The following is a 108,433-nucleotide window of genomic DNA, read 5'->3' as shown; positions in this document are numbered from 1 at the left end:
AGCCGAGATCATTGTCATCGGGAAGGAACCAACGATGCAGTACTCTCCCTGCGCCCTGCCGCACGTCATCAGCGGCACGATAGAGAAGCCCGAGGACGTTATCGTCTTCCCCAACGAGTTCTACGAAAAGCAGAAGATCCAGCTCATGCTCAACACCGAGGTCAGGGCAATAGACCGCGAGAGGAAGGCTGTAATCACCGACAAGGGCGAAGTCCCCTACGACAAGCTTGTCCTGGCAGTTGGCTCTAAGGCCTTCGTCCCGCCGATCAAGGGCGTGGAGAACGAGGGAGTGTTCACCCTCAAGAGCCTCGACGACGTGAGGAGGATAAAGGCCTACATAGCCGAGAGGAAGCCGAAGAAGGCCGTCGTCATCGGCGCCGGTTTAATCGGCCTCGAGGGGGCTGAGGCCTTCGCGAAGCTCGGCATGGAGGTTCTGGTTGTAGAGCTGATGGACAGGCTTCTGCCCACGATGCTGGACAAAGATACCGCCAAGCTCGTCCAGGCCGAGATGGAGAAGCACGGCGTTTCCTTCCGCTTCAACGAGGGAGTTAGCGAGATAATCGGAAGCCCGGTCAAAGCGGTCAAGATGGGCGATGAGGAAGTCCCGGCCGATCTGGTTCTCGTTGCCACAGGTGTGAGGGCCAACGTTGACCTCGCCAAGGCGGCGGGGCTTGAGGTGAACCGTGGAATAGTCGTCAACGAGCACCTCCAGACGAGCGACCCGGACATCTACGCGATAGGCGACTGCGCGGAGGTCATTGATGCCGTTACCGGGCAAAGGACACTCAGCCAGCTCGGGACGAGTGCGGTAAGAATGGCGAAAGTGGCAGCGGAGCACATAGCCGGAAAGAACGTCGCCTTCAGGCCGGTCTTCAACACGGCTATAACCGAGCTCTTCGGCCTCGAGATAGGCACCTTTGGTATAACTGAGGATAGGGCGAAGAGGGAAGGCATTGAAATAGCAGTCGGCAAGTTCAAGGGAAGCACAAAACCCGAGTACTACCCCGGCGGCAAGCCGATAACGGTTAAAGTAATCTTCAGGAAGTCCGACAGGAAGCTAATCGGCGCGCAGATAGTCGGCGGGGAAAGGGTTTGGGGCAGGATAATGACGCTCTCGGCTTTGGCGCAGAAGGGGGCGATCGTTGAGGACGTCGTTTACCTTGAGACCGCCTACGCCCCACCGGTAAGCCCGACGATTGACCCGATAAGCGTCGCCGCTGAGATGGCGCTCAGGAGGTTCCGCTGAGTGGAGCTTCGGGCTCTACTTTCCCTTCTTCGTCCCAAGTTCGCCCTTCCCTCCCTCGTTCCGGGCTTAGTGGCCTTTACCATCGCGCGCTACCACTACGGAGTTTTTTTCACGGCTGATTTTCTCATAGCGATGCTCGTGGTTTTCCTCGTCACGTCGGCGGGCCTGGTCATCAACGAGTACCACGACTACGAGCTGGATTTGCTGGCCAACAGAACCGAGCTCCCCCTCGTGAGCGGAAAGGTGAGCCTGAGGGGCGCTAAACTCCTCGGCTACGGCCTCCTAATTCCGGCGCTTGCCCTTTCCGCACTGATATCCCTCAAGGCCCTCATCATAACGCTCATCGCCTCTTTCCTCGCCATAGCGTACTCCGCCCCTCCGCTGCGCTTCAAGGCGAGGCCCCTCGTCGATTCACTGACCAACGGTCTCACCTACGGCCCCGTCACGATGGGGCTCATCTTCGAGTCCCTCGGCCTTCCGGTGAGATGGGCGGTCGTTTACTCCCTCCCCTTCTTCGTTCTCCTCTCGGCAGGCCACATGATACTCGCAATACCGACCATAGAGGAGGACCTCGCCCTGGGGGCAAGAACGTCCGCCTCGTGGCTCGGGCGGGAGAGGGGAATAAAGGTCGGGATGCTTCTCTTTGCCCTCTCCTCCTTCATGGTCGTCGTCTACTGCCTCCTCGGCTATTATCCCCTCCTCTCCGTTTTGTTCCTGCCCTTCATGATCTTCGCTATCTTCCAGCTCCGGCGCTGGCTCAACGGGGCCGGGAGAAGGGAGGTCTTCAGGAGGATGGAGGCGGCTTTTCTCCTGGGGGCGCTGGTTTTCCTGCTTCCCTTCTTCCTCTGAGCTGGACAAACTTTAAGTCCCCAACGACGAACTTCCTCTTTAGGTGATCGCATGAAGGTAGCCGAAAGGGATAGAGTACTCCTCGGCCTCGGAACGGGGGTGCTTCTCGCGTCGAGCATGAGAATCTTCGTCGCCGGCGCTTACTCGAGCCTGGAAAAGACGTTCTTCTACGGGATGAACTTCCCCTCCGGACTGGGGATTCTCCTGCTCCTGCTTGCGGCGTTCCTCGTCGGGCGGCTTAGCAGGAAAGCCGGAGCGGCCATAATGGCCGCCTACGCCATCGCGCTCCTCGCCACGGACGCAACAGAGTACACGCACCTGATAGCGGCCTTCGCCCTGCCCGTGGCTCTGGCCCTCGTCAAGGAGCTTGACGTGAAGTACCTGGCTATGGGGCTTGTCGCTGACCTGAGCCTCCGCGTCCTGGCCACCGGCGGAGAGCCGGCTGACTTTCCCTACACGAGGGCAATCCTGGCGGTTCTTCTGTTCCTTGGCTCATACGCCCTCTGGAAGGAGCAGGGGACGCTTAAAAAGCCCGGCTTTGGGCTGTACGCCTTCGCCGCCCTGCTCGAGCTCGGCCTCATCTACCCCAACGCCGTGATGCGCTACTCGGGGATGACGGTCTATTACCTGCCCGAGTTCATCGGCTTCTCCCTGCTCGTGGCCCTGGCGATTCTTCTCGGCCCGTACCTTGCCAGAAAGCCCTCCCTCGCGATGGCCCTGCTCGTCCTCGGCTCGGCCACGCTCTTCCTCGGGCCCCTCTCGCTCATCGGCCTCCCCTTAGCTCTCGCGGCTTCAATGGCGCTGGTCGAGAACGCCAAGGGCAGCAGGGGAGGCGTCATAGGTGCGTTCTACCTCTTCCTCGTCTCAACGCTCGCCATAGGTGCCTACGTGGGTAGGGACATAGGGCTGGCCTTCATGGAGGACAGGCTTGAGGCCCTCATCCTGGCAGCATCGATAGCCTACGCCCTCAGCGCCTACGGGAAGAGCGCCGAGGTAAAGCTCCCAAGCGCGAGGGAAATCGCCGGCCCGCTGGCCGGCCTCATCGTCGCTTCCCTGGTAACCCTGGCACTCTTCAACGCGGGACCAACCTACGGCGAAGCGAAAAAGGAGGTCCTCATCTGGACCTATAACGTCCACCAGGGCTTCGGGCCCTACGACGGCACCTTCAACGGCTATGAACTGGTTAACCTTTTAGCCGAGCAGAGGCCGGACGTGTGGCTGGCCCAGGAGGTTGTTGGCGGAATGATAGCCAACGGCTACCAGGACGTGCCCCTCTTCATCTCCGCCCGCCTAGGCTACGCCTACGAGTACAAGCCCGCTGTTGAGGGAAGCTACGGCATAGCGGTCTTCTCCCACTGGCACATGAGAACAGAGGGTGAACTCAACCTAGAGAGCGTCGGCCAGGCGAGGCCGGCACAGAAGGTCTTCATCGAGGAACTCGGCCTCACCCTAGTGAACGTCCACATGGGGCTGAGCGAGGAGGAGAGGGCCATGCAGGCCGAGGAGCTGCTCAAGTTCGCGGAGAGCAAACCGGTGGCCCAGGTAATAGGGGGCGACACCAACGCGGAGCCTGACGAGGAGGCAATAGCAATACTCACGCGCGACTACCGCGACGCCTTCCCTGAGAGGCCCCCGTACACCTTCCTCTGGGAGCGCAACGGGGTCAGGGACGAGGAGAACATAGACTACATCCTGCTCAAGAAGGACTGGCCGGCCCAGGTTAAGGACTACGGCTGCCTCTGCGACGTCGAGGTTTCCGACCACAGGCCGGTGTGGGTGGTCATCGAGCTTCCGTGAGGTTTTTATTTCCTCCCTCCACTCTTCTCCATGCCGTCGAGGGTCAGGGTGAGCAGGCTGATGGCCTACATTCTGCGCCACTCCCCGGAGGAGTTCGGGCTGAAGCCTGACGCCAGGGGCTTTGTGCCCTTCAAAGACCTGGTGAGTGCCCTGCGGAGCGTTTATCCCGATGTCACAGAGGAGTTCGTTAGGGAGATAGTCCGGCTCGACCCCAAGGGGCGCTACGAGATTAGAGGAGACAAAATCCGCGCCCGCTACGGCCACAGCTTTGAGGTTGGGCTGGACCACGAGGAGGACACGGAATCGGGGGTTCTTTACCACGGGACGCCGAGGAGGAACCTCAAGCGGATTCTGAAGGAGGGCCTCAGCCCGATGAAGCGGCAGTTCGTCCATCTAACGACGAGCAGAAGCGAGGCGGTCGAAACGGGCAGGAGGCACGGGAGGGACGTGGTTCTTCTCGTCATAGACGCCGACTGTCTGAGGAAGAGAGGCCTGAGGATATACAAAGCCGGAAAGAACGTCAGGATAGTCGAGCGCGTTCCTCCGGAGTGCATCACCCTGGCAGTCTGAGGGCTAAAACGAAGGCCAGCCCGAGGGGAATCAGCGTGCTCACGAAGTTCAGGGTAAAGCTTATCCCCGATAGGTAGCCCCCGAGGAGAGGACCGAGGACCCAGCCGAGGCTCATCATCGCGTTCAGCAGGCCCATCCCCTGGCCGCGTTCGCTCACCCTCACCCGCTCGGCGACGTAAGTGGAGGCCGAATTCAGCGTCATGGACCACTTCACACCCGAGAGGAAGGCAACGGGGAGCATTAGGTAGATGCTTCCCGCGAAGGCGTAACCGAGGAAAGCGATACCGTAGCCGGCTATGGAGAGGAGGTAGAACCTTTTGGCCCCGTACCTGTCGATGAGCCTCCCGATGTAGTAGCCGCTCAGGGCGGCCGCGAGGGAATCGATGCCGAAGAGCAGGCCGACCCACTCCTCGCCGAAGGTCTCGCCGAAGTAAACCGGGACTACGGAGTAAACCTGGCCGCTGGCTACCATCATCAGCAGGACGCTGAGGTAGAAGGTTCCGAGGTGGCCCCTCATCAGCCTTCCCAGGGCGTTCTTTCCGACGGTCGCCCTATCGCTCTCCCGCCCTTCCTGGGGGATCAGGAGAAGCCTCGGCGCTCTTTTCGGCCGTGGTCTCTCGCGCATAGCCAGGGCTATAACCGCGGAAACCGCCAGCAGAACGCCGGAAAGCATGAATATCCCCCTTATTCCGATTCTCTTTACAAGGAAGCCGCCGAGGAAGTTCCCGGACATGTAGCCGGCGTTCTCAACGGTTGAGAAGAGGCCGTAGGCCGAGCCTATCCTCGTGGAAAGCTCCGCTATGAGGGCCGACTTGGCAGGCATCATTGCCGAGCCGAGCGCTCCTTGAGCCGTTCTCAGGGCGAGTAGGGCCAGGGGGGTCGATACCAGGGCCATCAGGGCGTAGAAGAAGCCCGTGGAGAAGAGGCCGAGGGCTATGAAGCCTTTCCTGTTTCTGGTGGAGTCGGAGAGGTAGCCAAAGGGGTACTGGAAGGCCGTGGAGGTCAGGTTGAAGGCCACGCTGAGGAGACCTACCATGAGCATCGTTCCGCCGATGAGGCGCATGTAGACGCTCAGGTACGGGAAGGCCATTCCGAAGGAGACGTTGGCGAGGAACATGGAGACCGCTAGGAGGAGGACGTTCTTTCTCTTCACCTTTAGCCGCCTGAGCTTCCCTGCCTTCTCCCTGCGCCCCTGGAGGATAGCCCTTTCCCTCTTCATCGGCCGGCCCTACGGAAAGTCTCTTATAAAACTTCCTCCAAGTTGATGTGGTGGGACCATGTGCGATGTTCTGGTGGCCGCACCTGAGGCCACGAAGGAGGGGGTAATGCTCTTCGCCAAGAACAGCGACAGGGAGCCGAACGAGGCTCAAATCCTTGAGTTCATACCGAGAACCAAGCACGGGGCGGAGAAGGTCAGGCTTACCTACGTGGACTTTCCGCAGGTCAAGGAAACCTACGCGGTGATTCTCTCCCGTCCGTGGTGGATGTGGGGGGCTGAGATGGGCGTGAACGAGTTCGAGGTGGCAATAGGCAACACCGCCGTCTTCACGAAGGTGAAGGTGCCGGAGAGTGGCGTGACCGGGATGGACATGATACGCCTCGCCCTTGAGAGAACCAGGAGCGCGGGGGAAGCCCTGGAGTTCATAACGGGCATCGTTGAGGGGGGACTTCAGGGAGGAAACGGGAGCAGGAGCCATAAGCTGCTCTACTTCAGCTCCTTCATAATAGCCGACCCTCAGGAGGCCTGGGTTCTTGAGACCGTTGGGAGGGAGTGGGCGGCAAAGAAAATCGATGGGGTCTATTCTATCTCCAACGCGCTGACGATTGAGAACGACTGGGATATGGCATCGGAAGGCGTTGAAAGGCTCGCAAGAAAGGGCTCCTTCAGCTTTGCGAAGCACTTCTCGGACAGGTTCTACACCCACTTTGCCCATGGAAGGGAGCGGAGGGCCTTCACACTGAAGAAGCTGAGGGAGCGCGAGGGTGAGATAACGCTCGAGTACATGATGTACCTTCTGCGCTCCCACTCCTTTGAGCCTTACCGCCCGGAGAAGGGCTCAATGAGGGACATCTGCATGCACTACGGGGGCTTAACGAGGCCCTCTCAGACGGCTTCATCGCAGGTTTCCGAGCTTGGAACCGGTCTTCACTGGTTCACGGGCACCTCGAACCCCTGTCTGAGCATCTTCAAGCCGGTGACCTTTGAGGGGGGCCTTCCGGACCTCGGGAAGGAACCCACCGACCGCTACGATCCTGAGGCATACTGGTGGCGCTTCGAGGCTTTCCACAGGAGGTTCCTGACGAACTACCGCACCTACATCGACGACTTCGCCCGTGAGAGGGAGGGACTTCAGGGCGAGATAATAGAGAAGGCCAGGGAGATTGAAAAGACCCCGGAGGATCTGAGGGCATTGACTGAATGGGCCTTCCGCGAGGAGGCCAGGCTACTCGAAAGGTGGGAGAAGATGGTAAAGCCCGGAAAGCTCCCCCTGCTGTTCGGGAGGAGCTGGAGAAAGGTTAACGAGGAGGCCGGGCTCAGGCTGGAGGGTTGAAAATGCTCAAGTTCCCTGACGGATTTCTCCTTGGAACCGCCACCTCGTCCTACCAGATCGAGGGTGACAACGTCTGGAGCGACTGGTGGTACTGGGCCGAGAAGGGGAAACTTCCGCACGCCGGAAAGGCCTGCAACTCGTGGGAGCTCTACGAGAGGGACATCGAACTGATGGCTGGGCTGGGCTACAGAGCTTATCGCTTCTCGATAGAGTGGGGCAGGGTCTTCCCTGAGGAGGGAAAACCAAACGAGGAGGCCTTGATGCGCTATCAGGGAATCATTGACCTCCTCAACGAGGCCGGCATAACCCCGATGCTCACGCTGCATCACTTCACGCTGCCGACGTGGTTTGCCCTCAAAGGCGGATTCGAAAGGGAGGGTAACCTTGAGTACTGGAGGAGCTACGTTGAGCTGATAAGGGATAACATCGAGGGCGTTGAGCTGGTGGCGACCTTCAACGAGCCGATGGTCTACGTCGTGGCTTCATACGTTGAGGGGATGTGGCCGCCCTTCAGAAAGAACCCGCTGAAGGCGGAGAAAGTTGCGGCAAACCTGATTAAAGCCCATGCCATCGCCTATGAAATCCTCCACGGCAAGTTCCGGGTCGGGATAGTGAAGAATCGCCCGCACTTCGTGCCGGCGACCGATTCTGAGAGGGATAGAAAAGCGGCCGAGGAGATAGACTACACCTTCAACCGCTCACTCCTGGATGGAATCCTGACGGGAGAATTCAGGGGCTTCATGAGAACCTTTGAGGTCCCGGTGAGCGGCCTTGACTGGCTCGGGATGAACTACTACAACATCATGAAGGTCAAAGCTGTGAGGAATCCGCTCAAACGCTTCGCCGTCGAGGACGCCAACGTGGGCAGGAAGACGGACATGGGCTGGAGCGTCTATCCGGGGGGCGTCTACGAGGGGCTGAAGGCCTTCTCTGAGTATGGCCTTCCGCTCTACGTCACCGAGAACGGCATAGCGACGCTCGACGATGAGTGGCGCATCGAGTTCATAGTACAGCACCTCCAGTTCGTCCATAAAGCCTTGGCGGAAGGCATTGATGTGAGGGGCTACTTCTACTGGTCGCTCATCGACAACTACGAGTGGGCAGAAGGTTTCAGACCGCGCTTTGGACTCATAGAGGTCGACTACGAGACCTTTGAACGGAAGCCGAGAAGGAGCGCTCACATCTACGGTGAAATCTCAAAGAAGGGAGAGATAAGCGACGAATTGCTTGAAAAATACGTCCTCGGGGAGGTTTAGGCCCGTATCGTTCTCCCCACCTCCTCAACGTCGCCCTCATCGAACTGGGGCAGGGCATCGAGGTGGGCTTTCATTAGCTCGGCCATCGCCCTGAGACCGGCCTCCGCGTCGTGGACAACGGGGTCGAGGAGTACAGCTTTTACAACCTTTTCAACGTTCCCCTCCGCCGCCCCCTCGCTTGAAAGCCTCTGTATCTCCGCCTGAACTTTGAGCGGAACCAGGGTCTCCCTCGGGAGCCGAACGCGGAGCGGTTTTACACCCTTCGGGGAGACCCTTGCCGGAACCTCGACCACCGTGCCCTCCGGCAGGTCTATGTAGCCCCTGTTGGGGACGTTTATCGCCTCCTGAAGTTTCTCCGCCCCCTCAAGCCCCTCCGCGACGTTCATCGCAACGTCCGGGAACTTCACGAAACGGTTGAAGGCAAACTTCGGGACGAGACCCCTGAGGAAGAGCCTCAGCAGCCTTCTTACCTCTTCCCCTTCCCTCTTCGTCCGCTCTATCCATTTCAGGCCCTTCTTTTCATCGGGAACGAGCGGCCAGGCAAAGCTCAGGTACTCGCCTATGTGGTTGTCGTCCGGAGAGGGGAAGAGCCCGTAGGCCCTGTAGAGCAGCTGGCTCAGGGGTTCGAACTCCGGTTTCCTCTCCAGTGCCTCCTTGAGCCTCGGATAGGCATCCTCGCCCCTCACCCAGAGCTCCCTTATCCACGTGAAGTGGTTGAGTCCGGCGGCGGTGAAGTTTATCTCCCGCTCGTCCACCTTCAGGAGGGGGGCGAGCATCTCCTTCCTCTCAAGGTATCCCGTGCAGAGCCCGTAGACGTTTCTGAGCCCGGTGTAGTTGAGAACCGCGTAGGTCACCCTCGGCTCGGGGTTGGAGTATATGAAAACCGCCGCATCCCTGTTGATGTCCTCTATCCGTCTGGCGATTCCCAGAACCAGCGGAACAACACGGAGGGTGTGCGCCAGGCCGCCCAGCCCCCCGTTCTCCCCGAGAACCTGCCTTATCCCGTGCCTGTGGGGGATTTCGAAGTCCAGCCTCCAGCGCTCGTACCTCTCCTTCTCCACCGAGATGACGGCGTAGTCGAGACCGTACTTCTCAAGTTCTTCGGCCTCTTTCAGAGGGGTAACCTTGAATCCAGCCTTGAAGGTTCTCCCTATCTTCTCCGCCAGCGCGGTCACGAACCTCCTCCTGTCGTCGTCTATCTCGACGAGGTAGACCTCGGCGTTGCTTAGCGTTTCACTGGTGGCTATCGTGTAGAGGCCGAGGGGGGTGAATATGCTCCCCGCCCCGATGAAGGCTATCCTCACTCAGAGCACCCCCGCGAGAGGATTGGCATGGAACAAAACTGTTGGGAGGATTCTCAGCCCCTCACCGTACTTGAAGCCACCAATCTCCCCGTAAAACCTGGCGACGCTCCTCACGAAGACCTCCCACGAATTCCAGTCCCCCTTGAACTGGCTTTCATGGGCCTTCAGCGCCTTCAGCTTGAGCTTGAGGAAACCGGTAACATCCTCAATGTGGTTCGGGTTGTCCGTGTAGTAGAAGCCGAGGAGCGGGACGTCCCAGGGATTTCCTTCGCCCACGTTCGGAAGGGCCGAGAAGAAGGCCGCCTCCCCCGCCAGGAGACCGGCTTTCCTGTGGTCCGGATGAACCTCGTATGGCAGCCAGGGGTCCGGGGCCAGCACCAGCTCCGGCCTCTCAGAGCGGATTATGCCGATGAGTTCTTCCCTGACGTCATCGCTGTAGGGCAACTTCGTGTCGGTGTAACCGAGCCAGAGGAGTTTTTTAACCCCTATTATCTCCGCCGCCCTCTCCTGTTCCCTCCTCCGGACTTTCCTTAACTCTTCTGGCGGGAGCTCCCTGCTCCCTGCAGAACCGTCGGTCAGGGTGAGGTATTCCACCTCCTTCCCCTCCCGGGAGAGCCTCGCCAGGGTTCCGCCTATGGCAAGCTCGCAGTCGTCCGGGTGTGGCTGGATGCAGAGTATTCTCTCAACGCCCTCGAAGGGCATTCCAACATCGAAGCCGAGCGTCTCCTTCAGAAGTTCCCGGAATTCCTCCGGGGAGGCGCCTCTAAACCTGGCCTTCGCCAGGAGAATCGGCTTCAAGCGACATCACCTCCGAGCAGTGCCTCGGCCCGTTTCCTCAGTGTTGCCCTGACCTCCTCCCTGTCCCTGGGATACTGCCGCCTTATCCAGAACCAGACGAGGGCGCAGAGCGTCCAGAAGAGCGAGCCTATGACGAGGGTGTACTCGTACGCCTGGGCGTTGGTGTAGCCTCTGCTCCTCAGGGTTTCGATGAGGAATCCACCGAAGAGCGGGCCCAGGGCCTTTCCGACGTTGTCTATGATGTTGAACACCCCGAAGACGGTTCCCCTGTCCTCCGGCAGGTTCACCTGGGAGATTATTGCTGTGACGTTCGGTCCGGCGAAGCTGACGAGCTGGAGGAAGAGTATGGAGTAGACAGCCAGTGCGAGCCAGCCCTCGAAGGAGAGGTGGGGAGGGAGAGGGTAGAGGATTATCCCTATCGCGGCTATCATGCCGAGGAACACCGCTATCCCCGTCACCAGCGCCCTTCCACCTGGGCTTCTCCTCTCGAAGTAGTCTCCCACGTAGCCCCCTACGAGGGTTCCTATGACGGTCGCTATTCCCAGTATCAGCAGGACGAAGGTGGCGGTGTCCTTCTCCATGCCCCTCGTCACGATAAGGAATGAGACCAGCCAGTACATGAGGACGCCCCAGGGAACCGTTCCGGCCAATCCTTGGAGAAATATCAGGAGGTTTGTCCTGGTCTTGAATGACTTTCTGACGGCTTCCCAGCTCAACCTGTAGGTGTACTCCACCCCGTGCTCGATGAGCCTCCGGACCTCCTCCTCACCGGCGCCCCTCTTCGGCTCCTCCGCTATGGCGTAGAAGAGCGGTGCGAGGATGAAGTTGGGAACCGAGGCGAGGATGAAGGGAACCCTCCAGCTGGCTATCAGGCCGGCCATTATCATCCCGAAGAGGGTTCCGAAGCCGAAGGCAGTCTGTATGAAGGCGTAGCCCTTCCCGCGCTCCTCGCTGGAGAACATGTCTGCTATCAGGGAGTAGCCTATCGGGATTATCGAGCCGACTCCGATTCCGGTGAAGAGCCTCATGAGTAGCAGTTCGTAGTAGCTGTTGACGAAGGCCGTTAAGAAGCACGGTATCTCGCCGAGGAGGACGCCTATGACCAGGAGCTTTTTTCTGCCCTTTATGTCTGAGAGGAAACCCCAGACTATTGTTATCAGAGCGCTCGTGGCGACGAATATCGTTGAAACGAGCCCCATCTGGGTTTCGCTTATCCCGAACTCGGCCATTATCTGCTGGTAGTTCGGGGGAAGAAGGTTCTGGTCCGCCATCAGGAAAGCGGCCATCAGGACGAGAAGGAATACCGAAACCTTGTTTCTTAAATTCCTCACGATTTCTCCCTCCAGGCTTCATAAACGGCCCTAAACGCGTCAAGCCTCCTCTCGGGCAGGGGCTCCCATCCCCTTGCGTCGCTGTTCTCTGCCAGAAACGCCTTCTCTCCCCGCAGGTTCCAGGAAAGGGCGTTCAGCCGGGCGTTGCCATCGTCGAGCCGCCATACCTCAAGGCTTTTATCGGGCGCCCAGCTTGAGGTTCTCAGGTACAGCCTCTTACCGGAGTGCGGCAGCTCGCTCGGGGGCCTTATCTCCCGCCCCAGGGCGTCGAAGACCTCGATGAAAGAATCGACGGTTATCAGGTAGTCCGCCAGGGACCGGTAGCCCAGGAACTCTATGTCCGTGCCGTAGAGGACAACGTCGTCTAGGTTCCCGAGCCATTTTGCTACCTTCTTCGGGCCCATCAGCGGGAACCTCCCCGCGGAGAGCATCACCACGGTGTTCACGTTCACCCATATCGGTATCGCCTCGGTATCCTTAACCGCCCTGAGGGTTATCTTCCCGGGAAAGACGAGTTTGAGCGACTTTTTCAGCTCCCTCAGGCCGAGGAGGTAGTTGAGGTACCTGTTGCCCTCACCGCGCTGGGCCTTGATGAGGTGGGGGTAGAGCGGCTTCACCGGTTTTATGGCCCTGTTGATGTGGTTTGAAAGGACGAGGGCTTCCCCATCGACGAAAACCGTCTCATAACCGCTGTCCTTGAGTATGGCTGGCAGAATCGGGTCGTAGGCCAGCTCCGGCGGGAAGAAGAGCCTTGGAGAGACTTCAAGCAGATTCTCCTTCACCTCCCTGTCGCGCCGGATCTGGGCCTCAACCCTGTCGAGGCTCAGGAGGGGCAGTATCGCGTGGCTGTATGATGTTCCGGTTACCTCTATCAGCCCGGATTCGATTCCCTCGCGTATGAGACCCAGAACCTCCCCGGGGAGGAGTTCGAGGGTGAAGCCCGTGATGTTGAGGGCGAAGGGGACCTCCTTCCCGATGAGAGCCGAGAGAACAGGTACGTAGGCCTTCTCGATGACCCTCCCTACCTCATTCTTTGGAATCTCCGCGTACTGAAGGTTGCCGTGGAGGAGGAGAGCGAGCAACTCAGACCCTCCTCACGCTCACCCCGTCGCTCGGGCTGACGAGGTGGTAGTCAGGCTCCCAGTTGAAGTGCCTGACGTACTCGTCGGTCACCCTCATGGCCACGTCCAGTGCCAGCTCCTCCGGAACTATGGCCACCGCTGAACCGCCAAAGCCAGCTCCGGTCAGCTTGGCCCCGTAGGCACCGAATTCGACCGCCTTCCTTACAAAGAAGTCCAGCTCCTCGCTTGAGACGTCGTAGTTTCTGGCCAAATCCCAGTGTGAGGCCGTCATCAGCTCGCCGAAGGTCCGGACGTCGCCGCTCCTCAGGGCATCCCTGGCCTCAAGGACGCGCCGGTTCTCCCTGACGATGTACCCGAAGAATCGCCGGTAGAGGGAGGGAAGGTTCCTGAGCTCCTCTTCTTCGACCTCCTTGGATGTTCTCTTTCCGAGGAACCTGAGCGTCTCCTCCGCCACCTTCCTCCTCTCTGAGTAGGCCGAGCCAGCCAGCTCCCGTTTGACCCCCGTGTAGAACACGAGAACCTGAACGTCGCTCGGGAACCTTATGTACTCATGCCTCAGCGTGTCAGTGTCCAGAAACATCACGTGGTCCTTTTTACCGTGAACGACTGCAAACTGGTCGAGTATCCCGCAGGGGACTCCGACAAAGTCGTTCTCCGCTTTCTGTGCGAGAAGGGCCATCTCTATCGGGAGGAGGTTCAGCCCGTAGGCCTCGTTGAGAAACGCCAGAACGGCCAGCTCAAGGCTCGCCGAGGAGCTCAGGCCCGAACCCACAGGAAGGTCGCCTCCGATGATGCCCTTCATTCCTCCAACCGAGTGTCCTTCCTCCCTGAGGACCCAGAAGATTCCCCTGATGTAGTCGGCCCAGTCGTTGGCCTTTCTTATTTCATCGAGGCCGAACTCTTTCACGTCTCTGGATATCTGGGAGTAGACTCTTACCCTCTCGTCCTTCTGGGCATGGAGAACCGTGTAGAGGTCTATTGCCATCGGCATGACGTAGCCGAGGGAATAGTCCGTGTGCTCCCCGATCAGGTTGATCCTTCCGGGAGAATCAACGCGGTACATGATTCCACCCGATGGGGTTAGGTTTGAAAATATTTAAGGATAACGAGAGAAGAAAAAGTCAGCCCATCTGGAGGGCCTGTCCGCGTAGTTCACCGCGCTCAAACCTGTACGGGTCGTACCAGTCCACAGGGAGGTCAGTTCTCCCCTTTGTCACGAGGTCCGCTACCATCTCAGCCACCGCTGGGGCCATCATGAAGCCGTGGCCGGAGAAACCTGCGGCAATGTAGTAGTCGCTCAGCTCCTCGATCTTTCCTATCGCCGGGTTGCTGTCGGGAGTTTTCGCGTAGTAACCCGCCCACGTCCTCAGGATGAGGAGCTCCCTCAGTGCCGGGATGATCTTGGTGAAGTAGTAGCTGACCTCGCGGAGGAACTCGTACGTTGGGTTGAGGTCATAAGTCGGCCCGAGCTCGTAGCCGACTCCGCCGACTACGCCTCCATGGGCCGTCTGGGTCAGGTAGGCGTGGCCGTACTTGAAGGAGATGACCATCGGGTTTATTGCGCCCCTCCTTATCGGCTGTGTGATGACGGCCTGGTGCTTGTAGGGCTCTATCGGTATCTTGACGCTTATCCTGGCCATCGCGTTGATGAGCTTTGCCCAGGCGTTGGTGGCGTTTATGACGGTGCCCGTCTTTATGGTCCCTCTGCTGGTCTTCAGCCCCTTTATCTCGCCGTTCTCGACGATGAAGTCCTTGACCTCGGTGTATTCGACGAGTTTAGCCCCGAACTCCTCCCCATGGAGGGCGAACTTGGCGGTCGCGTGGAAGGGGTCGGCCTTTCCGTCGGTCGGGTTCCAGGAGGCAGCTATCACCTCGCTGATGTCCAGGAGCGGGACTATCTCCTTGGCTTCCTCCGGCGTTATGAGCCTCGTCGGGACGCCGAAGCGGTTCTGTATGGCTATGTTCCGCTTGAACTCCTCGACCTCGTCATCGTCGTAGAGCAGGAAGAGGTAGCCCGTCTGCTCGAAGGAGAAGCCGTACTCCTCACTGTACTTCTTCCACAGTTCGACGGAGCGCTTCATAACCTGGACGTTCGCTTCATCGTTGAACTGCTGCCTTATTCCAGTCCCGCAGCGGAAAGTAGAGCCTGAACCGATGAAGCGCTTCTCTATGACGGTAACTTCCTCCCCGCGCTTGGCTAACTCGTGCGCTATCGTGACCCCTATTATGCCCCCACCGATGATAACGATATCGCTCCTCTCAGGGAGCTCTTTACTCGGCATACTCCTCCACCCCCTCGGCGGTGACCTTCATCTTAACGTTCTTGAGCGGCGGCCTCGCGACAGGTATGTCCAGCCGGTCCATGGGCGTCCCCGTTCTCTGGGAAACCACCACCGCGCCGTTGAACAGACAGAAGCGGCCCTGGCAGAAGCCCATCGCTAAATGCGTTAGGCGCTTGATTATCTGCAGGTCGGTTATGCCCGACTTCACGACGTCGTCTACCTTCCTCAGGGAGACGTCGCAGCCGCATATCTGCACGTCCTCAAGGTTAAGGTTCCCGAAGTCTATTCTCTGAACCTGTACCGCCTCAGGTTCGTAATCCTCCAGCCTCTCCGCGTAGATGCACGGCTCCGCCTCAAAGCCGAATTCCCTGAGGATGTACGCCCCGACGAGCCTGCCCTCAATGTAGTTCGCGTAGTGGGGCTTTATGCTGGCGGCGCTCCCGGCCACGTAGATGCCGTCCCGGATTCTGTTCCTAGAATCGAGGATGGGGGTGTAGTAGCCGTGCCTGAAGACCAGCTTCCCGCCTGCCTGGGTCGGCGGGTTGATGTCGGGTCTCCTTCCCTCGGCCATTATGACGGCATCGACCTCGTAGGAATTCCCGTTCGTGTCTATGAGCCTCTCGACCTTTTCCCTGCCCTCAACGCGCTTGGGGTTTGGAACTGTGATGTACTCGATGCCCCAGCGGTCAAGCTCCGCGGTTATCTCTTCTGGCTTGCTACCCACGACCGCGACCTTCCTTCCAGGCGCAACTCCCCAGACGTTGAGAACCTCAAGCGCGTCGCTCCTTCTGAAGACACCTGGATAGTCGTTGTTCTCGAAGAGGTGAATGTTATCGACCGCCCCAACGGCCAGAACGACGCGCTTGGCCATTATCTCGATGAGCTGGTCTCCCCGGACAACAGGTACGAGGAAGTACTCGCCTTTGTCAAATACCCCGAGGGCTATCGTGTTCCTGAAAACCCGGACGTTCTCGTTGAACTTCCCGACAAGCTCATTAACGACCTCCTGGGGCTTCTTCTCTCCAAAACCCTCCTGGGGAAGGCCCTTGAGCCAGAGGTCGCCGCCGAGCCAGCCCCTCTCCTCCACCAGGGCAACGGTCAGGTGCTCCTGAACCTCAAGGACAGTCCCGATTCCCGCCGGGCCGCCTCCGATGACGGCCACATCAACTACCAGCCTTTCAACCGGCTTACCCTCGTCGATTTCCACGGTTTCCTGAAAGTCCACATAGCCCTGCCTCTCCAGCCTCATGCCGTCACGAACCTTGGTCTTGCGCGCGTTGATGTTCTTGACCCCGTTAATAACCATCGGCACCGGGCCGAAGGTGAAGGCTCCCCTTTTCCTTCCCTCGGTGCTCATGGTGAGCCAGTACACCCCGTTGGCGAGAAGTGCGACGGTAATCTTTTCTCCTTCGTAGGCCTCGTAGGGTTTTCCTTCAAAGTAGATGGTGATCCTCTTAGAAGGGTCCTTCTCGGTCAGGTCGAGCGGTCTCATGCTCTCACCTCGAAGATTTTACAATAGGCGCCGTCATTTATGCACCAATGCTTATAAATGTTAGGTTGACCAAAAATGGTTCAAAACCTTTGGTTTAATTTCACGTTGCGAACCTGTGGAAAAAGAATGATGGAAAGAAAAGGGAATCATGCGATTCCCTTGGCGAGGACGAACTCGGCGACGTTCTCGACCTGGCTCTTGGCCCTGGTCTCGGTGATGCTCTTCTTGCCGGCCCCCTCGATGGGAACTTTCCTGAATATCTCCTCGTGGAGCTTGACGACGTCCTCCGGTGGCTTTGTGAGCAGGCTGACGATGATTATGACTATCAGGGTCACGAAGAAGTTGATGAAGAACACCGGTATGCCGTTGAACCAGCCGCCGATGGTGCCGAAGAATCCCGGAGCGTCCGGGTTGAACGCCCAGCCGTATATCTTTGCCTCAAAGAGGACCTCGCTGATGAGACCGTAGGCCATTCCGACGATTGCCCCCTCCTTGGTTGCTCTCTTCCACCAGAGGCTCAGCGTGAGTATTGGACCGAAGCCTACCGCGAGACCACCCCAGGCAGTTGCGACCATCTGGTATATGACCTTTGGACCGCTGAGGGCGAACCAGAGACCAACGAGGGCAACTCCAGCCACCACGAGCCTCGATATGTTGACCATCTGCTTCTTGCCTATCTCCTTGCCGAGAACCTTGTGGTAGAAGTCCCTGGCTATGGCCGAGGATGCGACGAGCAGCTGTGAATCGGCGGTGCTCATGACTGCGGAGATTATACCCGCTATCACGAAGCCTGCCAGCCAGCTCGGCATGAGCTCAACCGCCATGGCGGGGATGACCTTCTCCGGGTCGCTGACACTCAGGATTCCGGCCTGGTACATCGCGAAGCCGAGGAAGCCCGCGAAGAAGGCTCCCCAGAGGACGATTATTGTCCAGGTACCGCTGATGAATATACCCGGCCTTCTGAGCTTTCTCGGGTCCTCAACGCTCATGTAACGGGTGACGATATGGGGCTGACCGAGGTAGCCGACTATCCATGAGGCGTAGCTTATGGCAAAGATTATGGCCGCTATCCCTGTCGCACCGCCGAACGGATGGAGCTTTGCGGGATCGGCGCTTCCTATTATCTGGGTGGCCCTATCAAAGCCTCCTATCTCTGAGAGCGCAAGGAACGGCACTATTATGAGCGTCAGCAGCATGAACATTGCCTGAACGACGTCGGTCCAGACGACGGCAAAGAAGCCACCGGTGATAACGTAGGCCGTCAGGATAATGACGGTTATGAGGATTCCAGTGTTGTCGCTTATGCCGAAGCCCTCCGCGAAGGTCTTTCCACCGGCGGTGAACTGCGCCGCAACGTAGGCTGTCATGAAGATTATGATTATCAGCGCACTCAGAACCCTTATCAGCTTGGTGTCGTCCTTCAGGCGGGCCTCAAGGTAGTCCGGCACGGTTATTGCCCTGAATTTACCGGCGTATATCCTCAACCTCGGTCCGATAAGGACGTAATCGGCGAGGGTACCGAAGAGACAGCCGATGGCTGCCCAGAAAGCACCGAGACCGCTGGAAAATGCTGCACCCGGGTAGCCGAGCATCAGCCAGCCAGAGAAGTCGCTTGCCTTGTCCGAGAGGGTGGCCGCTAAAACGTGAACCCTCCTGCCGCCGACGAAGTACTGGTCCTCTGTCTTGGTGTACCTGTTGGCCCACCAGCCGATATAGGCCAGCAGCGCGAGATACACCAGAAAACCGAACAGTATCCCGCTGTTCATAGCTTACCCTCCTCCTTGAGGGTTGTCATGAGGTCTTCGTCGTAGGCCAGAATCTCGTCGTCCACGTAGTATTCCTTGCCTGTTATTCTGTCCCAGAAGCCGTACAGCAGCATCGTCAAAATACCCAAAAGCGTCGGTACCAGAAGTGTCGCCCAGGCTGAACCACTCAAGCCCATCTTACTCCACCTCAATCCATTGGTGTAAACTAAGGGACATCAGTCGACAGTATGGGCACATGAAAATATAAACATATTGGTTTAACAGTTCCCAATCCTGGACGGGATGTTTGGGCGCTGTGACAACGGAGGGCAACAGTTAATAAGCTGCAGGGATATGTAGATTCGGGGCTGGAATATGAGGGTCAACGTCATGAGGCCAATATTCAAGCCTGAGGGTGTTTCAAATCCGGACTTCGTGCTGTATCCTTACCATATCTTCCACCTTAGGCTCTTCTACAAGCGCCTCGGCAGGAGCGACCGGGTCTTTGATTACTTTGCCTACGTGGACCTGTACCGCCTCGGGGCCGAGCGTGGCGACGGCTTCATAGACCTCTACGAATGGGAGGTGGAGGAGAAGAAGGTAATGGAGCCGCTGGTGGATTACGAGGGGGCGAGGATGAAGGCCTTTGAGAGCGCGATAACCTGGGGGAACTCCCGCGTCGTCTCGTGGTGGCTCCCGAGGATAGAAATAATCAGGGAGGCCCGGGCCTACAAGGTGTTCTGGATTTTTGAGAAGGATGGTGAGAAATTGATAATGGACAGCCTCGACGGAAAGGAGTTCAAGCTGGATGCCCTGGTCGGAAAAGACGGACGGAAGTGTAAGGGGCCGTTCTGCCGTTAGATACGGAAAAGATGCCTACGGCGGAAAAAAGTTGCCGCTAACCCTCTCCCGCCGCTTTGAGTATGACCTCAATGACTTCGGGGGATATTCTGAAGCCCCTTCCCACTAGCTCCGAGAGTAGCGGTTTAACTGCTCCAACGATTCCCCTCTTCTTCGCGAGTAGAAGAACACCCGCCGTTCCCATGACCTTAACTCCCATCTCCCTGGCGATCTTCCTTGCCTTCAGGTCATCGAGTATCAGAAAATCTGCCTTGAGCTCAAGGGCAAAGGGCTATCGCCTCGGATTCGCCCTCTCCAAGGAGCCTTGAGAGAGCGTTAACAAGGTGTTTGTCCCGAGGACTCTTGATAATGGCCCATTCTGGAAGAATTTCCCCGAACTCCCCGACAACCGCAGGGGGCACCAGAATCTCTCCAAAAAGTTCGTGGAGTATCCTTAGCTCCCCGATGTTTGACAACCCTATAAGAGGACTCGTGTTTGATACCACGATCATTCCAGACCCTCAACGGTCTTGAGGTCCTCCTCGGCCTCTTCTCTCGTGTAGTTTAGAGGAACATCCCTCTTTTTCAGCTCGTAGAGGAATTCCCTCACACTCAAACCTGCAAATTCGGCAGCCTTTTCGAGGCTCAGCTTTTCCTCCCGGTATAGCTCTATGGCCGCGAGGAGAATAAGCTCCCTCTCAGGCTTTGGGCCGAGGAAGTCACGGAATCCCTCGGGCATTGCACTCTCCATAATCCCACCCAATCCGTCTTTGGCATTCATTGAGAAAAACCTTTCTACCTCGCGTGAATCTCCACTATGTCCCCGTCCTCAAGGACGTGGTCGGCCCCAACGCGCTGGCCAGGGAACTTGACGCTCTTGCCCCACACGCGAGCGTAGCGGAAGTTCTTGGCGAAGTCCTTGTGGATCCTTTCCGCTAAATCCATGACGGTCGAGCCCTTCTTCAGCGGCACCGGTGGATAGGCCGGCTCCTCGCCGGGGCTCTTGGTGAAGACGCGGATTATCCCCGCCAGCTCGTAGAGCTCGTCTTTGAGCTTCTCAAGCTGTATCTTCCTCTTCGCCGAGACGGGGATTATTTTGAACCTGTCCCCGTAGGCCTTAACCAGCTTCTCGTAGTTCTCTTTGCTTCCTGGAGCGTCGCCCTTGTTGGCGATGATTATCGCCCTCCGCCACACGAGGCTTTCATCCAGGGCATCGGCGAACTCCTCCAGCGTCACAGGCTCCTTGACGGTTATCTCCGCCGAGTGGATTCTCTCCTCGCGGAGCATCTTCATGACCTCGCTTATGTCGCCCTTGATGTTCTCCTGGCCGTTGATGACTATCCCACCCATCGCGGTTCTCTTTATTTCGACCCTCGGGCGGCGCTTGTTGAGCTTTATCCCTGCCCTTTCAAACTCCTTGAGGAGGGTTTCCATCTGCTTCACAGGGTCCTGGGAGAGGTCAACGACTATAGCTATGGCGTCAGCGTTTCTGATAACGCTCAGCAGCTGCGGCCCCATGCCCTTTCCCAACGCAGCGCCCTCAACAAGGCCGGGAACCTCAACGAGCTGTATCTGAACGTCCCTGTGATGCATCATGCCCGGTATCGGCTCCACGGTCGTGAAGGCGTAGTCCGCCACGTCAATGTCCACGTTGGTCAGCGCCTTCATGAGTGAGCTCTTGCCCACGTTGGGCAGGCCAGCCAGAACTATCTGTGCCGCGCCCTCCTTTCGGACGGCCATCGAGGGCCCGCCGCCACCCTTCTTCATCTGCCTCTGCTTCTCCAGTTCCTTTCTCAGCTCCGCCAGCTTTCGCTTTATCTGAAGTCGGAGCTTCTCGGTTCCCTTGTGCTTTGGCACGGTGGCGTACATCTTTTCGAGGGCCCGAATCTTCTCGGGGATAGTCTTTGCGTTTCTGTACTCCTCCTCCGCCGCCAGGTATTCCGCTGTCACGTTCGTTGGCATCACTGACCCTCCAGAAGCTCTGAATTAAGAGGCGAGGGGCGTTTTATAAACGCTGTGGTTTTGAAATCGGCAAGTTTATAAAATCTTCCGAAAATTTTTTACAGGCGGTGATGTTCATGCGAACGGGTTTGGACGATGTGGACAGAAAGATTCTCGCCATACTCCAAAAGAACAGCAGAACGCCCCTGAGGGAGATATCCAAGGAGGTTAATCTTGCCGAATCCACCGTTTACGAGAGGATTAAAAAGCTGAAGGAGCGCGGGATAATAAAGAAGTTCACGGTCATACTCGATCCCGGGTCACTTGGCTTCAAGATTCTGGCATTCATACTTATCAAGGCCAAGGCCGGGAAGTACTCCCACGTGGCGAACGAGCTCAGAAAGTACCCGGAAATCGTTGAGATTTTCGAGACCACCGGCGATTACGATATGCTTGTCAAGATACGAACACGCGGGAGCGAGGAGCTCAACGAGTTCCTCGACACTATCGGCGAGATTGAAGGCGTCGTTGCAACCCACACCATGGTCGTCCTCAAGGTCCACAAGGAGACCACCGAGCTGCCGCTCTGACCACTTCTGCCCAAAAATCCTTATAAGTGCCCCCTTTCTATTTTCTTCAGGCGTTTGAGTGGGGGTGTTCGATATGAAGGTGCTGTTTCTCAGTGCGGACGAGTTCGAAGACCTGGAGCTTATCTATCCCCTCCACAGGCTGATGGAGGAAGGGCACGAGGTTTACGTGGCGAGCTTCAAGAGGGGGACCATAACCGGCAAGCACGGCTATCTCGTGGAGGCAAAACTCGCCTTTGACGAGGTTGACCCGGACGAGTTCGATGCCCTCGTTCTGCCGGGAGGAAAGGCCCCGGAAAGGGTAAGGCTCAACGAGAAGGCCGTCGAGATAACCAGGAAGATGTTCGAGGCCGGAAAGCCGGTGGCGAGCATCTGCCACGGGCCGCAGATACTCATCTCGGCTGGCGTGCTGAAGGGCAGGAAGGGAACGAGCACGGTAACCATCAGAGACGACGTGAGAAACGCCGGGGCCGAGTGGGTGGACGAGCCGGTGGTCGTGGACGGCAACTGGGTCAGCTCAAGGCACCCGGGAGATCTGTACGCCTGGATGAGGGAGTTCGTTAAGCTCCTCCGCTGACCTTCAGCTTTTCTTTTAACGGTTGAGGGATGAGTTTTTAAGCCCTTCAGTTTCCTCTCTCTCGGTGGGAATAATGGCGGAGAAACTCATGCGTTCAAAGGAGGACAGAATCCTCCTCGGTGTACTAGGGGGCATAGCCGAGCACCTCAACGTTGACCCAACCCTTGTAAGGCTAATCTTCGTGGTTCTTCTGGTGTTCAACCCAGTCGCCATGACATTGCTCTACTTCCTTGCGGCGCTCATAATACCCGAGGAGGGCGAAGAGGCTGAGGAACCCCTCGCAGACCGGCTCGGAAACCTGGTAGACGAGACGGGGAAAAGGCTGGGAGAGGTCTTCTCCGGAAACGAAAACTCGAAGGCAATCGCCCTCCTGCTGATAGTGCTGGGCGCAATACTGCTGGCCGGCCCCTTCATGCCGTTCCTCCTGCCTGCGGTGGACTTCAGAACGCTGCTGGCGGTGGCCTTCCTCGTTATAGGAATAATACTCTTTAGTGAGGGGTGATTGAGATGAGAACCTTTGGCTTGATTCTGGTCTTCCTTGGCTTCCTCCTGCTCCTCAAGGAATTTCAGCCGACCTTCCTCGACTGGCTCAGGCCGTACGCACCTTACATAAAGGACGCCTTCTGGGGCGTTACGCTCATAGCCTTTGGACTCTACATGCTGACTAGGAGAGCCGCCCGCAGACTGGTGCTGCTCCTCTATCTCATCTACCTGCTCCTGTACCTGGTGGTCTGAATGGAGAGATGGCGAATAATCCGGGCTTTCACCCTTGGCCCCCTCCTTGAGGCGGCCCTTCCAAAGCCGGGCAACGTGAGCCGCTTTAGGGACTTTGACGACCTGACGTTCTACCACTTCCTCTTCGCCGAGACTTCTGTCCTCGGCGTTTACTACGAGGCGATAAAGACCGCAGAGTTACTCAGGAAGGGTATCCTTGAGCCCCGGGAAGCTGGAATCGGGGAGCTGATAAAGAGGGCGGTTCAGGCATCGCGCGAGGCTCAGGACGCCAACCCCAACTTCGGGATCATAGCCCTTTCGATCCCTCTAATCATGGGGCTGGGCATTGGGAGGAACATGCTCGACGCCAGGGAGAAGGCCAAGCTCCTCATCGACGAATCAACGGTCAGAGACACGATGGAGCTCTACCGGGCGATAAGGATAGCCAACCCCAAAGGAATCCCCTCCGGGGTCAAGTACGACGTTTACAGCGACGATTCCTTCAGAGAGCTCTTCCAGGACGGTATCAACCTCGCCAGGCTCGCCGAGATAAGCTGTGAGCGCGAGATGATATTCTGCGAGTGGCTCAGGGAGTACGAGCTGAGCTACTCCACCTTTGGAAGGCTCTACGAGCTGATAAAGGAGTTCCCGCTGGAGGAGGCCGTGCTCAGGGCTTTCCTTGAGCTTCTCGCCCGGAACATCGACACGCTGATAGTCAGGAAGGCAGGCATCGAAGAGGCGAGGCTCGTTCAGGAGAACGCCGGGAAAGTCCTTGAGGGAAAGATGGGCATCGAAGAGTTCGATGCATTCATGCGGGAGAAAGGGGACCTGAGGAACCCGGGCAGTTTGGCCGATATAATGGCCGTCTCGCTCAGCCTTCTCGTCTTGAGGGGGCTGAGGGTGGAAATGAGAAACGGAAAGGTCTGGGGAGTTATAGGACGACCCTAAACCTCTTCGCCCCGCCGAGACCGAGGCCGAGTGCCTTGCTGTCGATGACGACCGCGTCTCCTCCGAGCTCGTCGAGCATGCGTATCTTAAGGCCCGAGAGCTCGAAAACCTCCTCCTCGTCGCCGAACTCCTCGTTTATCTGTTCCCTTATGAACTCGTAGGCTTCCCTTCCCAGGAGGACGACGTCCGGCTCGTAGCCGTCGAGCTTCAGCTCGTTGGCCTTCTCCTCAACTGAGCTGAGAACACGAATCAGGTCTCCGCGCATTTTCAACACCGTGAAAAGTTGAACCTCCGGCTAAAAAATGTGCCGGTGGAGGGGAAACCTCATCCCTCTCCGATGCTTCCCGCTGTGAAGGCCTCCGCGTATGCCTTGACTGTCTCCTCGTCGCCCATTATCATGAGAACTCTAACCAAATCCATGCCCTTGACCTCGGCAAATTCCACGTAGAGGTACTGGTCGTCTTTGCGGTAGAGCTTGGCACTCAGCGGTTTGAAGTACTCGTTTTCAGTCGGTTTTTTCTCCAAGATTACCTCCTCGAATCCCTTAGCCTTCATGGCATCATCGAGCTGCGCAATCACTGCCTCGACCGGACATGTGCATGTCCCGGTGAGCCCTGTCCTCCTTCTCTCCGAGATGCCGCCGCTCATCAGGAAGTCCGTCCCGTTCGAGTTCGCAAGGTTTTCCGTTACCTCCCAGGTGGTGTTCTTCGTGGGTATCACGTAGTGGGCGAAGTAAACATCTCCCGCGGGCAGTTCGATGTCCTGCCTTTTTATCTCTCCCCTGTTTCCGGCAACTACCGGGTAGTACATTCCCCTCGCGGTGTCGTTGTTCTCGAAGAAGACGGCACTGCCAGCCACCGTGCACTCAGGCAGTATTCCCATCTTCGCCGGCCAGTCCTCCGTGTGAAGGTAACCGCTGCTCGTTCCTTCACTCAGCGATACCTTTGGAACGAACTCCAGAAAATCGCTGAATTCCATCATGCGGTTGTCCACGAGCTCTCTGACGCTCCAGCCGGTCCAGGCGTTTGCATGGGTGAACTGAGGCTCCGTCTCAAGCGTGCAGGTTACGGTGGAATAGTCCACCCCACCGGTGGAAGGGTTCCCAGACATGTGGTAGCCTAGGGTGAGAACCACTGTGAGGGAAAGGACCAGGAGGAGGGCCTTCACGTTTCCACCCATCTTGAAACCCCCTCGTGGGACTGTAGTGCCCCCTGATTGTAACGTCGTGGATCGTTCGGTTTGTGATTTGAACCAGTACTCGAAAGTGTATTATGGGATATGCCATTTGGTTATTTAATCCTTTCCATCGCCAAAAGTGAAACTCTGGCTAAAACCGGATCACGACGGTTTAAATCTGAGGCGAGGAAAAGGGAAACGCTAAAGCCCGAAGGCCCCCTTGATGCCGTTGATTATCATCTGGACGGCCATGGAGGTGAGTATCAGACCCATCATTCTCGTCATGACCTTTATCCCCACCCTTCCGAGCCTCTCCTGTATCCTGTTGGAGGAGCAGAGGACCAGCCAGACCGTTGCCGCTATCGCCCCTATGCTGGCTATGACGACGGCCTTCTCCGGAATCGTACCGCTCTTGGCCATGTATATCATCACGGTGGTTATCGCGCCGGGTCCCGAGATGAGGGGTATGGCGAGCGGAATTATGGCAACTTCCTCCAGCGTGACCACTTCCTCGCTGAACTCCTCGGTTTCTTCCTTGCTTATCTTGACCGTCGAGAGCCTGCCCGAGAGCATGTCCATCGCCATCTTGAAGAGAAGTATCCCTCCTGCTATCGCGAACGCATCGACGCTCGACCCGAAGAACCTGAATATCCATTCCCCCACCAGTGCGAATGTGACGAGTGTGAGGAGAACGGTTAGCGCTGTTTTTGTGGCTATCTCGTGCCTTTCCTCCCTGGAGAGGTCGTGGGTGACTCCAAGAAACACCGGCACCGCTCCGACTGGATTCGTTATCGCGAACAGCCCGCCGTAGAGTATCACAAAGTACTTGATCAGCTCTATCACGTCACCACCCGAGGAAAGGGAGAGGGGGAGGTTAAAAACCTAATCCCTGATTATCTCGAAGGAGTACGTAACCTCTGCCCCGCTGAGCTTCACGTGGGCTGAGGCGGAGCAGTACTTGTCCTGGCTCAGTTCTATGGCGCGCTTGGCCTTCTCCTCACTCACATCGCCGTAGATTTTGTAGTGCAGGTGAACCTTTTTGTATATTCGCGGGTGCTCATCGCGCCTTTCCCCCGAAATCTCGACCTCCAGCCCTTCGATCGGCTCGCGCATCTTCTGGAGAATCATTACCACATCGTAGGCGGTGCAGCCCGCAACGCTCAGGAGGAGGAGCTTCATGGGGCTTATGCCCCCATCGCCGAGGATTATCGCGCACTGGTCCGTGTCCATCTTCCCAACGAACTGCATGTTCTCGACCCACTTAACCCGTCCCCTAACTTCATCTGTCACATTTTTCACCCGTTCGTGTAAGCGCAATTCCTTTTAAGGACTTTTCGTAGGCAGGAACATGTATATCAGGCCCTTCGACCCCTGGAAGGCAAAGCTCTGCACCTGTCCGTTTAAGTACACTCTCAACGTCTACACCGGCTGCGACCACGCGTGCGTTTACTGCTACATAACGGGTTACATCCCCAACGCCTTCCGCGTGAGGACGAAGGAGGGGCTCCTGCCAAAGCTGGAGCGGGAGCTAAGGCGGTTCGATAAAAGATATATCATAGCGCTCTCCTACTCCTCCGACCCCTACCCGACGGTGGAGCGCGAGCTGGGGATAACCAGGCAGGTTCTCAAGCTCTTCAAACGCTACGACGTCCGCTGCCTGCTCCTCACGAAATCAGATATCTTTGAGCGCGATATAGATATCCTGAGCGAGCTGCGCTGTGCCGTTGGTGTAACCGTGACGACCGTCGATGAGCGCAAGGCGAAAATGCTGGAGCCGAACGCACCCTCGCCGGGGGCGAGAATACGGGCCCTCAAAAAGGCCAAGAAGGCCGGAATTCCAGTTTACGCACGCATAGACCCGATAATACCTTTCTACACCTGGGAGGATTTCGACGAGACCCTCGACGCTTTAAGCTTCGTGAGCCACATAACCGTCTCAACGCTGAAGCTCAGACCGGATTCTAAGGCAAGGATGTTCGCCAAGTTCCCGGAGCTGATGGAAAAGCTCTGGCCCCTTTACGAGAGGGGGGAGAGAATAGGGGGCTACCACTATCTCCCGCGTGAGCTGAGGCTTCAGATCCTCCAGGAGGCTGAGAAAAAGATAACTGCGAAGGGAATCACGTTTGGTTCGTGTCGGGAGGGTTATCGGTCGTTTCCGAGCTGTGATGGCTCTCATCTGGTTCCTCTTTAGAGCCTGGGGCCTGCTCTCTTAACTCCTCCCTCACTTCAGCCTCTATCTCGATCCTCTCCAGTTCAAGCTTCCTGAGGCGATACTCGGCGGCGGCCCTGACGAAAGCCTCAAAGACCCTTTCCATCTCGGGAAGGTACTCCGGCTGCCACTGCAGGCCCATTATGAAGCCCTCGGTTCCCTCAATGGCCTCTATCAAACCATCGACCGCGTAGGCAACCGGCCGAATTCCCTCCCCGACCCTCTTGACTGCCTGATGGTGGAAACTGTTGACGCGCAGATAGACCTCGTTGGTGCCCCCGATGTCCAGTTCGTTCTTGAGTATCTCGTAGAGGGTGGAGCTTGTTTTTATCCTGACGCCGTGAACCCGCTGGGTGGGTCCTATCAGCTCGACGTCCCAGTCGTGCTTTATAGCCTTGGGGATGTCGTTTAAGTCCTGGTAGAGCGTTCCTCCCAGGGCGACGTTTATCACGTGCATACCGCGGGAAATGCCGAGTATAGGAATCCCTTTCTCCACGGCCATCTTCACGAGCCTTATCTCGAACTCGTCCCTGTCAACGTCAACGTACTTTATCGCACCCGATGGGTCTTCGCCGTAAAAGTACGGGTGAACGTCGGGCCCCTCTATGAGCAGCAGCCCGTCCACGTGTTCGAGGACCTCCTCGGGGGAGCAGTCGAGGGTAAAAACCGCAGGGATGCCTCCCGCGGTGGCGATTTTCTCAATGTGCCTGCGGTCAAGAAAGAGCCTGTTTTTGGAAGGATCGATTTGACCGATTATACCTATCAGGGGCTTCATAGCTACCACCTAAGGATGTTACCGATTCCAAAATAAAAAGCTTTGCGGGAAGAAAAGAAGGGACATCAGCCCTTAAGGGCCTTTATCTCCTCTTCAATGACTTCTGCGAGCCTCTTAACACCGTCACGTATCTTCTCTTCCGGCACGTAGGTGAAGTTGAGCCTCATGGTGTTCTTGACGTCGCGGTGAGCGAAGAACGCCTCACCGGGCACGTAGGCTACGCCCTTCCTTATGGCCTTCTCCGCCATCATCTTGGTATCGATGCCCTCGGGGAGGGTGACCCAGATGAACATTCCCCCGTCCGGCTTGGTCCACCTGACGCCCTCGGGCATGTACTCCTCAAGGGCCTCCAGCATTGCATCGCGCCTTGGCTTGTAGAACTCTATTATCTTCGGTATGTGCTCGTCGAGGTGGCCGTCCGCAACGTACTTCCATGCTATGACCTGGGCAAGGGTGTTGGCACAGAGGTCTACGGCCTGCTTGGCGATCTCTATCTTCCTGATGAAGTGCGGGTGAGCGGCTATCCAGCCGAGCCTGAATCCAGGAGCGAGAATCTTCGAGAAGGTTCCGAGGTACATGACGCGGCCCTCGTCGTCGAAGTGTTTAATCGGCGGGATGGGCTCGCCCGAGTAACGGAGCTCGCTGTACGGGCTGTCCTCAACGATGAGGAAGTCGTATTCCCTGGCGAGTTCTATGAGCCTCTTTCTCCTCTCAAGGCTCATCGTGACTCCTGCTGGGTTCTGGAAGGTAGAAACCGTGTAAACGAACTTTACCTTCTTGCCCTCCGCGTTGAGCTTCCTGAGCTTCTCTTCCAAGAGGTCAACCATCATACCGTTGTCGTCCATGGGGATGCTGATGAACTCGGGTTCATAGTACTTGAAGGCGTTTAAAGCGGCGAGATACGTTGGACCCTCGACGACAACTATATCGCCGGGGTTGATGAAGGTTCTGCCTATGAGGTCGAGGGCCTGCTGAGAGCCGGCGACCATCATTATCTCAACCTTGCTGGTTGGAATGCCGTAGCGCTTCTCCATCCAGTCCGCCAGGGCGAGGCGGAGAGGCGTGAAGCCCTTGGTGGTTCCGTACTGGAGAGCCTTGTCTGCGTGGTGGGTGAGAACCTCTTCGGCTATTTTCTTTATGGTCTCAACCGGGAATGTCTCGGGAGCCGGGAGGCCGCCGGCGAGGGAGATGACATCGCCGGCCTCGACGAGCTTGAGGAGCTCCCTAATCTCCGAAGCCTTCATGCCCTTGGCCTTGTCCGAGAAGTACGCCTCAAAATCCAGTGACCCTGAGCTCAGTTTGCGCATAAGCTTTTCCTCCACTTCCGTTCCCCCCATTAGATGCACACCTTTGAGCACGTCATCAAATCTATACACTTAAAGGGTAGCGGCGATTGGTTATAAATCTTTCTGCAATGGTCGTTAGTGCCATTTACATTTGTAAACTGCGAGGTGGAAGTATTTTTAAGAACATCAAGGAACTGAAAGGGACATGATTGCACACAAAACCCCTATAAACCCTCCCGCCATAACCTGGGTTTACCGAAGAGGGGTGATGGCAATGGCGGTAGTGAAGGAAGTGCTGGAGATTGCGGAGGAGATTAAAGACATGAGAATAAGGGGCGCCGGCAAGATAGCCCGCTCTGCAGCCTATGCGCTCCAGATTCAGGCCGAGAAGAGCAAAGCGACAAACGTCGACGAATTCTGGAGTGAGATGAAGCAGGCTGCCAAAATACTGTACGAAACGAGGCCGACAGCTGTTTCTCTACCCAACGCCCTCCGTTACGTCATGCACCGCGGGAAGGTTGCCTACGCCGGCGGTGCCGACCTTGACCAGCTCAAGTTCATCGTCATAAACGCCGCCAAGGAGTTCATTCACAACTCGGAGAAGGCCATCGAGAGGATAGGCGAGATGGGGGCGAAGCGCATAGAGGATGGCGACGTCATAATGACCCACTGCCACAGCAAAGCGGCCATAAGCGTCATGAAGACCGCCTGGGAGCAGGGGAAGGACATCAAGGTCATCGTAACCGAGACGAGGCCCAAGTGGCAGGGCAAGATAACCGCGAAGGAGCTGGCCAGCTACGGCATCCCCGTCATCTACGTCGTGGATAGCGCGGCGAGGCACTACATGAAGATGACGGACAAGGTGGTCATGGGGGCGGACAGCATAACCGTGAACGGCGCGGTGATAAACAAGATCGGGACGGCTTTGATAGCCCTCACCGCCAAGGAGCACAGGATATGGACGATGATCGCCGCCGAGACCTACAAGTTCCATCCCGAGACGATGCTTGGCCAGCTGGTCGAGATAGAGATGCGCGACCCCACCGAGGTCATTCCTGAGGAAGAACTCAAGACCTGGCCGAAGAACATCGAGGTCTGGAATCCGGCCTTCGACGTCACGCCGCCGGAGTACGTGGACGTCATCATAACCGAGCGCGGGATAATCCCACCGAGCGCGGCGATAGACATCCTCAAGGAGGAGTTTGGCTGGGCCCTCAAGTACACCGAGCCCTGGGAGGATTGAGGCTCTTCTCCCTTTTTCCATTCGATTCCAGCGGTATGACTTAAAAGGGGTATGCCTTTTATACTTCGGAGACAAAAACTGAGAGGGTGATGATGATGAAAGCGTACCTTGCCGAGAACGTCAGGGGCATATACGCCTTTGACGAGGGCGGTAATCTCATTGATCAGAGGGTTTTCTCCGGAAAACCCGAGAACAGCCTTGACAGACTTTTGAAGGGCGAGCCGAGCGATGAGCTAATCTCGTTCCTCGAAGAGCTTAAGGAGAGGGGCTACGACGAGTTCGTGGTAGAAGACTCTGAGCTGAGCAGGGCCCTGAAGGAGCTCGGCTACAACGCCACCGCCGAGTTCCCGAACATAGCGGGAGAAAAGCTCCGCTCAAGCCCAGAGGAGTTCCTCGGCGAGAACTGGTTTGAGGAGTACTTCAGCGTTGGCGTCGCTCTCACCAGGCTCCGCATACAGGAGCAGAGCGGCGCGCGCGACAAGATGATAATCCAGGCAATCGAGTCCCTTGACGACATAGACAAGGTCATCAACCTCCTCGTCTCGCGCCTCAGGGAGTGGTACAGCCTTCACTTCCCGGAGCTGGATGAAATCCTTCCCAAGCACCAGCAGTACGTTGCCTTCGTCAAGACAGTCGGCCCGAGGGAGAACGTGAGCGAGGAGAAGCTCAAGAGCCTTGGTCTCCCTGAGGGCAAGATTGAGAAGATAATCAAGGCCGCGGAGAGCTCCATGGGAGCCCCGCTCGGCAAGTTCGACGCCGAGATAATCGTCAAGCTCGCGAGCGAGATAAGCGACCTCTACAAGCTCAGGGAGCAGATAGAGGACTACCTTGAGACGGCCATGGACGAGGTCGCGCCGAACCTCAAGGCATTGGTCGGTGCGAAGCTCGGCGCCAGGCTGCTCAGCCTTGCGGGCGGGCTTAAGGAGCTCGCCATGATGCCCGCGTCGACCATACAGGTCCTTGGAGCTGAAAAGGCCCTCTTCAGACACCTGAGGAGCGGTGCTAAACCTCCAAAGCACGGGGTCATCTTCCAGTACCCAGCGATAAACCGCTCGCCCTGGTGGCAGAGGGGTAAGATAGCAAGGGCCCTGGCAGGAAAGCTCGCCATAGCGGCCAGGGTTGACTACTTCTCCGGCGAATACATCGCCGAGGAGCTGAAGCAGGAGATAGAGCAGCGCATTCAGGAGATTAAGGAGAAGTACCCGAACCCGCCGAAGAGGAAGGCTAAGCCTGCCAAGAAAAAGAAGGAAAAGGCGAAGGGCAAGAAGAAAGGAAAGGGCGAGAAGGGCAGGAAGTTCGAGAAGAAGGAGAAAATGAAAGGGAAAAAGGACAAAAAGAAAAAGAAGAAGGGTAAGGGCGGCAAGAGGTGAGGTAAATGAGGATTAAGAAGCACAGGTTCCCCGGCGTTTACGTCTTCGTTGATGAGGACGGGAGCGAGAAGATAGCCACCAAGAATCTCGTTCCGGGCCAGAAGGTCTACGGCGAGAGGCTGATAAAGTTTGAAGGCGAGGAGTACAGGGTGTGGAACCCAAGGCGCTCAAAGCTTGCCGCGGCCATACTAAACGGCCTCAAGAACTTCCCGATTAAGCCTGGCTCAAAGGTTCTCTACCTCGGCGTTGCCAGCGGTACCACAGCCTCACACGTCAGCGACATCGTTGGCTGGGAGGGGAAGGTTTTCGGAGTGGAGTTCTCGCCGAGGGTTCTGAGGGAGCTGGTTCCTATTGTGGAGGAACGCAGGAACATCGTGCCCATACTCGGCGATGCCACCAAGCCTGAGGGCTACCGTGCGCTGGTTCCCAAGGTCGACGTCATCTTCGAGGACGTCGCCCAGCCGACGCAGGCGAAGATACTCATAGACAACGCGAGGGTCTATCTGAAAAGCGGCGGCTACGGCATGATAAGCGTCAAGAGCAGGAGCATTGACGTCACCAAGGAGCCGGAGCAGGTCTTCAAGGAGGTCGAGAAGGAGCTTTCCGAGTACTTCGAGGTCGTTGAGAGGCTTTCGCTTGAGCCCTATGAGAAGGACCACGCGCTCTTCGTTGTCAGGAAGCCGTAAAAACATCTTTCGTTTTCCGCCCCTTTTTATCGCCAATCGTCGAAAAGCTCTTTTACTTTCACCGAAAGGCTTTTATAACTCCCCCATGAACCTTAGGCGGAGTTACGTTCAGCTTTTGTAGGTGATGCCCCATGAAAAAGCTCCTGAAGCCAAGGCGCGAAGTCGGCATCGTTGGCTACGGTGCCTACGTCCCGATGTATAGAATCAAAGCCGAAGAGATAGGAAGGGTCTGGGGAGTTTCCAGCTTCCCGATACAGGAGAAAGCCGTTCCAGGCCTTGACGAGGATGCACTCACGATAGGAATTGAGGCCGCTCGCAACGCCCTCAGGAGGGCCCGCATTGACCCAACGCTCATCAGGGCCGTCTGGTTCGGAAGCGAGAGCAAGCCCTACGCCGTCAAGCCCACCGGAACTGTAATAGCCGAAGCCATCGGTGCAACTCCCGATGTGAGCACGGCGGACTTTGAGTTCGCCTGCAAGGCCGGAACCGAGGCACTTCAGACCGCCATCGGCTTCGTCGGCTCGGAGATGGCGGACTACGCGATGGCCATCGGTGCCGACACCGCCCAGGGGAGGCCCGGCGACCACCTGGAGTTCACGGCAGGCGCTGGAGGTGCGGCCTTCATAGTCGGCGAGAAGAGCAGCGAGACCGTTGCTTATTTTGAGGGCAGCTATTCATACGTTACCGACACGCCGGACTTCTGGAGGAGGCAACACGAGCACTACCCGAGGCACGGGAACCGCTTTACCGGCGAGCCGGCATATTTCCACCACATAGTCAACGCCGCCAAGACCCTCATGGAGGAGCTGGGTCTTACGGTGAACGACTTCGACTACGCGGTATTCCATCAGCCAAACGTCAAGTTCCCGCTCACCGTTGGCAAAATACTCGGAATCCCCAAGGAGAAGATTCTTCCTGGCCTGCTCACAGGGATAATCGGAAACACCTACAGCGGCGCCACGATGGTCGGCGTCTCCGCCGTTCTCGACATCGCCAAGCCCGGGGACAGGATTCTGTGGGTAAGCTTTGGTTCCGGAGCCGGAAGCGACGCCTTCAGCATAGTCGTTCAGGACGCCATAGAGGAGAAGCGCGACCTCGCTCCAAAGACCATGGACTACGTGAACAGGAAGAAGTACATAGACTACGCCCTCTACGCGAAGGCAAGGAGGAAGTACATACTGTGAGGTGGTCGAGATGAGGAAGGCAGTCATAATCGGTGCCGGTATGACCCCGGTTGGTGAGCACTGGAAGATTGGGCTGAGGGACCTCGCCGTTGAGGCGCTTCTCAACGCCATGGACGACGCTGGAATCGACAAGGTTGATTCGCTCTACGTTGGAAACATGGTTTCCGGCTCGTTCGTCGAGCAGGAGAACCTCGGCGCGCTCATAGCCGACTGGGCGGGCCTCGGGAACATCCCCGCTGTCAAGGTCGAGGCCGCCTGTGCCAGTGGCGGTGCCGCGGTACAGGAGGGCGTTAAAGCCGTTCTCAGCGGTCTTGAGGACGTTGTTGCTGTTGTCGGAGTCGAGAAGATGACCGACGCATGGCCGAGCGACGCCACTAGATACCTGGCCTATGCGGCCGACGCCGAGTGGGAGCTCTTCCACGGGGCCAGCTTCGTTGCCCTCAACGCCCTCATAATGCGCTACTACATGAAGGCATACGGCTACACCGAGGAGGACTTGGCTCTCTTCGCGGTCAATGCCCATGCCAACGGTGCCAAGAACCCCTACGCGATGTTCAAGCGCCCCATTAAGGTTGAGACAGTTATGAGAAGCCCATACGTTGCCGACCCGCTCAAGCTCTTCGACGCCTCGCCCGTCTGCGATGGCGCCGCCGCGGTCATAATCACCACCCCCGAGAAGGCCCAGGAGCTCGGGGTTCCGAAGGAGAAGTGGGTGGAAGTTGCCGGAATGGGCAGGGCTATTGACACCATCAATCTCGCCAACCGTGATGACCTCCTCACCCTCAAGGCGGCAAAGGTAGCCGCTGAGAGGGCGTACAGGATGGCGGGTGTCGAGCCAAAGGACATAGACTTCTTCGAGGTTCACGACGCCTTCACCGTCATGGCGGCGCTAAGCCTCGAAGCCCTCGGCGTTGCGAAGAAGGGAGAGGGAGCAAAGCTGGCCCAGGAGGGTCAAATAGCGATTGACGCCGACTATCCAATCCAGACAATGGGTGGACTTAAAGCGAGGGGTCACCCCGTTGGAGCGACCGGTGTTTACCAGACGGTTGAGGCAGTTCTCCAACTCCGCGGCGAGGCACCGAGCCAAGTGCCGGATGCGGAAATCGGCCTGACTCAGAACATAGGTGGAACCGGTTCGAACATAACCGTCAACGTCTTTAGGAGGGTCTGAAATGGCGCGCCCGATGCAGGTTTCCCGCTACTGGAGGCACTTCCGTGAGAAGTACATGCTCATTGGCGGAAAGTGTGAGAACGGCCATGTCCACTTCCCGAAGAGGCCCGTCTGTCCCGTCTGTGGTTCCAGGAACATCGAGGAGGTCGAGCTGAGCGGAAAGGGAAAGGTCCTTAGCTGGACTATCGTTAGAAACCCGCCGAGCGGCTTCGAGTACTACAAGCCCTTCCCGCTGGCGCTCGTGGAGCTTGAGGAGGGACCCGTCGTTCTGGCCCAGCTGACCGACGTCGACCCGGAGGAGATAGACTTCGGAATGGAGGTCGAGGTCGTCACCAAGAAGATAAGGGAGTTCGAGGAGGACGGAATAATCCTCTACGGCTACAAGTTCAGACCTCCGGTGAAATGACCCCCCTATTTTTCCTTAACCTTTTTAAGCTAATCTCTCGCAGCCTGTAGCATGAGCGTCGTCATAGGGGTCGCCTTCGCCCTCATCGCTGCCCTTCTGTGGGCTGTTGGCTCGCTGTTCGCCAGGGTTTCCATGCGGGGCATCAGTTCACTTTCCCTCAACGTTTTGAGGCTCTTCATTGGGGGTTTTCTGTACCTCGGGATTCTGGGGGTCTACGGCATCCCTCCCCTCGGAACTCAGGGTTTTGCCGTGCTTGTACTGTCGGCGATAATCGGCTTTACTCTCGGGGACTGGCTCTTCTTTGAGTCCATCAAAATACTGGGCGTCTCCAGGGCGGCCCTCCTCGTTACACCCTACCCAATACTGACGATGCTTCTGGCGCACGTATTCCTTGGCAGGTCGCTGACCGTTCAAATTGGTGTGGGTGCAGTTCTGATAATCCTCGCGGTGGCGATACTCATGGGGGAATCGCGCGAGGGAAGGCTCGAGCCCCGGGGAGTCCTCTTCAGTGCCGGTGCCCAGCTCCTCTGGGCCGTGGCCATAGTCATGACGGACTGGCTCGTGACGGGCAACAACCCCCTGGTGATAGCGGGCCTGAGAATAAGCTTCGGTGCCCTTGGGGGCATCGTCTTCGTGCCAAGAATACTGCCGGACGTAAGGAGGATGAGGGCGAGGAACTGGGGGACCGTTTTTCTCGTGGCCTTTCTTGGGACCTTCCTGGGACACTGCTTCTTCACGACGGCAATAAAGGAGGCGGGTTCGAGCATAGCCACCCCTGCGGCGGAGTCCAGCCCGATTATGGCCGCTCTCTTGGCAGTAATTTTCCTAAAGGAGCCCTTCACAAGGAGGCTCCTCTACGCCATACTCCTCACCGGGATGGGGGTAATCCTCATCTCGACGGGCTGAGCTATGCCTTCTCTATCCTCAGCCTGTCACCGTTCTCGAACTCCATCTCCAGCTTTCCCCGCTCTGCCCGGACTTTCACCCCGTCAACGACGGTCTCTATCCTCCCGTCTCTGGCCTCGACGCCCAGCATCTCGGCTATCTCATCGACGCTCTTCAGGGAGCCGCTCATGCTCGTTTCAATTTTCTCCCCCTCGCTTTCAATGAGGACTCTCAGTCTGCCCTTACCTTCGCGTATGAAGCTTTCCTCTTTCAAGTCTCTCACCTTCTCGGGCTGGGGTGGTTTTATGCACGGCATCAACTATCCCCCGGCGGTTTTTCATTGTTTCCCCTTCTCAGGTCCTTCACCATTCTAACCCATATCCCGCTCTGGCCGACTTTCTTAAAGCCGTAGCCCTCGTAGAACTTGATGGCCTTCTCGTTTCTCTCGCCCACCCAGAGTTCCACCCTGTCGTTGTGCTTCCCCAGGTACTCCAGGCACTTCTCCATGAGCATATGTCCTATGCCGTGTCCCTGGAAGCGCCTGTCCACCACGAACTCGTGAACCGCTCCGACGGTTCTTCCCTCGTACTTGCTGTACCAGTCGTTGTCGCATACGATGAAGCCCGCTATCTCGTCCCCTACCCTTGCAACGAAGAAGCCGTCCTTTGCCTTGTTCCAGCACCAGCGGAGGTAGCGCTTAGCGTAGCTCTCGCCCTCACCGCCGTACTCGCGCATTCCCTCGTAGCCCCTCATGTAAATTTTAATGAGCCTCTCCAGCGTTTCTTGGTCGAGCCGCTGGAGCCTCTCTATCCTTATCCCGCTCATCAATATAGGCTCATCGTGGGGTTTAAAAAGTCTGACTCCGAGCCTTAAGTGTGGAACGAAGGTGGTTGAGATGGGGAAAGCCAAGCCTAGATACTGCGAGATATGCGGTGCTCCGATAAGGGGGCCGGGGCACAGGATAAGGCTTGAAGGGGCTGAAGTTTTAGTCTGCGACCGCTGCTACGAGAAGTACGGCGGAAAGAAGCCCGGAACCTTCAGCATCATGCCGACCGGCAGGCAGCCTGCCAGGAGGACTTATTCACGTCCGGCCAGGCCGAGACCGTCCAAACCGAGAACAGAGAGACCGCTGTACACCGAGGAGATAGTGGAGGATTACGCCGAGAGGGTTTACAGGGCTATCCAGAAGAGCGGCAAAAGCTACGAGGAGCTTTCCCACGAGATAGGCCTCTCGATGAACGACCTCCGCGCCATAGCCCACGGCTACCGTGAGCCGACGATAAAGGAGGCTAAGAAGCTGGAGAAGTACTTCAAGATAACCCTCATCGAGCGCACCGAGACCGAGATTGAGAAGAAGACCTCGATTCCCAAGGACTACGAGCCGACCCTCGGCGACATAGCCAACATCAAGATCAAGAAGCGGAAGAAGTGAGGTTTAAATTTTCCTGTCTTCCATATTATGCCGGTGAGTGTGATGGGAGAGATAGTGGTTAAGGTGCCCCGAGGGATGGAGCGCCTCATCGAGCAAAAGATAAAAATCCTAATCGAGCGGGAGCTGGGTAGAGGGCTGAAACGGGACGTCCTCACGAAGTACCTCGGTAGGTTCAAGGGGGATATCGATGAGGAGGAGTGGTACCTCCAGTGAGATGATTTTCCTGGACTCATCTGTTTTGATCGAGGGTTTGAAGGGCAATCCTTCCGCCGTTGCCCTCTTTGAGGAAATCCTCCGGCAGGAACTGATTCCCGTCATCAACGACATTGTTTTCAGCGAGTTCCTCTTCCACTACATTGCCCTTAAAACGGGTGTCTCTCCTTTTACCGTCAAGAAGCGGCGGGAGATAGATGAAGTCCTGTCGCCATCTGAACCCAAGGATTTCCTCGAACAGTTTCATGTCCTTCCAGCGGATGATGACGTCCTGGAGCTGGCGTATGGAATGATGGTGAAGCACAACCTGCTACCAAACGACGCGATAATCCTTGCAACGTGCCTCACGTTTGGAATTAAACTCCTCGGAACCCTCGACAGCGATCTGAGGGAAGCTGGAATGGCTGAAGGGCTTGAGGTTCTGCCTTGATTTACCGTACAGGGAAGATCTCCAGGCCGGATTCGAAGTTCTCAAGGGTGGTGAGAAGTGCCCTCCGAGGAAGACCAAGGAGGAGTTAAAACTCCTCCAGCTCCCACTCCCTCTCTTCCCGCTCCCTCTCCTTCCTGAGCTCCTCCGCTTTGGTTCTCTTCGGAGGATGGAAGCCCTTGAGCTTCTCAAAGGTGCTCCAGAGGCGGATCAGTTCCTCCCAGACCTCCGTGTCGGGAGGAATGACGAGTATATGGGCCGGCGGGTGGATGTCCATCAGTCTGCCTATCGCCTTTGCCGGAGGGAGGTCTATCTGAGCAATCACGTGGGCCCTGAAGCGCCTCCTCGGCTTCTCGCCGCTTATCTTTTCAAAGGCCCAGTCCGAGAGTGCCGGGGGGATTATCCTCGGATCGCCGCGTATCTGCATTCCGCCGTAGCGCACCAGGTCTGCCAGTGCTATGCTGGCCTTCTGGAAGTTGTCGGTCCTTACTAAAACCATCGTGTTTCTCATTTGCATCACCATGTTCCCTTCATGCAGGCACTTTTTAAGTCTTGCCAATTTTTATTCACCGAAAGTTTTAAAAAATTCTGGTTAGAAAAATTCCCGTCAAAAAATGGAGGGATGCTCATGTACCTAAAAAGGAGACACCTTGAGATACTCAGGGAGATGAAGGAAACCCAGAGTCAGGCCGAAATCGAGGCCAAACTGCCCGAGGAGTTCCAGATAAGGGCGATAGAGCTCTACATCCTCGGCTTTGCCCAGCTTGGAGACGGGACGATAAAGCTAACCGAGGCCGGGAGGAAGCTGCTTGAAATCACCGACTCTCTCAACCTCGACGAGCTTCCCGACCTTATAGCCGACACCGAGACAATGAAGATGCTGGAGCTCTTGGCGGAAACCGGAAATGTGCCGGAGAACTGGCTTGAGACGCTGAGGGAGAGGAAGCTGGCAAATGAGAACGGTTTAACGGAGTTCGGAAGGGCCCTGCTGGAGATCTACCGCGAGACGCACCCTGTCGTTTACCTCACGCCTGAGATAGTCTCGTTCCTCAGGGGGATGCCCAAGCTCGGCACCCTCGACGAGCTGATCACCTTCAAGAACTCCCGGCTCTACGGCGACAACATAGTCAACGCCCTCCAGGCCATGCGCCTGCTCCTGATCTCGCCGCCGACAGAGAAGGGCAGGGCCTTCGCGACCACTCCGGCTGCAAGGCTCGCGCTCAAAGCGATAAGCATGATACCCGTGTTTGCCAGGGCCATAGTCCTCAGGAAGGAGGACTTCGAGGCGTTGAAGGCGGGAAGGAGCAACGCAGAGCTGGAGAGCATGGGGCTGAGCGACGAGAAGGGCACGACGGAGTTCGGAAAAGCCATGATGGAGACCTACGAGGCGATGGGTACGGTTGAGGAGAAGGTCCTCCCGATATACCTGCTCGACGACGGGCTGGCGGTTCTCAAGGCCATCAAGGAGATCGAGGAGAAGTACGAGACCAACCCCGAGATACTGCCAACTGAGAAGGAAATCGCCAGGCGCGTCGAAGTCGAAGACCTCGGGGCGATACTCCACCTCCTCGAGAGCAAAGAGCTCGTCGAGAGGAGGCTCGTTAAGAACAAGGACACCTACTGGCTCACCGAGTGGGGCAGGGGGGCCATAAAATTCGGAACCGTGAGTCCCGATGCCATGAAGGCAGTAACCTACGCGGAGAGTGGCGACGTTCCCATAGCGGAGTGGGTTCTGAAGGCCCAGGAGGAGGGCGTTGTAAGGGCCGGCGTCACCGACAAGGGCAGGTTCTACCTCAGGCTGAGCCGCTCGATAAGGAGGAGGCCCTTCATAACGCGCTACGATGCCGCGATACTGGCGAAGGTTCCAAGGAAGAGGTACATCCACCGCGACGAGCTGGTTGAACTGGTCAGGGACTACGTCGGCGGCGACGAGAAGGAGATAACCAGGGCCATAGGCGAGGCCGAGGCCAAGGGCTTCGTCGTCGAGCTGCAGAACGGCATGGTCAAGCTCACTGAGCTCGGAGAGAGGGTCAAGACGGCCCTTGAGAACGCGAAGCTCCAAGAGATAGTCCGTGTCAAGTTCAGCGTGACTCCGACCCTCTACAACGTTCTCAGGGTCATCTACGAGAACATCGAGACCTTCAACAGGATTTGGAAGGAGAAGGGTGAAGTCAGGGGTTACAAGATGGAGGAAGTAGACGTTATCCGGAAGCACCTCAGCCTGAGCGACGATGAGATAAAGAAAGCTTTGACAATGCTCCGCGAGCTTGGCTTCCTTGGGAGCAAGGGTCTCACCGAGGCTGGAAAAATTTTGGTTGAAACATATCTCTGACCTTTCTTTCCTTTCAATGTGCCTTTTTGAGCATAAACATTTAAAAACTCAACCCGCCTCATTTATAAAGGGTTTTTAAACCCACCATCTGGAGGTGTAAGCCTTGGTAGACATGAGCAATGTAAAGCTCAGAATCGAAAATATCGTTGCTTCTGTGGATCTTTTTACGCAGCTCAACCTTGAGAAGGTCATCGAAATATGCCCCAACTCCAAGTACAATCCCGAGGAGTTTCCGGGGATAATATGCCGCTTCGAGGAACCGAAGGTTGCCCTCCTGATATTCAGCTCCGGCAAGCTCGTCGTCACGGGGGCAAAAAGCGTCGAGGACATAGAGCGCGCCGTCAACAAGCTCATCCAGATGCTCAAGAAGATTGGAGCCAAGTTCCAACGCGCGCCCCAGATAGACATCCAGAACATGGTCTTCAGCGGAGACATAGGCATGGAGTTCAACCTCGATGCCGTTGCTTTGAGCCTGCCCAACTGTGAGTACGAACCCGAGCAGTTCCCCGGCGTTATCTATCGCGTCAAAGAGCCGAGGGCGGTAATACTGCTCTTCTCGTCCGGAAAGATAGTCTGCTCTGGAGCGAAGAGCGAGCACGACGCATGGGAGGCCGTTAGAAAGCTCCTCCGCGAGCTTGAGAAGTACGGCCTCATCGAGGAAGAGGAAGAGTGGTGAAACCCTCTTGTCCCTCAGAATCTTTTACTCCCCCATCTTCAGGGAGCACAGGCCGGAGGGCTACCATCCGGAGAATCCTACCAGGTTAGACTACGCGATAAAAGGCCTCAGAGAATGTGGCTTCTGGAAGGAGGATAACGTGCTCGAACCGGAGCCGGTGACGGCTGAGGAGGTTCTCCTGATACACGATGGTGAATACGTTGGGAAAATCCGGGAGCTGGGCAGGGCATTCGGGTACCTTGACCCCGATACCTACGTATCCCCCGGCACATGGGAAGCGGCACTTACAGCCCTGGGTGCCGCAAGGGATGCGGTAAAGTCCGCTTTGAAGAGACCCGGCATGTACCTGGCCCTCGTCAGGCCACCCGGACACCACGCAGGGAGGTCGGGAAAAGCCTTCAACGCCTCAACCCTCGGCTTCTGCATCTTCAACAACAGCGCCTTTGCGGCCCGCACCCTCAAAGAACTCGGTGGAACGGCCTTGGTCATAGACTTCGATGCCCATCACGGCAACGGGACTCAGGAGATATTCTGGAACGACCCTGATGTGATTCATATTGACATCCACGAGCGCGACATCTATCCCTGGAGCGGCTACGAACACGACGTCGGTGGGAGGGACGCCGAGGGGAGCAAGATAAACATCCCCATGCCACACTACGCTACCGATGACGATTACCTCCTGGCGTGGATGGAAGTTGTCCTGCCGCTCATTGAGGAGGTTAACCCGAACGTTGTGGTGGTCTCCGCCGGTTTCGACGGCTTCCAGGGTGAACTCCTGACGACCCTCAGGCTGACGGAGAGGTTCTTCCGCTACGCCGGTGCAACCCTCTCGCGCTATTCCCTCGCGGTGATTTTCGAGGGGGGCTACAACGTCGGGCTTATGGAAGGCCTACCCGCGTTTATTGAGGGCTACTTAAGCGGCGAACCGGAAAAAGGCCCTTTAAAACCGAGCTACGAGGCACTGTCAACAGTCCAGCGTGTGGTAACAGTTCACAGGGAATGGTGGGAGCTTTAGTGTACCTGGGGTAAGGAGCTTACCCGGGGGTAAGTTTGACCTTCTTGACGACCTCCGCAACAACGGGGTCGGGAATGGAGTATCCACTGGCGCCTTTATCGAGATAGCCGTACTTTACCAGGTTTTTCAGAAGAAGGGAGAACTTGGCATCGTTTATCCTTCCAACTTTGAATTCGAGGTACTCCTTAATCTCGCTCCACGTTTCGTTGCCCATGGCAACGGCCTTCAGTATGAGCCCATATCTCCTGCTGTACGAAAGCAGGGATGAGAGCTCTTCCTTTACAAGGGCCTCCGCCCGATGAAACAGCTCATTCAGGGCATCCTTTTCCGGGAGTTTTCTCACCCCCCTGAGATAGCCGTACATGCTCAGCCATCCCACGATTCCATCGAGCCTGTCAACGGCCCGTTCGAGCTCAGGGGGGCTCACATCAATACCGAGCTCCCTGAAACCCCTCTCCAGAAAGTCAATACTCTGCTCCCTGCTGAATCTCTCCAGCGTTATTTCCCTGGCGTACCTTCCGAAAAGCGGCTTTTTGGGATTGTCCAGGCCGAGGAAGTCGTGGAGCATTCCAACCTCCGAGCCCGTCAGAACGAACGTCAGGGCGGGAAGGTTGTCAACCGCGTAGGCTATCAGCCCATCGTACTGAACCCCGGAAAGCCGGAGATACTGGGCCTCGTCGAACGCTATGACGACCCGCTTCTCTTCGCTTTCTGCCCATGAGTTTATCCTTTCCAGGATTTCAGCCAGATCGGGTTTTTTCTCAAATTCCACATGGACCCCGGAGAGGCGGAGCCCTTTGATGGATGAAAGTGCCTCAATCATGCCAAGCCTGAGCTTTCCACTCGGTGGGAGCGAGCTAATAAGCGAACCCAGGATTCTTTTCGCGAGCATTTCCTGTGGGATGGAGCCGTGGGTGAAGTACAGGGAGCGAACGTCTATTTTGGCGTGGGGTAGGTTGGATTCGGAAAGTGCAACGTTGAGGAGGGAGCTTTTTCCGAGGCGCCTTATTCCCAGTATTAGAACCAGCTTCTCCCCGAGGTGGAGGGCATCTTCAAACTCTCTAAACTCCTTCTCCCTGTCGTACAAATCCTCCCGTCTCGTCTTGGGCTGAAGGTCGAACAGCAACTTACCCCACCGTAAGTTACTTACCCGGGGGTAAGTTATAAAAGTTTTGGCAGCCCTTTGGAATGGCCTTCTGGGAAAACCAGAATAGTTAAAAATGGGGCTTCAGAGCCCCAGCATCTCCTTCGCCGCCTGGACACCGAGCTCGAAGGCCTTCATGTTAACCTCTACAGCCTTCGGCGGAACGCTGACGCGGATGACTTCTTTAACGTGCTCCGCCGAGAGCGGGAAGCCTGGCGTCTGGGTCAGCGCGCCTATGAGGACGACGTTCGTCGTTATCACGTGGCCGGCCTTCATCGCGAGCTCTTCCGCGTCGAAGGCCATGAACTTGGCCTCGAAGTCCTCCTCGACGACCTTCTTTATCTCCTCAAGGCTCGGGTAGGTGGCGAGTCCCATGGAGACCTGAACCGGCGGTATCGGCCTGGCGTTGGTGAAGACCAGCCCGCCCTTCTTGAGGTAGTTGATGTAGCGGAGCGCCTCAACCGGTTCAAAGCTCAGTATGACGTCCGCCTTTCCCTCAGGAACCATGGCACCGTAGACCTCTTCGCCGAAGCGGACGTAGGCGATGACCGAACCAAAGCGCTGGCTCATTCCGTGAACCTCTCCCATCCTTACCTTGTAGCCGGCGCGGAGGGCGGCCCAGCCGAGAAGGTTTGCCGCTGTGAGGATACCCTGGCCGCCAACTCCGGTGATAACGATGTTGTACTCCTTCATAGCTCTCCCTCCCTGACCTTCTCAAAGGCATCGAACGGACAGACCTGGGCACAGCCGCCGCAACCCCAGCACATGAGCTCGTCTATCTTGGCCTTTCCTGTCTCGGCGTCCCAGTAGATGGCCGGACAGCCGTAGGCGTTGATACATATCTTACAGCCGGTACACTTCTCCTCGTTGACCTGGTAGATGGGCCACTGTATCCTGGCCCTCCTGAGCTCCCCTATCCTGTAGAGTGCACAGACGCGCCTGGTGACTACGACGCTAACCCCTTCGACCTGGAGGGCCCTCTTTATGGTCTCGGTGGTGGCCTTGATGTCATACGGGTCAACGACCTCGACGAAGTCCGCTCCAAGGGCCTTTGCGACCTCTTCAATCTTAATCTGCTTTCCTGGCCCGTGAGGTGTCTCACCGGTTCCCGGGTTCGGCTGGTCGCCGGTCATTGCCGTAACGAGGTTGTCAACGACGACTATGAGGACGTTGGAGCGGTTGTAGATAGCGTTCGCCAAAGCCGGGAGCCCCGTGTGGAAGAACGTCGAGTCGCCTATGGTGGCAACGATGACCTTCTTCTCCTTGCCCCTCTTGTGCTCTTCCTCGGCTATGCTTCCGTTCAGGGCTATGCTGAGGCCGTGTGCGACGCCGATTGAGCCACCCATCGCGACGGTGGTGTCAACGGCCTTGAGCGGTGGCAGGACACCGAGGGTGTAACAGCCGATGTCGCTCGGGAATATCGCCCTCGGAGTCGCGGCCTTCTTTATGGCGTAGAAGGTGTTCCTGTGCGGACAGGCAGGACAGAGACTCGGCGGCCTCGGCGGGACCATCGCCTGGACCTTCTTGTACTTCTCGTCGAGCTCCTCGAAGTTTATTGGGGTCTCAAGGCCAAGGAACTTCGCTATCGCCTCAACCGCCCTCCTGGTGGTCATCTCGTAAACGCGCAGCACGAGGTCTTTGCCATGGATTGGGATAGTCAAGCCCTTATCGTAGGCCCAGGTCTTGACCTGCTCCTCAACGACCGGTTCGAGCTCCTCCACGATGAGAACCTTCTCAAGGCCGTCGAGGAACTTCTCAAGAAGGCCGTAGGGGACGGGGAACGGGGTTCCGAGCTTGAGCACCTTCACGTTCTCGACGCCGAGCCAGTGAAGGGCCTCCTTCACGTAGGAGTAGGCAAGTCCCGGAGCGATGATACCGACCTTGGCGTTCTCGTCGCCCTCAATCCAGTTGAACGGACACTCGTTGAGCTCCTCGCGGATCTTCTCAATCTTCTCAAGAATCTGCGGGTGGAAGCGCCTGGCGTTGGCTGGTATGTCGACGAACCTGCTTGGGTCCTTCTTGAAGTTGCCGAACTTCCTTTTGGCCTGCTTTATCTCCTCCGGAAGTTCTCCGAGGACTATGTCTCCCCTGGCGTGCGAGGTTCTGGTGGTCGTCCTTAGTATGACGAAGTGCTTGAACTTCTCGCTCAGCTCGAAGGCGTACTTCGTCATCTCCTTGGCTTCCATCGGGTCGCTGGGTTCGAGAACGGGCACGTTGGCGAACTTCGCGTACACGCGAGTGTCCTGCTCGTTCTGGCTGCTCCACATGCTCGGGTCATCCGCCACCATTATGACGAAGCCGCCTTCCACTCCCATTCCGACGGCGCTGAGGAAAGTGTCGGCCGCGACGTTCAGTCCAACGTGCTTCATGGCCGTCATGGCCCTCAGACCGCTCCACGCGGCGCTTAGAGCCGTCTCGAAGGCGACCTTCTCGTTGGTGGAGTACTCCATGTAAACGCCGGCCTTCTTGGCAACCATCGCCATCGTATCGGTGAGCTCCGAGCTGGGCGTTCCGGGGTAGGCCGCGAAAACGGCTATGTTCGCCTCCAGTGCGCCCCTTGCTATCGCCTGGTTGCCGAGGAGAATGACCTTCTCCCCGGGCTTGTCCCACAACACTATGTCGGTAACCTTCGCCATCCAAAATCACCTCATTCCTCTTCCTTCAAAACTCCCTTCGCCTTCGCAAACTCGACGAGGGCGTATGCCGCCGCGGCGGCATCCTCCGGTCTCTCGTAGCTTGGGATGCCGGCCTTCTCCAGAACCTCCTTCGCGGGCTCGCTCACGTATCCCGCCATGAAGAGCCCGAGAACCGGCTTGCCGTTGTTCACTTCCTTAACCGCCCTGACCACACCCTCGGCGTGCTCCGTCGGCGTCATGCCCGCGAAGGTTGGAACAACGCAGATGCTGATGAGCATGTCAACGTTGGGGTCCTCAAGGAGCAGCTTGGCCGTCCTGTAGTAGTCCTCCCCCCTGGCGGAGGCTATCATGTCAACCGGGTTCTTCACCGCCGCCATCGGCGGGAGGAACGAGCGAAGTCCCTCGATCGTCTCCTCTTCCAGGTCGGCCAGCTTCAGGCCCTTTCTGTCTATGGCGTCGGCGGTGAGAACCCCCGGGCCGCCGGCGTTGGTCATTATGGCAACTCTCTTGCCCCTCGGGAGCGGCTGGGTGAAAGCGCGGGCCATGCTGAGCATGTCATCTATCGTGTCCGCGACGATTATTCCGCTCTGCTTGAAGGCGGCCTCGTATATCCTGTAGGAACCCGCGAGCGAGCCGGTGTGGGAAGATGCCGCCCTCGCTCCGCTCTCGCTCTTTCCTGCCTTGAGAACGATGACGGGCTTCTTCTTCGTGACGCGCTTGGCCACCTCCATGAACCGCCTGCCATCCTTCAGCCCCTCGATGTAGAGGGCTATCGCCTTGTCCTCCTCCGTGTCGGCCAGGTACTCCATGAACTCGGAGAAATCAACGTCTGCCATGTTGCCTATGCTAACGAACTTGGAGAAGCCTATGCCCTCCTTGACGGTCTTGTAGATGATCCCTGCCCCCAAAGCTCCGCTCTGGCTGATGAAAGCGATGTCCCCCTTCTTCGCGTCCATCACGAAGGTGGCGTTCATGTCGTTGTGGGTGTTCATTATCCCGACGCAGTTCGGCCCGACGATTCTCATCCCGTACCTGTGGGCTATCTCCACCAGCTCGCGCTCCTCCCTCTTGCCCTCCTCACCGACCTCGCCGAAGCCGGCGGTGATGAGGATTATTCCCTTGACGCCTTTCTCGCCGCAGTCCTCTATCGTGCCCTTGACGAACCTCTTTGGAACCACCACAACCGCCAGCTCCACCTCGTCAGGGATGTCTTTGACGTTCTTGTAGGCCTTGACACCCTGAACTTCCTCATCCTTAACGTTCACCGGATAAACCTTGCCGTCCTTGTAATCCTTGAGGTTCTTGAAGACCTCATAGCCGAGCTTGAGCGGGTCATTGGATGCCCCAATAACCGCTATAGCCTTTGGCTTGAAGAAGTAATCAAACGTCATCACATCACCGGCCTAAACTCGGCGGAATTCTATATAAGCTTTCCTAAAAAGGACAGTGAGGCAAATATGAGCATGAACGGGGATAAGTAAAGCCCTGATGGGCTAAAAAGGACACTACTGTTCATATTTTGTGTGGTCGAAAGACTTAAGTTAGCTCGGGTTATTATATTCGTCGGGTGGTACCATGGTGAAGGTGAAGTTTCTGGGCCACGCGGCCTTCCTGATAGAGGGAAGCAGGAAGATCTTGATAGACCCGTTCCTGACAGGCAATCCAAAAGCGGCAGTTAAGCCTGAGGATGTGGAGGCCGACCTGATACTCATAACCCACGCCCACGGCGATCACATCGGCGATGCGGCTGGGATAGCCAGGAGAACCGGAGCTAAGATAGTCGCCATGTACGACATAGCCAACTACCTCGTCGAGAGCGAGGGCGGCATAACCACCATCGGCATGAACTACGGTCCGACGGAGGTTGACGGGGTCAAGATCGTCCAGGTTCCGGCCTGGCACTCCAGCAGCGACGGCAAGTACAGCATAGGAAGCGCCTGCGGCTACATAATCGAGCTTGACGGCGTCAGGATTTACCACGCCGGTGATACGTTTGTCTTCAGGGACATGGAGCTCTTCGCCGAGCTCTACGGGCCGATAGACGTCGCGCTCCTTCCGATAGGCGGCCACTTCACGATGGGAATCCGGGAGGCAGCAAAGGCAGTCGAGTTCCTGAAGCCCAGGAAAGTCGTGCCGATGCACTACAACACCTGGCCTCCGATTTCAGCTGACCCCGAGGAGTTCAGAAAACTCGTTGGGGACAAGGCTGAGGTGGTAGTCCTCGAACCCGGGGAAACCCTGGAGCTTTGAAAAACCTTTTAAGGAGCTTTCCCTACCCTTTTTTCAGGTGATGGAATGGTTAAAAGGGCCTTGACGTTGGCACTCCTCCTGCTCATATTTTCCTCGTTCCTCATTCCCCTCTCCTCAGCCCAGGGAAAGGGCGGGGAGAAACCCAAGTACGATTTAATCATTGTCAGAAACGACGATATGATTGATTACATCGTTGCGCTTCCCTACGCCAAGATGCTCGATGTCCCGATTCTCCCCGTTAACCCGAAGGAGCTCGACCCTGGAACCATAGCCCAGCTTCAGAGCTACGCTCAGTTCGGCTGGAACCACGTGCTCATAATAGGCGATTCCCAGGCGGTCAGCGACAGGGTTCAGGATGAACTGCTCAACATGGGTTTCATCGTCGAGAGGATAGGCGGGGCGGTTAGAACTGAGACCGCTGCAAAGCTGGCGCTGCACTTCTACCCGGATGGAGCCAATATAGTCGTCGTTGCCAGCTCAAGTGACTACGGTTCGGCCCTGGCCGCGGCCAGGTGGGCGATGATATACGGCTACCCCCTTCTGCTAACCCAGGAGGATGCGCTCTCTGATTCGACGGCCAACGCGATAAAGAAGCTCCATCCGGAGCTCGTGGAGCTGATGGGCGCAGGCATGTCTAAGGACGTTCAAGCTAAGATTGAGGCCATGGGCTACCAGACCTACTGGGTCAAGGAGAACCTTGAGATAAAGCTCCCTTCCCAGCCCAAGGAAACGAACTGGGTAGCCATAGCTGCGGCAGTACTGCTCTCTCTGGCCGTTGCAATTCCGGTTTCCCTCTACTACGCCAAGAAGCGCTGGGCCGCCAACAGGGTGCCCATCGAGGTGTTGACCGAGAAGGAGCGCATAGTGGTCAAGGCCATTCTGGAAAAGGGCGGTGTCATAAAGCAGGAGGAACTTCCGGAGCTTACTGGCTACTCAAGACCCACGATAAGCAGGATCATCCAGGAACTTGAGAAGAAGCAGCTCGTCGAGAGGGAGAAGGTTGGGAAGACGTTCATAGTAAAGCTCACGAAGGAGATAATAATCAGAGACTAGCGGTCGGCAAGCCCGAGACCGCTCATCACTTTTCAGGCCTGGCCGTTCTCCTCATCCCGGGGAAAAAGAAAGGTCACTTCCTGAAGAGATGCCCGTGGGCCTTGTTGACGTGCCTCGTGTAGTCCCTGGAGTTTCTGAAGAGCATCCCACAGCGCGGGCAGCGGTAGTAGCGGGTGCCGTCGCGGTCGTAGAATATAACCGCCCTCAGCTCCGCCACTGCCACCACCTCCGGGCTAAGGTGAGAAAAGTCCCTTTAAAATTTTACGGAGAGGTGGGAGAGAGGGGAGGGATTAGACCCATATCCTGTTGCCCTTGACCTTCAGGTAGCCGAGGCTCTGGAGTTCCTTGAGGAAATCCTCTATTGCATCTTCGTCGAAGTATATGTTCAGCCTCTCACGCTCTCCCTCGACCACTATGGGTTCCCTCTCCAGAAGGGCATCTATGAGGTCGTTCTTCTTCCTGTGCTTCTTTGCCAGCTCCAGGATAACGTCCGCCAGAACCGAGCGGGCTATCCCATCGAACATCGCCTCGACTATGCTCTCCTCCGTGGCGTAATCCTCGGCTATCTCAAGTGCCGCCTCGACCAGCTCCCTATCGACCTCCATCACCTCGACGAAGTACCTCTTCTCCATCGTGTACTCGGTTATCATTCCCGTTTCAAAGCGCCTCTCAAGTTCCTCTAGGTAATCCTCCACCTCGTCTATCGGGAAGCGGAGCTCCACCCTGAGGCCGTCGAGAACGGGTTTCTCCATGAGAACGAGTTTTCCGTCTTCCTCAACCACGGTACCGCTCTCTATCAGGGCGGTGAGCACGAGCAGCCTGCCGAAATCGGACTCGTCGAAGAGTCCGTCGAGGGGCTTCCCCTCCCCCACCTCCCAGTCGGAGGTTATCTCCTCAAAGGCAAACTTCAGCTCGTCCAGACTCTCCTGGAGGGGTTCTATCCCCTCCGCCTTCTCCACCAGCTCGGCGTAGGTACCCCTCACGACCACGTAGTGGGAAATCTCAGGGGTAACGTCTTCCAGGGTTCTGTTCATAATACCCGCCCTGCTCAGTTCCCTTGAGAGGGCGTTCATATCATCCTTGCTTAGAACCTCCAGCCTCAAGCCTCTCACCGGAGGAAGAAGGGCATCAACGGTTATAACCTTAGCCCTCGACGAGCTCTTTGAGGAGCGCCCTGATGGGCTTGTTGTTGACCATCCTTAGGGCCTCCCGTACCTCCCCCTCAAGCTCCGGACGGTAGGTGGCGTAGAGATAGAGGCCGTAGGCCATGGCTTTCGGATCCCCCTCGTTGGTTCTCTCGATGGCCTCCGCCAGAATCGGGTTGTTTAGTAGATCCTCCGCCAGCTCCTCAATTTTCCTCCGGTCCTCCTTCTCGATGGCCTCCCTCAGCGGCAGGTAAAACAGAGAAAGCGCGAGTTTGGCGAGCCTTTCCCTCTCCTCAAGCTCGTCCATGGGCGTCTTCGGTTCCTCGCGCCGGCTCAGGTAGTAGTATGCAAGAGGTAGCACTATCACCAGGAGCACGATGAGGACGTAAGGGAGCAGAGGAAAGCTGAAACCGTAGGGTAGCCTGTGGCTGATGGCCATCAGGGCGAGAAAGCCGAGGAGCACCCAGACTGCCATAAGAAGGAGGTAGTAGACCGAGTTGTCCTTCCTCTGCAGGGTTCTGTATCTCGACGGGGCGCCTATCTCATCCAGGTAGCGGAGTCTCTCCTCGGCCAGCTCCACCTCGGCCTGCAGGCGTTTTATACGCCTATCCAGTTCCTCCAAAACTTCTTCGTGCCCCATTACTTCTCCCCCGCTATGAGTCGGGCTATCTTTTCGCTAACAACGCTCAGAATTGCCTCACCTTTCTCGGCAGTCGCAAGGGACGGGTCGTCGTTCACTCCGTCCGGGAATAGCTCCCTTCCGATGTCCTTCCTGATTACCCTCACCCTCGATGTTCTCCTCTCCCCGTTGGCCTCCTCCATCCTCACGAGCTCGGGCCTTATGGCCAGCATCACCGACGTTTCGTCCTGGCCCGCGTGTCCCTGGCTGGAGCATATGCTGAGTATGTCCTCTCTGAAGTCCAGCCACCAGTTTATGAGCCAGATTTCCACTCCAGGAAACGCCCCCGCCACCTCTTCCACAGCTAGAAGAAGCGGGGAGTGGTTGCCGCCATGACCGTTGAGGAGGACGATTCTCTTAAAGCCCTCGGCTGCGAACTCACGCAGTATCTCCCGAACGTAGGCTTTCAGGGCGTCTGAGCCGACGTTTATGGTTCCTGGGTATACATCGAGGACAAAGGTGTGCCCGTACCACACCGGTGGGGCTATGAGAACTTCCATTCTCATTCCCCTGAGCCTTTCTTCAACCCTGCGGGCTATCTCAAGCGGGGCGAAAACATCGGTTCCCAGGGGCAGGTGTCTCCCGTGTGCCTCGATACTCCCGACGGGGAGGATAACCGTGTCAACCCGCCTCTTCAGCTCCTCAAACTCGGGCCAGGTGAGCTCTTCAATCCGCATGATAACCCCCAGGGATATTGGGGACGAAACCTCATAAGCCTTTTCTATGCACCGAGAAGGGGGTAAAAATGCCGTCAGGCCCTCTTAAGGAGGTCCCTGACGTACTTCGGCATCTGGAAGAGCGTCTCGTGCCTCTCCGGGTCGTAGTAGTAGAGGTCGAACTTTTTGGCCCTCTCTAGGTCCACCTTCATGAAGTCAATTTCCCCTTTGACGCCCACCAGAAAGCTCCAGGGCGAGGCGTAGCCTATCACCGGGAAGCTGAAGTAGTAAACCCTGTCGAAGACCTTCTTCATCGCCCTGTAAGCATCGAGGAGCTCGTTGGTGAAGAGGTAAACGCTCCCCGCCTGGGTGATGTAGAGCCCTTTCTCGTTCAGCTTTTCGTAGGCCGAGCGGTAGAACTCCTCGCTGAAAAGGAGCTTTGCAGGTCCAACCGGGTCGGTGGAGTCCACTATTATGACGTCAAAGCTTTCATCGGTTTCCCTCAGATACTCCACCCCGTCACCGACGATGAGCTCTGTCCTCGGATCTTCGAAGGCCCCCCTGGCGACGTTCATGTATATCTTCGACACTTCTATGACCATCTCGTCTATCTCGACCATCGTGGCCCTTTCAACGGTGTCGTGTCTCAGGACCTCCCTGAGAGTTCCACCGTCGCCGCCCCCGATGATGAGCACCCTTCTGGGATTCGGATGGGCGAGCATGACGGGATGAACCAGCGGTTCGTGATAGCTCTCCTCGCCGACCTCGACCAGTTGGACAGTCCCGTCGAGAACGAGGAGCTTGCCGAACCCTTCGGTTTCGTACAGTTCAAGCCTCTGATACTTTGTTTGGGTTTCAAAGAGCCTCTCCTTTACCTTGAATCCAACCCCGTAACCGCGAGGATACCATTCTATAAACGCCCTCTCCTTCTCGTTGAATCCCATGTGTCCCACCGCCCTTAGGTAGGGCGTTGGGTTTTAAACCTTGAGGTCTGCGAACGCGGGGATATTTTTATAAATATGCGTAAAAAGTTTAGACGATGAAATGGGAGAAAGTCCATAAGGAGCTTATAAAGTTCCTCGAGGACTCTGTGCCGGAGGTACGCAAGGATATGAAGTACGGCATTCCACATGTTGTGGGTGAAATAACGTTCTCCGAAGAAGAGCCCGCCGTAAATCTCTCCCTGGTAACCTTCAATGGGAGCAGACATCCACTGGCGTTTGAAGATGGCGATTCAATTAAATTCATGTACCCCCTTGAGGATTTGAACCCCTACATGGTCTTTCTGGAGATTATGAGCTTTCTTGAGAAAACGTTCGGTGGTTCACGTTTCAGAGTACTTCTCAGGACGTCCCCCGTGGAATTCCTTCGGGATATGGGCTTTGAAATTCTATGGGCGAATGAGTATATTCTCAATGGAAGCGAATTCGTTCAAATCTGGGCGATTTTTGGAGGTACCAAATACAACGTCCTTTTTGAGAAAAGGGGGAAGTGGTTCGTTCTGAGGGATATAAAAAGGATTGATGGAGCTCAGTAGGGGAACATCACGACAGCGGCTATGGCCGCGGCGGGTTTCTCTCCGACCGTTATGCTCGCGCTGGCAACCTTGAACTCGGCCAGCTTCCAGCCGCGCATGGCGAAGCCTTCCTCGACCATCTTCCTGACCATTTCCTCGGCCTCCTCCTTGGTGCAGTATCCGGCGTACTCATAGATGAGGCCGCCCTCGTTGTTCTCGCTGATGCCTATTCCAAGGGCCGCGCTTATTGTCATCCCCGGCTCGTCGCTCTCGATATGGGCATAGACAGTGGGCAGGAGCATCCCTATGGGGACGTCGTGTACCTCGTCAATCCACTCAATGTGGGCTGGTATGACGCTGCTCAGCTTGACGAGGTTTACGTTGCCTATGCCGAGCTTGAGGAGTGCGTTATCAAAGGCGTTGAGCTTAGTACCTCCCTCCGCGGAGGCAGCTCCTATAAAGGCCCTCTTTGGGGTTGTCCAGCTCATCTCAGCTTCCTCCTTTCTTTTCTCACTCGTTAGACGATTATAGACTAAACCCGCGATTCATCTACTCGCTACTCTGGGGCAGGCTTAAAAACGTTTCGCTATATCGGAAAGAACGAGTCAGAGGTAACTTTGGCTTTCAACGGCGGTGTACAGGGCATAATTACGTCTAAGCCTCCCTTTTAAGCCCTTTTGATTGATAATGGTTGATGGCCCTGCCCAGTGTTGCCGAGGTGAATATTCCGAGCACGCTGGCGAGGGACGCCATGGCGTACATGTGCTGGCTTAAAACGCCGGAGACAAAACCTATCTCGCCCACAAGCAGGCCCAAAACACCGAAGCTGGCTATCCCTGCTCCCCTCACGACGGAGGTGGGGACATCGTTGTGCCTGACTATGAGGGACGAGAGCACCAGCCTGACCGCGTAAACCAGGAGGAAGAACTCAATGACCACGAAGGAGAGCTCGGTCTCGAAGTTCAGCCCGCGCCAAGCGAAGAATATCGGGGCGAAGATTCCGTAGGTAACGCCGCTCACGATGGTGGTCAGTCTGTCGTACTGCTTAGTTCCGACGAGATCGCTGTGCATCATTAGACCTGCCATAAATCCCCCGATACTGAAATGTAAGCCTATCTCATCGCTGATGAATGCCAGGGACGTTGAGAGTACCATAAAGAGACCGAAGACGGCCTCATCGCTCTTCAGCCTCCGGAGGAAGCGTATTATCCTCACCTTATGCCTTATTCCGATGATGTAGTTGATGTACATGAGGATGCCTATGAAAACCGCATCCTTCACCAGGCTTTCGACAACGGGCGTGTAGTTTCCCGGGTTCTCGTGTATCCTGACCATTACGTAGACTATGAAGAGGCTCATTATCTCGCTTATGACCGCGTAGGAGAGGGCAACGTGGATGAAGTCCTCACCGAAGAAGCGTTTCAGGCGGAGAACTATGGGGGCTGATGCCGTTGATATTATCGCGGCCACTATGAATGCATCGGAGTTCAACTGCCACCCCGTAAAGGGCAGCGTGACCAGTAACATGGTCGCATAGGTGATTACGTAGAGGGGCAGTGTCTTCTTTCCTGCGTAGTGGAGCTCCTCCGGTGTTACCTCAAGGCCGGCTGAGATCATCAGGAAGAAAAGGCCGAGCTCCGCCATGAGGAGCATCTGGTCCCGCGGCATCTCAACGAGGACGGCGCTGAGTATCATTCCCGCGGTTATCTCGCCGAGGAATCCCGGATAGCCAAGCCTCTCAAAGCCTTCAGCGAGTAGCCTCGCGAATGCAATGATCACAAAGACGTATCCGATGATTTCCATATTGGCCTCCTACGGCGGGCAGGTTAATAATTCTTCCGCCAGACAAGGCTTTTATTGTTCGAAGTGTTAGCTCTAATCATGAGGCACTACGAGATAGTCCGGATACGTGAGAACGGCAGGGTTGAGCTTCCCATGGACTATGCCTACGAGCTGGGGATGGTGGAGGGAGCGTATTTCCTTCTTGAGATAGACACCGACCTCAACGAGGTTCACATGGAGAGGATAGCGCTTCCAGGAAAGAAGCTTGTGGAGGTCGAGCTGGTCGTTGAGGACAGACCCGGTGTGCTGGCGAGGATAAGCGGACTCTTCGGAAAACACGGGGCCAACATACTCTTCAGCGAGTCGGAGGAGCTATCCTCCATCGGCCTGGCCGGCATAGTCGCGGTCATAGACGTGAGCGGGATGAGCGGCACCCTCGAAGAACTCCGGGAGGAGCTGGAGGCGCTGGACGTTGTGAGGGAGGTCGTCCTAAGGCCGCTGGAGTAGGAGCAGCGCCAGCATAACACTCACAAAGACCGCCGTCAGGACGTTTATTTCCCTCCCGACTTCAGCCGGTTTCGCCTTTATTTCCCTGTCAAAGAGTCCCAGCTCCCGGAGAGCGAGGAAAATTGCCGCAGATACTGCCAGGTATATGAAATCGGCTGGTTTAACCTTTGCACCGAGGTAAATGCCAAGGCCAAGAGCTGCAACGGCGAGGGCCGAGGTGGAGAGCTTCCATGCCGTTCTGAGTTTCCCGGGGCTTCCCTTCAGCAGATAGTGGTTAAGCTTGGTGAATGACACGAGCGTCCCGACGGTTCCGAGCGGAACCACCAGACTCCAGTTCCCTGAGAGGCCGGAGGAGATGAGGCCCTTGGCGTACGCCCCGATGAAAGGCGAAACCCCTCCTATGGCGAGGCTCAGGGCAAGCACCGAGAACGCCATCACCGGCGCGCCCCTGTAGCCGAACTCACCGAGTTTTCTGCTCTTCCTTCCGAGGCTTCCAATACCCAGGAAGAGACCGCCCTTGAAGATGGAGTGGGCCATCGCGTAGTATGCCGCCTCCGTAAAGTTCATGCTCGCAATTCCAAGGAGCACGTAGCCCATCTGGGAGACCGTGGAATACGCGAGAAAGCGTTTTGCATCCCTCTGAAAAATCATCATACCTATGCCGAAGAAAATTGAAGCCGCCGCTATCGCCATTCCAACCGTTTTGATGGCTTCCCCGAGGGGGAGGGCTGAGAACAGGAGTATCATCCCGTAGGCGGGAGCTTTCACCACGGCTCCGCTCAGCAATGCACTCGCCGGAGTTGGGGCGACGGAATGTGCATCGGGAAGCCAGCCGTGAAGGGGAAAGATGCCCGCCTTGAGGAGGAGCGAGGCGAAGGCTATCCCAAGGGCGGCGCTGAGCTCCCTGCTTGGATTGGCCGCTTCGGCAACGATGTCCACGTTCAGGTACCCGGTTTCCATGTATATCAAGCCCACCGCGAAGATAAACATGTACGAGGCGAGGAGTGAGGGAATGAGGTACTTGAAGGCCGCCCTTCTGGAGCCGGGCTCTTCGGAGAACGCCACCAGGGCGAATGCTCCAACCGAGGCCATCTCCATGTAGATGTAGAAGTTGAAGAAGTCGAGTGAGATGAACGCCCCCAGTAGGCCCGCGTGGATGAGCAGGAACAGGGCGAGGGCCTTGGCCGTCTTTCTGTCCCTGAAGTCGAAGTAGGAGAGGGAGTAGATGGCAACTGCGGTAAAGAGTATGAGCTCACCGGCTATAAACGGTCCGTTGACCTCGCCGATTCCAACCTCTATCCCGGCCTCCCTGCTCCAGCCGCCGACGACCTCCGTCCCGTTCCGGACGAGCGGGATCCCTGCCGGGAGAACGGCACCGAGAAGAAAGGCGGCCTTTATGGGGGCTCCCTTCACCCTTAGGGTGTCCAGCACCGCTATTGTGAAGGCGAAGAGGAGTGGAATAGCTGTTATCAGGGGAATCACGAGCCGTCCCTCCCCATTCGGATTATTATCGCCAGGGCGAGCGATGTTATGGCCACGTCAACGACGAGGGTTGTGAGCATCAGCGTCGCAGGCAGTGGGTCAACTGGGTCGGTCGGCATTATGGGGACGTCCTTTCCAGGGGCGTAGGCCAGGCCGATGAAGAAGAGCACCAGGCCGAGGGAGACGATGTTTATGGAGAGCACCAGCTTCACCGGCTCCCTCTTTGCCATCAGGCCGTATATTCCAATGAGCATTATGACAACTCCCGCCTGCTCCGGGCTAATCACTTTCCACCCACCTCAGCAGTATGTAGAAGACGAAGGTGAACGCCGCACCGACCTCAAGGCCGACGATAACGTTGAAGGGGAGGATTACGCCCCCCTCGGTGGGGAGGAAGTTTGAGTAAAAGGCGCCGAAGGAGAGCCCTACCAGCCCCAAAATCACCAGCATGGCTCCGGCTGAGCTCTCCATGAGGCTGGCCCAGTTGAAGTGGAACCTCTTCCTGACCTTCTGGTAGCCGTGCGAGGTTATGAGGAGTATGACCGCGACGGCCAGGATTACCCCTCCCTGGAAGCCGCCGCCGGGGCTCAGATGGCCGTAGAGCATGAGGTATGCCGCGTAGGTGACGAGGAAGGGGCTCACCATCTTGGTGGTGCTCCTCACGACGGTGCTCATCTTCACTTCTTCTTCCCCCCGAGGAGCAGGTAGAAGCCGATGACCGCTGTGAAGAGCAAACTCGCCTCGCCGAGGCTGTCGTAGGCTCTCCAGCCGGCCAGGATTGCTGAGACCAGGTTGGGAACCCCAATCTCGCCCCAGTTGGCCACGTAGTAGGAGTAGCTTCCGCCGTACGGGGGCCCGTAGCTCAGTCTGAGCAGGACTGCCCCGAGGGCCAGTGTGAGGGGCAGGGCAACTCTCCTCACCCGGTCACCTCCTCTATGGTGAACAGGAAGACGCCTATCACTATGGCCCCCACGACTATGGCCGAGAGGGCCACATCGGGGGCCTTCAGCTCAAATAGGGCCAGGACGAAGAGCAGGCTGAGGAGGGAGTACTTAACGAGCGCACTAACCAGGTTCTTCTCCTCAACCACCGCCACAGCGAGCAGTATCATCGCCATGAAGACCACGTCAAGGATTGTCCCAAGCATACATGTCCACCACTACCTCTGGCTTTACCCCGTACCTGTAGGCTCCCCTCGCTATCGCGTGGCTCACCATCGGGTTTATCATTGCAATGAGGAAAGCGAGCACGAGGAACTTGGCCCTCACGAGCGCGGGGGCGTCCATCATCAGTATCAGCGAGAGGATTATGCTCATCGCACCCCCGGTGTCGCACTTGCTTGCCGCGTGGAGCCTCGTGTACACATCTGGGAAGCGGAGTATCCCCAGCGCCCCGAACACCATAACGGCTTCACCGAACAGGAGCAGCAGAACCTCAAGCATGGCTCCTCCTCTCCATGTACTTCGCCAGGATAAGCCCGCCAACGGAGTTCACCATAAGCAGGACTATCGCGAGGTCCACCAGGTAGTACTCCCGCCTGATGACCGAGACGACCGCTATTATGATTACGACCTTCGTCGTTATCGTGTTGAGGCCCACTATCCTGTCGGGCAGGGTCGGCCCCCTAACCACGCGGTATGTTATCAGCATCGCCGTGAAGATGAGCACGTAGAAGGCGCTCACCAGAAGACCTTCTTGAGCCATTCCTCGATGTCCCCCTTTATCTTTTCTCCGGCCTTCTCGCGGTTGAGGGTCTCCAAATCTATCCAGTGGACGTAGAGGTACGTCTCACCGAGCTTTTTGCTGACGTCGAGGGTCAGGGTTCCCGGGGTGAGGGTTATGGAGTTGGCGAGTATGGTTACCCCGGTGTCCGAGTGCAGGTCGGTCTTTATCTTGACTATGCCGGGGTTGATGTCCATGAAAATCACGTTCTTCGCCACCTTCAGGTTGCTCTCCAGCAGGCGGAAGGCCATTATCACGAGGTACTGCGGGAGGTAGATGAAGGCGAAGTAGAGGAGCTTCTCCAGGATGTGGCCGCTTCTCCTTATGTCCTCAGTCAGGAGGTCGCGCATGAAGGCCGCTATCATCAGCGTGACGGCCGCGCCAAGGGCGAGGTCTCTCATTTCCAAGCTTGCGGATATGACGAACCAGAAGGCCATCAGAACCGCCCACGTCAGAACAACCCTCTCCCACGATGGGAGCTTCGAGGCCTCGAACTCCTCATGGAGAACCCTCTCCCTTAGGCTCTCAAGCCTCTCCTTCAGGTAGAAGGGAACGCGGCTCATGTGGTATTTTAGGGCGTGGAGGGTTATAACGATTTTGCAGACGCAAAGATATTGGCAAAAAATGTGAAATCCCTTCGGATAAAGCTGAAAAAATGGAGGGTTTTTGTGCTGTCCTTCCGGGACTCAAGCGGGGAAGGCTCGTTATGGAAAGGTTTAAATCTCCGGCGGTTCTAGAGGGAAACGGTGATGCTCATGATTGAGGTTGGTGAATACAAGGTCAAGGAAGGCCTTTACTACACAAAGGACCACGAGTGGGCGCAGGTTCTTGAGGACGGAACGGTTCTCGTTGGCATAAGCGACTACGCCCAGAAGGAGCTCGGCGACCTCGCCTACGTCGAGCTTCCCGAGGTCGGGAAAGAGGTCAGCAAGGGCGACGTTCTCTGCGAGCTGGAGAGCGTCAAGGCCGTTTCCGAGGTCTACGCCCCGGTCAGCGGCGAGGTGGTTGAGGTCAACGAGGAGCTTGAGGACTCCCCGGAGCTTATCAACGAGGATCCCTACGAGAACTGGATAGCCAAGCTCAAGCCGAGCAACCTCGACGAGGAGCTCAAGGAGCTCATGGACGCCAAGGCTTACGCCGAGTACCTTGAGAGCCTCTGAGGGCGTCCTGTGAAGGCGTTTTCCTGACTTTTCTCTTCCCTTGCTCGGAACCCTTAAGTATTTCGACGCCCTATTTCCATCGGTGTTCGCCATGAAGGTTCTGAAGGAGTGGGACGTTAAGGTAAAGCTCGTGAAAACCAAGAGGGGAGCGATTCTCCACATGATAGAACTTGAGCCGGGCCATTTCTACCTCGAGCAGAACCCGCTGAAGGACTCGAAATACGGCGTTGCCTACAGGAGGATTAAGGAGAACTTCCCGGAGTTCTACATGTTCTGGGAGATAAAGAACAACCGATACACCGGCAAGCTTCTGGCCGGAGCCTTCCTTGAGAAGAGGGAGATAGACGAGTTCGTTACACTCCTGGCAAAGAGCGAGGACTTCAAGGAGTTCGAGGAAATTCTCGAAGAAATTGAGGAAATTGAAGAGGAGTGAGCTCAGGCTTTGACCATCATCACCGTTCAGATACCCTAGAGGTCTTCATCGCCCACCTTGATCATTGTCATGACTCCATTTATTTCCTCATAAAATGCAGCTTTTATTAGTTTCGATCTTTTCAATACAGCATCTATTTCGTCAATTTCAAGTGAGTTCACATTTCCTTCTGGAGATTCCTAAACTGAAGTTCCCAAGTGTTCCATGTTTTCATTAGCTAAAGGTTTTGAAATGGTGGCATCTCAACTAGATCCTGTCATCAAACGAGAGTCTGAAAGGAAACTTCACCAAGAATCAGTAGTGATAAACCAAAAAGAAAGCAAGAAGTAATTTGCATGGAAGGTAGAGTGTAAATGGGTGATATTGACAACAGATACTGATATAAACTACACATAATTAAAAACAGACAGGGTGAAAAACAAGGTGGTTTTGGAAGAGATTGTTGGCCTCACCGGAATCGTAGCGGGGGATAGGCGAAAACTCACAACCGCACTAAAAACGACACAGGCTGTATTCTTTTACTATTCCTTGATATTGCTCGTTGTTTTGTTGCTTCCCTCGGGGACTGCGATATTCAAGATTCTCGTGTTGACTATTTTCGTGGGTGCCTACCTGCTTTTCCGAGGCTGGTTGAAACGAAGAAGCAGGGGACGGATGAAAGAGAAGCGGGAGGCGATTTTCAAGGCACTCAAGAAGATGGTCGTCAGCTTGATGAAAAAGCCCTCGACTGATATAGACGAGGCAGTCAGGGAAGTAGGGGAAGAGCTCTCTAAACTCTTCATAAAGATTCCATTTTCCGTGTGGGTTTTAGATGCCCTCAAAGAGTTCGAGCGGCTCCTCTTCCCTGCCGTTGTTCTGTACCTCCTCTTCTATAAATTGCTCTCGATCTGGTGGGTTGAGGCTCTCAAATACCTCAAAGCAACTACGGCAAACCTCGAGGCGGGAGTTGTTGGTTATCTCGCGGCCACGGTGTTAATCTCTCTCCTCAGCATCGATATAACCCCCTTTGAAAAGGCGATTCGGAGGAAATATCACAAGGACAGGCTGAAATTCTATGCCAGCTGGCTGGGTTTTGGCACTTACTATCTCATCGGCCCGCATTTCCTCTTTGATTTTATGTTTCAGGAGCTCACGGAGATCGAGCCAAAAACGGCGGAGTACCTGCTTCGGTACAAATCCAGCACTGGTCTCAACCAATCGAGGCCAGTCGAGAGTGAGGCCCTGGAATTCTTGAAGGTTATTACTCGCGATTACGAAGTCAGACCCATACTCGATCCAGAGAAGATTATCAGCGACCACAGGGAGATGGTCTCTAATATCGATTATATGTTTCAGAGTGCGGCGCCTACGGCCGTCGGGACACTGAGAAACACCTATGTTGTTATAGATGACAGTACTGGGTGGCTTTCGATTGTTCGCATAGTTCTAGAGAAGGTAATCGAAGAGCGGCCGCGGTTTTGGGTGGTGATACGAGGGCCGAAACTGGAGATGAAGTACAACTATTTCATCCGGGTCTCTGAAATGTACTTCAAAGGAAGCATTGTAGACGAGGTGGTGCGCAAGATCTCCGCTGAGATGGACGGCTGAAATCGGACAAAACGAGGGTTTTGTAGCGGGACAAACCTCCACCTGACTTTGTCCCACACAAATTGGGAGGTGGCTGGCTTACTCTTCGAGACAACGGCTCGGCCAGTATGCCCTTCATCACGGGTCAGCTACCGTTAGGCTCCTCATCGCCGGGAAAGTATTTTTCTTGAGAGCTGATAAAAGTGTCGCAACTTCCGGGGCAGAAGTTAACTACCGGGGTGGTAGTTGGAGGAGGGATAGGGAAGAAAGAAAAGACTCAGGCGTTCCCTTCCCTCTTCTTCGTGAGGTACTCGTGGATGGCCTTCGCGGCCCTCCTTCCGTCGCCCATCGCGAGGATGACCGTTGCTTCTCCCCTTATCGCGTCACCGCCAGCGAAGACTCCCGGAATGCTGGTCATCAGGTTCTCGTCCACCACTATCCTTCCGCGCTCGACCTTCAGGCCGGGCGTGTTGATGATGAGCCTGTTCGGGTGCTTTCCGATGGCTATGATGACGGTCTCGGCCTCTATCTCCACGTACTCGCCGGTTGGCTCTATCTTTCTCTTTCCGCGTTTGTCGCGCTCCTCCAGCGGGCGCATCTTCTCGAACTTAACCGCCTTGAGGTTGCCCTTTCCATCGCCGATGAACTCGACAGGGTTCACGAAGAACTCGAACTTGATGCCCTCTTCCTTGGCGTGCTCGACCTCCTCGATCCTTGCGCTGACGTCCTCCGGACCGCGGCGGTAAGCTATGATAACCTCCGCTCCAAAGCGCCTCGCTGAGCGAGCAGCGTCCATTGCCGTGTTTCCGGCACCGATGACCACAACGCGCTTCCCCACCTTGACCGGTGTGTCGTACTCGGGGAAGAGGTAGGCCTTCATGAGGTTTACCCTGGTGAGGAACTCGTTGGCGGTGTAGATTCCGTTGAGGTTTATGCCCGGTGCGTTGATGAGCCTCGGCGTTCCAGCTCCGGAGCCGATGAAGACGGCGTCGTATTCCTCAAGGAGCTCCTCGATGGTGACGGTCTTGCCGACGATGTGGTCTGTGAGAATCTTAACCCCGAGCTTCCTGAGCTTGTCTATCTCGCTCTCGACGATGCTCTTCGGGAGCCTGAACTCCGGAATTCCGTACATCAGAACTCCTCCAGGCTCGTGGAGGGCCTCGTAGATTGTGACGTCGTAACCGAGCTTGGCCAGCTCGCCGGCAGCGGTGAGTCCAGCGGGGCCAGCTCCAATGATTGCAACGCTCTGCCCCTTCTTCTCTATCCTCGGCACCATCTCGAAGAGGAGTTCTTCATCGATTCCCTTCTCCCTCGCGTAGTCGGCCACAAAACGTTCAAGCTTGCCAATGTTGACCTTGTCGCCGACCTTGCCCATGACACAGTTCATCTCACACTGGTCCTCCTGCGGGCAGACGCGACCGGTGGTGGCTGGGAGCGAGTTGCAGGCCCATATGACGTTGAGGGCCTCCTTAACAGCTTTGTCCGGGTCGTCGCGGTACTGGACGAGCTTGCTTATGAAGCCTGGAATGTCGATGTGAACGGGACAGCCTTTGATACAGGGCGCGTAGTTGTAGGGGCACTGCAAACAGCGCTCGGCCTCCTTAACGGCCAGCTCGAAGGTGTAGCCGAGGTTGACCTCGTCAAAGCTCCTTATCCTCTCCTCCACCGGCCTCTCCGGCGTCGGAACGCGCTCCTTGATGATCTTTCTCTTGACGGCCATCACTGCTCACCCCCCTGGAGGGCCTTCATGTACTCCTGCATGGCCCTCTGCTCCAGGTCCGTGTAGTAGCCGCTCCTCGCTATCAGCTCGTCCCAGTGAATCTTGTAGGCGTCGAACTCCGGTCCGTCTATGCAGGCGAACTTGACCTCGCCGCCGACGGTGACACGGCAGGCGCCGCACATGCCCGTTCCGTCCACCATTATCGGGTGGAGGTCAGCCTTCATCGGGACGCCAAACTCCTTAACCACCTCAAAGACGGCCTTCTGGTCCCCCGTTGGGCCCACCATGAAGACAAGGTCGTAGTTCTCCTTCTCCAGCATCTCGCGAACCTTCCCGACGAGCCTCTTCGTGACGTTCTTCATGTTGGCCGGGAAGTCAAGGTTCGGGTCTATCGGAACGGTCTCGACGACATGCCTGCTCACGGCCTTTTCAAGCTCGTCCCTGAGGACGACCATGGGCTCGAAGGTGACGTGGAGGGTCGTGACGTCGTTCCCAAGCTCCTGCCAGGCCTTTGCTATGGGATAGACCTCAACTATTCCAGTGTACGCTCCAATCGCGAGTACCTTCCCGAACTTCTCCATCTCAGCGGGGTTTCCGAGCGGACCGGCGACGTTGAGTATCTCGCCGCCCTCCTTCAGCTCCGCGGCCATCCTTGCTGTAGTTTTACCCCTCGTGAAGACTATGAGAACTATCCAGCCCTCCTCGGGGTCCCACATGACTGGTGTGAGCGGAATCCTCTCGCCATTCTTGAAGGCCCTTACGATGACAAACTGCCCGGGCTGAACCTTTCTGGCAACGTGGGGCGCGTGAATCTTGTACCAGGTGTTTCTCATGGCGATCTCTTTTTTCTCAAGGATTTTATACACGATGAACACCTCCGTGCAGGTGGTCAAATTTGGACATCTAAAGGTTTGCAACCAAAAGTGTTTATAAAGATGTTGCTAACCTTTAGTTTAACTGGGCGAATAGATTTCGGAGTGAGACGTTTTTCATGATAAATTTTCAAGAAAAGGTTATGTATCCGGAGGATGTGCTCAGAGCTTCCTGATGAACGTTATGTAGCCTGTGTGGGCCAGCATTGTCGTCTTCGGCCTCATGCATTCCTTCTTGACCTCATGCTCCCTGACAAGAACCTCGACGACCCTGGGCTTGTAGAAGTGTTCCCTGTACTCCTGGAACGCCTGGAAGAAGCGGTGCACCTGGTTGGTGCACGGTGTGTAGGCGACGAAGTAGCCACCGGGTTTCAAAACCTCAACCGCATGGGGGAGAACGTTCTCGGGCTGGGGGAGGTCGAGAACTATGTGGTCGGCGCTTTCCTCGTCTATGCCGTCGTAGATGTTCTTGAGCTTTATCGTGACCCTGTCTGCGAAGCCGGCCATTTCAATGTTCTTCTGCGCTATCTTCGCAAAGTCTTCCCTGAGCTCGTAGCTGATGACCCTGCCTTGGGGGCCGACTATGTTCGCCAGGAATATCGTGAGGGCACCGCTTCCAACCCCCGCTTCTATCACCGTGTTCCCCGGAGAAATGCCGGCGTAGGCGATGATTATGCCGGCGTCCTTTGGATGGACGATCTGGGGACCGCGGCGCATCTTCGCTATTATGTCGTTGACGTCCGGTTTCAGTATCCTGAACTCCTCTCCCTTGTGGCTGGCTATGCTGTCCCCGTAGTCCTTCTCCACCAGCTCACCGAGGTTGATTATACCCAGATCCGTGTGGAACTCCCTGTTTGAGACCGTCACGAGGTACCTTTTACCCCTTCTGTCCACCAGAAGGACCCTATCCCCCTCTCGAATCAAAAATCTCACCGCCCTTCTTTACGATAAGCTCCTCGTTGGATACGTGGAACACTATCGAGGCCATCTCCTCAAGCATGGCGAGATGGTGTTTGCTCAGCACCTCGACGTTGAGAAAGTGTATTCCAACCCAGTCCTCCATGGGTATGGTGCTTATTCCGGTCATTATGGCCTTCATGGCCTCGTCCCCGCCAAAGTGGACGTAGTGGGAGAGCCCGAAGGTCACGAAGTACTCGGGCTTCGTTGGGGAGTGGGTCATCCTGTTGACAACGGTATGGTAGTTCTTGAGGAAGCTGTGGGAGTCGTAAACGGGAACGACCTCCTCTATGACCTCCCCGTAGCTGGCGGAGCCTGGGCCTATCTTCACGACCTTTATTCTCTTTATGAGCTCGATAACATCTGAGTACTCCTTGCCGGAAATCCTGCGGATATAGTTCCTGAAGAGCAGGTCACCGATTCCGAAGAAGTCCCCTATGACGACGTTCCCTCTCTCAAGGAGGGCGGGTATGAGGAATCCCCATGAGAGCTTTTCAAGTGGATACGTCGGCCGGTACTCGATGAGAACGGTATCGCCCCTCTCGGCCTTCCCGAAGAGGTATTTTTCGAGGACGGAGGTCTCCATACGACTCACCAAAAGGGTTTTTAACGGCTCCTCTTTTAAACCTTGTTAGGTGATGAAATGAAGCGGTTCGTGGTGTGGCCCAGCGAACTCGATGCCCGGCTGAGCAGGAAATACGGCAGGGCCATCGGGAAGGAATTCGCCGTCGACGGTCCGAAAATTCAGGAGATAGCGGACGCCGCAAGGGCCCTCGGCATGAAGGTAGTTGAGATGGATGAGTCAAAGCTCAACCCTCGTCTGGCGGGTCTGGACGAGGAGTACAGGCTCAGAGGGATGCTCCGTCTCGAAAGCAAGCACCCTAAAGGGAAAAGCCTCAAGATGCTTGGCCAGAAGATCAGGGAAATCAGGAAAATCCAGGCTAAAGCCAGGGGCAAGAAGAAGCACAAATCCAGGAAGAAAAAGAGGTGATCACTCCTCCTCTTCCATCTCCACGACTATGGCGGTAGTAGTGTCTATAACGCCGTCGATGTTGTGTATGTCGTGGAGTATCTTTCTGGTAAGCTCACCGAGGTCCTTGGCCTCGATGTGAACTATAGCATCATAAGGTCCGGTGACGGCGTCCGCCCTCGTAACGCCGGGTATCTGTTTGAGGGCCTCTATAACGCTTTCTACCTTCCCAATTTCCACAGTCAACAAAACGTACGACCTAACCATTTTCCACCACCGCTGAAAGGCTTTACGCCTTTATTTAGCCGCCCATCTCATTTAAGCTTTTCGTAGGAGTTTCTTTCGTAGGTTCCTTAAGCTGAAACCAAAAACCTATAAAGCATCCTCCAGATTTTTCGTGATTGATATGCGGATTGAGGAACTCCCGGTAGACGAGCGGGTTAAGCGGGTCATTGTCGAGAGGGGCATAGTCGAACTCTACCCGCCGCAGGCGGAAGCCCTGAAGAGCGGGGTTCTTGAGGGGAAGAACCTTGTTCTGGCCATCCCCACCGCGAGCGGAAAGACCTTGGTGAGCGAGATAGTCATGGTCAACAAGCTCCTGAAGGAGGGCGGCAAGGCGGTCTATCTCGTCCCCCTGAAGGCCCTCGCGGAGGAAAAGTACCGGGAGTTCAAGGCATGGGAGGTTCTCGGTATTCGCGTGGCCGCAACGACGGGGGACTACGACTCGACCGATGAGTGGCTCGGAAGGTACGACATAATCATCGCCACCTCCGAGAAGTTCGACTCACTCCTGAGGCACGGCTCGGGCTGGATAAGGGACGTCAAGCTCGTCGTTGCAGACGAGGTTCACCTGATCGGCTCCTACGACAGGGGAGCGACGCTTGAGATGATACTCTCCCACATGCTCGATAAGGCACAGATACTCGCCCTGAGCGCAACCGTCGGCAACGCCGAGGAGCTGGCGGAGTGGCTCAACGCCGAACTGGTTGTGAGCGACTGGCGTCCGGTCGAGCTGAGGAAGGGCGTCTTCCACCTGGGAGAACTTTTCTGGGAGGACGGTAGAATAGACCGCTACCCCGAGAACTGGGAGAGCCTGGCGATTGACGCCGTCAAGAGGGGCAAACAGGCACTTGTCTTCGTCAACACCCGTCGCTCTGCCGAGAAGGAGGCCCTCTCACTGTCCTCCAAAATATCCCGCCTCCTCACGAAGCCGGAGACGAGGCAGCTTAAGGAACTGGCCGACTCACTGGAGGAAAACCCCACCAACGAGAAGCTCGGAAGGGCCATCAGAGGCGGCGTTGCCTTCCACCACGCGGGATTAAGCCGCGCTGAGAGGACCATGATAGAAGATGCCTTCCGTGAGGGATTGATTAAGGTAATAACAGCGACGCCGACCCTCAGCGCTGGAATAAACCTGCCCGCCTTCCGCGTCATAATCCGTGACACCAAGCGCTACGCCGGCTTCGGCTGGACAGACATCCCGGTCCTTGAGATACAGCAGATGATGGGGCGCGCTGGAAGGCCCAAGTACGATAAAGTGGGGGAGGCCATAATAGTTGCCAGAACCGAAGACCCCCGAAAGCTCTTGGAGCGGTACGTCCACGGGAAGCCTGAAAAGCTGTTCTCGATGCTCGCCAACGAGCAGGCCTTCAGGAGTCAGGTTCTGGCTCTAATAACGAACTTCAGTGTTTCAAGCTTCAGGGAGCTGATAAGCTTCCTTGAGAAGACCTTCTACTTCCACCAGAGGACGGACACCAGTTCCATAGAGTACAAGGCGAAGGATGTGGTCTACTTCCTCATAGAAAACGAGTTCGTGGACATGGACATGAACGACCGCTTCATACCCCTGCCTTTTGGAAAGCGCACATCCCAGCTCTATATAGACCCCCTCACCGCCAAGAAATTCAAGGACGCCTTTCCGGCCATCGAGAGGAACCCCAACCCCTTCGGAATCTTCCAGCTGATAGCCTCAACGCCGGACATGGCCACGCTGACCGCCAGAAAGCGCGAGATGGAGGACTACCTCGACCTGGCCTACGAGTTTGAGGAGAAGCTCTATACGAACATCCCCTACTACGAAGACTACAGGTTCCAGACGTTCCTCAGCGAGGTCAAGACCGCGAAAATCCTCCTCGACTGGATAAACGAGGTTCCGGAGGCGCGTATTTACGAGACCTACAGTATAGACCCCGGTGACCTCTACCGCATCCTCGAACTTGCGGACTGGCTCATGTACTCCCTAATCGAGCTTTACAAGCTCTTCAGTCCGGAAAAAGATGTGCTGGACTACCTGAGAGACCTGCACCTCCGTCTGCGCCACGGCGTTCGCGAGGAGCTCCTGGAGCTGGTCAGGCTCCCGAACATCGGAAGGAAGAGGGCTAGGGCCCTCTACAACGCGGGCTTCAGAACACAGGAGGACATAATGCGCGCCAAGGTTAGGGACCTGCTGGAGGTTGAGGGTATAGGAATGAAGGTTGTCGAGGGACTGTTCAAGCACTTCGGCGTGGAAATGCCAAAGGGTGCTAAAAAGGACTCCAAAAAGGCGGAAAAAGCGCGGAAGGGAACCCTCGATGCTTTCCTGAAGTGAGGGTCAAGCTTTTAAATCCCGTCCTTTTACTCTGGCGTGGGCACTATGATAATCATCGTGACTGGAATGCCGGGTTCGGGAAAGAGCAGAATCGTTAGGGAGTTCGAGAGGAGGGGCTTTCCAAGCGTTTCTATGGGTGACATCGTGAGGGAGGAAACCGCTAAGCGCGGACTTGAACTCACCAAGGAGAACGTTGCCAAGGTGAGCATAAGGCTGAGGCAGGAGCTAGGCCAGAACGCCGTCGCGAAACTGACGGTGGAGAAGGTGAGGCGCCTCCTAAAGGACAGCAGGGTCGTCGTCATAGACGGTGTCCGCTCCCTCGACGAGGTCGGAACCTTCAGGAGCGCCTTCCCTGATGAGGAGATAATAATACTCGCCGTTCACACACCCCCGCACCTTCGCTTCGAGAGGCTCAGGGCCAGGGGCAGACACGACGACCCCAAGAGCTGGGAGGACTTCGAGGAGCGCGACTGGAAGGAGCTGAAGTTTGGAATAGGAAGCGTCATCGCGATGGCAGACCACATGATAGTGAACGACTGCGACAGGGAAGAGTACGAGAAAAGAGTGCGGGAGCTCGTTGACAGGATTTTAGCCGAGCATTGAGTCGAGGAAAAGCATCACGTAGAAGCCCAGGAAGAATCCCAGGGTTATCAGCGTGTCGCTCTTTTCTTCCCTGTATATCTCCGGTATCATCTCCTTGACCGTCACGTAGAGCATCGCCCCTCCCGCCAGACCGAGGCCGTAGGGCAAGAGCCAGGAGAAGAGGGTGAAGAAGTACGCGCCGAGGAGAACCATCGCCATCTCAGCGAAGCCGCTCAGCACACCCATCGCTATCGGCTGCAGGCGCTTCCTCTGTATCGTCGCCAGGGGAAGAGATACGACCGTGCCCTCCGGGAAGTCCTGGATTCCGATGGCTATGGTGGTTACCAGGCCGACCTCCAGGTTGTAGACCAGCGAGGTTCCGACGGCCATTCCCTCGGGCAGGTTGTGGATTATCACGGCTATGACGAGGAGCCAGACCTTTCTCAGCCTGTTCTTCATGGACTTCGGACCCTCGTAGCCCTTGACGAGGTGCTCGTGGGGGAGAACGCGGTCTATGGCGTAGATGAGCAGTACTCCGAGGGCTATTCCGACTCCGGCGGGTGCAAAGGAGCCGGTGCTCTCTATCGCCGGCAGGATGAGGCTCGTGAAGGCCGCAACTATCATAACCCCGGCGGCGAAGCTGAGCGCGAAGTCAACGCCTCCCTCGGGGAGGTTTTTGGCGAATATCGCCACCATGGCTCCGAGAGAAGTCATCAGTGCGACGAAAAGCCCGGCGTAGAAGGCAACCCACATTATCTCGCCGTTCGAGATGCTCAGTATCCACTCCGCGAGACCGGCCACGAAGTTCTCTAACACTATTAGGCCACCCTAACTATTTGGGCGGTTGGGTTTATAAGCCTTCCCGCGAGCTTCTTCTGGGTGGGAGAATGACTGAGGAACTTTTCGAAGAGGTTGAGGTCGAGGCTTACGTTTATCCGACGGAGGACATCGAGAAGGTCAAGAGGGCCATGCTGAACCTGGTTCACGATCTGGAGTTCGAGGCCTTCGATAGGGGTGACTACGTCATCCTCACCGGAAAGACGAGGAGCAGAAAGGCCCTTCAGAGGCTCTACGAGCTCTTCCGCGGACAGGCCATACTTGACACCGCGCGCTCGTTCCTTGAGGAGGGCTACTTCGGCGAGGAGATAATCATCAGGGTGAACAAGCAGGCCGCCTATGCGGGCGTGGTAAACTTCAACGAGGAAAGCCCTCTCGGCCCGATAACGATAATCATCAGAACCAGGGACCCGGGGAAGCTAATGAAGTGGCTCGCTCCGAGAACCAGGGACGGAGTGCCGATAGAGTAAAAAAAGAAAGCTCACTCGGCAGCTTTTTTCTTCTTCCTCCTACCCCAGCTCACCTGCGCCGTGAGAATCCTCTCCGTTGAGAACAGCCACGCCGTGGCGTAGAGTATGAGGACCGCCACTATGGCCAGATAGGCCATGCTTATCGCTATCGGCGTGTAGCTGCTGAGGAGGACGTAGCGGTAGTCCACCACGGGGTGGGTGAAAGGTATCGCGAGCAGGACGTACTTAACGACCGCCGGGAGGTCGTTAATATCCGTGTACATCAGCAGGAACGCCGGGAACGCCAGGGGCAGGATAACCGCGCTGACCAGCGTTGTTGCGCTCTGGACGTCTTCGGCGAAGGTTGCCACTATCATGGCCAGGCTGAGGGCGATTATTATGGTCAGGAACACCACCAGGGCGAACATCAGCGCTCCCGTTGGGGTGACGGTGAGGCCCAGATCCTCAAGGCTCACCCCGCTCGAACCCAGTCCGAAGGAGCTCATGTAGTAGCGCATGCCTATCATGTACGCTATCGCCGCAACAAGGCCCATCATGGCGGTGCCGAATATCTTCGCCGCAACTATCTTTGTCCTCGCCACCGGAAGGGTCAGGAGAGTCTCCAAGGTCTTGTTCTCCTTCTCGCTCGCTATGGCTCCAGCCGCCATCTGGGAGGTTATCATGACCATCATGAAGACGATTAGCGGTATCGTGAAAGCCTGGGCCGCTATGACGCTCGAAACCACCGTTGGGGAGATGTCCACGATGTTGTTGTTTATGACGGACCTGCTCTCGGTCCTTATCGGCTGAAGAATGGCATCGGGATTGCTGGCACCGAGGTTCCTTACCTTTAGCCTCGCTATCTCATCGCTGAGTATCCCCAGGACGGCGTTTATCCTGCCCTCGCTGACGCTCTCCTTTATTCCGGTGCTTATGGTAGTGAAGATGCCGTATATCTCGACGGTGGCGGTCTCGTTGGCCTGGAGCTTGGCCGTGAAGTCTGAAGGGATGACCACCAAGACGTTCTGTTCCTGCCGGATGGCCTGCTGAATGGCCTCGTCAAGCGTCGTGGCGTTCACAACGGTTACCGTGACGTTGGGGGCAACCTCAAGGGCCTTTATCAAGAGTGAACCATACGTTCCGTCGTCGAAATTGACTATCGCCACGTGGGTTTCGCCCTGGGCCTGTTCCATTCCAACACTGACGGCCTTTCCCATCACGGGGAGCAGAATCAGCGGAACCACTACAAGGCCAAAGATGAGCTTCTTGTCCCTGAAGAGGTTCCACAGCTCCTTCTTTGCCATCACCCAGAAGTCGCTCATCCACCCTCACCCCCTATCGGCTCGCTGATGTTCGCCCCCACTGCCTTCATGAAGACCTCCTCCAGGTTCTCCGCCTCGTACTTCTCCTTCAGCTCCTTTGGGGTTCCCACCTCGATTATCTGCCCTTTGTTTATCAGCGCAACGCGGTGGCAGAGGAACTCAACTTCAAGCATGTTGTGACTTGAGAGGAGGAACGTGACCCCCTCGGTTCTGGAGAAACGCCTTATCATTTGCCTTATGGAATAGGCGTTGACTATGTCCAGCCCGCTTGCCGGCTCATCCAGTATCGCCAGCTTCGGCCGCACCATGAGGGCCCTCGCTATGAGGAGCTTCCTCGTCATTCCCTTGGAGTACGTGGACACCTTGTCGTGGAGCCTCTCGCCGAGCCCGCTGAGTTCGACACCCAGCTCAAGCATCTCCTTCGCCTTTCCCTCGTCCTTCGCGTACAGCCTTGCCATGAACTGAAGGTACTCGTAGCCGGTGAGGTTTTTGTATGCTCCCGCCTCCTCGGGCAGGTAGCTGATGATTTCCCTGACCTTGTCTGCTTCCTTCACAACGTCGTGACCAGCTATGCTTGCCCTTCCTCCCGTCGGTTTGAGGAGCGTCGAGAGTATCTTGAGCGTTGTGCTCTTTCCAGCTCCGTTTGGTCCTATCAGACCGAATATCTCTCCCTCCTTGATGGAGAAGCTTATTCCCTTGAGGGCCTTCACCTTTCCGTAGTCCTTCTCAAGTCCTTCAACCTCCACCATCATTGCCTTTCACCCGATAAAACCGCCTGATGAGCGCAAGTTCAACATTAACTTAACCCTCCTCGTAGATAAAGATTTCTTCAATCGTAGTGTTGAAAAAGCGGGCTATCTTGAAGGCGAGCTTTAGAGACGGGTCGTATTTTCCCTTCTCTATCGCTATTATCGTCTGTCTGGTGACGCCCAAAGCCCTCGCCAGCTCCTCCTGGGTTATGCCCAGCTCCTCCCTGAGCTCGCGCAGGCGGTTCTTCACTCACATCACCCTTTCGTAGCGGTACTGTGATATTAGGAGGACAATTGCACCTAGCGCGAGTGGAATCAGGAGCTTCATGGCGGTTTCTGTGTTCCCTTTTGAGTACTCCCAGAGGTACTCGGCAAAGAGGACGATACCCATCACGGCGAACGCGTTTCTTGTACTCTTGGTGCTTATCAGCTCGGTTCTCTCGTCCTCTACCCTTTCCACCCTTGAGTTGTAGTACCAGTTCAGAGCGTATGCCAGCAGAACGCCTAGAAGGAATATTCCCACCGCTAGGGATGCCCTTCCAGATCTGGTGGAGTATGCAAGGCCGATAATTATCCCGGCTATTAAACCTGCGCGTAGGCCTTCGTACTTTAAGTTCACTCACATCACCCTCGCGTAGTGATGCTTGAGGCCCAGCTTAAGAACTGAGACCAGAACCATCAGGCCGATGGCGAGGTAGTAGGCGCTCCTCAGGCTTGAATTCTTCTCGGACAGTATGGACAGTACAACAACCAAAAACGCCAGGGCCAGCACCAGCACCTGGAGGGTTCTCCTCGAGGCCATCTCCTCGATGCGGAGCGTTCTCTCGTCGCTTATAATTTCACCCCGTTTTTTAAGCCAGTCCGCGTAGAGGAACGAAACCGCGATTGCCGCCGCCAGGACGCCAAAGGCCAGTGCAATGTTTTCCATCCGCAGGGCAACGACCAGTAAAAAAGCCGTTGTTGCGGGGATTGCGTAGCCAGTGAGTCTCCATCTCTCCATGCTCCCACCATGTAAAGTTTCCTTTACGTAAAGCTTCCTTTACATCCTTATAAACCTTTCCCCTCAAAGTTTTTAAAGCGCCGGGGAGAAGTTCAATCCGCGCGGGGGTTGCCGAGCCTGGCCAAAGGCGCGGGATTTAGGGTCCCGTCCCGTAGGGGTTCGCGGGTTCAAATCCCGTCCCCCGCACCAGAAACTTTTCTGGCGAAAAGTTTTATCAAAGTTGGCATGCTTTTTGTGCTTGGTCGTTTTAAAAGGGTTCGCGTTCAAAATGGCAATTTTAGAGTGTGTTTTCATGATTAAGCGCCCTCCGGGCGCTGTCTTGAAGTAAACACTTGTTGAATTACTCCGCCTGGATACAAACCCTCTTAAAATGCACCTTTTGAAGAAGCATGCCAACTTCTAACTTTCCATTTTGGACAGTAAAGACTCTTTGGTCAGGCCTTACGCAAGCAAAGCTTGCTCACGGCATTTTAAGTTCACTTCTCACATCCTCGTCCATCAGAACGAAGAGAATCAGCGCCGAGAGTAGGGTAAGCGTTACCGCAGGAATGGAAAGCCCAACCATTACCCAGAGGAGGCCAAAGAGAAGGTCCAAGAGAGCTATGTACGCCGAGAGGTCCACGATTGTCTCATTACCAACCCAAACCCCATAGACAAAGAGCATGTGAATGCTCCCCACGAGTATGTAGCCCCAGAAGGTGTACTTCTCCCCGAAACTCATCGCGGCGATTCCGTAGAAGAAAAGCGCAAGAAGGAGAAAGAAGGAAAGAACGGCAAGTTTAGGCCTCATCGCCCAGCTCCTCCACCGGGAGCTTCATCCTTGAAACGGTCACCAGCGTCAGGATACCAAGGAGAGGCATTATCGCCAGCTCCCCGAGAGCTAGGCCGATGCTCTGCCTCGCCAGTGCATCAGTGAGTCCCGGCGCAATGATGTTGGCCGAGTTGGATATGAGGCCGAGGGCGAAGCTCGCCTTTGGGAAGATGCTCTTCGGATAGGTTGCTGGAGCGCTCGTCCAGAAGGCCGGTCCGGTTCCCTGGAGGGCGCCTATGAGAACCACTGAGGCTAAAGCCATGGTGTAGTTGCCGGCAAGCATGGCCTTGCCGTAGATGAGAAGACCAACGAATGCCACAGCGTAGGAGAATATCATGACCTGGACGATAGCCTTGAAGAGTCCTCTGGCAGTGGGGTTCTTTCTTGAGAGCAGGTAGCCGACGTATCCCATGCCTATGCTCCAGAGTGCCTTGGATATGTTGAGGCTCGTGCTGAGCGTCGCAACGTGCTCCTTGGTCCAGCCGATTTCGTAGCCGAGGGAAGCTGAAAAGCCGACGATGGTGAAGATGATCCAGAGCGCCGGGAAGAAGGTGAGACCGAGCACCCATGTGAAGGGCATCTTCCAGACGTTTATCTTTTCGCTGCCTTCGGTTCTGTGAATTATTTCAAAGTCCTCCGTAAAGAGCCACCAGAGGGTGAGAACCGCGTACATTATGACAACCGTGACCCAAAATCCGCCCTTCCAGCCCAGAGCTCCGACGGCGTACTTGGCGCTCATGCTCCCGAACACGCCGCCCCAGAATATGCCCGAGAGGATTATACCCTTGGCGAAGGGCCTCTCGGCCACGAAGAAGTGGGCAATCTGCGTGCTGAAGAGCGGAACGAGCGTAACGACGAAACCCTGAATGAACCTGAGGAAGACGACGACGTACCAGTTGGGTGCGAGCGGTATTAGAGCTTGCGCTATTGCGGCCCAGCTGAGTGCTATGGCAACGCTCCTCTTAAAGCTGCCCTCGTAGATTTTGGTGTGGCCGAGAAGGAACGCAATGAAGAGACCGAAAACGTAAGCTATGTGCTGCCACTCGTAGGCGGCGCTGTCGATTCCAAAGTGGGCCATGACGTCCGGCTTGGCGACGGCCATCATGGTCAGGGTTCCGAATCCGGCTGTCATAACCAGTGTGTCAAGCAGGACTGAACTCCAACGCTTGTCCATGATTTTCCCCCCTAAAGCTTTCCTAGCACCATAAGAACGCCGAAAACAATGAAAAGTGCTCCGGCAAACTTGTGGACAAGTTCAAGGGGCACCATGTCTCCGAGCTTATCGCCCAGCAGTGCCCCGATGAGATTGACGGCAGCAAGGCCCAGGATGGCCCCAGTAAAAGCTGTTTTCCAGCCATACTTGGAGGCAAATGCCATTGTTGCTAGCTGGGTCTTGTCCCCAAGCTCGGCTAGGAAAATGGCGAAAAAGATGGCAAAAATTCCGTCCATCTCTTTCCCCCATCAGAGCTTTGAAAGGGCCTCATTCATTCTCTGCATTGCCTCTATTAGCTGAGTCTTCTTTGTGGCGTAGCTTATCCTTATCCAGCCCTCGCCGGCTTTTCCAAAGGCTGTTCCCGGGATGACGACGACGCGTGCGTTTTCGAGGAGCCAGTCGGCGAAGTCCTCGCTGCTCATGTCCAGACTGGGATCTATCTTTGCCCAGATGTAGAACGCTCCCTTCGGCTTGAATGGAGTTATGTAGGGCATCTTGTTGAGATACTTGAGCACAAGCCTTCTCCTCTCGGAGTAAGTTTCACGCATCCTTTCAACGGCCTCCCAGCTGCGCTTGTCCCGGAGGGCGGTGATTCCTGCGATCTGGATGAATGACGTAACGTTGCCGATGACATACGCGTGGAGCTTTATCATGTCCCTGATGACCTGGGTGGGTGCTATGGTGAAGCCGAGGCGCCAGCCGGTCATGGCGAATGTCTTGGAGAAGCTGTTTGCCAAGATCGTGTTGTCGGGTGCGTACTTTATCATCGGATAGTGTTTGGCCCCATCGTAAAGGAAGTGCTCATAGGGCTCATCGCTCAGAATATACAGGTTGTAGTCCTCGGCTATATCCGCTATGGCCTTTACCGTCTTCTTCTTGAGAATCGCGCCCGTTGGATTGTTTGGATAGTTGAGAACAAGCATCCTGGTGCGCTTTGTTATGGCCTCGACAAGCTCATCGGGATCGACCTGAAATTCGTTCTCCTCCCTGAGGGGAATCCTGATGATGCCGGCCTCGGCTATCTTGGCGTCCTCAACATAGCACACGAAAGCTGGGTCTGGAATTATGACATCATCGTCCTGCTCAAGGAGGGTCTGAAATGCCAGATAGGTCGCCTCGTAAGCGCCAGCGGTTACGATTATGTCATTGGGAGAAACGTCAACCTTGTAGTGGGTCTTGTAGTATTCGGCTATCGCCTCGCGGAACTCGGGAATACCTGCGTTGGGCGTGTAATGGGTGTAACCCTCGTCGATGGCCCGCTTGGCGGCCTCCTTGACGACAGCTGGAGTATCAAAGTCGGGCTCGCCTATGCCCAGGGAAATGACGTCTTCCATCTTCTTGGCCTTCTCAAAAAGTTCCCTGATTTTCGAGCGCTGGATAAGGTTTATTCTGCCAGCAAGGAAATACTTGCGCTTTTTATACTTCATGAGCATCACCTCAGGCACTTCGAAAATGAGGAAGGGATTTTATAAACCTATCCTCAGAGGGCCACAGAAATGGGTACTTGCTGTCTATAAAACTTCAACGAGTGCGGCTTTTTCAAAAAAAGTTTTCACTTTTTCCCTGTTACATTCGGTTAGAGGAAGTTCCCTCAGCCCAAATTCTTGCAGAATCTTCAGCGCTCTCTCCCGTGTTCCGAAGACCACCAGATAGTTCTCGCCTCTTTTCATGCCGTTTTGAGCTATTGCATCTTTTATCTGCAGTGTTCCGGCCAGGCGGATCAGGAGTTCCCCGCCAAGAGTTCTCGCGTGGTTTGTTTTCCTTTCAAACGAACGGAGTGCCAGCAGGGCTGCGAACGCCACAGCCTCCCAGCATTCGGCACTGACTATCTGAACGTCCCCTCCAAGCTTGGGGATAATCTCTTCGACGCTCTCCACGTGCACCTTCGTGATGTGAAGTTTTTCCGTTATGGCTCTCATCGAGTCCCCCGAAATCTGGTGAAATATGCGATGTTAAAACCCTTTCTCCTCCCGGATTTTTGTTGGTGTAAAGTATTTTTTGCGTTTTGAGATTTTACTAAAAATTTTTTGAATTTGATAATATTATAATATTAATATCCATCCGCAAAGTATTTAACTAATTAAATCACTAGTTATTTCAGCGGCTTACTGAACTGGGTGGTGCAGGAATGAGCAAAATGCGTATCATCAGTGTACAGCTTCCCCAGGGTCTGATTAACGCCATGGATCAGCTGGTTAAAAAGGGCGTCTATCCAAGCAGAAGCGAAATCATCAGGGAGGCCATTCGCGAGCTTTTGAAGAAGGAACTTTATCAGCTGGAGACTGAGGAACGCTCAACGCCTGACTACATCCTGAAATAAGCCGCTAAAATCATTCCTTTAAATCATTATCATCCAAAACCAGACGTATTGAGGGGGTTGGGGCAATGGTATTTAAACTCCTGGAACAAGCCGGAATAAAACTCGACCTAGACGACGAGCCCAGAACAGCGAAGTTCGACAGATTCTCCGACGAGAACCTTGAGGATTTGATAAGGATCGTTATAGTCGGTGTCGGTGGTTCTGGAAACAACACCATAACCAGGCTTTACGAGCTCGGCGTTCAGGGTGCTGAGCTCATCGCCATGAACACCGACGCCCAGCACCTTGCCAGGACAAAGGCTCACAGGAAGCTTCTCCTCGGCAAGGAGATAACGCAGGGTAAGGGTTCGGGTGGAAACCCTGAGATAGGCTACCGGGCCGCCGAGGCGAGCGCCCATGAGATTGCCGAGACCATCGGTGACGCCGATCTTGTGTTCATAACCGCTGGTATGGGTAACGGCACCGGTACGGGCGCTGCTCCGGTTGTTGCAAAGGTCATAAAGGAGCGTGCCAGGCACAACGGTCGCTTTAGGGAACCGCTCGTCGTCAGCGTTGTGACGTATCCTTTCAAGAACGAGGGCAAGATTAGGATCGAGAAGGCCAAGGCTGGTATAAAGGCCCTCATGTACTACTCGGACACGGTCATCATCATCGAGAACGACAAGCTCCTCAAGCTCGTTCCGAAGCTTCCAATAAACGCCGCCTTCCGCTTCGCCGACGAGATAATCGCCAGGATGGTCAAGGGCATCACCGAGACCATAAAGCTCCCGTCCATGGTCAACATCGACTTCGCCGACGTCTACAGCGTCATGCACAACGGCGGTGCGGCCTTGATAGGAATCGGTGAGAGCGATTCAAGCAACAGGGCGGTCGATGCGGTCAAGAATGCGCTCGAAAACAAGATGCTTGAGGTTGAGTATGGAAGCGGCGACAGGGCTCTGGTTCACTTCACAGTTGGACCAGACGTGAGCCTCGGGGAGATAAACGATGCCATGAACATCGTCTACGAGAAGCTTGGCGAGAAGAGCGAAATCAAGTGGGGTGCAAGGATAGACGAGGACATGGGTAAAGTGGTAAGGGCAATGGTCATAATGACCGGTGTTAAGTCCCCGCATATCCTTGGTGGCGAGCACGCCCTTCGCGTCGGTTCCTCCTTCAAGGAGAACATCATAGCCCCGGAGCCGGTTAAGCCCTTCAAGTCCGAGGACAACGGCTTCGATAAGATATTCACGACGATATCCAAAAAGGAAAAGAAGGAGCTCCCGGCATACGCTAAGCGGGTTCTTGAGGACTTCATTGACATCACCTGACCATTTCTTTATCTTCGGCAGGTGGTTCCAGTGGCGGTCGTGATTAGCATAGCCAATCAGAAGGGCGGAGTCGGGAAGACCACCCTGACCATGAACCTTGGCCATGCCTTGGCTGAAATGGGTAAGAGGGTTCTTCTCGTTGACATAGACCCGCAGTTCAACCTGACCTTTGGGTTGATCGGTATGGACGTCCTCCAGTACGGCGAGAGCAACGTGGGAACGCTCATGACCCGTGAAAGCGACATCGAGGACACCATCGTCGAGGTGAGAAGGAATCTCCACCTTATTCCGAGCCACCTGAACCTCTCCGCCAGAGAGATAGAGATCATCAACGCCTACAACCGGGAGAGGCGCCTGGAAAAGGCCCTGACCCCCATACTCCCCGACTACGACTACGTTCTCATAGACAACCCACCCAGCATGGGCATCTTTCTCGTCAACTCGCTCACAGCTTCGGACTACGTCCTCATTCCGCTCGAACTCAGCTACTTCGGGGTCATAGGCATGCAGCTGATGTTCAACCTAATGCGCATGATAAGGGAAGAAACCAACGAGAACCTGAAGCTCCTCGGTCTCGTACCCAACAAGTTCACACGCCAGACCAAGGTTCCGAAAATGCGCCTCAGGGAGCTCAGGGAGACCTACCCAGACGCGCCAATACTGACGACGATTCCGAAGGCGATAGCCCTTGAGAAGGCCCAGAGCCAGGGAATGAGCATATTTGAGTTCGATGGGGATGGTAGGGCCTCCAAGGCACTTCTAAAACTCGCGAGAGAGGTGGTTGAAATTGTCGAAGGATAAAATCCCCAAGCTTTTTGACGGCTCCGTTAACGAGCTCACACGGCCATCGAGGCCAAAAAAGGACAGGAAGCCAAAATCCAAGGATATGAAGAAGGAGAAGAAGCAGAAGACTCTTTACATCAGCCTCGATATGAACAGGAAGCTCATAGAGCTCTACGGGGAGGAGGGCAGGAGGCAGAGCGTCATCGTCGAGGATGCTGTCAACCTGTACTACTATCTGAAGCTTGCCCTCGGGGAGAAAAAGTTCGATGAGCTTATGAGTGCCGTGAAGAGGGAGGACCCGGAGTTCCTGCGGGAGTACATGGGGAGATTCAAACTCTAACGTTAATCCAGAAGCTCAATTCACCGTTTGAATCATCCGCTAAAATCAGGCCCCAACTCCCGCGGGCGGACTTGAATCAGGGCTAAAATCAATCGCAGTACGTTTCTATTATCCTCTGGATTATCTTGCTGGTCTTCGCCCTGTCACTCTTGTAGAGGTATGGTATCCTTATCACGTCCGCCTCTATTCCGTGCCTCCTCAGCTCCTCCTTGAGGCGCTCGCAGCTGAAGGCCTGGTCGGGTCCTATTGCGACTATGTCTGGGTCTATTTTCCTGACAAGCTCGTAATCTATTCCTCCAGGTGAACCAATGTAGACCTCGTCCACGACGGAGAGAGCCCTGAGAAGTTCTGCCCTGTCCTCGGCGCTGTTCACCGGTTCCCTGCGCTTCTGCCTCCTTACAGTCTCGTCGTGGGCGACTATCACCACAAGTTCATCTCCGAGTGCCTTGGCCTGACTGAGAAAGTGGATGTGGCCGACGTGAAGGATGTCAAAAACCCCACCGACGAGAACACGGATTTTCTTCCTTCCCTCCCCGATTCCTGTCATCTCAGCCCACCGTCAGTTCCCAGATCCTGTCCTTTGCGTGGTGTATGTTCTTAACCGCTTTCCCCTTGGGTTTCTCCTTCATCGCCTTTCCGTCCATGAGTGCTATGCCTATGGCAAGGGGCCTTCCGTAGTCCTCCTCAACCACGAAGACGAAGTCGCCCTCCCTTATGCCCTCATCGGCATCGGTTATCCCGGCGGCCATGACATCGGCGCCCTTTATTATGAAGGGCACCGCACCGGCATCGACCACCACCCTTCTCGGCCACTTCCTCAGGTCTTCCTCGTTGGATAGCTCGTAGAGGGCGATTACCAGCGGGAAGATGAGGCCCTTCCTCCGTATGAAGAACGGCTTCCCGTTCACGAGGAGTATCTCGGTTGTCTTGTCGAACTCGGCAACCTCGACGCGGTCCTTCTTGTTCAGCATCTTCCCCGCTATCTCCTCGCCGAATATCTCACTCATCTCCCTGATTATCTCCTTCACTTCCTTCTTGCTGAGCGGGTGCTTGACCTTAAGCTCCATCTTCACACCCCCGCTATCTCTTGGTGAAGATTTCTCGCGGCTTCCCTTGGATTCTCACTCGCATAGATAGAGCGGCCCACGATGACGTAATCGGCACCGGCCTTTAAAACCTCATCCCCCCTGCCCCCCTGTGCCCCAACACCGGGGGTCAGGATTTTGATTCCGGGTTTCAGCTTCGAGCGTACGTATGCAACGCGCTCCGGCCTTGTGGCAGGTGCTATAACGCCGAAGGGCTCAAGCTCGTTGGCGAGTTCGATCAGCTTATCCGTCGCCGGTTGGATAAATTCCTCTGCACCCGGGTGGCTCATCTCGACGACGATTATCGTCTCCCCAAGCTCCATGATGGCATTGACGCTGTCCCTTCCGACGAAGCCGTGGGCTATGATGTAGTCGGCCCCGGCATCAAAAACCCTCTTCGCTATGAGCCTGTTGGTGTTCGGAATATCGGCCAGCTTAAGATCTGCTATTACCGGCAGTCCGGTCACCTGCCTGAGTTCGGTGATGATGCCCAAACCCGAGCCTATTATCAGCGGCCAGTTCACCTTCACAGCCCACAGGTAATCGGCCGTGCATTCCGCTATCTCCAGGGCCCTCTCACGTTCGTGGACGTCAAGGGCAAGTATGAGTCTCTTCATGGCTTCACCTCACAAGGGACCTTATCTCCTCCGGCAGTTCTCCCTCTTTCAGGGTGAGCGCGACGTGATATGCGCTCTTCATGGCGTCGGCTTCCTTCTCTGCCCACGTTACCACTACGAGGTCATTATCCTCCAGATTGAACGCCCCTTTAATTTCCCCCGCAAGCCCGGGCATCGTCTCGCTCAGCGGCCTTTCGTCCTCGGGGAAGACGGGCTCTCCGTTCTTCACAACGAGTATCATTGCTCCCTTTGCAAAGAACCTTATGGCTTCATCCCTGAGCTCAATGCTCTTGAATTCGGGCGGGCTTTTTACGAGAATGGCGTAGGCGGGGTAACCATCGACCTCTCCAACCTTATGAACCTCTGAGAAGTGCTTTGAGAGCCTTTCAAGGAGCTTCATTCCGCTCTCGTTGAGAGAGTGCCCGCGCTGGGTGGAGCTTATGACATCGAGGGCGGCAAGTTTCTTCAAAAGCGTCCTAACACTCCCTTCGCCGAGGTCAAGAACCTCTGATATAGCCTTTCTTCCCGTCGGGTTCTGAAGCATGAAAAGAACCGCAACGGCATCCTCAAGAGTGAACTCAGGATAGGCTCCCCTCTTCCAGCTCATCGGCTTCCCTCCGAGAAAAATAGGGTAAGGGGATTAAAAGTTTGTTGGAAAAGGTCAGAACCAGCGCGGCTCCAGTCCGGCCCACATCCTCATCTTCTCGTGGGCTATGATGCGCGGTATGTTGGGCCTGTCCTTCGGTCCCGGGTTCTTCATGTAGAAGGCGTTAACCTCGTAGACGGTTCCGAAGGCCTTCTTCTCAATCGCTATCTTTCCGAGCCTCGCGAGGTCAACGAGCAGGCCGGCCAGGGCAGGGCTGTCGTTTATCCTTCCGGTGATGACGAGCTCGTCGTGGGCGCCGTTGAAGCTGATGTACTCGATGTGCATCGCTATGAACTTCTTGTCGCCGAGGGGCTCAAGGAAGCCGGTGGGCTTGATGTAGTGCGGCGCGTCGTAGCCGAGCAGTTCCTTGACAACCGAGCTCTTGGTGAACTCCTTGCTCTTGTTTCTCTCCTTGTCGGTCAATGCCAGGAAGTCGTTGTTTCCGCCGATGTTGAACTGGGCTATGTCGAGAACGTAGCGGTTCCTCTGGGCGAGGTGGCTGAGTATGTCGGCAGTGAGCGGAGTGGCACCGGTAGCACCATCGTCACCGAATATAACCATGTTGCTCTCCCTGGCGAGCTCGACGAACGCCGGGTCGTTGGCGATGAGTGTCGGAATCGCGTTGACGAAGGCAGCGCCGCCGACCTCCCTGGCGTACTGTGCTATCGCGTAGGCGTAGACCTGAGTTGCCGTGAGTCTGTCCTTCCTGTCCTCCGCTATGGCCTTCTCAAGCTCCTCCCTGCTCCCGAAGGGCACGAAGGCCTCGGTGGTGCAGACGTTGATGAACACCTCAACCTTGAGCTCCTTCCACTCGCTGACAAGGTGCTCGACTGCCTCCTTGAGGGTCATCTCGTCCTCAAGGCCGGTTGCCTCAAGCGGAAGGTTCCTGAGGCTCCTCAGGTGGATTCCCTTTCTTATGGTTATCCCCTTGAGGCTCTCCGGGGCCTCTGGGTCGTAGGCTTTGACAACATCGTAGAGATCCCTGCCGACCTTGGCCTTATCAACGTCGTAGGAACCGACTATCTCTATTTCATTGATTTTAATAGGAAGCTCATCGGCAAGGGGAACGCCGTAGGGTTTCATCTTTCCGGCCTTTATCTTCTCAAGCCCGCTCGCGAATATGCTGGCGACATAACCCTGTCCGAGTATGACAACCTTAACCATTTTCTCCACCTCCTTTGTTAGTGTAAGATATTTTACAGTGGTTAAATAGTTTTTGGTTGGAAAACGATTTCACGGGTTTTTGAATATCCCCCTGTGCCTATTTGCTCCGAATGCTGGGCCGAGGAGGCCCCTGCCAAAAATTTTATAAATACAAAATCTGAATAAAATGTGGAATCAGCTCGCTTTCTAAAATAAGCCCTCCGGGCCCTTTGAGGCTCGCTTTTGAAAACTTTGGAGGGTGGTAGCCATGAGGGCCGCGGCACTGTGGCTGGTTGCACTGGTAATTTTCGGAGTAATTGCCAGCGGCTGCATAGGCGGTGAAGAGGCAAAGACTTCTCAGACCGAGGTTCAGCTTACCGGGGACCTCACAAAGGATCTTGTGGAAATAGGAAAGGTTCTGGAGCAGAACGGTGTTAATGAGGTCAAGTTCTCTGCGTGGGGTTCGGGCGATCCGAACAGCGTCATGAGGGTTTACGGAATAGTGGAGGCCGCGAGGAGAATAAACAAAATCTGGGCCGACAACGGGATCAACGTTAAGATCGTTATAACCGAGACTCACTACGTTGCCTCCTTCCAGGATGCCTACAAGGAGTACCTCAGCAAGCAGCCCCTTGGACAGGCTGGGGACTTCTTTGTGAACAGCTACGCCTTCCTGCCGACGCTGGCGGACGAGGGTTACATACTCGACATAACGGACTACGCCAAAGCCTATCAGGGCGTTGTTGATGACTTCTATCCGTCCCTCATCGAGGCCTCCAAGTTCAACGGAAGGCTCTACGGCCTCCCGCAGGACACCGAGGCGAGACCGCTCTACATAAGGAGGGACGTGGCCCAAAAGATCGGATTCGAGCTCAACGGCCTCGATGAGAAGGTGAAGAACGGGGAGTTCACGTGGAGCGACGTCTACTACTGGGCCAAGAAGGCCAAGGACGAGGGGGCCGCAGAGTGGGGTCTTATCCACAGAAAGGGTTCAGCCCATCCGGATCTGATACAGTTCATCTTCGCCTTCGGGGGCAGGCTTTACGACCCGAACACCGGAAAGCTCGTAGTTGACGTTCCGGCCGTTTACAAGTGGCTCTACGTTGAGTGGAAGTTCGCCCGCGACGGCCTCCTTCCGGAAGACATAATGAGCTGGGACTGGGCCAAGCAGATACATCCGGCCATAGTGGAGGGCAGGACGCTCTTTGACATAGGCGGAACATGGTACTGGACGGAGTGGCAGACCAAGCAGTACTACTCTCTGGAGGGCACTCCGAGGGGCCTGAAGCCGGAGGAAGTGAAGGAGTGGTTCTACTACACGCTCTTCCCCGCAGGTGAGAAGGGTGACAAGCCGGTAACCCTCAGCCAGCCGTTCGTCTGGATGATAAACTCCAAGGCCGGCCAGCTGAACCCGAAGTACGATGAGCTGAAGGATGTCTACCACAAGCTGGCCTTCCTGATGCTGATCAAGGCCAGCGACCCGGACATAAACGCCATACACAGCGTCATCTCAGCCCACCTGCCGGTTAGAAAGGAGGCAGCAAAGCTGATCAAAGATGAGAAGTGGCTCAGCGACCTCAAGGCACTCAACCTCGACCTGAGCGACGATGTTAAGAACAACATCAGGGACATAGTCCAGGCCACCGTCAACCCGATAAACGCCCAGTTCCTTGCCGACGTCAGTTACATGCTCGAATACACCCACCTCGCTCCTGCCCACCCGAAGTATCCAGCCCTTGCCGACATCTTCAAGGAGGCGGTTGACAAGGTTCTGAGGGGCGAGATGACCCCTGAGGAGGCGGTCAACTACATCATCCAGAAGGTTAAGGCGGACCCGGAGCTTGCTCAGAACGTTGAGATACAGGGCGAAATACCCAAGGACTGGAAGTTCCCGCAGGGATGAGGTGATGTCATGGCACGGGGAAAGCTCAGGGATCTTTCCTTTTTCCTTTCCCCCATGGTGCTCATGGTGTTCCTGTTCTATTTGGTGCCCCTAATCATGACGGTTTACATAAGCATGACCAGGATGAGGAACTGGAACGTTGACAGGTATCTTACCGAGTTTGTCGGCTTCTACAACTACGAGCGGCTTTTTTACATGTTCCAGCACGACCCGACGTTTAAAGCCGTGATTCTGACAACCATCGTCTTTGTTGGCATAACCCTCATGATAAACGTATTTGGCGGCCTTGCACTGGCCCTCGCGACATTTTTCATCGACGAGAGGCCCGCATCTTCGTACAGACTCCTCTGGCTCCTCCCGAGGATGTCGCCGATAGCGGTTTACAGCCTCGTCTGGTATTACTTCTTCCACGGGAGTGAGATTGGAACGCTGAACTCCATCCTTATGAGTCTGGGTGCGATTTCCGAGCCGATTCCCTGGGGGCAGGTAACCCCTTGGGGAGCGTGGAGCGTGATAATCTTCGTCAACGGTTTGGTGGGTGTGAGCTTTGGAATGATAGTCTTCACCTCGGCTTTGAATCAGATACCCAGGGAACTCGTCATAGCCGCAAGGGTTGATGGTGCGTCATCATGGCAGATATCGAGGAGGATTCTGATTCCAATGATAAAGTGGCACCTCCTCTACGTCCTGACGTGGCAGTTCCTCAGTCTGCTGACCACATACCCGCACCTCTTCCTGCTCGTCCAGTGGGACCTCGTCAACAGGGACTACGGCACTACACTGGCACTCTACGTATTCAACACGGCCTTCGGCAGGGGAGAGCAGGATCAGGGACTGGCCGCCGCCGCTGCGGTCATACTCTCCATAATCGGAATCCTCGGCGGCTTCGTGACGCTGAAGGTTCTCAAGTTTGAGAGGATGATGAAAAGGCCCCGGGGGGACTTCTGATGAGGGACGTGGAGACGAGACCCAAGAGGTACGAGCGGCTCATAGTCCTCGCCCTCCTCCTCGCGAGCCTCCCGCTCATTCTGGGCTTTTTCCTTCTCGTTCTTTCGAGCTTCAGCACGGAGATGGTTACCAACCTCGATCCCGGCTCATTCCATCCAACGCTTGGGAACTGGATAAACCTCTTCCAGGGAAAAATAGCCACCACAGGTGGAATAAGGGTCAACATATGGCGCATAACCCTTAACACGCTCGTAGTGGCTCTCGGCGTCGCCGGGGTGGTAACCGGGGTAAGTGCCCTCGCCGGATACTCCCTCTCAAGGATAGACTTCCGCGGAAGAAAGACCATGATGGTTCTCCTCCTTGTCCTTCATGCCTTTCCAGGCGTTGCCCTGATAGTTGGCGTCTACCTCCTCTACCGCCTTACCTTCCCCCAGAACTACGAGGTCGTCGGACTCTACTCCTTCGCATACGTCATACTCGCCCGGGCGGCACTTGAGATACCCATGTCAATCTGGCTCATGAAGGGCTTCTTTGACACGATACCATGGGAGTTTGAATGGTCCGGCATCATAGACGGGGCCTCCCGGATAACGGTCTGGAGGAAGATAATGCTTCCGCTGATAAAGCCCGGAATACTGGCCGTTGCTCTCTTCGCATTCCTGGCCGGCTGGCAGGACATAATCTACGTGAGAACCTTCCTGGTTTATCCCACGCTCGCAACCTTCATAGAGGCCAACATAGAGGCCGAGTACTCCCACATGCCCCTCATAGCCGCCGCCGGAACGTTCTATCTCCTCCCCACAATAATATTCTTCATCACCGCCCAGCAGCTCCTCCTCCAGGGCTACTCGGGTGGAATAAAGGGGTGAGGTGGTTGAAATGGTTAGGGTTACCCTCGACAGCATCACAAAGAGGTTCGGCGACTTTGAGGCCCTCAAACGGGTGAGCCTGGAGATATCCGATAAGGAGTTCATGGCCCTCCTTGGCCCCTCCGGAAGCGGGAAGTCAACACTCCTCTACACGATAGCCGGAATCTACAGGCCGACGAGCGGTCGGATTTATTTCGACGGCAGGGACGTTACCGATGTCCCGCCGAAGGACAGGAACGTTGGCCTGGTTTTCCAGAACTGGGCGCTCTATCCCCATATGAAGGTCTTCGACAACATAGCCTTTCCCCTTGAGCTGAGAAAGGCACCAAAGGACGAAATAGCCAGAAAAGTCAGGGAAGTGGCCGAGATGCTCAGGATAGAGAACCTCCTCGACCGCTATCCGTGGCAGCTGAGCGGCGGTCAGCAGCAGCGTGTGGCCATAGCGAGGGCGCTGGTCAAGGAACCCGATGTGTTGCTCCTCGACGAGCCCCTCAGCAACCTCGACGCTCTCCTGAGGCTTGAGGTCAGGGCCGAGCTCAAGAGGCTCCAGAAAGAGCTTGGTATCACGGCCGTTTACGTCACCCACGATCAGGCGGAGGCCCTGGCAATGGCCGACAGGATAGCGGTGATAAAAGAGGGAGTAATACTGCAGGTCGGGACTCCCGACGACGTCTATTACAGGCCGAAATACCGGTTCGTCGGCGGCTTCCTCGGAAGTCCGCCCATGAACTTTGTGGAGGCGGAAATCGAGGGGCCTTACCTCAACGTTTACGGGAGTGTGATTCCGGTTCCGGCCCAGTACAGGGAGACGGTAGAGAGGCTGGGTGTCACTGAGGTGATCCTTGGCTTCAGGCCTCACGACGCGGAGGTCGTCAAAGGAAAGGCCGAGGGACTGGCCGGAACGGTTTACTCCTTTGAGCCTCTCGGCAGGGAGCAGATAGTAACCGTCTCGGTCAACGGTGCGTTCGTCAAGGTCTTTGCTCCCGAGGGAGAGCACTTCAGCTTCGGCGAGCCGGTGACGGTGAAACTCCGGGAGGACAGGATAGTCCTCTTCGACAGAAAGACCGAGAAAGCCCTTGAGTTCCTTGGGGATTGAGCTCAGCTTTTCTTCCTTCCCACAAGCCACGCCGTCAGGATAACCCTCAGGTTTGTCAAAACGGCCAGCAGGAGAAGGAGCGCTTTAACCGAAGCCCCGGACGGGTGCAGGAGAAACAGCATTGTCAGGAATATTCTCTCGTCCCTCTTCCCCGGCAGTTTTCTCAACGCTGGAATCGCGCGGTAGGCGTCCTCGCCGTAGGCGGCCCTGAACCTCTCGGTCGAGTAGCTGACCATGACCGAGCCGAGTAGGGCGAGGAGGGCAACGAGGTACCAGAGGGGTTCCCTCAGGGTAGTGTACGCCATTAGCGCGAGGAACGCCCCGTCAACGTAGCGGTCGAGGAGGGAGTCTATATAGCCGCCGAACCTGCCCGTCCTCAGCTGTGCCCTGGCAAGCTCGCCGTCAACTCCGTCGAGGATAGAGCTAAGCTGGTAGAGTATCCCGGCCAGTGGGGGGTTAACGAGCGTTAGAAAGGCCGAGAGAATTCCAAGGGCGAACGTAACGGCGGTCATCTCGTTTGGGGTGACCTTCTCGGCGAGGAGGTAGCTGACCCTCGTCGAAATCTTCCTGTTGATGTGCCTGCTGATGAAGCCGTCGCCGGTTCCCTTAACAGCGGTGAAGACGAGCATCTTCCTTGCCCGTTTCAGCTCCGACGGCGTGTCGACGTCCATCCAGGGAAAGCCGTCGAGAAAGGTAACCGAAAGTTTGGCCCTCTCCACGACCTCGCTCACGGAGTAGTTGCCGTCCTTTTCCCTTTCCAGGGCTTCAGTTACCTCAAAGATGCCCTCATCAAGGACGAAGAAGCCCGTGTCAACCGCGTCCCACTCTTTCAGCCCCTTTCCGATTCGCTCGACCCTGCCGTCCCTGATTTTGACCTTTGTGGCCTCGTCAATGTCAATCCACCCCGGTTTCCTGTCCGCTATCAGGCCGTTTCCCTTTACAGCGCGCTCGATGAAGGCCTCGCTGTAGACGTGGTCACTCATGACCAGAACAAACCTCCCGGAGACGCGGTTTCTGGCCAGGTGGAGCGAGTGGCCGTTGCCCTTCTCCGGCTCGGGGTTTACCACCAGCTCGGCGTTGAAGCCGTGCCCTTCAATGAACTCCCGGTAAAGCGGGGCGTAGCGCTCGTTGGTTACGATTACAAAGCGTTTGATGCCGTTTTTCTGGAGCAGTGCCATCGTTCGATAGAGAATTTCCCTTCCTGCAACCTTGAGGAGGCCCTTTGGTCTGCCCCCGATCCTCGTGCCGAGGCCAGCCGCTAGAATCACCGCCGTCGCTGGGGTCATTGACATCACCTTTTTAAGTCCCTCGATGTGGCATCAATCGGGAGAACCGAGATTAAATTAACCACAGGTGATTTAAAGTTTTCGGTGGTGAAAATGCGCGTCGCGGTGCTCTATTCGGGCGGTAAAGATTCCAACTACGCCCTCTACTGGGCGCTGAGGCAGGGCTTTGAGGTGAAATACCTCGTCTCGATGGTCAGCGAGCGCGATGACAGCTACATGTACCACGTGCCGAACATCCACCTCACCGAGCTCCAGGCTAAAGCCATAGGGATTCCCCTCGTGAAGGGATTCACAAGCGGTGAGAAGGAGAGAGAGGTAGATGACATGAAGGCCGTCCTTGAGGGGCTGAAGATTGAGGGTGTCGTTGCCGGAGCTCTGGCGAGTGAGTACCAGAAGAAAAGAGTCGATAGGGTAGCGGAGGAGCTTGGGCTTGAGAGCTTCGCTCCAGCCTGGCACCGCGATCCAATAGATTATATGCGCGAGCTGGTGGAGATTTTCGACATTGTGATGGTCGGGGTTTCAGCATACGGTCTTGACGAGAGCTGGCTCGGGCGGAGGATAGACGGGAAGGCCTTAGGTGAGCTGGTGAATCTCCATGAAAAGTATAAAATCCACGTCGCTGGCGAGGGCGGTGAGTTCGAGACCTTTGTTAGAGACGCTCCCTTCTTCAGGGCGAGGATAGTTTTCGACGAGGTCGAGAAGAGGTGGAACGAGTGGGAGTATTCCGGGGTTCTTGAGGTGAAGAGGGCGCACCTTGAAAGAAAAGGTTGAGGGCCTCAGGGCCCTATGTAGGCGCTCATGTACACCGTGGAGCATCCTCCTGAGACGCCGCAGACGTCGAAGTCCTTCCCTCCCCAGGATCTCCTCGGGATTCCCGAGAACGGGTCCCAGTGGAAGTTCCCGCCGTCGAGGAGGAGCGTTATGCCGAACGTCCCCATCGGGTCGTCGTCGTTGCCCCAGTTACCGGAATCCTCCTCCCAGCCGTCGTACTCGACGTAGACGAAGGGCGTCCTTATGCTGCTCAAATTGACCAGGGTGAGCCCGAAGGGGATTATCTTGACGGTGTTCCCGTTTATGACCCCGTGGTCGAGCTTGCCGTCGGAGAAGTCCCCCACCGAGAAGCCCACCGTTCCGCTGCTCCTGTCGAGCTTTGGATAGGCGTAGGCCACCCCCTCTGGAACCATCGTCGTGATCTCCCCTATGAGGGCGTCATCGATCTCGGCATTTCCAGGAGTGAAACCGGTGGAGGCCCTGAAGAAGGCGTAGTACTCGTCGTCGCCCCACTCGGTGTCCTTCGTGAAGAGCAGTCCCCCAACCGATAGCTCGAGCCTCGCGTAGCGCGCCGCCCTTGGAAGGTCGACCTCGTAGATGATGTAGGTGACCACCATGTTGCCGTCCTTCGAGACCGACCTGACGAGGTAGCCGTCGCTGTAGTCCCTCCTCGGGTCGAAGGATATCGTGTCGTAGCCCACCCTGTCCGGCGGTGCGCCGAAGAGGTTCGCTAAAGCCTCGCCCCAGAAGTAGCTGGCGCTCTCGCCGGTCTCCAGCTGGTGGAGGAGCATCACGCCAGTGTAGCCGTGCTCGACGAGGCTCGATATCTCGCCCGTCGCGAGGCCTATCGCGGCATCGAGGAGGAAGCCGGCGCCGAGCTTGACGTACGTTCCGAGGTCGTCGTTGTCCCAGCCGGTCGTCTTGACGAATATCTTCTGGTACTTCTTAGCTTCGTCGAGGGGCATCGCCAGGACAGGGTAGCCGTTTGTGAAGGGCCAGTCCGGCCTTGCCGCGTTCCTGTCGTGGTACAGGAGCCTGCTGTGGTCTTCTGCCTCGATCCAGAGCCTGAGCGGGTAGCCGAAGACGTAGATGGGGCTGTACTCGATTTTATTGAGGTTCTCGTAGTAGTTCGTGCCGTAGGCCCACGAGACGAGGCTTATCTCTCCCTCGGCCTCGTCCTTGTTGCCCTTGATGTAGACGTCCTCGACCACGACAACGATGTACCTATCAACGTCCTCCTCTATGCTCAGCCCGCTGGTGGCGTTGAACCATAGGTTCCCCTCGGCAGGGAAGCGCGTCTTCAGTAGCGGCCTGGAGAACCAGAACCGGAACTCCCTCCACGGGATTATGGAGAAGAGGTTCTCGACCGTGAACTCCACGTAGGGGCCGAGTTGCGTTTCCCCGCGGATGACGTCCCCCTCGCGGTAAACGCTCCCGGAGCTGTCCTTGAGCTGGAAGTGGCTCGACCCTATCTCCGCGTACCAGTCGAACTCGCCGTTGTCGGTGCTGTCTATGAACATGTCGCCGGGTATGAAGTCTTCGTACGTTTCCTCGTCCTTGAACTGGAGCCTGAACTTCACGTCATCGCCGAGAACCTCGGCGTACAAAGCTACGCCGCTCTTGGAGTCGCCGTAGTAGGCCGGGGCGTAGTAGTCAATCCTCCCCAGGTTTGCTTTTATGATGAACTTCCCGGTCTCAGGGTAGCTGAATCTCGGACTGATCTTCGGATCCTCTGGGTTGCCCTCTATGCGCATGAAGACTGTGTCGGGGAATATCCGCGAGAAGTTCTCGACGGTGAACCTCACAATTGAGCCATCTAGCTCGACGCTCCCCTTTTGGACCTCGGCGAGGCCGCCTCCGGTAACGTTGTAGAGTGTGAAGCTTCCCAGGTAGAGGTGGAGCTCCCATCTCTCGCCAAACTCCTCGCCGGTGTCGAATTTCAGGATAGTGGGCTCGTAGGACGCTATCACCCTTCCCTGGAGGTCCCTCAGCTCCTTCATGTGGATGTACGTTTTGGCCAGCCCCTCGCTCTCGAACTTTATCGTGAAGGCAACGCTCTTCCCTGGCTTGCGGGACGAGGTTAGTATCGAGACCCACTCCACTATCTCGCCGTTGGGCTCGCTCGCCATGCCCGTCAGCGGGCCGGCGTAGGTCAGGTTGAGGCTCAGCCTGTAAACAGGGATTATCGCGGGCGTGAGGTTGACGTTGAGGATCGGGAAACCAATGCCCGTCCCGTTTTCGTTCCTCTCACCGGCCTCGCATCCGAGGTCTGGGTCAGAGTTCTCATCGCAGATGACGTTGCCGTCCTCGTCGAACTGGAGGCTTTCGTTGGCGGAGGTTTGGGTTTCCGTTGATGTCCCGGTCTCCGTTTGAGTTTGGGTTTCCGTCTGGGTTACGGTCTCGGTCACCGTCTCGGTCGTTCCCTGGGTCTCTGTTGTTGAGCTCTCACTTATCCCTCCTTCCTGGGTGTTCTCGCCGGTTTGGGAACCGGTCCCTGTGGGTGAAGGGGTGTTTCCAATGCACCCGCCAATGATGACTAACGCGCTCAGTAAAACAAGAACCAATATCCTTGAGGTTCTTTTCATACACGCACCTCCAAACCCAAACCCGGGGCAAGAAAAGAAATTGAGGCCCATACAGAGGTTTGGATTTTGTTTAATATTGGTCTCATTTTATTTAAGAGTTTCTTTCCCGGGGAGTCATTTAAGGATACATCTCCTCTGTCATTGGGGATGACTGAGAAAAGCCAAAAGTTTATTAGGCGTCGCTCATTATCACACCCGGTGGTAGAATGATCGAGGTTGAGAACCTCACCAAGAGCTTCGGCTCGACGATAGCCGTTAAAGGAATAACCTTCACGGTTGCCGACGGCGAGATTTACGGCCTCCTCGGCCCGAACGGGAGCGGGAAGAGTACGACGATGAAGATTCTGGCGGGCATACTGCAGCCTACCTCCGGACGCGTCGTCGTTGGGGGCATCGACGTGGGCGAGAATCCCGTTGGGGTCAGAAGGATAACCGGCTACGTTCCGGAAACGCCGGTTCTCTACGAGAGCCTCACACCGGTCGAGTTCTTCAACTTCGTGGGGAGCGTTAGGGGGATTCCGAAGGAAGAACTCCAGGAGCGCGTTGAAACATTCGTGAGGGCATTTGGGATAGAAAAGTACCTCGGCGAGATGATAGGTTCGCTGAGCTTTGGAACGAAGCAGAAGGTTTCCCTCATAGCTGGAATGCTCCACGATCCGGGGGTTCTCATCCTCGACGAGGCGATGAACGGCCTCGACCCCAAGAGTGCCCGCATCCTCAGGGAGCTCCTCCTCCAGTTCAGGGAGGAGGGCAAGAGCATTGTCTTCTCCACTCACGTTCTTGCGCTGGCGGAGACGATATGCGACAGGGTTGGCGTCATATACAACGGCGAGATAATCGCCGAGGGCACGGTTGAACAGCTCAAGGAGTTTGCCCACGAGGAGAGCCTGGAGGACGTTTTTCTCAAGCTCACCGAGAGCCAGGACGAGGTTGCAGGAATAGTGCGGGCGCTTAAGGATGCCCTTTAGGGTGGGAGCATGTTTGAGATAGTCAGAATCCTCTACAAGGAACTCCACTACCGGCGCCTGAAGAGCAACCCGCAGGTAGCGGGAGACCCCGAGAAGTTCAGGAAGCAGCTCAGGAACGCGGGGGATATAAAGAGAGGCATGGCCCTTCAGTCCGTTGCGTTCATATTCTTCGGAGTCATGATGGCCGGAGCGGTACTCGGAGCCGAGGACGAAACCCGGGCGGCGGTGGTATTCGCGGCCTACGCCCTGCTTCCCTTTGTAATGGCCCTCTACACGACGACGGTGAATGCCTCCTACGCGGTTTCGATGGGGATTTTCGAGCCTCTCAAGCCCCTGCCCATAGAAACTGGCTCGACGTACCTCAGCGTTCTCCTCGCGATAGACAACGTCCCCGCGGTCATAGCCCTCCTTCCTGCTGCCATCGCTATGATGGTGAAGTACGGAAGCACCGGCCTGCTCGGCCTCCTGTGGGTTCTCACTGGCGCCTTCCTCGGCCACGTCCTGGGGCTGGTGGTCTTCACCTTCTTCGGCTCCGCCAGCGTCGGCGGGGGGTTCTCGAAGCTCAGAACCCTCGCCAGAACCCTGGGAGTTATCCTCTTCATCGGCATCTTCTACGCCCTCAACTACGTCCAGCGGTATGTAAACGAGCACTACGAGGACATTCTGCCATTCTTCTCAAAGTACTCCCTTGCCTACCCCTTCTCCGTTGCCTCGATAACGGATCCGCTCCACTCCACCATTCTCCTCCTCGGTTACCTCGTGATTCTCGTCCCGCTCTATTTCTTCCTCCTTGGACGGCTCTGGGGCAAGCTTGAAGAGGGGAACGTGATTTCCCACACCAGAGTCGTCCGCTTCAGGGCCAAAACCCATCACCCGGTAATAGCGCTCGCCCTGAAGGACCTGAAGATAGTCTTCCGGAAGAGCGCCCTCTTAGTCGGCCTCATCTTTCCGCTCTTCATAATACTTCCGAGCGCCGTTGGCATTCTAACCTCTGGGACGGTTGGAGAGTGGGCCGTTGCCTCTGTTCTACTCATGATAGCCTGGATGAGCTCCGTGGGCATTGACACGGTTCTAAAAATAGATGGTCAGGAGTTTGAGTTCCTGCGTAGCCTTCCAATAACCGTTGGTCAGTTCGTTCGGGCAAAGCTCCTGGTGATGAACGCCGTTCCGGTTACTGCCGGCGTTGGTCTCGTCCTTGCCGTCTCATACATCAACGTTAGAAGCCTCATCCTTCTCCCGGCGGCGGTTCTCCTTCCCCTGCTAACCTCTTCGGTAGCCCTGGCCTTCTTCTACCACGGTGAAAGGGAGCTGTCCGTGCCTGAGACGAACTTCGGCCACGTCCTTGTGCTGATGATAATCAACGGGGCTACCCTCGGAGCGATAGCAGGCCTCTGGTACTTCCTCGGCTATCCCTACGCGCTGGCCCTGGCGGCCATAGGTTTCGCCCTCGTTCAGAGGGCCGTCAGCAGGTGACGTGGAATATCGCCAGAACCTTTCTCTTCTCCCACAGCTCGTTGAGGAGCTCCACCGCCTTTCCTGTTGGGAGCTCGTGGATTTCTTTGTCCTTGATAAGCTCCCTGCTCTCCGGCAGGAGCGAGAGGTATCCGTAGAATCCCGTGCCGACGATTAGGACGTCAAAATCCTCCGTGAGATACTCCTTCAGCTCGTCCGGGTCGATCTTGTGGCTCGTGCCGTGCTTCCCCTTGCTGAGCCACTTCTTCCGCTCCTCAATTTTTCCGCTCGGGTATATCACGATGTCATGGCTGTAAACCGTCCCATCCACGACTATTTTTCCGAAGCCGGGAAACTCGACCTTCATGACATCACCTCAGGCTTAGGGCGTCCCTCAATATCTTCTCGTGGTCGAAGGCCAGTGGGAGATTAAGAGCCTCCTCTATCGAAACGACGTGGACTTCCTTGGCATCGTCCCCTGCCTTGAGCTCTCCAGTTCCCACCGCCAGAAAGGCCGTCGTCACCGTGTGTCCTCTCGGGTCCCTGCTGGGGTCGGAGTAAACCCCGACGAGTCTGATGAGCCTCACGTCGAGGCCGGTCTCTTCCTTCGCCTCCCTTATGGCGGCTTCTTCAACGGTCTCGCCGTACTCCACGAATCCTCCGGGCAGGGCGTAGTGGTCTTTAAACGGTTCGTGCTTCCGTTTGATAAGCACCACTCCGTTATTATAAAGGATGACGATGTCAACTGTGAGGCCTATGCACCTGTGCGCCTCGACCTTCAGTTCCGGATGTTTTTCGGAGAGGAATCCCTCCAGCTCTTCCCTGACGGGGGTTATATCGTACCCCCGAGGGGCTTTAACGAGCAGAACGTACCGGTCCATGCCATCACCTCAGGGAAGTCCCTTCTCATCATCTTCAGCATGCTGACGTTTCATCATCGGCGGCCATAATTATTCCTATGGATTTATATCATTAAGCCTCTCCACTTGAACCTTCATTGCCAGTTTGTCCACATCCTCCATCGAGAATGAAAAGTCCCTGTGTTCTAAAAAGAGGGCTGTGAACGCGCTTGCCCTCTTCAGAGCCTGGATGAAAGGGCACTGGGAGTAAAAATAGCTGAAAGCTGCCAGAAAAACGTCTCCAGCACCCGTGGACTCCTCGACGTCAACTTCCACCGGTCTGTACGTATATCTTTTCCCCCTGAGGTACGCAAAACCCGGCTGCGCCCCGTTGGTGACCAGGAAAGCCTCCACGTCTCCGGGACTAAAATTCCTCAGATGGCGTGTTTCCTTTAGGTCGGCATGGAGAACGCTAATCCCTCCGAGAAAGGACGCGTTGATATTCTTAAACCTTACAGGACCTGTCTCGGGAACCCTTACAAAACCCTGAACATCGGCGATGATGTAGTCCGAGAGCCTCTTGAACCGGGATGCATCTTCTGGGGAAATCTCCCCAGCAACCGGGTTCAGCATCACCATGTCATAGCTCCCGCTGGGAACGTCCCTTATAGGGGCTGCCCTTGAGAGAAGCCTGAGCTCCCTCCTGTTGGCGTCCAGGTAGCGAAGCTCGTAGGAGGTGCTATTCTCTGAGGGGAGTAACTTTAGCCTTATTCCCAGGTCGGCTAGCTCATCGAGCCACTCGCCGGGGAAATCTTCCCCGACGCTGGTCAGAACCTCAACGTCACAGAAATTCGCGAGGGTTATCGCGGAATAGTAGACCCCTCCGCCGATCCTCGTTTCGAACCTCGAACCCTTTATAATCCTATCGATGACGAGGTGTCCGGCGAGAAGGCATTTCATTTTAACCTACCCAATCTTTTTTTGTAGAGGGTACTTGAATAAAAACCTTTTGGAAATTTAGCGAAAAGTTTATAAAGGCAAAAGCGAAAAGCTTAAAAGGATATGTCCTTTTGGGGTGGGGCTATGAGACGCCTGGGAAAAGTTTCTCACTACGCGAGGCAGGGGTTCCTTATTCTGCGCACGGACTGGGTTCCATCGCTCAACGACCCGGTGGTTGACAAAAAGCTCACCGTGGTCGGGGTAGTGAAGGATGTGTTTGGACCTGTTAACAGACCGTACGTGGCCGTGAAGCCACGCATCAGGAATCCTGAGGATTACGTTGGTGCTCTGCTCTACGTTGATACCAAGCGCAAGAGGAGCAAGCCGAATCACGGAAAGAAGAAAAAATCCAAGGGCGGAAAGGCAAGACGCCCTGCCCCCAGAAAGAGGGGGTGAGAGCTTTTGGCTGATAAGAATGTTTGTCCGGTTTGCGGCTCCGATAAGCTGTTTTACGACCCGAGGAGGGGCGAAATCGTCTGTTCTGTCTGCGGTTACGTCGTTCAGCAGAACGTCATTGATGAGGGCCCCGAATGGCGTGCCTTTGATCCCGACCAGAGGGCAAAGCGCGCCAGAACCGGTGCGCCCATGACTCTGATGATCCACGATAAGGGCCTCTCCACCGATATAGACTGGCGCGACAGGGATATACACGGCAACCAGATCACCGGAATGTACCGCACGAAGATGAGAAGGCTCAGAATGTGGCAGCGCAGGATGAGGATAAACGATGCCGCCGAGAGGAACCTCGCCTTTGCCCTGAGCGAGCTCGACAGGATGGCGGCCCAGATGATGCTGCCAAGGCGCGTTAAGGAGGTAGCCGCCTCACTCTACCGCAAGGCCGTTATGAAGAAGCTCATCAGGGGAAGGTCCATAGAGGGCATGGTTTCAGCCGCCCTGTACGCCGCATGCAGGATGGAGAGCATCCCGAGAACACTGGACGAGATTGCCGCGGTTTCGAAGGTCACGAAGAAGGAAATCGGCAGGAGCTACCGCTTCTTGGCCAGAGGCCTTGGCCTGAACCTCAGACCGACAAGCCCGATAGAGTACGTTGACAGGTTTGGCGATGCGCTCGGTGTGAGTCAGAGAACCAAAAAGCGCGCCAAGGAGATACTTCAGGAGGCCATCAAGAGGGGCATCACCAGCGGCAAAGGCCCCACGGGACTCGCTGCCGCTGCCCTCTACGTCGCGTCCCTGCTGGAGGGAGAGAAGAAGACTCAGCGCGAGGTGGCGGAGGTAGCACACGTAACAGAGGTCACGGTCAGGAACAGGTACAAGGAGCTCGTTGAGAAGCTCAACATAAACGTCCCGATATGAGGGATGGACTTGCTGATAGCTGTAACGGGCGATACGCATCACGGCGATAAGACGAGAAACCTTCCTTCCCTTCTTTTCCATCACCTTGAGGAGAAAAAGCCCGATCTGATACTCCACACCGGGGACGTTACCTCCCACGAACTTCTGGAGAGGCTTGAAGATTTCGCGCCGGTCGTGGCAGTGAGGGGAAACGCTGATCACCTCAGTCTCCCCGAGGAACGGCTCATTGAGGTTGACGACGTTAGGATAGGCCTTCTCCACGGCCACCAGTTCTTCTCGCTCAACGCCCAGTTTTTGACCCTTAAAGCCCTCGATATGGGGGCGGACGTCATGGTATTCGGCCATACACACCGTTTTTACCATGACACGTACTCGGTTCACGGGAAGCGCGTGATTCTCCTCAACCCTGGCTCCCCAACTTTTCCCAGGATGGACTCTGCGGGCTTTGCGTTTCTAGAGGTCAACGGCGAAAGCGTTAGGGTCGAGAGAATAAGCTTCTGGTAAAAGTCCTCAGAAAAGCGGAAAATGATGGAAAAGAAAGGCCATCAGCTCTTGATAGCGAGCTTGATGTCCTCAGCCTTGACGGTCTTCCTGCCGGCGTGGTGGGCAAGGTCAACCGCCTTCTTGGCGATCTCGAGGGCCTTCTCCTCGAGGTGCTCGGCCAGGAGCTTGGCGGCGTCCTCGCTGACGCGGGCGGCGCCGGCCTTCCTTATCAACCTGTCAACTGGGGCAATCGGCAACTCAGCCATTTTCCCAACCTCCTAAACGTTGTTTTGCAGGTATCTGCGTTCTATTCTAAGAACAAAGGTCTATATAAACCTTTCGGAAACCGGGCGCTCTGGAGCCAATAATCGGCCATTTTTGGGTGAGATGTTGAGAAATCTGGTATCCTTAGCCTGCCGACTTATGAACGGGCAAATACTAACTTGAGGGCAAAGTTTCAAAAAAGCCTATCTGGCTGTTAAATACGATTTGCGCCTTTACCATTGCTCTAATTTTCAAAAGGGGGGCAGGAGTTTGGAGCGTTGGCGCAGGAAAAGCGTCTCCAATACTCACATAGAGGCAGGAATGCCCCAATATTGCACCACAGCATTTTTATAGGTAGCAATGCAATCTTCAGGTTACTCAGGAGGTGAAAGCATGGTAGAGAAGTTTGAGATATACGACATCTACGTCGATAAGGACTATGAGCCAAATCCGAAGAGGGATCTCGTGGCAGTCTTCAGAATAACACCCGCTGAGGGGTTCAGCATCGAGGATGCTGCTGGAGCCGTCGCAGCAGAGAGCTCGACCGGAACCTGGACGAGCCTCTACCAGTGGTACGAGAAGGAAAGATGGGACGACATGTCGGCTAAAGCGTACCACTTCCACGACATGGGCGACGGCAGCTGGATAGTGAGGATAGCCTATCCGGTTCACCTGTTCGAGGAGTGGAACATGCCCGGCATGCTCGCGAGCGTTGCCGGCAACGTCTTCGGAATGAAGCGTGTTAAGGGTCTCCGCCTTGAGGACATATACCTCCCGGAGAAGTTCCTCCGCGAGTTCGAGGGACCGTACTTCGGAAAGGACGGCGTCAAGAGGATTTTTGACGTCAAGGACAGGCCCATCGTCGGAACGGTTCCCAAGCCCAAGGTGGGATATTCGCCAGAGGAGCTTGAAAAGCTCGCCTACGACCTGCTCAGCGGCGGAATGGACTACATTAAGGACGACGAGAACCTGACCAGCCCCTGGTACAACCGCTTTGAGACGAGGGCAGAGGTTCTTATGAACGTCATCGATAAGGTGGAGAACGAGACCGGTGAATTCAAGAGCTGGTTCGCCAACATCACCGCCGATGTGCGCGAGATGGAGCGCAGGCTTGAGATACTCGCCGACTACGGCAACCCGCACGCCATGGTTGATGTTGTGGTCACCGGCTGGGGGGCGCTGGAATACATAAGGGACATCGCCGCCGACTACGGGATAGCCGTCCACGGCCACAGGGCAATGCACGCTACCTTCACGAGGAACCCCTACCACGGCATCTCGATGTTCGTCCTTGCAAAGCTTCTACGCGTCATAGGTATAGACCAGCTCCACGTTGGTACCGCCGGAGCAGGGAAGCTTGAGGGCGGCAAGTGGGAGGTCATCCAGTACGCGAGAATATTCAGGGAGGAGCACTACGTTCCCGATGAGACCGACGTTTTCCACATGGAGCAGAAGTTCTACCACATCAAGCCGGCCATGCCTGTCAGCTCGGGTGGCCTTCACCCCGGCAACATCGAGCCGGTCATAGACGCACTTGGAAAGGACATCGTTCTCCAGATCGGTGGAGGAACCCTCGGACATCCGGACGGGCCGAAGGCCGGGGCGATGGCAGTGAGGCAGGCCCTTGATGCCATCATGCAGGGTATCCCGCTCGACGAGTACGCGAAAACACACAAAGAGCTCGCCAGGGCCCTCGAAAAGTGGGGTCATGTCACACCGGTCTGACCGCTTTGACGGCTTTTCTTCCCCATTTTTGTCTTCCGTTCAACTTTTCGGCCGGAGGAGATTTAACGCCTGGGGGCGTTCTTTTCTTGGTGGGAATCATGGTTCACCCAGGGGGATTCTTGGAGGTAATCACCGGTCCAATGTTCGCTGGAAAAACAACCGAGCTGATAAAGCGCATAGAGAGACAGATGTTTGCAAAGAGGAATGCGGCACTCTTCAAACCGAGCATAGACAACCGCTACTCCGAGGACGAGGTGGTTGCCCACAACGGTCTCCGCTACGAGGCCTTCGTGATACCGACGGATGAGGACGGAGTGAAGCGCATCGTGGAAATAACGAAAAGGGAGGGCTACGAGGTAATAGGCATTGATGAGGTGCAGTTCTTCCCCATGAGCATTGTCGAGGCCCTTGAAAGGCTCGCTGATGAGGGTGTCTACGTCATAGCAAGCGGACTCAACCTGGACTTTAAGGCTGAGCCTTTCCCGGTCACGAAGGAGCTTCTCGTGAGGGCCGATAACATAGTTTACCTGACCGCGGTTTGCACCGTCTGTGGAAAGCCGGCAACGAGGAGTCAGCGCCTCATTGACGGTAAGCCCGCCCCGAGGGACTCGCCGGTAATACTCGTCGGCGGAAGAGAGAGCTACGAAGCCAGATGCAGGGAGCATCACTTCGTTCCCTAGTTTCTTTCAATTTCCCAAATCACCGAAAAGCTTAAAGTAATCTTTTCTTACATCAGGTTAGGGAAAGGGGGGTGAGAGCATGGAGTCAAATAAGAACATGGGAAGGTTGCTGGACATACTCGGAAACGAGACGCGGAGAAGGATACTCATCCTGCTCACCAAGAGGCCATACTTTGTGAGCGAGCTCAGCCAGGAGCTTGGAGTTGGCCAGAAGGCGGTTCTTGAGCACCTAAGGATACTTGAGAGTGCCGGCCTCATCGAGGGTCGGACAGAGAAGATACCGCGCGGAAGGCCGAGGAAATACTACACGATAAAGCGCGGCTTCCGTCTTGAGGTTCTGCTCACGCCCTATGCATTCGGTACAGAGATGTACGAGCCCAAAAAGCCGAGGCAGACCAAGGAATACGCTCAGGCAAGGGCCCTAATAAAGTCCACAGAGCCTGTGGAGGCAAAAATAGACGAACTTCTGACTTTCTTGACCGAGATACAGGAGAGAATAGAGGAGATAATCAGGACGAAGCAGGAGCTTGAGGAGGTGCGCCTTCTCACCGAGACGTACATCGAGAACCTGTTCCGCCGCATCGCCCAGGAGAACGAGAGGGAGTTCGAGAGGCTGATGAAGGAGTTTAGAACCCGACTGCCGAGAAAAATACTTGAAGACCTCGAAGGCTTTTAGGAGACATCTTGAGGGGAATAAATCCTAGAAAAGGGCTTCAGAGCATCTTGCCCTCTTCCTTCATCCTCACGAGCCTGGTTATGTAGCCCGCTATCCTGTTCCTGATGGTCTTGCTGGTGACGTTGGTCAGTTCCTCGACCTTCTTCTTGTTGTGCTCGAAGTCTCTGGTGAACTCGTTCGGGTAGCGGTCAAACAGCTCGCGGGCAACCCTCTTGATGAACGTCTGCTTGATGTTTCCCATCATCAATCCCCCCGTTAGCTTGACTCTGACAACCATACCCCAGTCTCGAAAGCAGTTTTAAAGCTTTTCCCTCGCTCAGACTTATAAACCCTCTCCCGAAGTTGCAACCATGCTGAGGGAGGTAATCCGCTGCAGGGGACACGAGAACGTCAGGGCGACGCATAAATCCACCCTTGAGTTCACAAAGGAGAACTACCTGACGCCGCGTGGGGACTGTATACTCTGCGTTGAGGCAGACAGGGGCATAAACGACCTTAGCGGTGAGTTTAAGTCCGCCCTGAAGGCCGGAAAGAAGCTCCTCATACGGATAAAAGTCGGTGATTTGGTGGACGAGGTTCTCGCGGAGGGAAGTCCGGGGCTGATACTTGACCACCCCTACTCGATGGTCGTCAGGAAGAGCACTTACATTGACGCCAGAACCCTCGCCATAAAGGCGAACAAAGCCGCCAAAGACATAGACAGAAAAATAGTGGAGCGCCTGAAGAGTCCGGAGACGGTCGCGGAGATTGAACTGATAATCCCCGATTAATCGTCCTTCCTTCTCCATGCCCCTACCGCTAGCCCAACGTGTCTATCTGCACCGCCATAGTAGAGGTAGTGCTTCCCTCCGTGCTCTATCATTGCCTCGGCGAAGACGACGTTGTCCACCCACCCGTGCAGCTCCCAGTCGAAGGTTGGCCCGAGGATCGGTTCCTCCGTTCTCCAGATGAGCTTTCTGGGGTCTTCCCGGTCAAAGAGGGCCGCGTGGGTGTAATAGACCAACTTTCCGTCCTCATGGAAGGCTTCGCTGTGTATCAGGAGTATCCCGTCCTCCGTGAGAAGGGGTGCCGGCCCCGGCTCAACTAGATGGCCCCTCGGCCTCAGAACGGGCTCCCTCTCGTACTCCCAGGGGAGAAGGTCTCTGGAGTAGGCGAGCCAGATGTTGGAGTCCCCGAAGTACATGATGTAGTAGCCCTTGAACGGCCCCGCCTTCATCTTCTCCGGCAGTATGGCCCCGCTCTTTGTCCAGTTGGGGATGCCGTTCTTGGTGAAGGGGAACTCCTCGAAAACCACCCCGTGCTTTTTCCAGCTCAGGAGGTTCTTCGAGGTGGCGATGCAGAGCCTTGCGGTTTTTCCGTCGTAGCCGGTGTATGTCATGTAGTAGGTTCTCCCCACCTGAACAACGCGCGGGTCTTCGACTCCGCGGCTCTCCCAGCCGTATTCGGGTTCCATAACCGGCTCCGGGTGTCTGGTGAAGTTGATTCCATCTTCACTCAGCGCCAGCCCGATTCTGCCGGTTATGTTTTCCCCCTTTGCCTCAGCCCGGTAGAGCATGACTATCGTTCCCCTCCTCTTGACCACCGCCGGGTTGTAAACGTTCTTCGAGTCGAATCCTTCATCGGAAGGGGAAAGCACGGGCTTTGGGAGCTTCTCAAACCTGAACTCATAGGGCTTCAACGCTAACCCCTCCATCGGCCACCACGAGGTATCTCCTTCCGCCGAATGAGACCCCTCTGAGGATGATGTTCATTCCCTCCGCAGGCTTCAGGGTAAGCTCATCCCCTGCCTCCATTCCCAGGGCGGCGGTGACAAAGGCAAAAACGCTCGCCGCACTCCATGCCTGCGGCGAGTTTGCCCTTGGAACCGGGACGAGCTCATCGAGTCCGCTGTACAGCTCCGGAAGTTCCCTCCCGGGCAGCAGTTTTGCGGCCTCAAACACGGCATCCATCAGGACCTTTGCCATGTCGCTCATTCCAGCCCTCGCCAGACCGAGGGCTATCAGTGCGTTGTCGTGGGGCCATACGCTCCCGCGGTGGTAGCTGAACGGGTTGTAGGCCTTTTCCTTTGAGCCCAGGGTTCTTATCCCGTATCTGGAGAGCATGTCTGGCTGGAAAAGCCTCTCCGCGAGTTCCACTTCATGCCGCGCTATCCCTGTCAGGAGCAGGTGCCCCATATTCGATGAAACAACCCTCATTGGGTTTCCTTCGCCGTCCAGTGCGAGGGCATAATACGAACCGAGCCAGAAGTCGCGGTTGAACCTTTTTTTGAGCCGCTCCGCTTCGCTGAGGAGCGTTTCTGGGTCGAAATCCGTCAATTCAAGCTCTCCTGCCAGTCTGAGTGCCCAGTAGGCGTAGCCCTGCACCTCGACGAGCGCTATCGGTGGCTTGGCGGGATTTCCATGTTCATCAACGATGGCGTCCTTCGAATCCTTCCACCCCTTGTTGCCGAGTATTCCCGGAACGTATGTTATGTAGCCGTCTTCGTCCAGCTTTCCAAGTATCCACTCGGTAGCAGCCGTAAGGTTGGGCCTCAGCTCCTCAATCAGTCCCCTATTTCCGGTCCAGCGCAGGTACTCACCCGCCAGTGCCACGTAGAGGGGAGTGGCATCGACCGTGCCGTAGTACGGAGCGAAGGGAACCCTGCCGGACTGTGCGAGCTCTCCAAGGCGGAACTCGTGGGCTATCTTCCCCGGCTCTTCCTCGTTCTTCGGGTTGATTCTCCTTCCCTGAATCATGCCGAAGAGCCTCAGCGTTCCGGCGGCGTATTCGGGGTAGTACGGCAGGAGAAAGAGCGAGGTTATTATGGCGTCCCTTCCAAAGGGGCAGGCAAAGTAGGGAATCCCCGCGAGGGGAACCGGCCCAAAGCGCGTGAAGAGCGTTAGGGCGTTTATGTTTTCCACTGCCCTCTCGAATATTCCGTCGATTGCTGGAGAGCCCGTAAAGACAACGTTCCGAACCTCTTCTCTCTTCCCGGCCAGTATCTCCGAGACCCTGCCCTCGACCTTTGGGACGAATCTGACATGGAGGGAGGCCTTTTCAAGGGGGGGTATCATGAGCTCCGCCCTTAATAGGTTCCCGTTCCTTTGCATGCTGGTGTGGACGGCAAGGCTCCTTCTTCCCGCCGGGCTCTCCCTCAGATGTGTTCCGTTGGTGGGGGCTATTGCCTCCCCCTTTTTCAGCCCCATGAACCCCCTGACTTGGAAGATGTCCTCAATGGGTGCCTCGTAGGAGTACCTGAACTCAACCCTGAGCGGCTCGTGAGAGGTGTTGTAGATGGCGAGCCTTTCCTCGTAAACTCCATCCAGCGTTCTCACCCTTACGAGAATTCCCCGTTCGCCGAGGGAGAAGTGGGAAACGGCCCGGGTGAAGGTGGAAGATGCCCCGAGAAAGTGCGGCTCTGGGGACACCTCCAGCCTTATCCCCCTGACGAATCTGGTGTCGAGAAAATAAAAGCCGTCGTAGTGGGAGGACATATCCCCCCTCTCATCGCTAAGGACGAAGGCCCCGTTGCCTGCGAGGATTATTCTCATGGCTACACCCCAAGGAAGGACTTTACCTCCCTTGGGTCTTCGAGGTTTATTGCTTTTATCCCCCAGAGCCTTGCCACGAAGCGGAGTTCCTCGCTGTAATCGCCCGGAACCAGGGAAAGGTGGTTGGCCCCCATGGCCGATATGAAGGTCTCCTTGTCGAGCGGGTTCTTTATGGCCGTATGCGGCCACTGTTTGCCCCATTTTAGCTTCGACTCCATCTCCTCGGTTATTTCGATCCCTTCGGCTCTGAAGTGGAGGAGGTAGTACTCTCCCCCGCGACGTATGAGCCTCGCCACGGTGAATTCTGCGGGTGGGGTTCTATACGTCAGGGCCCCTCCGCTCGCCCCCTGACACTGCCCCTGGAGAGTGGTGGCTTTTAGGTTCTCCTCCGGATTCTCGCTCAGCCTTGCGTAGTAGAGCGAAGACGCGCCGCAGTTGGCTATCATGACTATCTCATCGTCCACGTACTTTATGTCCCCGAAGAGCGGCGGCTTTCCGCTGAGGTAGAAGAGGAGGGCCGAGCTTATCGTGCCCTTAACGTCGCCCTCACAGGTGGCGGGGATTACCTCCTTCCCGCCTTCGGCGTCGGCGCTGAACGGGAACAGCGCTGGAATCAGGCAGGCTGTAACGCCGTAGACCTCGCTCAGCTCGGGCTGGCACTTTATTGAAACGGCCGATACGCCGCTTTGCTCGCTCCAGCTCTCCTTTGCAGCGAGGTAGAGGGCTATCTGCCTCCTCAAGGCCTCCGGGGTCAGCATGAGCTCGTCGAACTTCACGGTCGTCTTCTCCAGCAGCCAGTCGTAGAACTCCTCGACCCGGATTCTAAGCTTCTCGTCGGCGAGCATTTTCTCTGCCTTTCTCACAAGGATGTACTGGTCGAGCATTATGAAGTCGCCCACGAAGCGTTTAAGCCGCGGAAGGTCGTCCATAAGGTGCTCCATTCCGAGGGTGTAGGGTGCACCCCACAGCAGGAGTGACCTTCTGGAAAGTTCCGCCGCAGCCTCCACCGCTCTTACCCACGCCTTGACCTTCTCAACGTTCCCTTTCAGGCGGACGTGGTTGAGGGCGTACTCGTTTACCGCGCTCTCCCAGAGAGAGGCACCAACCGAGGTGACGCACGTCGTTCCCGCCCAGGCAGGGTCGTCGTCGGCGTAGAGGAGGAGGGGTCTTTTGGCTTCCCTCACGAGTGCCGTAACGAGGTTGCTCTCCGTCCAGTGCCAGAGGCCGGCTATTATTCCCGAGGCGGAGCTTCCGGCTATAATCTTCCCCGCACTAAAGCTCTCTTCCATCGAATCTATGCCGAAGTTCTTTCCGGCTTTGAGCGATTCGTACTTCCCCAGTTCGCGGTTCACGTCGAGAACTTCGAAGCCGGCCTTCCTCAGCTCCTCTGAGAGGAGTGAGTGCTTCTCCATGAGGGCCCTTTCACGCTCGGTCGAGAGGGCCGTCGGCCGGGGGTCTGTAAAGGTGACGATTGCTATCATTGAATGGCACCTCAGAATATTGCTTTTCCGTTTTCTTTTTCGAAGATGTGGGCTTTCCGCATGTCGAAGACGACGTCGACTTCTTGCCCCTCGACGACCTTGGACTCGGAGTGGAAGGAG

At 56.1% G+C, this 108,433-nt stretch carries 128 protein-coding genes and 1 tRNA gene (1 of these 129 cut by a window edge); 56 read left to right on the top strand and 73 right to left on the bottom strand.

Features of this window, described 5'->3' with window-relative positions:
* The 4 genes in view from E3E37_RS05340 to E3E37_RS05325 are tightly spaced (at most 51 nt apart) and all read left to right on the top strand, a layout consistent with a single transcriptional unit that may run on beyond the window.
* Positions 1–1,246: the 3' portion of an NAD(P)/FAD-dependent oxidoreductase gene (locus E3E37_RS05340; RefSeq protein ID WP_167716290.1), read on the top strand. It extends 74 nt beyond the left edge of the window; the window shows 1,246 of its 1,320 coding nt (coding positions 75–1,320); the start codon falls outside the window, past its left edge; the stop codon is at positions 1,244–1,246.
* Positions 1,247–2,095: a prenyltransferase gene (locus E3E37_RS05335; RefSeq protein WP_167715605.1), complete on the top strand. Its 849-nt coding sequence runs from the start codon at positions 1,247–1,249 to the stop codon at positions 2,093–2,095. It abuts the gene before it with no gap.
* Positions 2,096–2,146: 51 nt separating this feature from the next.
* A complete protein-coding gene (locus tag E3E37_RS05330; RefSeq protein WP_167715603.1) occupies positions 2,147–3,892 on the top strand; it encodes an endonuclease/exonuclease/phosphatase family protein in 1,746 nt (581 codons plus the stop codon).
* A gap of 30 nt (positions 3,893–3,922) precedes the next feature.
* The gene (locus E3E37_RS05325) at positions 3,923–4,462 is read left to right on the top strand and encodes an RNA 2'-phosphotransferase (RefSeq protein ID WP_167715601.1); all 540 of its coding nucleotides are present in this window, start codon (positions 3,923–3,925) and stop codon (positions 4,460–4,462) included.
* Here E3E37_RS05325 and E3E37_RS05320 read toward each other — a convergent pair.
* Positions 4,446–5,681: an MFS transporter gene (locus E3E37_RS05320; RefSeq protein WP_167715599.1), complete on the bottom strand. Its 1,236-nt coding sequence runs from the start codon at positions 5,679–5,681 to the stop codon at positions 4,446–4,448. The two genes, E3E37_RS05325 and E3E37_RS05320, sit on opposite strands and share 17 nt — an antisense overlap.
* Positions 5,682–5,739: 58 nt before the next feature.
* Between E3E37_RS05320 and E3E37_RS05315 the strand changes: the two genes are divergently transcribed.
* Positions 5,740–7,014: a C69 family dipeptidase gene (locus tag E3E37_RS05315; protein ID WP_167715597.1), complete on the top strand. Its 1,275-nt coding sequence runs from the start codon at positions 5,740–5,742 to the stop codon at positions 7,012–7,014.
* Positions 7,015–7,016: 2 nt separating this feature from the next.
* Positions 7,017–8,270, top strand: coding sequence for a glycoside hydrolase family 1 protein (locus E3E37_RS05310; RefSeq protein ID WP_167715595.1), 1,254 nt, complete (start codon positions 7,017–7,019; stop codon positions 8,268–8,270).
* On the opposite strand, the gene E3E37_RS11755 is transcribed toward E3E37_RS05310, so the two are convergent.
* From E3E37_RS11755 to E3E37_RS05265, 9 genes are all read right to left on the bottom strand, one after another.
* Positions 8,267–9,574, bottom strand: coding sequence for a hypothetical protein (locus tag E3E37_RS11755; RefSeq protein WP_167715593.1), 1,308 nt, complete (start codon positions 9,572–9,574; stop codon positions 8,267–8,269). The genes E3E37_RS05310 and E3E37_RS11755 overlap by 4 nt on opposite strands.
* On the bottom strand, positions 9,575–10,372 hold the full coding sequence (locus E3E37_RS05300) for a PIG-L deacetylase family protein (protein WP_240921927.1): 798 nt from the start codon (positions 10,370–10,372) through the stop codon (positions 9,575–9,577). It lies immediately after the preceding gene.
* Positions 10,369–11,703, bottom strand: coding sequence for an MFS transporter (locus E3E37_RS05295; RefSeq protein WP_371731688.1), 1,335 nt, complete (start codon positions 11,701–11,703; stop codon positions 10,369–10,371). Before E3E37_RS05295 ends, E3E37_RS05300 begins: the two co-directional genes overlap by 4 nt.
* Positions 11,700–12,785 (bottom strand): polysaccharide deacetylase family protein, encoded by a 1,086-nt coding sequence (locus E3E37_RS05290; protein ID WP_167715591.1) that lies wholly within the window; start codon positions 12,783–12,785, stop codon positions 11,700–11,702. The genes E3E37_RS05295 and E3E37_RS05290 overlap by 4 nt, the downstream gene beginning before the upstream one ends.
* Before the next feature lies 1 nt (position 12,786).
* On the bottom strand, positions 12,787–13,848 hold the full coding sequence (locus tag E3E37_RS05285) for a galactokinase (protein WP_167715590.1): 1,062 nt from the start codon (positions 13,846–13,848) through the stop codon (positions 12,787–12,789).
* Between the two features lie 58 nt (positions 13,849–13,906).
* The gene (locus E3E37_RS05280) at positions 13,907–15,067 is read right to left on the bottom strand and encodes an FAD-binding oxidoreductase (protein WP_167715588.1); all 1,161 of its coding nucleotides are present in this window, start codon (positions 15,065–15,067) and stop codon (positions 13,907–13,909) included.
* Complete coding sequence (locus E3E37_RS05275) at positions 15,057–16,559, bottom strand: FAD-dependent oxidoreductase (protein ID WP_167715586.1); 1,503 nt, start codon at positions 16,557–16,559, stop codon at positions 15,057–15,059. The genes E3E37_RS05280 and E3E37_RS05275 overlap by 11 nt, the downstream gene beginning before the upstream one ends.
* Positions 16,560–16,705: 146 nt before the next feature.
* The gene (locus E3E37_RS05270) at positions 16,706–18,325 is read right to left on the bottom strand and encodes a sodium/proline symporter (RefSeq protein ID WP_167715584.1); all 1,620 of its coding nucleotides are present in this window, start codon (positions 18,323–18,325) and stop codon (positions 16,706–16,708) included.
* Entirely contained in the window at positions 18,322–18,501 is a 180-nt protein-coding gene (locus E3E37_RS05265) for a hypothetical protein (RefSeq protein ID WP_167715582.1), read from the bottom strand. Before E3E37_RS05265 ends, E3E37_RS05270 begins: the two co-directional genes overlap by 4 nt.
* A gap of 178 nt (positions 18,502–18,679) precedes the next feature.
* Here E3E37_RS05265 and E3E37_RS05260 point away from each other — a divergent pair, with 178 nt between their 5' ends.
* On the top strand, positions 18,680–19,165 hold the full coding sequence (locus E3E37_RS05260) for a hypothetical protein (RefSeq protein ID WP_167715580.1): 486 nt from the start codon (positions 18,680–18,682) through the stop codon (positions 19,163–19,165).
* 37 nt (positions 19,166–19,202) lie between these two features.
* On the opposite strand, the gene E3E37_RS11650 is transcribed toward E3E37_RS05260, so the two are convergent.
* The 4 genes from E3E37_RS11650 to E3E37_RS05245 are packed head-to-tail and all read right to left on the bottom strand — an operon-like array spanning position 19,203 to position 21,106.
* Entirely contained in the window at positions 19,203–19,364 is a 162-nt protein-coding gene (locus tag E3E37_RS11650; RefSeq protein WP_240921926.1) for a DUF3368 domain-containing protein, read from the bottom strand.
* Between the two features lie 58 nt (positions 19,365–19,422).
* Positions 19,423–19,656, bottom strand: coding sequence for a hypothetical protein (locus E3E37_RS11645; protein WP_240921925.1), 234 nt, complete (start codon positions 19,654–19,656; stop codon positions 19,423–19,425).
* On the bottom strand, positions 19,653–19,895 hold the full coding sequence (locus tag E3E37_RS05250; RefSeq protein ID WP_167715578.1) for a UPF0175 family protein: 243 nt from the start codon (positions 19,893–19,895) through the stop codon (positions 19,653–19,655). Before E3E37_RS05250 ends, E3E37_RS11645 begins: the two co-directional genes overlap by 4 nt.
* Before the next feature lie 44 nt (positions 19,896–19,939).
* A complete protein-coding gene (locus E3E37_RS05245; protein WP_167715576.1) occupies positions 19,940–21,106 on the bottom strand; it encodes a GTP-binding protein in 1,167 nt (388 codons plus the stop codon).
* Positions 21,107–21,222: 116 nt separating this feature from the next.
* Here E3E37_RS05245 and E3E37_RS05240 point away from each other — a divergent pair, with 116 nt between their 5' ends.
* The 5 genes from E3E37_RS05240 to E3E37_RS05220 all read left to right on the top strand — a co-directional run bounded on the left by E3E37_RS05240 (position 21,223) and on the right by E3E37_RS05220 (position 23,911).
* Positions 21,223–21,675, top strand: a complete 453-nt coding sequence (locus tag E3E37_RS05240; protein WP_088865196.1) for an Lrp/AsnC family transcriptional regulator — start codon at positions 21,223–21,225, stop codon at positions 21,673–21,675.
* Positions 21,676–21,748: 73 nt separating this feature from the next.
* Entirely contained in the window at positions 21,749–22,249 is a 501-nt protein-coding gene (gene pfpI / locus E3E37_RS05235) for a deglycase PfpI (RefSeq protein ID WP_167715574.1), read from the top strand.
* Positions 22,250–22,322: 73 nt separating this feature from the next.
* Positions 22,323–22,751: a PspC domain-containing protein gene (locus tag E3E37_RS05230; protein ID WP_206204056.1), complete on the top strand. Its 429-nt coding sequence runs from the start codon at positions 22,323–22,325 to the stop codon at positions 22,749–22,751.
* Positions 22,752–22,756: 5 nt separating this feature from the next.
* Positions 22,757–22,984, top strand: a complete 228-nt coding sequence (locus E3E37_RS05225; RefSeq protein WP_088865193.1) for a hypothetical protein — start codon at positions 22,757–22,759, stop codon at positions 22,982–22,984.
* Positions 22,985–23,911, top strand: coding sequence for a triphosphoribosyl-dephospho-CoA synthase (locus E3E37_RS05220; RefSeq protein WP_167715570.1), 927 nt, complete (start codon positions 22,985–22,987; stop codon positions 23,909–23,911).
* Here E3E37_RS05220 and E3E37_RS05215 read toward each other — a convergent pair.
* From E3E37_RS05215 to E3E37_RS05200, 4 genes are all read right to left on the bottom strand, one after another.
* A complete protein-coding gene (locus E3E37_RS05215) occupies positions 23,895–24,176 on the bottom strand; it encodes a family 4A encapsulin nanocompartment shell protein (protein ID WP_088865191.1) in 282 nt (93 codons plus the stop codon). The two genes, E3E37_RS05220 and E3E37_RS05215, sit on opposite strands and share 17 nt — an antisense overlap.
* Before the next feature lie 59 nt (positions 24,177–24,235).
* Positions 24,236–25,078, bottom strand: coding sequence for a hypothetical protein (locus E3E37_RS05210; protein WP_371731687.1), 843 nt, complete (start codon positions 25,076–25,078; stop codon positions 24,236–24,238).
* A gap of 210 nt (positions 25,079–25,288) precedes the next feature.
* Complete coding sequence (gene snatA / locus E3E37_RS05205) at positions 25,289–25,930, bottom strand: neutral amino acid NAAT transporter SnatA (protein WP_088865188.1); 642 nt, start codon at positions 25,928–25,930, stop codon at positions 25,289–25,291.
* 39 nt (positions 25,931–25,969) lie between these two features.
* Positions 25,970–26,377: an OsmC family protein gene (locus E3E37_RS05200; protein ID WP_167715567.1), complete on the bottom strand. Its 408-nt coding sequence runs from the start codon at positions 26,375–26,377 to the stop codon at positions 25,970–25,972.
* Between the two features lie 58 nt (positions 26,378–26,435).
* On the opposite strand from E3E37_RS05200, the gene E3E37_RS05195 reads away from it, so the two are divergent.
* Positions 26,436–27,278, top strand: coding sequence for a radical SAM protein (locus E3E37_RS05195; RefSeq protein WP_167715565.1), 843 nt, complete (start codon positions 26,436–26,438; stop codon positions 27,276–27,278).
* On the opposite strand, the gene E3E37_RS05190 is transcribed toward E3E37_RS05195, so the two are convergent.
* Together E3E37_RS05190 and E3E37_RS05185 are read right to left on the bottom strand one after the other, a co-directional pair.
* Complete coding sequence (locus E3E37_RS05190; protein WP_167716284.1) at positions 27,205–28,071, bottom strand: gamma-glutamyl-gamma-aminobutyrate hydrolase family protein; 867 nt, start codon at positions 28,069–28,071, stop codon at positions 27,205–27,207. The genes E3E37_RS05195 and E3E37_RS05190 overlap by 74 nt on opposite strands.
* Positions 28,072–28,136: 65 nt before the next feature.
* On the bottom strand, positions 28,137–29,393 hold the full coding sequence (locus E3E37_RS05185) for a PLP-dependent aminotransferase family protein (RefSeq protein ID WP_167716282.1): 1,257 nt from the start codon (positions 29,391–29,393) through the stop codon (positions 28,137–28,139).
* A 238-nt stretch (positions 29,394–29,631) separates the two neighbouring features.
* On the opposite strand from E3E37_RS05185, the gene E3E37_RS05180 reads away from it, so the two are divergent.
* From E3E37_RS05180 to E3E37_RS05150, 7 genes are all read left to right on the top strand, one after another.
* On the top strand, positions 29,632–30,600 hold the full coding sequence (locus E3E37_RS05180) for a ribose 1,5-bisphosphate isomerase (protein WP_167716280.1): 969 nt from the start codon (positions 29,632–29,634) through the stop codon (positions 30,598–30,600).
* 95 nt (positions 30,601–30,695) lie between these two features.
* The gene (locus E3E37_RS05175; RefSeq protein WP_167716278.1) at positions 30,696–31,970 is read left to right on the top strand and encodes a C/D box methylation guide ribonucleoprotein complex aNOP56 subunit; all 1,275 of its coding nucleotides are present in this window, start codon (positions 30,696–30,698) and stop codon (positions 31,968–31,970) included.
* Between the two features lie 5 nt (positions 31,971–31,975).
* On the top strand, positions 31,976–32,656 hold the full coding sequence (locus E3E37_RS05170; protein WP_088865180.1) for a fibrillarin-like rRNA/tRNA 2'-O-methyltransferase: 681 nt from the start codon (positions 31,976–31,978) through the stop codon (positions 32,654–32,656).
* Positions 32,657–32,787: 131 nt separating this feature from the next.
* Positions 32,788–33,840 (top strand): hydroxymethylglutaryl-CoA synthase, encoded by a 1,053-nt coding sequence (locus E3E37_RS05165; RefSeq protein ID WP_088865179.1) that lies wholly within the window; start codon positions 32,788–32,790, stop codon positions 33,838–33,840.
* A 10-nt stretch (positions 33,841–33,850) separates the two neighbouring features.
* The gene (locus E3E37_RS05160) at positions 33,851–35,011 is read left to right on the top strand and encodes a thiolase domain-containing protein (protein ID WP_088865178.1); all 1,161 of its coding nucleotides are present in this window, start codon (positions 33,851–33,853) and stop codon (positions 35,009–35,011) included.
* A 1-nt stretch (position 35,012) separates the two neighbouring features.
* Positions 35,013–35,417, top strand: coding sequence for a Zn-ribbon domain-containing OB-fold protein (locus tag E3E37_RS05155; protein WP_088865177.1), 405 nt, complete (start codon positions 35,013–35,015; stop codon positions 35,415–35,417).
* 51 nt (positions 35,418–35,468) lie between these two features.
* Complete coding sequence (locus tag E3E37_RS05150; RefSeq protein WP_167715563.1) at positions 35,469–36,323, top strand: DMT family transporter; 855 nt, start codon at positions 35,469–35,471, stop codon at positions 36,321–36,323.
* A gap of 1 nt (position 36,324) precedes the next feature.
* Here the strand turns inward: E3E37_RS05150 and E3E37_RS05145 are convergent, their stop codons facing one another.
* The gene (locus E3E37_RS05145) at positions 36,325–36,618 is read right to left on the bottom strand and encodes a hypothetical protein (RefSeq protein WP_088865175.1); all 294 of its coding nucleotides are present in this window, start codon (positions 36,616–36,618) and stop codon (positions 36,325–36,327) included.
* Entirely contained in the window at positions 36,618–37,127 is a 510-nt protein-coding gene (locus E3E37_RS05140) for a GNAT family N-acetyltransferase (protein WP_088865174.1), read from the bottom strand. Before E3E37_RS05140 ends, E3E37_RS05145 begins: the two co-directional genes overlap by 1 nt.
* Positions 37,128–37,197: 70 nt before the next feature.
* Between E3E37_RS05140 and E3E37_RS05135 the strand changes: the two genes are divergently transcribed.
* From E3E37_RS05135 to E3E37_RS05125, 3 genes are read left to right on the top strand one after another with little or no spacing between them, the layout of a single operon-like run.
* Positions 37,198–37,734, top strand: coding sequence for a multiprotein bridging factor aMBF1 (locus tag E3E37_RS05135; protein WP_167715561.1), 537 nt, complete (start codon positions 37,198–37,200; stop codon positions 37,732–37,734).
* A gap of 33 nt (positions 37,735–37,767) precedes the next feature.
* Entirely contained in the window at positions 37,768–37,947 is a 180-nt protein-coding gene (locus tag E3E37_RS05130; RefSeq protein ID WP_167715474.1) for a hypothetical protein, read from the top strand.
* On the top strand, positions 37,922–38,377 hold the full coding sequence (locus tag E3E37_RS05125) for a type II toxin-antitoxin system VapC family toxin (RefSeq protein ID WP_240921924.1): 456 nt from the start codon (positions 37,922–37,924) through the stop codon (positions 38,375–38,377). Before E3E37_RS05130 ends, E3E37_RS05125 begins: the two co-directional genes overlap by 26 nt.
* Before the next feature lie 85 nt (positions 38,378–38,462).
* On the opposite strand, the gene E3E37_RS05120 is transcribed toward E3E37_RS05125, so the two are convergent.
* Positions 38,463–38,885: a DUF356 domain-containing protein gene (locus E3E37_RS05120; RefSeq protein ID WP_167716274.1), complete on the bottom strand. Its 423-nt coding sequence runs from the start codon at positions 38,883–38,885 to the stop codon at positions 38,463–38,465.
* Positions 38,886–38,996: 111 nt separating this feature from the next.
* Between E3E37_RS05120 and E3E37_RS05115 the strand changes: the two genes are divergently transcribed.
* The 3 genes from E3E37_RS05115 (at position 38,997) to E3E37_RS05105 (ending at position 42,400) form a co-directional block, all read left to right on the top strand.
* A complete protein-coding gene (locus E3E37_RS05115) occupies positions 38,997–40,706 on the top strand; it encodes a DUF505 family protein (protein WP_240921923.1) in 1,710 nt (569 codons plus the stop codon).
* A 103-nt stretch (positions 40,707–40,809) separates the two neighbouring features.
* Positions 40,810–41,382: a TATA-box-binding protein gene (locus tag E3E37_RS05110; protein ID WP_055430193.1), complete on the top strand. Its 573-nt coding sequence runs from the start codon at positions 40,810–40,812 to the stop codon at positions 41,380–41,382.
* A 7-nt stretch (positions 41,383–41,389) separates the two neighbouring features.
* Entirely contained in the window at positions 41,390–42,400 is a 1,011-nt protein-coding gene (locus E3E37_RS05105; protein ID WP_167715559.1) for a histone deacetylase family protein, read from the top strand.
* Positions 42,401–42,419: 19 nt separating this feature from the next.
* Here E3E37_RS05105 and E3E37_RS05100 read toward each other — a convergent pair whose 3' ends face one another.
* From E3E37_RS05100 to acs, 4 genes are all read right to left on the bottom strand, one after another.
* A complete protein-coding gene (locus E3E37_RS05100; RefSeq protein ID WP_167715557.1) occupies positions 42,420–43,526 on the bottom strand; it encodes an ATP-binding protein in 1,107 nt (368 codons plus the stop codon).
* A gap of 102 nt (positions 43,527–43,628) precedes the next feature.
* The gene (locus tag E3E37_RS05095) at positions 43,629–44,237 is read right to left on the bottom strand and encodes an indolepyruvate oxidoreductase subunit beta (protein WP_167715555.1); all 609 of its coding nucleotides are present in this window, start codon (positions 44,235–44,237) and stop codon (positions 43,629–43,631) included.
* Positions 44,234–46,180, bottom strand: a complete 1,947-nt coding sequence (iorA, locus tag E3E37_RS05090; RefSeq protein WP_167715554.1) for an indolepyruvate ferredoxin oxidoreductase subunit alpha — start codon at positions 46,178–46,180, stop codon at positions 44,234–44,236. The genes E3E37_RS05095 and iorA overlap by 4 nt, the downstream gene beginning before the upstream one ends.
* 11 nt (positions 46,181–46,191) lie before the next feature.
* A complete protein-coding gene (acs, locus tag E3E37_RS05085) occupies positions 46,192–47,571 on the bottom strand; it encodes an acetate--CoA ligase alpha subunit (protein ID WP_167715552.1) in 1,380 nt (459 codons plus the stop codon).
* A 184-nt stretch (positions 47,572–47,755) separates the two neighbouring features.
* Between acs and E3E37_RS05080 the strand changes: the two genes are divergently transcribed.
* Together E3E37_RS05080 and E3E37_RS05075 are read left to right on the top strand one after the other, a co-directional pair.
* On the top strand, positions 47,756–48,430 hold the full coding sequence (locus E3E37_RS05080) for a metal-dependent hydrolase (protein WP_167715550.1): 675 nt from the start codon (positions 47,756–47,758) through the stop codon (positions 48,428–48,430).
* Between the two features lie 45 nt (positions 48,431–48,475).
* Positions 48,476–49,483 carry a cell wall-binding repeat-containing protein gene (locus tag E3E37_RS05075; RefSeq protein ID WP_167715548.1) on the top strand — a complete coding sequence of 336 codons (1,008 nt, stop codon included), beginning with the start codon at positions 48,476–48,478 and terminating at the stop codon, positions 49,481–49,483.
* Between the two features lie 73 nt (positions 49,484–49,556).
* On the opposite strand, the gene E3E37_RS05070 is transcribed toward E3E37_RS05075, so the two are convergent.
* The 5 genes from E3E37_RS05070 to speE form a co-directional block, all read right to left on the bottom strand.
* Complete coding sequence (locus E3E37_RS05070) at positions 49,557–49,706, bottom strand: nucleotide-binding protein (protein ID WP_371731686.1); 150 nt, start codon at positions 49,704–49,706, stop codon at positions 49,557–49,559.
* A gap of 67 nt (positions 49,707–49,773) precedes the next feature.
* Positions 49,774–50,586 carry a hypothetical protein gene (locus E3E37_RS05065; RefSeq protein WP_167716270.1) on the bottom strand — a complete coding sequence of 271 codons (813 nt, stop codon included), beginning with the start codon at positions 50,584–50,586 and terminating at the stop codon, positions 49,774–49,776.
* Positions 50,587–50,626: 40 nt separating this feature from the next.
* A complete protein-coding gene (locus E3E37_RS05060) occupies positions 50,627–51,268 on the bottom strand; it encodes a hypothetical protein (protein ID WP_167715546.1) in 642 nt (213 codons plus the stop codon).
* Positions 51,268–51,984: a creatininase family protein gene (locus E3E37_RS05055; RefSeq protein WP_167715545.1), complete on the bottom strand. Its 717-nt coding sequence runs from the start codon at positions 51,982–51,984 to the stop codon at positions 51,268–51,270. Before E3E37_RS05055 ends, E3E37_RS05060 begins: the two co-directional genes overlap by 1 nt.
* Positions 51,985–52,058: 74 nt before the next feature.
* A complete protein-coding gene (gene speE, locus E3E37_RS05050; protein ID WP_167716268.1) occupies positions 52,059–52,907 on the bottom strand; it encodes a polyamine aminopropyltransferase in 849 nt (282 codons plus the stop codon).
* A 95-nt stretch (positions 52,908–53,002) separates the two neighbouring features.
* Between speE and E3E37_RS05045 the strand changes: the two genes are divergently transcribed.
* Positions 53,003–53,500 carry a hypothetical protein gene (locus E3E37_RS05045; RefSeq protein ID WP_167715543.1) on the top strand — a complete coding sequence of 166 codons (498 nt, stop codon included), beginning with the start codon at positions 53,003–53,005 and terminating at the stop codon, positions 53,498–53,500.
* Here E3E37_RS05045 and E3E37_RS05040 read toward each other — a convergent pair.
* Both E3E37_RS05040 and E3E37_RS05035 read right to left on the bottom strand, forming a co-directional pair.
* Positions 53,494–53,967 (bottom strand): pyruvoyl-dependent arginine decarboxylase, encoded by a 474-nt coding sequence (locus tag E3E37_RS05040; RefSeq protein ID WP_088865156.1) that lies wholly within the window; start codon positions 53,965–53,967, stop codon positions 53,494–53,496. The two genes, E3E37_RS05045 and E3E37_RS05040, sit on opposite strands and share 7 nt — an antisense overlap.
* A gap of 166 nt (positions 53,968–54,133) precedes the next feature.
* The gene (locus E3E37_RS05035) at positions 54,134–55,282 is read right to left on the bottom strand and encodes a cation:proton antiporter (RefSeq protein WP_167715541.1); all 1,149 of its coding nucleotides are present in this window, start codon (positions 55,280–55,282) and stop codon (positions 54,134–54,136) included.
* 78 nt (positions 55,283–55,360) lie between these two features.
* On the opposite strand from E3E37_RS05035, the gene E3E37_RS05030 reads away from it, so the two are divergent.
* Complete coding sequence (locus E3E37_RS05030) at positions 55,361–55,768, top strand: ACT domain-containing protein (protein ID WP_088865154.1); 408 nt, start codon at positions 55,361–55,363, stop codon at positions 55,766–55,768.
* On the opposite strand, the gene E3E37_RS05025 is transcribed toward E3E37_RS05030, so the two are convergent.
* From E3E37_RS05025 to E3E37_RS04990, 8 genes are read right to left on the bottom strand one after another with little or no spacing between them, the layout of a single operon-like run.
* Complete coding sequence (locus tag E3E37_RS05025) at positions 55,751–57,250, bottom strand: proton-conducting transporter membrane subunit (RefSeq protein ID WP_167715539.1); 1,500 nt, start codon at positions 57,248–57,250, stop codon at positions 55,751–55,753. The two genes, E3E37_RS05030 and E3E37_RS05025, sit on opposite strands and share 18 nt — an antisense overlap.
* The gene (locus E3E37_RS05020; protein ID WP_167715537.1) at positions 57,247–57,537 is read right to left on the bottom strand and encodes a cation:proton antiporter subunit C; all 291 of its coding nucleotides are present in this window, start codon (positions 57,535–57,537) and stop codon (positions 57,247–57,249) included. The genes E3E37_RS05025 and E3E37_RS05020 overlap by 4 nt, the downstream gene beginning before the upstream one ends.
* Entirely contained in the window at positions 57,530–57,931 is a 402-nt protein-coding gene (locus E3E37_RS05015; protein ID WP_167715535.1) for a Na(+)/H(+) antiporter subunit B, read from the bottom strand. Before E3E37_RS05015 ends, E3E37_RS05020 begins: the two co-directional genes overlap by 8 nt.
* The gene (locus E3E37_RS05010; protein ID WP_167715533.1) at positions 57,928–58,170 is read right to left on the bottom strand and encodes a hypothetical protein; all 243 of its coding nucleotides are present in this window, start codon (positions 58,168–58,170) and stop codon (positions 57,928–57,930) included. The genes E3E37_RS05015 and E3E37_RS05010 overlap by 4 nt, the downstream gene beginning before the upstream one ends.
* On the bottom strand, positions 58,167–58,397 hold the full coding sequence (locus tag E3E37_RS05005; protein ID WP_088865149.1) for a hydrogenase subunit MbhD domain-containing protein: 231 nt from the start codon (positions 58,395–58,397) through the stop codon (positions 58,167–58,169). The genes E3E37_RS05010 and E3E37_RS05005 overlap by 4 nt, the downstream gene beginning before the upstream one ends.
* The gene (gene mnhG, locus E3E37_RS05000) at positions 58,378–58,692 is read right to left on the bottom strand and encodes a monovalent cation/H(+) antiporter subunit G (RefSeq protein WP_088865148.1); all 315 of its coding nucleotides are present in this window, start codon (positions 58,690–58,692) and stop codon (positions 58,378–58,380) included. Before mnhG ends, E3E37_RS05005 begins: the two co-directional genes overlap by 20 nt.
* Complete coding sequence (locus tag E3E37_RS04995; RefSeq protein ID WP_167715531.1) at positions 58,685–58,954, bottom strand: monovalent cation/H+ antiporter complex subunit F; 270 nt, start codon at positions 58,952–58,954, stop codon at positions 58,685–58,687. The genes mnhG and E3E37_RS04995 overlap by 8 nt, the downstream gene beginning before the upstream one ends.
* Positions 58,930–59,535 carry a Na+/H+ antiporter subunit E gene (locus E3E37_RS04990; RefSeq protein WP_167715529.1) on the bottom strand — a complete coding sequence of 202 codons (606 nt, stop codon included), beginning with the start codon at positions 59,533–59,535 and terminating at the stop codon, positions 58,930–58,932. The genes E3E37_RS04995 and E3E37_RS04990 overlap by 25 nt, the downstream gene beginning before the upstream one ends.
* Before the next feature lie 192 nt (positions 59,536–59,727).
* Here E3E37_RS04990 and gcvH point away from each other — a divergent pair, with 192 nt between their 5' ends.
* The 3 genes from gcvH (at position 59,728) to E3E37_RS04975 (ending at position 62,152) form a co-directional block, all read left to right on the top strand.
* A complete protein-coding gene (gene gcvH / locus E3E37_RS04985; RefSeq protein WP_088865145.1) occupies positions 59,728–60,132 on the top strand; it encodes a glycine cleavage system protein GcvH in 405 nt (134 codons plus the stop codon).
* Positions 60,133–60,223: 91 nt separating this feature from the next.
* Positions 60,224–60,565 carry a hypothetical protein gene (locus tag E3E37_RS04980; RefSeq protein WP_167716266.1) on the top strand — a complete coding sequence of 114 codons (342 nt, stop codon included), beginning with the start codon at positions 60,224–60,226 and terminating at the stop codon, positions 60,563–60,565.
* Between the two features lie 423 nt (positions 60,566–60,988).
* Positions 60,989–62,152 carry a hypothetical protein gene (locus E3E37_RS04975; RefSeq protein WP_167715526.1) on the top strand — a complete coding sequence of 388 codons (1,164 nt, stop codon included), beginning with the start codon at positions 60,989–60,991 and terminating at the stop codon, positions 62,150–62,152.
* Between the two features lie 256 nt (positions 62,153–62,408).
* Here the strand turns inward: E3E37_RS04975 and gltA are convergent, their stop codons facing one another.
* From gltA to E3E37_RS04955, 4 genes are all read right to left on the bottom strand, one after another.
* Positions 62,409–63,851: an NADPH-dependent glutamate synthase gene (gene gltA, locus E3E37_RS04970; RefSeq protein WP_167715524.1), complete on the bottom strand. Its 1,443-nt coding sequence runs from the start codon at positions 63,849–63,851 to the stop codon at positions 62,409–62,411.
* Positions 63,851–64,717: a sulfide/dihydroorotate dehydrogenase-like FAD/NAD-binding protein gene (locus E3E37_RS04965; protein WP_167715522.1), complete on the bottom strand. Its 867-nt coding sequence runs from the start codon at positions 64,715–64,717 to the stop codon at positions 63,851–63,853. Before E3E37_RS04965 ends, gltA begins: the two co-directional genes overlap by 1 nt.
* Positions 64,718–64,885: 168 nt before the next feature.
* Positions 64,886–65,647, bottom strand: coding sequence for a tRNA (adenine-N1)-methyltransferase (locus E3E37_RS04960; RefSeq protein ID WP_088865140.1), 762 nt, complete (start codon positions 65,645–65,647; stop codon positions 64,886–64,888).
* Entirely contained in the window at positions 65,628–66,266 is a 639-nt protein-coding gene (locus E3E37_RS04955) for a DUF257 family protein (protein WP_088865139.1), read from the bottom strand. The genes E3E37_RS04960 and E3E37_RS04955 overlap by 20 nt, the downstream gene beginning before the upstream one ends.
* Before the next feature lie 57 nt (positions 66,267–66,323).
* Here E3E37_RS04955 and E3E37_RS04950 point away from each other — a divergent pair, with 57 nt between their 5' ends.
* Positions 66,324–66,671 (top strand): signal recognition particle protein Srp19, encoded by a 348-nt coding sequence (locus E3E37_RS04950; protein ID WP_088865138.1) that lies wholly within the window; start codon positions 66,324–66,326, stop codon positions 66,669–66,671.
* Here E3E37_RS04950 and E3E37_RS04945 read toward each other — a convergent pair whose 3' ends face one another.
* Positions 66,672–66,917: an Lrp/AsnC family transcriptional regulator gene (locus E3E37_RS04945; RefSeq protein WP_088865137.1), complete on the bottom strand. Its 246-nt coding sequence runs from the start codon at positions 66,915–66,917 to the stop codon at positions 66,672–66,674.
* A gap of 139 nt (positions 66,918–67,056) precedes the next feature.
* On the opposite strand from E3E37_RS04945, the gene E3E37_RS04940 reads away from it, so the two are divergent.
* A complete protein-coding gene (locus E3E37_RS04940) occupies positions 67,057–69,237 on the top strand; it encodes an ATP-dependent DNA helicase (RefSeq protein WP_167716264.1) in 2,181 nt (726 codons plus the stop codon).
* Between the two features lie 45 nt (positions 69,238–69,282).
* Positions 69,283–69,840, top strand: a complete 558-nt coding sequence (locus E3E37_RS04935) for a dephospho-CoA kinase (RefSeq protein WP_088865130.1) — start codon at positions 69,283–69,285, stop codon at positions 69,838–69,840.
* Here E3E37_RS04935 and E3E37_RS04930 read toward each other — a convergent pair.
* The gene (locus E3E37_RS04930; RefSeq protein WP_167715520.1) at positions 69,826–70,635 is read right to left on the bottom strand and encodes a ZIP family metal transporter; all 810 of its coding nucleotides are present in this window, start codon (positions 70,633–70,635) and stop codon (positions 69,826–69,828) included. The genes E3E37_RS04935 and E3E37_RS04930 overlap by 15 nt on opposite strands.
* A gap of 71 nt (positions 70,636–70,706) precedes the next feature.
* Here E3E37_RS04930 and E3E37_RS04925 point away from each other — a divergent pair, with 71 nt between their 5' ends.
* Positions 70,707–71,126: an RNA-binding domain-containing protein gene (locus tag E3E37_RS04925; RefSeq protein WP_088865128.1), complete on the top strand. Its 420-nt coding sequence runs from the start codon at positions 70,707–70,709 to the stop codon at positions 71,124–71,126.
* 11 nt (positions 71,127–71,137) lie between these two features.
* Here the strand turns inward: E3E37_RS04925 and E3E37_RS04920 are convergent, their stop codons facing one another.
* The 5 genes from E3E37_RS04920 to E3E37_RS04900 are packed head-to-tail and all read right to left on the bottom strand — an operon-like array spanning position 71,138 to position 74,176.
* Positions 71,138–72,427 carry an ABC transporter permease gene (locus E3E37_RS04920; protein WP_088865127.1) on the bottom strand — a complete coding sequence of 430 codons (1,290 nt, stop codon included), beginning with the start codon at positions 72,425–72,427 and terminating at the stop codon, positions 71,138–71,140.
* Positions 72,424–73,179 carry an ABC transporter ATP-binding protein gene (locus tag E3E37_RS04915; protein ID WP_167715518.1) on the bottom strand — a complete coding sequence of 252 codons (756 nt, stop codon included), beginning with the start codon at positions 73,177–73,179 and terminating at the stop codon, positions 72,424–72,426. Before E3E37_RS04915 ends, E3E37_RS04920 begins: the two co-directional genes overlap by 4 nt.
* Before the next feature lie 49 nt (positions 73,180–73,228).
* On the bottom strand, positions 73,229–73,426 hold the full coding sequence (locus E3E37_RS04910; protein WP_167715516.1) for a helix-turn-helix transcriptional regulator: 198 nt from the start codon (positions 73,424–73,426) through the stop codon (positions 73,229–73,231).
* The gene (locus E3E37_RS04905; RefSeq protein WP_167715514.1) at positions 73,427–73,795 is read right to left on the bottom strand and encodes a DUF2178 domain-containing protein; all 369 of its coding nucleotides are present in this window, start codon (positions 73,793–73,795) and stop codon (positions 73,427–73,429) included.
* Positions 73,796–74,176 carry a DUF2178 domain-containing protein gene (locus tag E3E37_RS04900; RefSeq protein WP_167715512.1) on the bottom strand — a complete coding sequence of 127 codons (381 nt, stop codon included), beginning with the start codon at positions 74,174–74,176 and terminating at the stop codon, positions 73,796–73,798.
* A gap of 101 nt (positions 74,177–74,277) precedes the next feature.
* Here E3E37_RS04900 and E3E37_RS04895 point away from each other — a divergent pair.
* Positions 74,278–74,365, top strand: a tRNA-Leu gene (locus E3E37_RS04895).
* A gap of 271 nt (positions 74,366–74,636) precedes the next feature.
* Here the strand turns inward: E3E37_RS04895 and E3E37_RS04890 are convergent.
* The 5 genes from E3E37_RS04890 to cgi121 all read right to left on the bottom strand — a co-directional run bounded on the left by E3E37_RS04890 (position 74,637) and on the right by cgi121 (position 78,119).
* The gene (locus E3E37_RS04890; RefSeq protein ID WP_167715510.1) at positions 74,637–74,966 is read right to left on the bottom strand and encodes a hypothetical protein; all 330 of its coding nucleotides are present in this window, start codon (positions 74,964–74,966) and stop codon (positions 74,637–74,639) included.
* Entirely contained in the window at positions 74,956–76,161 is a 1,206-nt protein-coding gene (locus E3E37_RS04885; protein ID WP_088865119.1) for an MFS transporter, read from the bottom strand. Before E3E37_RS04885 ends, E3E37_RS04890 begins: the two co-directional genes overlap by 11 nt.
* Positions 76,162–76,172: 11 nt before the next feature.
* On the bottom strand, positions 76,173–76,436 hold the full coding sequence (locus tag E3E37_RS04880) for a TMEM165/GDT1 family protein (protein ID WP_088865118.1): 264 nt from the start codon (positions 76,434–76,436) through the stop codon (positions 76,173–76,175).
* Positions 76,437–76,448: 12 nt separating this feature from the next.
* The gene (locus E3E37_RS04875) at positions 76,449–77,627 is read right to left on the bottom strand and encodes a pyridoxal phosphate-dependent aminotransferase (RefSeq protein ID WP_167716261.1); all 1,179 of its coding nucleotides are present in this window, start codon (positions 77,625–77,627) and stop codon (positions 76,449–76,451) included.
* 84 nt (positions 77,628–77,711) lie between these two features.
* Positions 77,712–78,119 carry a KEOPS complex subunit Cgi121 gene (gene cgi121, locus E3E37_RS04870; protein WP_167715508.1) on the bottom strand — a complete coding sequence of 136 codons (408 nt, stop codon included), beginning with the start codon at positions 78,117–78,119 and terminating at the stop codon, positions 77,712–77,714.
* Between the two features lie 209 nt (positions 78,120–78,328).
* Between cgi121 and E3E37_RS04865 the strand changes: the two genes are divergently transcribed.
* The 4 genes from E3E37_RS04865 to E3E37_RS04850 all read left to right on the top strand — a co-directional run bounded on the left by E3E37_RS04865 (position 78,329) and on the right by E3E37_RS04850 (position 80,953).
* Positions 78,329–78,520, top strand: a complete 192-nt coding sequence (locus tag E3E37_RS04865; protein WP_088180914.1) for a ribbon-helix-helix domain-containing protein — start codon at positions 78,329–78,331, stop codon at positions 78,518–78,520.
* Positions 78,521–78,585: 65 nt separating this feature from the next.
* Positions 78,586–79,830 carry a cell division protein FtsZ gene (gene ftsZ, locus E3E37_RS04860; RefSeq protein WP_088866853.1) on the top strand — a complete coding sequence of 415 codons (1,245 nt, stop codon included), beginning with the start codon at positions 78,586–78,588 and terminating at the stop codon, positions 79,828–79,830.
* 30 nt (positions 79,831–79,860) lie between these two features.
* Positions 79,861–80,631: a ParA family protein gene (locus tag E3E37_RS04855; RefSeq protein ID WP_088865114.1), complete on the top strand. Its 771-nt coding sequence runs from the start codon at positions 79,861–79,863 to the stop codon at positions 80,629–80,631.
* Entirely contained in the window at positions 80,618–80,953 is a 336-nt protein-coding gene (locus E3E37_RS04850; protein ID WP_088865113.1) for a CopG family transcriptional regulator, read from the top strand. Before E3E37_RS04855 ends, E3E37_RS04850 begins: the two co-directional genes overlap by 14 nt.
* Before the next feature lie 88 nt (positions 80,954–81,041).
* Here E3E37_RS04850 and E3E37_RS04845 read toward each other — a convergent pair whose 3' ends face one another.
* The 5 genes from E3E37_RS04845 to E3E37_RS04825 are packed head-to-tail and all read right to left on the bottom strand — an operon-like array spanning position 81,042 to position 84,465.
* Positions 81,042–81,491, bottom strand: coding sequence for an adenylyltransferase/cytidyltransferase family protein (locus E3E37_RS04845; RefSeq protein WP_167716260.1), 450 nt, complete (start codon positions 81,489–81,491; stop codon positions 81,042–81,044).
* Between the two features lie 10 nt (positions 81,492–81,501).
* Positions 81,502–82,020, bottom strand: a complete 519-nt coding sequence (locus E3E37_RS04840; RefSeq protein WP_167715506.1) for an RNA-binding protein — start codon at positions 82,018–82,020, stop codon at positions 81,502–81,504.
* Between the two features lie 2 nt (positions 82,021–82,022).
* Positions 82,023–82,655 (bottom strand): orotidine-5'-phosphate decarboxylase, encoded by a 633-nt coding sequence (gene pyrF, locus E3E37_RS04835; RefSeq protein WP_167715504.1) that lies wholly within the window; start codon positions 82,653–82,655, stop codon positions 82,023–82,025.
* Positions 82,656–82,659: 4 nt separating this feature from the next.
* Positions 82,660–83,262 carry a DUF4443 domain-containing protein gene (locus E3E37_RS04830; protein WP_167715503.1) on the bottom strand — a complete coding sequence of 201 codons (603 nt, stop codon included), beginning with the start codon at positions 83,260–83,262 and terminating at the stop codon, positions 82,660–82,662.
* A gap of 54 nt (positions 83,263–83,316) precedes the next feature.
* The gene (locus E3E37_RS04825; RefSeq protein WP_167715501.1) at positions 83,317–84,465 is read right to left on the bottom strand and encodes an inositol-3-phosphate synthase; all 1,149 of its coding nucleotides are present in this window, start codon (positions 84,463–84,465) and stop codon (positions 83,317–83,319) included.
* A 247-nt stretch (positions 84,466–84,712) separates the two neighbouring features.
* Between E3E37_RS04825 and E3E37_RS04820 the strand changes: the two genes are divergently transcribed.
* Genes E3E37_RS04820 through E3E37_RS04805 form a run of 4 tightly spaced genes read left to right on the top strand, consistent with a single transcriptional unit; the run spans position 84,713 to position 89,260 of the window.
* Positions 84,713–86,347 carry an extracellular solute-binding protein gene (locus tag E3E37_RS04820; RefSeq protein ID WP_167715499.1) on the top strand — a complete coding sequence of 545 codons (1,635 nt, stop codon included), beginning with the start codon at positions 84,713–84,715 and terminating at the stop codon, positions 86,345–86,347.
* 9 nt (positions 86,348–86,356) lie between these two features.
* The gene (locus E3E37_RS04815) at positions 86,357–87,295 is read left to right on the top strand and encodes a carbohydrate ABC transporter permease (RefSeq protein ID WP_167715497.1); all 939 of its coding nucleotides are present in this window, start codon (positions 86,357–86,359) and stop codon (positions 87,293–87,295) included.
* On the top strand, positions 87,295–88,164 hold the full coding sequence (locus E3E37_RS04810; protein ID WP_167715496.1) for a carbohydrate ABC transporter permease: 870 nt from the start codon (positions 87,295–87,297) through the stop codon (positions 88,162–88,164). The genes E3E37_RS04815 and E3E37_RS04810 overlap by 1 nt, the downstream gene beginning before the upstream one ends.
* A gap of 10 nt (positions 88,165–88,174) precedes the next feature.
* On the top strand, positions 88,175–89,260 hold the full coding sequence (locus E3E37_RS04805; protein ID WP_167715495.1) for an ABC transporter ATP-binding protein: 1,086 nt from the start codon (positions 88,175–88,177) through the stop codon (positions 89,258–89,260).
* Between the two features lie 2 nt (positions 89,261–89,262).
* Here E3E37_RS04805 and E3E37_RS04800 read toward each other — a convergent pair whose 3' ends face one another.
* Positions 89,263–90,546, bottom strand: coding sequence for a bifunctional L-myo-inositol-1-phosphate cytidylyltransferase/CDP-L-myo-inositol myo-inositolphosphotransferase (locus E3E37_RS04800; protein ID WP_167716258.1), 1,284 nt, complete (start codon positions 90,544–90,546; stop codon positions 89,263–89,265).
* Positions 90,547–90,639: 93 nt separating this feature from the next.
* On the opposite strand from E3E37_RS04800, the gene E3E37_RS04795 reads away from it, so the two are divergent.
* Positions 90,640–91,317, top strand: a complete 678-nt coding sequence (locus E3E37_RS04795) for a TIGR00289 family protein (protein ID WP_167716256.1) — start codon at positions 90,640–90,642, stop codon at positions 91,315–91,317.
* Between the two features lie 5 nt (positions 91,318–91,322).
* On the opposite strand, the gene E3E37_RS04790 is transcribed toward E3E37_RS04795, so the two are convergent.
* Positions 91,323–93,902: a hypothetical protein gene (locus E3E37_RS04790; RefSeq protein WP_167715494.1), complete on the bottom strand. Its 2,580-nt coding sequence runs from the start codon at positions 93,900–93,902 to the stop codon at positions 91,323–91,325.
* Positions 93,903–94,108: 206 nt separating this feature from the next.
* Here E3E37_RS04790 and E3E37_RS04785 point away from each other — a divergent pair, with 206 nt between their 5' ends.
* Entirely contained in the window at positions 94,109–94,870 is a 762-nt protein-coding gene (locus tag E3E37_RS04785; protein WP_167715493.1) for an ABC transporter ATP-binding protein, read from the top strand.
* 9 nt (positions 94,871–94,879) lie between these two features.
* Complete coding sequence (locus E3E37_RS04780; protein ID WP_167715491.1) at positions 94,880–96,343, top strand: hypothetical protein; 1,464 nt, start codon at positions 94,880–94,882, stop codon at positions 96,341–96,343.
* Here E3E37_RS04780 and E3E37_RS04775 read toward each other — a convergent pair.
* The 3 genes from E3E37_RS04775 to E3E37_RS04765 all read right to left on the bottom strand — a co-directional run bounded on the left by E3E37_RS04775 (position 96,333) and on the right by E3E37_RS04765 (position 98,121).
* Positions 96,333–96,689, bottom strand: a complete 357-nt coding sequence (locus E3E37_RS04775; RefSeq protein ID WP_167715489.1) for an Mth938-like domain-containing protein — start codon at positions 96,687–96,689, stop codon at positions 96,333–96,335. The genes E3E37_RS04780 and E3E37_RS04775 overlap by 11 nt on opposite strands.
* Before the next feature lie 4 nt (positions 96,690–96,693).
* Entirely contained in the window at positions 96,694–97,203 is a 510-nt protein-coding gene (locus E3E37_RS04770) for an NUDIX hydrolase (protein ID WP_167715487.1), read from the bottom strand.
* A gap of 75 nt (positions 97,204–97,278) precedes the next feature.
* A complete protein-coding gene (locus tag E3E37_RS04765; RefSeq protein WP_167715485.1) occupies positions 97,279–98,121 on the bottom strand; it encodes a PfkB family carbohydrate kinase in 843 nt (280 codons plus the stop codon).
* 123 nt (positions 98,122–98,244) lie between these two features.
* Here E3E37_RS04765 and E3E37_RS04760 point away from each other — a divergent pair, with 123 nt between their 5' ends.
* Genes E3E37_RS04760 through E3E37_RS04750 form a run of 3 tightly spaced genes read left to right on the top strand, consistent with a single transcriptional unit; the run spans position 98,245 to position 99,978 of the window.
* A complete protein-coding gene (locus tag E3E37_RS04760) occupies positions 98,245–98,556 on the top strand; it encodes a Gar1/Naf1 family protein (protein ID WP_167715483.1) in 312 nt (103 codons plus the stop codon).
* A 6-nt stretch (positions 98,557–98,562) separates the two neighbouring features.
* On the top strand, positions 98,563–99,474 hold the full coding sequence (locus E3E37_RS04755; RefSeq protein ID WP_088865095.1) for a transcription initiation factor IIB: 912 nt from the start codon (positions 98,563–98,565) through the stop codon (positions 99,472–99,474).
* A gap of 9 nt (positions 99,475–99,483) precedes the next feature.
* Positions 99,484–99,978: a metallophosphoesterase gene (locus tag E3E37_RS04750; RefSeq protein WP_167716254.1), complete on the top strand. Its 495-nt coding sequence runs from the start codon at positions 99,484–99,486 to the stop codon at positions 99,976–99,978.
* A 41-nt stretch (positions 99,979–100,019) separates the two neighbouring features.
* Here the strand turns inward: E3E37_RS04750 and hpkB are convergent, their stop codons facing one another.
* Positions 100,020–100,223 (bottom strand): archaeal histone HpkB, encoded by a 204-nt coding sequence (gene hpkB / locus E3E37_RS04745; protein ID WP_055428882.1) that lies wholly within the window; start codon positions 100,221–100,223, stop codon positions 100,020–100,022.
* 391 nt (positions 100,224–100,614) lie between these two features.
* On the opposite strand from hpkB, the gene rbcL reads away from it, so the two are divergent.
* The 3 genes from rbcL (at position 100,615) to E3E37_RS04730 (ending at position 103,302) form a co-directional block, all read left to right on the top strand.
* Positions 100,615–101,946 (top strand): type III ribulose-bisphosphate carboxylase, encoded by a 1,332-nt coding sequence (rbcL, locus tag E3E37_RS04740; RefSeq protein WP_167715481.1) that lies wholly within the window; start codon positions 100,615–100,617, stop codon positions 101,944–101,946.
* Between the two features lie 98 nt (positions 101,947–102,044).
* On the top strand, positions 102,045–102,626 hold the full coding sequence (locus tag E3E37_RS04735; RefSeq protein ID WP_167716252.1) for a thymidine kinase: 582 nt from the start codon (positions 102,045–102,047) through the stop codon (positions 102,624–102,626).
* A gap of 79 nt (positions 102,627–102,705) precedes the next feature.
* Positions 102,706–103,302, top strand: coding sequence for an ArsR family transcriptional regulator (locus E3E37_RS04730; protein ID WP_088865091.1), 597 nt, complete (start codon positions 102,706–102,708; stop codon positions 103,300–103,302).
* A 37-nt stretch (positions 103,303–103,339) separates the two neighbouring features.
* On the opposite strand, the gene E3E37_RS04725 is transcribed toward E3E37_RS04730, so the two are convergent.
* Positions 103,340–103,543, bottom strand: coding sequence for a 30S ribosomal protein S17e (locus tag E3E37_RS04725; RefSeq protein WP_088865793.1), 204 nt, complete (start codon positions 103,541–103,543; stop codon positions 103,340–103,342).
* A gap of 109 nt (positions 103,544–103,652) precedes the next feature.
* On the opposite strand from E3E37_RS04725, the gene E3E37_RS04720 reads away from it, so the two are divergent.
* Positions 103,653–104,072, top strand: a complete 420-nt coding sequence (locus tag E3E37_RS04720; protein ID WP_088865090.1) for a DUF371 domain-containing protein — start codon at positions 103,653–103,655, stop codon at positions 104,070–104,072.
* Here E3E37_RS04720 and E3E37_RS04715 read toward each other — a convergent pair.
* Genes E3E37_RS04715 through E3E37_RS04705 form a run of 3 tightly spaced genes read right to left on the bottom strand, consistent with a single transcriptional unit; the run spans position 104,069 to position 108,313 of the window.
* Positions 104,069–104,980 (bottom strand): glycoside hydrolase family 130 protein, encoded by a 912-nt coding sequence (locus E3E37_RS04715; RefSeq protein ID WP_240921922.1) that lies wholly within the window; start codon positions 104,978–104,980, stop codon positions 104,069–104,071. The two genes, E3E37_RS04720 and E3E37_RS04715, sit on opposite strands and share 4 nt — an antisense overlap.
* Positions 104,967–106,832, bottom strand: coding sequence for an amylo-alpha-1,6-glucosidase (locus E3E37_RS04710; protein WP_167715478.1), 1,866 nt, complete (start codon positions 106,830–106,832; stop codon positions 104,967–104,969). The genes E3E37_RS04715 and E3E37_RS04710 overlap by 14 nt, the downstream gene beginning before the upstream one ends.
* A 2-nt stretch (positions 106,833–106,834) precedes the next feature.
* Positions 106,835–108,313, bottom strand: a complete 1,479-nt coding sequence (locus E3E37_RS04705) for an L-fucose/L-arabinose isomerase family protein (RefSeq protein WP_167715476.1) — start codon at positions 108,311–108,313, stop codon at positions 106,835–106,837.
* Positions 108,314–108,433: the final 120 nt, after the last annotated feature.

Origin of the sequence: Thermococcus sp. ES12, assembly GCF_012027515.1 — an archaeon.
Classification (GTDB): Archaea; Methanobacteriota_B; Thermococci; order Thermococcales; family Thermococcaceae; genus Thermococcus; species Thermococcus barossii.
Note: the sequence above shows the minus strand (reverse complement) of the source record. Positions and strands in the feature narration are given on the sequence as shown.

Excerpts from the sequence above, each read along its gene's own strand:
- E3E37_RS04705 (WP_167715476.1), bottom strand. The coding sequence starts at position 108,313 with ATGATAGCAATCGTCACCTTTACAGACCCCCGGCCGACGGCCCTCTCG.
- E3E37_RS04865 (WP_088180914.1), top strand. The coding sequence starts at position 78,329 with ATGAGCAAAATGCGTATCATCAGTGTACAGCTTCCCCAGGGTCTGATT.
- E3E37_RS05195 (WP_167715565.1), top strand. The coding sequence starts at position 26,436 with ATGTATATCAGGCCCTTCGACCCCTGGAAGGCAAAGCTCTGCACCTGT.
- E3E37_RS04780 (WP_167715491.1), top strand. The coding sequence starts at position 94,880 with ATGTTTGAGATAGTCAGAATCCTCTACAAGGAACTCCACTACCGGCGC.
- E3E37_RS05180 (WP_167716280.1), top strand. The coding sequence starts at position 29,632 with ATGGCGGTAGTGAAGGAAGTGCTGGAGATTGCGGAGGAGATTAAAGAC.
- E3E37_RS04830 (WP_167715503.1), bottom strand. The coding sequence starts at position 83,262 with ATGAGCTGGAAGAGGGGAGCCTATCCTGAGTTCACTCTTGAGGATGCC.
- E3E37_RS05095 (WP_167715555.1), bottom strand. The coding sequence starts at position 44,237 with ATGAAGGAGTACAACATCGTTATCACCGGAGTTGGCGGCCAGGGTATC.
- E3E37_RS05330 (WP_167715603.1), top strand. The coding sequence starts at position 2,147 with ATGAAGGTAGCCGAAAGGGATAGAGTACTCCTCGGCCTCGGAACGGGG.
- E3E37_RS11645 (WP_240921925.1), bottom strand. The coding sequence starts at position 19,656 with ATGATCGTGGTATCAAACACGAGTCCTCTTATAGGGTTGTCAAACATC.
- E3E37_RS05285 (WP_167715590.1), bottom strand. The coding sequence starts at position 13,848 with ATGTACCGCGTTGATTCTCCCGGAAGGATCAACCTGATCGGGGAGCAC.
- E3E37_RS04995 (WP_167715531.1), bottom strand. The coding sequence starts at position 58,954 with ATGGCTCAAGAAGGTCTTCTGGTGAGCGCCTTCTACGTGCTCATCTTC.
- E3E37_RS04720 (WP_088865090.1), top strand. The coding sequence starts at position 103,653 with ATGCTGAGGGAGGTAATCCGCTGCAGGGGACACGAGAACGTCAGGGCG.
- E3E37_RS04825 (WP_167715501.1), bottom strand. The coding sequence starts at position 84,465 with ATGGTTAAGGTTGTCATACTCGGACAGGGTTATGTCGCCAGCATATTC.
- E3E37_RS05080 (WP_167715550.1), top strand. The coding sequence starts at position 47,756 with ATGGTGAAGGTGAAGTTTCTGGGCCACGCGGCCTTCCTGATAGAGGGA.
- E3E37_RS04900 (WP_167715512.1), bottom strand. The coding sequence starts at position 74,176 with ATGGAGAGATGGAGACTCACTGGCTACGCAATCCCCGCAACAACGGCT.
- E3E37_RS05225 (WP_088865193.1), top strand. The coding sequence starts at position 22,757 with ATGAGAACCTTTGGCTTGATTCTGGTCTTCCTTGGCTTCCTCCTGCTC.
- E3E37_RS05325 (WP_167715601.1), top strand. The coding sequence starts at position 3,923 with ATGCCGTCGAGGGTCAGGGTGAGCAGGCTGATGGCCTACATTCTGCGC.
- E3E37_RS05035 (WP_167715541.1), bottom strand. The coding sequence starts at position 55,282 with ATGGAAATCATCGGATACGTCTTTGTGATCATTGCATTCGCGAGGCTA.
- E3E37_RS05160 (WP_088865178.1), top strand. The coding sequence starts at position 33,851 with ATGAGGAAGGCAGTCATAATCGGTGCCGGTATGACCCCGGTTGGTGAG.
- E3E37_RS04885 (WP_088865119.1), bottom strand. The coding sequence starts at position 76,161 with ATGGACAAGCGTTGGAGTTCAGTCCTGCTTGACACACTGGTTATGACA.
- E3E37_RS05280 (WP_167715588.1), bottom strand. The coding sequence starts at position 15,067 with ATGCCGAGTAAAGAGCTCCCTGAGAGGAGCGATATCGTTATCATCGGT.
- E3E37_RS04990 (WP_167715529.1), bottom strand. The coding sequence starts at position 59,535 with ATGAGCCGCGTTCCCTTCTACCTGAAGGAGAGGCTTGAGAGCCTAAGG.
- E3E37_RS05215 (WP_088865191.1), bottom strand. The coding sequence starts at position 24,176 with ATGCGCGGAGACCTGATTCGTGTTCTCAGCTCAGTTGAGGAGAAGGCC.
- E3E37_RS05190 (WP_167716284.1), bottom strand. The coding sequence starts at position 28,071 with ATGAAGCCCCTGATAGGTATAATCGGTCAAATCGATCCTTCCAAAAAC.
- E3E37_RS04890 (WP_167715510.1), bottom strand. The coding sequence starts at position 74,966 with ATGAGGCCTAAACTTGCCGTTCTTTCCTTCTTTCTCCTTCTTGCGCTT.
- E3E37_RS05005 (WP_088865149.1), bottom strand. The coding sequence starts at position 58,397 with ATGCTTGGGACAATCCTTGACGTGGTCTTCATGGCGATGATACTGCTC.
- E3E37_RS05145 (WP_088865175.1), bottom strand. The coding sequence starts at position 36,618 with ATGCCGTGCATAAAACCACCCCAGCCCGAGAAGGTGAGAGACTTGAAA.
- pfpI (WP_167715574.1), top strand. The coding sequence starts at position 21,749 with ATGAAGGTGCTGTTTCTCAGTGCGGACGAGTTCGAAGACCTGGAGCTT.
- E3E37_RS05275 (WP_167715586.1), bottom strand. The coding sequence starts at position 16,559 with ATGAGACCGCTCGACCTGACCGAGAAGGACCCTTCTAAGAGGATCACC.
- iorA (WP_167715554.1), bottom strand. The coding sequence starts at position 46,180 with ATGGCGAAGGTTACCGACATAGTGTTGTGGGACAAGCCCGGGGAGAAG.
- E3E37_RS04795 (WP_167716256.1), top strand. The coding sequence starts at position 90,640 with ATGCGCGTCGCGGTGCTCTATTCGGGCGGTAAAGATTCCAACTACGCC.
- E3E37_RS05250 (WP_167715578.1), bottom strand. The coding sequence starts at position 19,895 with ATGGAGAGTGCAATGCCCGAGGGATTCCGTGACTTCCTCGGCCCAAAG.
- E3E37_RS04800 (WP_167716258.1), bottom strand. The coding sequence starts at position 90,546 with ATGACCCCAGCGACGGCGGTGATTCTAGCGGCTGGCCTCGGCACGAGG.
- E3E37_RS05270 (WP_167715584.1), bottom strand. The coding sequence starts at position 18,325 with ATGAACAGCGGGATACTGTTCGGTTTTCTGGTGTATCTCGCGCTGCTG.
- E3E37_RS05260 (WP_167715580.1), top strand. The coding sequence starts at position 18,680 with ATGAGGGTCAACGTCATGAGGCCAATATTCAAGCCTGAGGGTGTTTCA.
- E3E37_RS05120 (WP_167716274.1), bottom strand. The coding sequence starts at position 38,885 with ATGAGAAACACGATGGTTTTAGTAAGGACCGACAACTTCCAGAAGGCC.
- E3E37_RS04915 (WP_167715518.1), bottom strand. The coding sequence starts at position 73,179 with ATGATGGTGGAGGTTGAAGGACTTGAGAAGGACTACGGAAAGGTGAAG.
- E3E37_RS04730 (WP_088865091.1), top strand. The coding sequence starts at position 102,706 with ATGGAGTCAAATAAGAACATGGGAAGGTTGCTGGACATACTCGGAAAC.
- mnhG (WP_088865148.1), bottom strand. The coding sequence starts at position 58,692 with ATGCTTGAGGTTCTGCTGCTCCTGTTCGGTGAAGCCGTTATGGTGTTC.
- E3E37_RS05045 (WP_167715543.1), top strand. The coding sequence starts at position 53,003 with ATGAAATGGGAGAAAGTCCATAAGGAGCTTATAAAGTTCCTCGAGGAC.
- E3E37_RS04725 (WP_088865793.1), bottom strand. The coding sequence starts at position 103,543 with ATGGGAAACATCAAGCAGACGTTCATCAAGAGGGTTGCCCGCGAGCTG.
- E3E37_RS04810 (WP_167715496.1), top strand. The coding sequence starts at position 87,295 with ATGAGGGACGTGGAGACGAGACCCAAGAGGTACGAGCGGCTCATAGTC.
- E3E37_RS05140 (WP_088865174.1), bottom strand. The coding sequence starts at position 37,127 with ATGAGCGGGATAAGGATAGAGAGGCTCCAGCGGCTCGACCAAGAAACG.
- E3E37_RS05220 (WP_167715570.1), top strand. The coding sequence starts at position 22,985 with ATGGAGAGATGGCGAATAATCCGGGCTTTCACCCTTGGCCCCCTCCTT.
- cgi121 (WP_167715508.1), bottom strand. The coding sequence starts at position 78,119 with ATGAGAGCCATAACGGAAAAACTTCACATCACGAAGGTGCACGTGGAG.
- pyrF (WP_167715504.1), bottom strand. The coding sequence starts at position 82,655 with ATGAAGAGACTCATACTTGCCCTTGACGTCCACGAACGTGAGAGGGCC.
- E3E37_RS04955 (WP_088865139.1), bottom strand. The coding sequence starts at position 66,266 with ATGGAGACCTCCGTCCTCGAAAAATACCTCTTCGGGAAGGCCGAGAGG.
- E3E37_RS04950 (WP_088865138.1), top strand. The coding sequence starts at position 66,324 with ATGAAGCGGTTCGTGGTGTGGCCCAGCGAACTCGATGCCCGGCTGAGC.
- E3E37_RS05040 (WP_088865156.1), bottom strand. The coding sequence starts at position 53,967 with ATGAGCTGGACAACCCCAAAGAGGGCCTTTATAGGAGCTGCCTCCGCG.
- E3E37_RS05030 (WP_088865154.1), top strand. The coding sequence starts at position 55,361 with ATGAGGCACTACGAGATAGTCCGGATACGTGAGAACGGCAGGGTTGAG.
- E3E37_RS04840 (WP_167715506.1), bottom strand. The coding sequence starts at position 82,020 with ATGGAGCTTAAGGTCAAGCACCCGCTCAGCAAGAAGGAAGTGAAGGAG.
- E3E37_RS05055 (WP_167715545.1), bottom strand. The coding sequence starts at position 51,984 with ATGCGGATTGAAGAGCTCACCTGGCCCGAGTTTGAGGAGCTGAAGAGG.
- E3E37_RS04770 (WP_167715487.1), bottom strand. The coding sequence starts at position 97,203 with ATGGACCGGTACGTTCTGCTCGTTAAAGCCCCTCGGGGGTACGATATA.
- E3E37_RS04875 (WP_167716261.1), bottom strand. The coding sequence starts at position 77,627 with ATGAAGTATAAAAAGCGCAAGTATTTCCTTGCTGGCAGAATAAACCTT.
- E3E37_RS04710 (WP_167715478.1), bottom strand. The coding sequence starts at position 106,832 with ATGAGAATAATCCTCGCAGGCAACGGGGCCTTCGTCCTTAGCGATGAG.
- E3E37_RS04940 (WP_167716264.1), top strand. The coding sequence starts at position 67,057 with ATGCGGATTGAGGAACTCCCGGTAGACGAGCGGGTTAAGCGGGTCATT.
- E3E37_RS04820 (WP_167715499.1), top strand. The coding sequence starts at position 84,713 with ATGAGGGCCGCGGCACTGTGGCTGGTTGCACTGGTAATTTTCGGAGTA.
- E3E37_RS05175 (WP_167716278.1), top strand. The coding sequence starts at position 30,696 with ATGAAAGCGTACCTTGCCGAGAACGTCAGGGGCATATACGCCTTTGAC.
- rbcL (WP_167715481.1), top strand. The coding sequence starts at position 100,615 with ATGGTAGAGAAGTTTGAGATATACGACATCTACGTCGATAAGGACTAT.
- E3E37_RS04765 (WP_167715485.1), bottom strand. The coding sequence starts at position 98,121 with ATGAAATGCCTTCTCGCCGGACACCTCGTCATCGATAGGATTATAAAG.
- ftsZ (WP_088866853.1), top strand. The coding sequence starts at position 78,586 with ATGGTATTTAAACTCCTGGAACAAGCCGGAATAAAACTCGACCTAGAC.
- E3E37_RS05245 (WP_167715576.1), bottom strand. The coding sequence starts at position 21,106 with ATGCCAACGAACGTGACAGCGGAATACCTGGCGGCGGAGGAGGAGTAC.
- E3E37_RS04775 (WP_167715489.1), bottom strand. The coding sequence starts at position 96,689 with ATGAAGGTCGAGTTTCCCGGCTTCGGAAAAATAGTCGTGGATGGGACG.
- E3E37_RS04920 (WP_088865127.1), bottom strand. The coding sequence starts at position 72,427 with ATGAGCGACTTCTGGGTGATGGCAAAGAAGGAGCTGTGGAACCTCTTC.
- E3E37_RS05320 (WP_167715599.1), bottom strand. The coding sequence starts at position 5,681 with ATGAAGAGGGAAAGGGCTATCCTCCAGGGGCGCAGGGAGAAGGCAGGG.
- E3E37_RS05125 (WP_240921924.1), top strand. The coding sequence starts at position 37,922 with ATGAGGAGGAGTGGTACCTCCAGTGAGATGATTTTCCTGGACTCATCT.
- E3E37_RS04760 (WP_167715483.1), top strand. The coding sequence starts at position 98,245 with ATGAGACGCCTGGGAAAAGTTTCTCACTACGCGAGGCAGGGGTTCCTT.
- E3E37_RS04925 (WP_088865128.1), top strand. The coding sequence starts at position 70,707 with ATGACTGAGGAACTTTTCGAAGAGGTTGAGGTCGAGGCTTACGTTTAT.
- E3E37_RS05310 (WP_167715595.1), top strand. The coding sequence starts at position 7,017 with ATGCTCAAGTTCCCTGACGGATTTCTCCTTGGAACCGCCACCTCGTCC.
- hpkB (WP_055428882.1), bottom strand. The coding sequence starts at position 100,223 with ATGGCTGAGTTGCCGATTGCCCCAGTTGACAGGTTGATAAGGAAGGCC.
- E3E37_RS05315 (WP_167715597.1), top strand. The coding sequence starts at position 5,740 with ATGTGCGATGTTCTGGTGGCCGCACCTGAGGCCACGAAGGAGGGGGTA.
- speE (WP_167716268.1), bottom strand. The coding sequence starts at position 52,907 with ATGGGATTCAACGAGAAGGAGAGGGCGTTTATAGAATGGTATCCTCGC.
- E3E37_RS05060 (WP_167715546.1), bottom strand. The coding sequence starts at position 51,268 with ATGGGGCACGAAGAAGTTTTGGAGGAACTGGATAGGCGTATAAAACGC.
- E3E37_RS04790 (WP_167715494.1), bottom strand. The coding sequence starts at position 93,902 with ATGAAAAGAACCTCAAGGATATTGGTTCTTGTTTTACTGAGCGCGTTA.
- E3E37_RS04735 (WP_167716252.1), top strand. The coding sequence starts at position 102,045 with ATGGTTCACCCAGGGGGATTCTTGGAGGTAATCACCGGTCCAATGTTC.
- E3E37_RS05170 (WP_088865180.1), top strand. The coding sequence starts at position 31,976 with ATGAGGATTAAGAAGCACAGGTTCCCCGGCGTTTACGTCTTCGTTGAT.
- E3E37_RS05265 (WP_167715582.1), bottom strand. The coding sequence starts at position 18,501 with ATGGGCTTGAGTGGTTCAGCCTGGGCGACACTTCTGGTACCGACGCTT.
- E3E37_RS05230 (WP_206204056.1), top strand. The coding sequence starts at position 22,323 with ATGGCGGAGAAACTCATGCGTTCAAAGGAGGACAGAATCCTCCTCGGT.
- E3E37_RS05155 (WP_088865177.1), top strand. The coding sequence starts at position 35,013 with ATGGCGCGCCCGATGCAGGTTTCCCGCTACTGGAGGCACTTCCGTGAG.
- E3E37_RS04935 (WP_088865130.1), top strand. The coding sequence starts at position 69,283 with ATGATAATCATCGTGACTGGAATGCCGGGTTCGGGAAAGAGCAGAATC.
- E3E37_RS04945 (WP_088865137.1), bottom strand. The coding sequence starts at position 66,917 with ATGGTTAGGTCGTACGTTTTGTTGACTGTGGAAATTGGGAAGGTAGAA.
- E3E37_RS04785 (WP_167715493.1), top strand. The coding sequence starts at position 94,109 with ATGATCGAGGTTGAGAACCTCACCAAGAGCTTCGGCTCGACGATAGCC.
- E3E37_RS05135 (WP_167715561.1), top strand. The coding sequence starts at position 37,198 with ATGGGGAAAGCCAAGCCTAGATACTGCGAGATATGCGGTGCTCCGATA.
- E3E37_RS05075 (WP_167715548.1), top strand. The coding sequence starts at position 48,476 with ATGGTTAAAAGGGCCTTGACGTTGGCACTCCTCCTGCTCATATTTTCC.
- E3E37_RS04980 (WP_167716266.1), top strand. The coding sequence starts at position 60,224 with ATGAAGGTTCTGAAGGAGTGGGACGTTAAGGTAAAGCTCGTGAAAACC.
- E3E37_RS05150 (WP_167715563.1), top strand. The coding sequence starts at position 35,469 with ATGAGCGTCGTCATAGGGGTCGCCTTCGCCCTCATCGCTGCCCTTCTG.
- E3E37_RS04880 (WP_088865118.1), bottom strand. The coding sequence starts at position 76,436 with ATGGACGGAATTTTTGCCATCTTTTTCGCCATTTTCCTAGCCGAGCTT.
- E3E37_RS05115 (WP_240921923.1), top strand. The coding sequence starts at position 38,997 with ATGCTCATGTACCTAAAAAGGAGACACCTTGAGATACTCAGGGAGATG.
- E3E37_RS05240 (WP_088865196.1), top strand. The coding sequence starts at position 21,223 with ATGCGAACGGGTTTGGACGATGTGGACAGAAAGATTCTCGCCATACTC.
- gltA (WP_167715524.1), bottom strand. The coding sequence starts at position 63,851 with ATGGCCGTCAAGAGAAAGATCATCAAGGAGCGCGTTCCGACGCCGGAG.
- E3E37_RS05165 (WP_088865179.1), top strand. The coding sequence starts at position 32,788 with ATGAAAAAGCTCCTGAAGCCAAGGCGCGAAGTCGGCATCGTTGGCTAC.
- E3E37_RS04815 (WP_167715497.1), top strand. The coding sequence starts at position 86,357 with ATGGCACGGGGAAAGCTCAGGGATCTTTCCTTTTTCCTTTCCCCCATG.
- acs (WP_167715552.1), bottom strand. The coding sequence starts at position 47,571 with ATGACGTTTGATTACTTCTTCAAGCCAAAGGCTATAGCGGTTATTGGG.
- E3E37_RS04805 (WP_167715495.1), top strand. The coding sequence starts at position 88,175 with ATGGTTAGGGTTACCCTCGACAGCATCACAAAGAGGTTCGGCGACTTT.
- E3E37_RS11650 (WP_240921926.1), bottom strand. The coding sequence starts at position 19,364 with ATGGGAGTTAAGGTCATGGGAACGGCGGGTGTTCTTCTACTCGCGAAG.
- gcvH (WP_088865145.1), top strand. The coding sequence starts at position 59,728 with ATGATTGAGGTTGGTGAATACAAGGTCAAGGAAGGCCTTTACTACACA.